Below are 115,343 nucleotides of genomic sequence, written 5' to 3'. Positions count from 1 at the left end.
ACGCCGAAACCGACGATCACCACGCCGGCCAGCCGGTCGAGGAAGCGCCGCACGGCCGGCGACCGCAGGAACCCGCCCATCAGCGCCGCGAACCCGATCAGCAGCGCGCTCCACACCAGCCCCTCGGCCACGTGCACCCCGGCCAGCAGCAGCCCCATCAGCGCGTGCGGCGCGTCGTCGGGGATGAAGTGCGGCAACATGGCCACGTAGAAGGCCCCGACCTTGGGGTTGAGCAGGTTCGTCAGGAGCCCGCGCCGCAGCCCCGTGCCGAAGCGCACCTCCTGCTGAAGCTGCTCGGGCGCGTGCTCGCCGCCCCTGGCGGCCAGCAGCATGCGCAGGCCCATCCACACCAGGTACGCCGCCCCGGCCCAGCGCAGCACGTCGTAGGCCAGTTGCGAGGCCGCCAGCAGCGCCGACAGCCCGGCCGCGGTGAGCACGCCCCAGATGAGCGTGCCGAGCTGGATCCCCAGCGTCACACCCCAGGCCGGGCGCCGACCGGCGAGCACGGACGTCCGCAGGATCAGGGCCGTGTCGAGGCCGGGCGTGATCGTGAGCAGGGCGACCACCGCGGCGAACGACCACACAGATCCTGCGATGTCCATGGATGTCAGGGTATGAGAAGCAGCTTCCCGGTGGTACGCCGGGCGGCCAGGTCCTCGTGGGCCTGCCGCGCCTCGGCCAGCGGGTAGCGGTGTGACACGTTGATCACGAGCTGCCCGGCGGCGATCCAGCCGAACACGTCGGACGCGCGCTGGAGCAGCTCCCGGCGCTCGGCGACGTAGTGGACGAGCGTGGGCCTGGTCAGGAAGAGCGAGCCCTGCTTGTTGAGCGTCTGCGGGTCGAACGGCGGCACGGGGCCGCTGGCGGCGCCGTACAGGGCCATGAGGCCGCGCGGGCGCAGCGCCTCCAGCCCGCCGTCGAACGTGGCCTTGCCGACACCGTCGTACACCACGTCGATCGTGCCCCGCAGCGCCTCGGCGAAGTCGTCGTAGCGCAGCACCTCGTGGGCGCCCGCCTCCCTGGCCAGCTTCTCCTTCTCGCTGGTGGAGACCGTGGTGTAGACCTTGGCGCCCTTGAGCTTGGCGAGCTGGATCAGCAGCTGGCCCATGCCGCCCGCCCCGGCGTGGACGAGGACCCGGTCGCCCTCCTTCACCTCGTGGGTCGAGCACGTCAGGTAGTGGGCGGTCATGCCCTGCAACATCGCCGCCGCGGCCACCTCGGCCGACACCCCCTCGGGCACCGGCACCAGGCGGTCGGCCGGCACGACGGCCTTCTCGGCGTAGCTGCCCAGCACGTTGACCCACGCGACGGTGTCACCCACCGCCACGTCCCGCACCCCCGCGCCGACGGCCGAGACCGTGCCCGCGCCCTCGGACCCGATCGGGGTGGGCAGGTTGAGCGGGTACGCACCGGAGCGGTGGTAGATGTCGATGAAGTTCACACCACTGGCGGCCACGTCGACCACGACTTCCCCGTCACCGGGCGTGGGGTCGGGCCGCTCGCCGTACTCGAGAACCTCTGGGCCGCCTGGGGCGGAGACGATGATGGCATGCATATCCCTAGTCAACTCCCCGCCCACCCCCCGATGCCACCCGGGTACGGCCCATCACCCCGCACGGCCGGTCCCCACGGGCACGAGGACGATCCCGGCGCGGTGCCGCCCGGAGCGCCGTGGGCGTGAGGTGGACGCCCTGGACGCGGGCGTGCCGTCAGGGGATGCGCCCTGGACCGGGCGTGCCGTCAGGGGATGCGGGCCAGAGCGCCTGCTTCCAGGGCCACCCAGAGCGCACGGTCCGGTCCGACCGTCACGCCGTGGGGTTCGGCCTTCCGCTCGCTGCCGTCTTCGCCCGGCACGGCGAGCAGCGGGTGCTCCTCGATGGTCCCGTCGGTCGTGATGCGGCCCAGCCGGCCTGCCGCCCACTCGGTGAACCACAGGGCGCCGTCCGGGCCGGTGGTGATCGCGTGGGGGCGGGCGGCGCGGTCGGGGAGCGGGTATTCGGTGATCTTGCCCGAGGTGTCGATGCGGCCGACCTGGCCGGCGCCGATCTCCACGAACCACAGGGCGTCGTCCGGGCCCAGCGTGATGCCCACCGGCGCGGCGCCCTCGGTGGGCAGCGGGTGGAAGGTCATCTCACCCGACGGCGAGACGCGCCCGATGGCGTTGCCCTGGTTGAGGGTGAACCACAGGGCGTCGTCGGGGCCTGCGGTGATGAAGGAGGGCATGCCGCCACCGTCCAGGGGCACCGCGAACTCCGTCATCGTCCCGTCAGCTCCGATGCGCCCGATCGCGCCCGGCTGCATCTGGGTGAACCACATGGCGCCGTCAGGGCCCGCGACGATGCCGTACGGGGACTGCGCGGCATGTGTGGTGACCGTGCCATCGGGCGTGATGCGGCAGACCCGGCCGGGCTCGCCGAACTTCCCCTCCGTGAACCACATCGCCCCGTCAGGACCGGGTGTGATCACCATGGGCTGCCCGTCGGCCGGTTCGAGCTGGTGGATCACCGGCTCCTGCCCCGGCACCAGCCTGCCGATCCGCCCCTCGTGAGCGAGGGTGAACCACAGGGCTCCGTCGGTCGCGGTGGCGATGCCGTACGGCGAACCCGCATCGATCATGGTCAACGTTTGCATATTTCCCCCAAGTTCTGCTGTCTCGACGGGTGAACGCTCCTGAGCCGGTCGTGCTCGCCGGATGGATGGCGTTCGGTGCCGCTGGTGCGCGTCTCGTCGTGGGTCACGTCCGGTGAGTGCCGGTTCGCACCCGTTGGGCGCGGTCCGGTAAGCGGAGGGCGGTGCTCTCTGGTGAGTGGCGAGGCTTGCCCCGCGGGGTCGTGGTCAAAGGATGCGTCCCCCCGCCAGCTCGATCTGCGTTCCCCGGAAGCGGCGGAGGAGGGCGCGGTCGTGTGACACCAGGACGACCGCGCCCCGGTAGGCGTCGAGTGCTCGTTCGAGCTCTTCGGCGAGCACCGGGGACAGGTGGTTCGTCGGCTCGTCGAGCAACAGCAGGTCGTGCTCGCGGGCCAGCAGCTTGGCCAGGGCGAGCCTGCGCTGCTGGCCGACCGACAGCGCGCCGACCTTCTGGTCGAGGGTGTGCGCCCGGAACAGGCCCGTGCTCAGCAGCACCGCCCGGCGCTCGTCGGCGTAACCCTCTCCGTATGCCTCCAGCACGCCCTGGTCCGGATCGAAGGTCACCTCCTGCGGGAGGTGGCCGACCCGGCCGTCGGAGCGTTCGGCCAGGACCTGCAGCAGCGTGGACTTGCCCGCGCCGTTGGCGCCCCGGACCAGCAGCCGGTCGCCCGCCCTGATCGCCAGCTCCTCGACGTGGAGCCGGTCGCCCACCCGGACGTCCCGCAACTCGACGAGCACCCGCCCGGCCGCGCGGCCGGCCCCGGTGGCACTGTCCTCACCACCGAGGGCACCCTGCACGCGGCCCGCACCTTCAGCACCTTCAGCACCTTCAGGGCCGGGAACGTCAGGGCCGGGAACGTCAGGGCCGGGAAGCGCGTCAGGCCCGGGGGCCGCGCCGGGCGCGGGCATGCCGTCGGGGCCGGGGCCGAAGGAGCCGTGGAAGCGGAGCGGGGCGGGCGGGCGGGGGACGGGGGCGGCCTCCAGGCGGCGCAGGCGCTCGTGCGCGTTGCGGACGCGGCCGGCCACCGAGCTCTGCACGCGCCCGGCGTTGCGGTCGTAGGCCATCTTGTTGTTGTCGCGCATCACCCGCCCCACCGCGACCCGGTGCGCGGTGGTGGCGGCGTGCTCGCGCACCTGCCGCACCTCCTCGCACCACTCCGCGTAAGCCTGCTCCCACCGCGCCCTGGCCGCCGCCTTGGCCGCCAGGAAGCCGGTGTAGCCGCCGCCGAAGCGGGTGACGGCGCCGTGCTCGACCTCGATGATCGCCGTGGCGACCCGGTCGAGGAAGACGCGGTCGTGCGAGACCACGGCCACCGCGCCCCTGTGCTCGCGCAGCCGGTCTTCGAGCCAGGTCAGGGCGGACTCGTCGAGGTGGTTGGTCGGCTCGTCGAGCAGCAGCACGCGGGGCGCGGCAGCCAGCACGCAGGCCAGGCCCAGCCGCGCCCGCTCGCCGCCCGACAGGCTGCCCAGCCGCCGGTCGCGGCCCACATGGGCCAGGCCGAGGCCGTGGAACGCCTTGTCGATGCGGGCGTCGGCCTCGTAGCCGCCCCGCAGCTCGTAGGCCGTCAGCAGCTCGCCGTATTCGTCCATGACCTCCTCGGTCAGCGCGGACTCCAGCTCGCGCATCCTGCGCTCCATGGCCCGCAGGCCGGCCAGCGCGGCGTCGATGGCCTGCCGGACCGTGTGGGTGGGCGGCAGGCCGAGCGTCTGCCCGAGGTGGCCGAGGTCGCCCGGCACGCGCGCCTCGCCGTCGTCGGGCCGCTCGACCCCGGCCAGCAGGCGCACGAGCGTGGACTTGCCCGAGCCGTTCTCGCCCACGATGCCGACGCGCTCGCCCGCGCCGACGGACATGGACACGTCGGTGAGGACGGCCAGCTCGCCATAGGACTTGGAAACCTTGCGGAGGCTGATCAGGATGGAACTCCAATCGCAACTGATGTAGCGTTAGTTTGCCATGGGTCGAGAGTTAACGCAACTGGAGTAGTTTTTGGAGACCGGTAAGCGCCCCGGAGGGCGCAGCGCGCGGGTTCGTGAGGCGGTGCGGCAGGCCACGCTCGCCGAGCTGGCCGAGCACGGCTACTCGGGGCTGACGGTGGAGCGGGTGGCCGAGCGGTCCGGCGTGCACAAGACCACCGTCTACCGGCGGTGGGGCGGCGTCGAAGGGCTGATCTCCGACGCGCTGGAGCTGGCCGGTGACGAGCCGTGGCCCGTCCCCGACACCGGCTCGATCGAGGGGGATCTGCGGGGCATCGTGCAGCTCGTGCGCAGCGGGTTCGCCGATCCCGAGCTGGGGCCGGTGTCGTCGGCGTTCGTGGCGGCGGCCGTACAGGACCCGGCCGCCGCGCGGGCGCTGCACGACTTCTTCGCCGCCCGGCACGAGCAGTCGGCGGAGGTGGTGCGGCGGGCGGTCGCGCGCGGCGAGCTGCCCGACGTGGTGGACGCCGGCGAGGTGATCAGGGTGGCGGTCGCGCCCGTCTACTACCGGTTGTTCGTCGCCCACGAGCCGGTCACCGAGCGCGACGCCGACCGCGCCGCCGACGCCGCCCTGGCGGCGGCCCGCGCCGGCGTGCTGTCGGCCCCGCCTCCAGGGACGGCGTGAACGGGGGAGGGACGCCGGAGGCGGGGTGCGGTCAGGGGTCCTTGGGGCCGCGGAGCTCGAAGTCGTCGAACATCGCCCGCAGCATCGACCGGCCGTCCTCGGCCGTGCGTGCGAACAACCCGATGTACCCGCTGCCGATCCCGTCGGGATCCTCCACCTGGTGCACCTGCCGGCCGTTCACCCACATGGTCAGCCGCACGGCCGCCCCCCGCTGCTCGCAGGACGCCGTGACGCGCGCCCGCCCCGGCGGCCCGGCCACCTTGACGGGCGCGGCCACCGTGCTGCCCGCCCCGTCGAGGACCCGCCGGATCCTGGCCTGCCCCCGGGTGTCGAGGGCGAACTCGTAGTAGGTCCCCTCGGCGGCGTTGCGGCAGTAGAGGCCGTACTCGCCGCCGCTTCCCGCGCTCCGCTCGACGGCGGCGGTGACGGAGACGACCACGGTCGGGGGCATCGCCGGCGCGGGCGCGGCCGACGGCTCCGGCGTGCCCGCCGGCCTGCCGATCAGGAACGGCGCGGGCGCCCGGCTCGACTGCTCCTCCTCGCCGCTCTCGACCTCCAGCCCGTACGTCCCGTCGGGGCGGTAGCCGTAGCCGCCCACCTGTTCGGGGTCGTAGATGCCGTCCCAGCCGCCGGAGGTCTGCGTGAAGTCGTCGGCGTAGAGCACGCCCAGGTCGGGCGGCCCGCCCGGTGAGAGCCTGACCCAGGCGACGACGCCTCCCGCCACCAGCACGGCCGCGGCGACGGCGGCGGCCGTGTACAGCCGGAACCGGCGCCACCTGGCGACGGGCGGCGGGCCGGCGTAGGTGAGCGTCGCGTCCTGCCAGGCCAGCCGCACGGTGTGCGCCGCCCGCTCCGGCGCCGCGGACCGCCCGACGAGCTGGTCGAGCAGTTGCTGCGCGGTGGGCCGGGCGGCCGGGTCCTTGCGCAGCGCCGCCGCGACCGGCTCGCGCAGGCCGGGCTCGATGGCTTCGAGGTTGGGCTCGGTGTTGAGCACCTGGTACAGGACCGTCGGCAGCGTCTCCCCGGAGAACGGCGCCCGCCCGCTGGCCGCGAACGCCACCAGGCAGCCCCACGAGAACACGTCGCAGGCGGGGGAGACCGGATCGCCCCGCAGCACCTCGGGCGCCATGTAGCGGGGGGTGCCGACGATCTCGCCGGTGCCCGTGACGCCGGCCAGCGTGTCGAGCGCCCGCGCGATGCCGAAGTCGATCACCCGGGGGCCGACGGGCGACAGCAGCACGTTCGACGGCTTCAGGTCCCTGTGCACGACCCCGGCGCCGTGGATGGCGGTGAGGGCGGTGGCCACGCTGACGGCCAGCGCGTCGAGGCTGGAGCCGCGCAGCGGGCCGGACTGGTTGACGGCCTCCTCCAGGTTGGGGCCGGGCACGTACTCGGTGACGACGTAGAGCTGGTCGCCGTCGAGCGCGGCCTCGATGACGGCGGCCGTGCAGAACCGGCGCACCCGCTGCGCCGCGTCGGCCTCCCTGCGGAAGCGCATGCGGAACTGCTCGTGCTGGGTCAGCTCGGGATTGATGACCTTGACGGCGACGCGTTGCCCGGCAGGGTCCTCCGCGAGATGGACCGTGCCCATCCCGCCGCGTCCCAGCACGCTGAGCAGCCTGTAGCGCCCGATGTGGGAGGTTTCACCGCTCACGTCGCGTTAGCTTACCGACACAGCGAGTATCGCCGCGGATGTGAGGCCGGGACACGCGCACGCGAAGGGGGCGCGCCGCCCGCCGGCCCTTCCGGCGACTTGCGTTTCGACGCCGGAGAACATATGTTCGAGTCGTAAGCGCCCGTCTTCCCCCGGGTGGCTCAGCATCCGATCCAGAGCCGCGGGGAGAAGCGTCTTGAGCAGACTCTATGGCGATCCGATAGAGGTGTGGACCCGAGACGGGGAGCCGACCCAGTTCGTCTGGCGTGACCGGCTCTACCTCGTCCGCCGGGTCCTCGACTACTGGGTGGTCGCGCGCGAGTGGTGGAAGACCGGCGAGGGCGACCCCGGTGAGCGCCAGTTCTGGCGCGTGGAGGCCAGCCCCGGCCGCGAGACGGGCTCCTACGAGCTGCGTTACGACACCGCCAGCAACGGCTGGCTGCTGCTGAGGGCGTGGGACTGATGGCGCCCCCGTTCCCCCACCTCCATGTGAGCTCCGCCTACTCGATGCGCTACGGCACCGCCTTCCCGCGAGCGCTGGTGGACCGGGCCGCCGAGCACGGGATGGACATCCTCGCGCTGACCGACCGCGACGGCCTCTACGGCGCGGTCAAACACGTCCAGGCGTGCGCCGACGCCGGGATTGCGCCGGTGGTCGGCGTGGACCTGGCGCTCGACGTCCCCGCCGCGGCCTTCGCGCCGGTGCCGGGGTTCCGCGCGCCCCGCTCCGGGGCGCGCCACCGGCCGGGCCCCGACGCCGAGGAGCGCGTCACGGTGCTGGCCCGCGGCAAGGGCTGGGCGCGCCTGTGCCGCCTGGTCACGGCCGCGCACCACGCCGGGGAGCGGGGCGCGCCCAAGGTGACCCGCGAGCTGGCCGGCGAGTGGGCGGGCGGCCCAGGCGCGCACGGGATCGGCGCCGAGGACGGGCTCGTGGTGCTGCTCGGGCCCAGGTCCGACGTGGGCCGCGCGGTGGCCGAGCGGCGCGACGAGCACGCCAGGACCCTGCTGGGCCTGTGGCGGGCCGCGGTGCCCGGCGTGGTGGTCGAGCTGGTCGACCAGTACGGCTTCCGCGACGCCATCACGGCCGTGCGCATGCTCGGCCTGGCCGAGTCCATGGGCGTGCCGGTCGTGCTGACCAACGCCGTGCGCTACCTCGACCCCGCCGACCACCAGGTGGGCGACGTGCTCGACGCGGCCCGCCGGCTCGTCCCGCTGCACCCGCGCCACCTCGACCGCACGACCTCCCACGCCTACCTCAAGAGCACCAAGGAGATGTGGCAGGTGGCGGCCAAGGTGTGCGGCGGCGACCAGGAGCGGGTGGCGCGGCTGCTGCGCACCACCAGGCGGCTGGCCGAGGCGTGCGCGATGGAGCCGCTCGACCTGCTCGCGCTCCGCAACGACCCGCCCGGCCTGCACCTGCCGGAGATCGGCCGCGACCCCGTGCCGCTGCTGCGCCACCGGGTCGAGGACGGCCTGGCCAGGCGCGGCCTCGACCGCTCGGGCGAGGCCAGGGAGCGCGTGCGCGACGAGCTGGCCATCATCGAGCGCAAGCGCCTGTCGGGCTACTTCGTCGCCGTGGCCGGCATCACCGACATGATCCGCGGCATGGGCGTCCGCTGCGCCATCCGCGGCTCCGGCGCGGGCAGCCTGGTCAACTACCTCATCGGCATCGGCGAGGTGAACCCGCTCGACCACGGCCTGCTCATGGAGCGCTTCCTGTCCGAGGGTCGCGTCGGGCTGCCCGACATCGACATCGACGTCGAGTCGGCCCGCCGCCTCGACTGCTACCAGGCCATCTTCGAACTCTACGGCGAGTCCCGCGTGGCCTGCGTGTCCATGATGGAGACCTACCGGGCGCGCAGCGCCATCCGCGACGTCGCCGGGGCGATGGGCCTGCCGCCGCACGAGATCGACGCCATCGCCAAGGCGTTCCCCCACATCAGGGCCAGGCAGATCACCGCGTCCCTGGAGGATCTGCCCGAGCTGCGCGACAGCCGGCTCGGCGAGGCCGGGCTCGGCCGGGTGTTCCGGCTGGCGGAGCGGCTCGACGGCCTGCCCCGGCACATCGCGCTGCACCCGTGCGGGGTGCTGATCGGCAACGCGGGGCTGCGCGACCGCACGCCGGTGGAGCGCAGCCTGCTGGAGTTCCCCATGTCGCAGTTCGACAAGGACGACGTGGAGGAGGCCGGGCTGCTCAAGCTCGACGTGCTGGGCGTGCGCATGCAGTCCGCCCTGGCGTACGCGCTGGGCGAGATCAAGCGCGTGGACGACGTCGTGGTCGAGCTGGACGCCCAGCGGGGCGACGACCCCGGCGTCCAGTACGTGCCGCACGACGATCAGGACACCTACGACATGATCTGCGCCGCCCGCACCCTGGGCTGCTTCCAGATCGAGTCGCCCGGCCAGCGCGAGCTGGTGGCCAAGCTGGAGCCGCGCAGGATGCACGACCTGATCGTGGACATCTCGCTGTTCCGGCCGGGGCCGGTCAACTCCGACATGGTCACCCCCTACCTGGAGGCCAGGCACGGGTGGCGGCAGCCGTACTATCCGCACGAGCGGCTGCGGGAGGCGCTGAAGGAGACGCACGGCGTCGTGGTCTTCCACGAGCAGGTGCTGAAGGTCATCTCGGTGATGACCGGGCGCGACCTGTCCTACGCCGAGATGTTGCGGCGCACGCTCGACACGCCGGAGGGGCGCGAGCGGGTGCGCCGCGCGTTCGTCCCGCTGGCCAGGGCCAACGGCTTCGACGACGCGGCCGTCGAGCGGGCCTGGCAGGTGCTCGACGCGTTCGGCTCGTTCGGGTTCTGCAAGGCGCACGCGGCGGCGTTCGCGCTGCCCACCTACCAGTCGGCCTGGCTCAAGCGGCACCACGCGGCGGCGTTCTTCGCCGGGGTGCTCACGCACGAGCCCGGCATGTACCCGCCGCGGGTCATCATCGACGAGGCCCGGCAGTGCGGGGTGAAGATCCTGCCGCTGGACATCAACAAGTCCGGCAAGGACTGGCGGGTGGAGCGGCTCGGGCCGCGCGTCCGGGTGCGCGTGCGCCCGGCCGACGTCGAGGGCGCCGGGCCGCGCGTGCGCAGGGAGTTCAAGGCCGGCGATATCGGCAGGGGATACGCGCTGCGGGTGCCCTTCTCGGCGATCAAGGGCGTGAGCGAGGCCGAGGTCGAGCGCATGGTGGCCGGGCAGCCGTACACGTCGCTGGCCGACTTCTGGGACCGCGCCCGGCCCTCGCGGCCCACCATCGAGCGGATCGTCCAGGTCGGCGGCCTGGACGCGCTGCACGACCTGCACCCGGGCGGGCCCCGCTGGCGGCCCGGCGAGCTGACCCGCCGCGACCTGATCGCCCAGGTGGGCGCGCTCGACCGGGCCTCGGCGATCGGCGTGCGGGCCGGCCCGCGCAAGTCGCGGCGCTACAGCTCGCACCTGGACCTGTCCGCTCAGCGGGAGACCGGGGCCGCGGCTCCTCCGGCGGTGCAGTTGCCGCTCGGGTTCGGCGAGCGACTGCCGCCGGGGGAGCTGCCCGAGATGACGGAGACGGAGATGGTCGAGGCCGAGCTGGAGATCCTCGGCATCGACGTCAGCCGGCACATCATCAGCTTCCACGACGAGCTGCTCGACGCCCTGGGGGTGGTGCGCTCCAAAGACCTGCTCTCCCGGCGCAACGGGACGGAGATCCTGGTCGCCGGGGTCAAGGTGGCGACCCAGACGCCGGCCGTGCGCTCGGGCCGGCGCGTCATCTTCGCCACGCTCGACGACTCGACCGGGCCGATCGACCTGACGTTCTTCGAGTCGGTGCAGGGCAGGTGCGCGTCGGTCGTGTTCGGGTCGTGGCTGATGCTGGCCAGGGGAGTGGTCAGGCGCACGGGGGCGCGGGCGGTGTCGATGCGGGCGCTCGACTGCTGGAACCTGGCCGACCTCGACGCCCTCTGGCGCTCCCGCGGCATCGAGGCGGTCCGCGCCGTCATCGACCGGGCGCCGGAGGAGCCGGCGGGCGTCGGGGGCGGCAGGATCGAGTACGCCAACGGCTTCCGCCTGTCGCCCTACGCGGACCTCGGCCCGGCCGTCACCGCCACCCCGCCGGGGCGGCTCTGGCACGCCAGCCCGGGCAGCTCGGGCCCGACGGCCGCCTGATCGTGCCGGCGGCCGGTGCGCGCCGGGAGGGTCAGCTCGTGCGGCCCATCGCCGTGGAGCCCGGGGCCGGGCGGGGCCGGGGGGAGAAGGCGCGCACCGGGCTGGGCTCGGTGGCCCAGACCGACCGGCCGCACCGCTGCAGCCGGGTCAGCTCGCGTACGGTCGCCGCGCACAGCAGGGCCGCCAGCGCCGCGCACGCCAGCTCCGGCACCCCCACCCCCGTCAGGTCGCCGGCCGAGGCGTCGAGCGGCAGCCTGATCGTCACGAGCGCCAGCGTGGCCAGCCAGCTCAGCCACCACCCCGTCAGCAGCGCCAGCCACCGCCCCCGGCGGCCCGCCGGCGGCCGGGCGCCCCGCCACACCTCGTCGACCAGCACCGCGGGCGCGACCAGGTTGACCACGGGCAGCAGCCAGGCCGCCGCCACCGGGCCCGTCGCGGCCGAGCGGTCGTTGGCCTGCCTGGCCCGCACCAGCCAGGTCACGTAGGCGGCAGCGGCGGCCACCGTGGTGCCCGCCACCAGCATCATCAGCACCGCGAACGTCGTCACCGCACCCACCACGGCCTCCGCGTCGGCCCCCTGGGGCCGGCCGCCGAACGCGGCGAGCTCCGCGGCGAGCCGCCGGCCGCGGGACAGCTCGAAGATCACGAGGGCGCCGAGGGAGAGGACCTGGGCGGTGAGCGTCACGTAGACGGCGGAGGCGGCTCTGGTGGGCGATGCCTGGGTGTAGCGCACGTTGTTCTCCCCCCGGGCCATGCGCTGAGCTTCTGATTCACTTGTATCCCGGCAGCCCCGCTGTTAATCAGCTCACCACGCCGGATTCCCACGCCCAAGCTGCGATTTCAACTCGATTGCGGACACCGAGCTTGGCCATGATGCTGCCCAGGTGCGTCTTGACCGTCGACAGCGACACGAACAGCTCCGCGGCCACCTCCTGGTTCGTCCGCCCCTTGGCCACCAGCCGCACGACGTCCAGCTCCCGGTCGGTCAGCGGGTCGTTGACCGGCAGCATGGTCCGGCGGGGCGCGGCCAGGTGCTGCAGCAGCCGCACGGTGACCGACGGCGAGACCAGCGCGTCGCCCGCCGCCGCGGCCCTGACCGCCTCGATGAGCAGCGTGGGGCCGCTGTCCTTGAGCAGGAAGCCGGTGGCTCCCGAGCGCAGCGCGCCGTAGACGTACTCGTCCAGGTCGAACGTGGTGACGATGACCACCCGCAGCGGGTTCTCCACGCCGGGGCCGGCCAGCGCGCGGGTCACCTCCAGCCCGTCGAGCTTGGGCATCCTGATGTCGAGCAGGCACACGTCCGGCCGCAGCCGCCGTGCCTCCGACACGGCCTCGGCCCCGTCAGCGACGGCGGCGACGACCTCCATGTCCGGTTGAGCGTCCAAAATCATCTGGAAGCCGGTGCGCACCAGTTGCTGGTCGTCGGCGATGAGAACCCGAATAGTCACGGCCCCAACTCTAGGGATCGGCCGTTCGGCCGAGGGCGAATGGACGCACGGCCGATCCTCCGGCACCCCTCCCGGCGAGAGCCTGGACGGCATGAACGACGTGCTTGTTGGACGAGCCCTGGCCAAGAGGTTCGGGCAGACGGTCGCCCTCGGCGGCGTGGACATCGCGGTACGCGCCGGCGAAGCCGTGGCGATCATGGGGCCGAGCGGTTCGGGCAAGTCGACGCTGCTGCACTGCCTGGCCGGCATCATGAAGCCGGACGGAGGCGAGGTGCACCTGCTCGGCCGGCGGATCGACGCCATGGGCGAGCGCAAGCGCAGCGCGCTGCGCCGCACGCGGTTCGGCTTCGTCTTCCAGTTCGGCCAGCTCCTGCCCGAGCTGCCCGCCGAGGAGAACGTGGCGCTGCCGCTCATGCTGGGCGGGGTGCCGCGGGCCCAGGCCGTACGGCGGGCGCGCGAGTGGTTCGCCCCGCTCGGCCTGCACTCCATGGAGGCCAGGCGGCCGGGCGAGCTGTCCGGCGGGCAGGCGCAGCGGGTGGCCATCGCCAGGGCGCTGGTCAGCAGGCCGGCCGTGGTCTTCGCCGACGAGCCCACGGGGGCGCTCGACCAGCAGACCGGGCAGGAGACGATGCGGCTGCTCGTGGAGGCCACCAAGCACAACGACGCCAGCCTGATCGTGGTCACCCACGACCCGAACGTGGCCGCCTGGTGCGACCGCACGGTCGAGGTCCGGGACGGCCACCTCCTGGCAGGCGCGCCCCACCCCGCAGGACCCCACCCCGCAGGACCCCACGCCGCAGGACCCCACGCCGCAGGACCCCACGCCGCAGGACCCCACGCCGCAGGGCCCCACCCCGCAGGGCCACATCCAGCAAGGCCCCACCCCGGCGGGGAGGCCGTGCACGGGCCGAAGGACGGGACGCGCGCGTGAACCTCGACCTGACCTGGCGCCTGCTCAAGGGCGGCGGCCGCCGCGGCCTGCTCGGCACCTGGCTCACCCTGGGCGCGGTCGCGGTGGCCACCGCGCTGCTGCTGTTCGCCGTGGCCGCGAACTTCGCCTTCGGCGCCAGGGCCGAGCGCACCGCCTGGCGCAACCCGGTCCCCGCCGCCTCCGGCGCGGTGGCCGTCGAGGCCTCCCGCTACGACTTCGTCCGCGACCGGGCCATCACCGTCATCGACCTGGCCGCGTTGCCCGGCGAGAGCCCGGCCCCGCCGCCCGGCCTGCCCCGCTTCCCCGCGCCCGGCGAGGTGTGGCTCTCCCCGGCCCTGGCCGCGCTGGCCAGGGAGCTTCCCGCCGGCGAGCTGGCCGACCGCTACCCCGGCCCGGAGGGCGTGCTCGGCGACGCGGCGCTCGTCCACCCCGGCGAGCTCGTCGCGGTCGTCGGCCACGCGCCGGACGCCCCGGCGATGACCGCCCAGCGCAGCGAGGACTGGATCATCGCCAAGCCGCCCGTCAAGGTCGCGAGCCTGGCCGGGGAGCCGAGCGAGGACGCGGAGGCGTACCAGGTGCTCTCGGCCATCGCCAGCGTGCTCATGGTGGTGCCGCTGCTGGTCTTCGGCGGCGCGGCGGCCCGGCTCACGGTGGCCAGGCGCGACCAGCGGCTGGCCGCGCTGCGGCTGGTCGGGGCCACGCCGGGGCAGGTCGTGGCCATGACCGTGGCGGAGGCGGTGATCGTCGCGCTGGCCGGCGCGCTCGTCGGCACCGCGGTCTTCGCGCTCTGCGTGCCGCTGCTGGCCGGGATCCAGATGCAGGGCGGGCCGTGGTTCGCCGGGGACCTGTTCCCGCCTCCGCTCGTCCTGGCCGGGGTGCTGGTGGCGGTGCCGCTGCTGGTGGGGCTGTCGGCGGTGGCCGGCCTGCGGCGGGTGGTGGTGAGCCCGCTCGGCGTGGCCAAGCGCGAGACGCCGCCCGCCATGCGCTTCGTGCGGGTGCTCGCCCTGATCGCGGTGCTGGCCGCGTTCCCGATGCTGAGCCAGAACACCAGCGTCACGGTCGTCGTGGTGGCGCTCGCGCTGGCGTTCCTGTGCGTGAACCTGGCGGGCCCGTGGGTGGTCGGCGTGATCGGCCGGATCACGGCGGCGAGCGCGCGCGGCCCCGCCCGGCTGCTGGCCGGCCGCCGGCTCGTGGACGACCCCCGCTCGGCCTGGCGGACGGTGAGTGGCGTGGCGCTGACCGGGTTCGTGGCGGGCTTCCTCGGCCTGCTCAGCCCGGCCGCGTTCGACGAGGGCGCGGCGGGACCGCCCGCGCTCCGCGTCACCGCGCCCGCCGGTCAGGCGGAGGAGGTGGCCGGCCGGGCCCGCGAACGGCTGGGCGCGGCGGACGTGCAGGCGACCGTGAAGACCGCCGCGAACGGCGTCGTGGTCGCCACCCTGCACGGCACGCCCGGCGTGGCCGCCCTGGACCGGGCCAGGACCGCGCTCGCCGGGCTCGTGCCCGGCCGCACGCCCACCACCAAGACCGACGATCAGCGTTTCGGCATCGAGGTCCTGGCCGACGTGCGCGTGGGCACGATCGTGGTGCTGTCGGTGTCGTTCCTGGTGGCCATCGCCAGCTCGGGGATCACCGCCACGTCGTCGGTGCTGGACAGGCGGCAGACGTACGCGCTGCTGCGCCTGGCGGGCACGCCGCTGGAGACGCTCGACCGGGCCCGGCGGGCCGAGACGCTCATCCCGCTGGCCGTGATGGGCGGCGGGGCGATCCTCGTGGGGGCGTTCTGCGCGATCCCGTTCATGATCGGCGGGGTGAACGCGGTCGGGATGGCCACCCTGGGAGGCTGCGTCGTGCTGGGCTTCGCCGGCGTGATCGGCGCGGGCGCGCTGAGCCGCCCGCTCCTGCGCGCGGTCACCGCCGACCCGGCCCCCCGGCCCGACTGACCGGCCCGACTGACCGGCCCGACTGACCGGCCCGCCGGCACCCGCCGGACTGGCCCGCGCCGTCAGGCCCGCGCCGTCAGGCTCAGCCGAGCACGAGGTCGCGGACGAGCTTGAGCGACGGCTCGTCCCGCACCCCCATCACCAGCAGGCTCGTGACGGGGCTGCGGTGCCACGCCTCCAGCCGCTCCTTGATCCGGCCGGGCGGGCCGACGAGCGAGATGCCGTCGGCCAGCTCGTCGGGGATCGCCCGGAACGCCTCGTCCTTGCGCCCGGCCAGATAGAGCGACTGGATGTGCGCGGCGGCCTCGGCGTAGCCCATCCGCCCGATGATGTCGGCGTGGAAGTTGCGCTGCCTGGCGCCCATGCCGCCGATGTACAACGTCAGCATCGTCTTCACGCCGTCCAGCGCCGCCCGGACGTCGTCGGAGATCACCACCAGTACCATGGCGGCCACGTCGAAATCGGGGGGCGCGGCCGCGAGCGCGTCGCCGTACATCTCCGCGATCTTCTCCGGGAAGGCGAACAGCGGCAGCCAGCCCTGCGCCACCTCCGCCGCCAGGGCGACGTTCTTCGGCCCCTCCGCCCCGAGATAGATGGGGATGTCGGGGCGGAGCGGGTGGGTGATGGACTTGAGCGGCTTGCCCAGCCCGCCCGGCAGCGGCAGCGGATAGTGCGCGCCGTCGCTGGTCACCGGCTTCTCGCGGCGCCACACCTGGCGCATGATGTCGATGTACTCGCGGGTCCTGGCCAGCGGCCTGGCGAACGGCTGGCCGTACCAGCCCTCGACGACCTGCGGGCCGGAGGCGCCGATGCCGAGCAGCAGCCGGCCGCCGGTGAGGTGGTCGAGCGTCATGGCGGTCATCGCCGTCGTGACCGGAGGCCTGGCCGACATCTGCGCGATCGAGGTGCCCAGCTTGATGCGGGTCGTCCGCGCGCCGTACCAGGCCAGCGGGGTGAACACGTCGCTGCCGTACGCCTCGGCCGTCCACACCGAGTCGTAGCCGAGCCGTTCGGCCGCCAGCACCGACTCCGTGGCGTCGTCGGCGCCCCGCTGCCAGTAGCCGAGATTCAGTCCGAGCTTCATGCGCCGCCACCTCCGGAATCAAGTTCTATTACGGCGGTGATGACTCGACGTGTCAATGGTGGATCCGCCGGGGAAGTCACACTCTGTGCTCAAGGCTCTCTGTCGACTCGCCTGCCTGCTGCTTCTGCTGCCGGCGGCCGAGCCCACGATCGCCGAGGGCGACTCCCGGCCGAACATCGTCCTCGTCCTGGCCGACGACCTCGAGGCCGGCACGCTGCCGAACTTCCCGAACATCACCCAGCACCTCGTGGGCCCGGGCGCCTCGTTCGAGCGCTTCTTCGTGACCAACTCCTGGTGCTGCCCGTCCAGGGCGTCGATCCTGCGCTCCCAGCACGTGCACAGCCACGGCGTGCTCACCAACACCGCGCCGGAGGGTGGCTTCCAGCGCTTCCACGAGCAGGGGCTGGAACGCTCCACGATCGGCACCTGGATGCGGCAGGCCGGCTACCGCACGGCGCTCATGGGCAAGTTCCTCAACCACTATCCGGGGAAGGCGACCCCGGAGACGTACGTGCCGCCCGGCTGGGACGACTGGGCCGTGCCGGTGCGCGCGCTCTACGAGGAGTACGGCTACGCGCTCAACGAGAACGGCACCGTGCTCGACTACGGCTGGGAGGAGCAGGACTACCTGTCCGACGTGCTGGCCCGCAAGGCCCGCGACTTCATCACCGGCTCCGGCGACAAGCCGTTCTTCCTCTACCTGGCCCCGGTCGGCCCGCACAACCCGGCCAACCCCGCCTACCGTCACGAGGAGGCGTTCGAGTCGGCCACGGCGCCGCGCACGCCGTCGTTCAACCAGGCCGACGTGAGCGCCGAGCCGCTCTGGCTGCGCTCCAGGCCCCCGCTCACGCCCGCCGACGAGGCCGAGATCGACGAGCGCCACCGCAGCCGGCTGCGGGCCATGCTCGGGGTGGACGACCTCGTGGGCGCGGTGGTGCGGGCGCTGGAGGAGTCGGGCGAGCTCGACGACACCTACATCTTCTTCACCTCCGACAACGGCTTCCATCTCGGCACCCACCGCCTCAAGCAGGGCAAGACGACCCCGTACGAAGAGGCCATCAGGGTGCCGCTCGTCGTGCGCGGCCCCGGGGTCAAGGCCGGCACGATCCCGCAGCTGGGGGCCACCATCGACCTGGCGCCCACGTTCGCCGAGCTGGGCGGCGCCACGGTGCCGGCCTTCGCGGAGGGCCGCTCGCTGGTGCCGCTGCTGCGCGGGCGCCCGCCGTCCCAGTGGCGCAGGCACGTGCTGGTGGAGTTCACCCGGCCGGCCAACCGCACCTCGGCCCGGCAGACGCCCGTGCCCGCCTACCGGGCCCTGCGCACGGAGCGGCACGCGTACGTGGAGTACGAGACGGGCGAGCGCCAGCTCTACGACCTGCACACCGACCCCTACCAGCTGCGCAACCTGGCGGCCGGCGCCGATCCCGGGCTGCTGCGGGGGCTGGCGGCGCGGCTGGCGGGGATGGCGGCGTGCGCGGGCGCGGGATGCCGGCAGGCGGACCGGCGGGAGTGACGGGCGGCGGCCGTCGCCATGGGCCCGCTCAGCGGAACAGCGTGGGGTAGGCGTGCGCCAGGTGCTCGGAGACGGCCCGCACCGCCTCGCCGGCGTCGCCGCGTTCGACGGCCTCCAGGATGCGCACGTGGTCGGCCCGCAGGACCGAGGTGTCACCGAGGCGCCGCACCGCCTCGACCGAGTATTTCCGCATCGAGTCGCGCAGCGACCGCATGATGGCGGCGATGAACCGGTTGCCCGAGGCGTCCGCGATCGCGCAGTGGAAGGCCGTGTCGTGCTCGACGAACTCCTCGGCCGACTTCGCCCCGTCCATGCCGGCCAGGGCGGCGGCCAGCGCCGAGGTGTCGGCTCCTGAGGAGGCCGCGTGCGCGGCGGCCCACTGCTCGATCATGTGCCGGGCGTCGATGACCTCGCGCATCTCCAGGCCGGCCAGCCCGAGGTGCAGCCTGAGCAGGTCCGTCAGCGCCGAGTCGGGGCGCGAGGTGAGCACGGCGCCCGCGTCGGGCCCCCGGCCGACCTGCGAGGAGACCACGCCGAGCGTCTCCAGCACGCGCAGGGCCTCGCGGACCGAGGAGCGGCTGACGCCGAGCTGCTCGGCGAGCTGCCGCTCGGCGGGCAGCCGGTCGCCCGCGGTGAGCCCGTCCTCGGTGATGCGCCGCTCGATCTGCGCGAGCACGTCCTCGAACGTGCGGGTGCGCTTGACGGGACGCCAGCCGGTGCCGTCCAACGACGCCTCCCGAGTAGTGGCCGGATCGAGGGTGGTTAGGTATGGTCTGACCATACATTGGTCTGACCATACGTGGAAGGAGAGCCGTGCGAGTCGCCCTGTTCATCACGTGCGTGAACGACACGCTCTTCCCCGGCACCGGCAAGGCCGTCGTGTCGCTGCTGCGCCGGCTGGGCTGCGACGTCGACTTCCCCGCCGCCCAGACGTGCTGCGGGCAGATGCACGTCAACACCGGTTACCGGGAGGAGGGCGTGCGGCTGGCGCGGCACTTCACCGAGGTGTTCGCCGGATACGACGCGGTCGTGGCCCCGTCGGGGTCGTGCGCGGCCATGGTGCGCGAGCAGTACCCGAAGCTGGCCAGGCCGGGCAGCAAGGGGGCGGCGGCGATCGCGGAGGTCGCGCCGAGGGTGTACGAGCTGTCGGAGTTCCTGATCGACGTGCTGAAGACCGAGGACGTGGGCGCGTACTTCCCGCACCGGGTGACCTACCACCCGACGTGCCACTCGCTGCGCGGCCTCCACCTGGGCGACCGGCCCACGAGGCTGCTGCGCAACGTCCGCGGCCTGGAGCTCGTGCCGCTGCCCGGGGCCGAGGAGTGCTGCGGCTTCGGCGGCACGTTCGCGGTGAAGAACCCGGCCGTCTCGGCGGCGATGGGCGCCGACAAGACCCGCAGCATCATGGACACCGGCGCCGAGGTGCTGTGCGCGGCCGACAACTCCTGCCTGCTGCACATCGGCGGCACCCTGAGCCGCCAGAAGACCGGCGTCAGGACCATGCACCTGGCCGAGATCCTGGCATCGACGGAGGAGGCCCAATGAGCGCGACATTCCTCGGCATGCCAGGAAATTTCCCGGAAAACTCCCGGAAGGCTGTGCATGACTCGCAGCTCCGCTTCAACCTCCGCAAGGCCACGCACACCATTCGCGGCAAGCGGGCGAGCGTGGTCGGCGAGCTGCCCGACTGGCAGGAGCTCCGCGCGGCCGGCAAGGCGATCAAGGAGCACACCCTCCGCAACCTCGACCGCTACCTGATCCGGCTGGAGGCGGCCGTCACGGCGGCCGGCGGCACCGTGCACTGGGCCAGGGACGCCGCCGAGGCCAACCGCATCGTCACCGGCCTGGTCAAGGCCACCGGCGAGACCGAGGTGGTCAAGGTCAAGTCGATGGCCACCCAGGAGATCGAGCTCAACCAGGCGCTGGCCGAGCAGGGCATCACCGCGTACGAGACCGACCTGGCCGAGCTGATCGTGCAGCTCGGCGACGACTTCCCCAGCCACATCCTGGTTCCCGCGATCCACCGCAACCGCTCGGAGATCCGCGAGATCTTCCTCGACAGGATGCCCGGGGTCTCGCCCGACCTGACCGACGACCCGCCCGCCCTCGCCGAGGCGGCCCGGCTCCACCTGCGCGAACGCTTCCTGCGCAGCAAGGTCGCGATCTCCGGCGCCAACTTCATGGTGGCCGAGACCGGCACGCTGGTGGTGCTGGAGTCGGAGGGCAACGGCCGCATGTGCCTGACCCTGCCCGAGACTCTGATCAGCGTCGTCGGGATCGAGAAGCTGCTGCCGTCCTGGCGCGATCTGGAGGTGTTCCTCCAGCTCCTGCCGCGCAGCTCCACGGGCGAGCGGATGAACCCCTACACGAGCATGTGGACCGGCGCGGTCGAGGGCCAGGACTTCCACCTGGTGCTGCTCGACAACGGCCGCACCGACGTGCTCGCCGACGAGGTCGGCCGCCAGGCGCTGCGCTGCATCCGCTGCTCGGCCTGCCTGAACGTGTGCCCGGTGTACGAGCGCGCGGGCGGCCACGCGTACGGCTCGGTCTACCCCGGCCCCATCGGCGCCATCCTCACCCCGCAGCTGCGCGGCATGTCGTCGGAGCTGGACGCCTCGCTGCCGTACGCCTCCAGCCTCTGCGGCGCCTGCTACGAGGTCTGCCCGGTGGCCATCGACATCCCGGAGGTCCTGGTGGACCTGCGCGCCAAGGCGCCGCACGCGGCGGCGGAGCGGGCCGGGATGAAGGTGGCCGGCTGGATCTTCAACGACCACCGGCGGCTGGCCAGGGCGCAGCGCGCGGCCACCCGGCTGCGCAAGCTGGTGCCCAAGCGGCTGCCGGGGCCGCTGTCGGCCTGGACCGACACCAGGGACGTGCCCGAGATCCCGGAAGAATCCTTCAGAGACTGGTGGGAGCGTAATGAGCGCGCGTGAGGAGATCCTCGCCAGGGTCCGCAGGGCCGTGGCCGGCGCGGAGGACGTCGAGATCCCCCGCGGTTACCGGGCGGGGCGGCCGGCGGAGGGCGCGGTAGAGGGTCTGGTGGAGCTGTTCGCCGAGCGGGTGGACGACTATCGGGCGGTCGTGCACGTCGTCCCCGCCGCCGAGGTGCCGGCGAAGATCGACGCGTGCCTCGGCGGGCGGCGCGTCATCGTCCCCGACGGGTTCGGCCGCGCGGGCGGCTGGGACGACCTGGACACCGCCGACGGCGTGGTCACCACCTGCGCCGTGGCCATCGCCGAGACCGGCACCATCGTCCTCGACCACGGCCCCGGCCAGGGCACGCGGGCGCAGACGCTGGTCCCCGACTACCACCTGTGCGTGGTGCGGGCCGACCAGATCGTGGCGGGCGTGCCGGAGGCCGTGGCACGGCTCGACCCGGCCCGCCCGCTCACCTGGATCAGCGGCCCCTCGGCCACCAGCGACATCGAGCTGAACCGGGTCGAGGGCGTGCACGGCCCCCGCACCCTCGAAGTGATCATCAGTACCTGAGCTTCGGGCTTCAGCGCCTCAGCTTCGGACTTCAGTACCTGAGCACGGCGGCGACGTCCTTGACCGCGTCGGTGAACCACAGCTCGGCGTCCGTCATCGCGGCCGCCCTGACCAGCGCGGAGTCCGAACGCTCCCGGACCGGGTCCGCCACCCCCCAGCGCCGCAGCTCGCCCTGATCGGTGGCGAGCTGCGTGCCGCCCTCGCCGATCCAGACCGGGGCGGGCAGCTCGCCGGGCAGCAGCAGCGCGTGCACCCGGCCCTCGCGCAGGGCGTGCGAGACGCGGGCCATCCCGGTGGGACCGTCGCTCTCCTGGTGCCGCTCCAGCAGCTCGGCGCGCCGGCGGGCGAGCCAGTCGTCGAGGGCCCGCTCCACGTCCTTCTCGAACTGGCCGTGGTCCTCGCGGCTGCCGTGCTCGACCATCGTCACCCGGTCGGCGGCCTTGGTGCCGAGATGGTGCAGCAGGTACGAGCGCGACTTCGGCTCGCCCGCCACCAGGATCAGCTCCGCGCCGATCCTGCGGACCTGCTCGTCGATCTCCTGGGCCACGGCGATCGCGTTCTTCTCCCAGGTCCCCTCCACGGCGTTCTCGTAGCGCCGCTGCGACCAGCCGCCCTGCGCCGTCTTCTGCAGCGGCCACGACGCGGCCTCCACGATGCTCCTGCGCGGCGACCCGCCCCCGTACACGGCCAGCTCGGCCCCGGCGTGGTCCACGATCACCCGCAGGTGCGGCACGTTCTCGCCGCGCCGTATCAGCATGGGCGTGACGTGCGGCAGCGGCGTCCAGGCGGCCAGCTCGGACGGGGCCTCCGGCAGCGACTCGGCCAGCACCACCTCACCGTGCGTGGCGAACAGCGCCCGCCCGGCGGCGGCCCGCAGGGCCTCGTCCTCCAGTGCGTCGAGGGTGGCCTTGCCGACGTGGTCGGCCTGGGCGAGCCGGTCGCGCACGCTGCGCCAGTGGGTCTCCCGTTCGGGCCCCGTGAGCGCGCCCAGATAGACCGACGCGTACGGGCCGCGCCGCTCGTACAGCGGCCGGATGAAGTCGAGCCGCACCGTTCACCACCTCCGCTTCTCCACGCCGATGCCGAGCGCCTTGGCGACGTCGGCCATGTTCACGTAGTCGCGTTCGGGAAGGGACTCGACCATGTCGATCACGGGGTCGGGCGCGCCCTCGCGGCGGGCGCGGGCCAGGAGCTCGCGCTTGGAGGTGGGCCAGTGGGTGTCGCTCAGCCACTTGGCCAGGTCGCTGCGGACATCGACGTCACGCTGGGTCATCCCCTCGGGGACGCCGGGCTCGTGACCGGGCGGGTACGAATGAAGCGACTCCTCGCCGGGTGCCGGCATGGCCTCGGGCTCCTTCCACTCCTCGGCATGGGTCGTGCCGCCACCGCGGACCATGCCCTCGGTCTCGTGCTTCTGCTCGTCGTCGAGGCGGGGCCCGTGCTTGTCGCTCCCACGTTCCATCATCAATCTCACTCCCCTCAATTCCGCCCCTACCCCCGCTTTCGTGGGCAAACATCGCGACTGTGTACCCTGCCCACCGTGTTCGACCCCGACGTGCGCATCGTCACGGAACGGCTCACCCTGCGGCCGTTCGGTCTCCAGGACGCGCTCCGCGTCAGCGCCATCGTGCGGTCCGGCGCGCGGTTCCTCCCTCCGGGCGCGCCCACCGGGCTCGCGGGCGTCGCCGACTGGCTCCTGCGGCGTGTGCACGAGCCGTGCCGCACCGGGCAGGGCGTGCACCTGGCCATGACGGACGCCGACGGCCTCATCGTGGGCGCCATCAGCCTGTTCAAGACCTCGTGGAGCGCGGGCACCACCGAGGTCGGGTACGGCGTGCACCCCCTCCACCGGGGCCGCGGCTACGCCACCGAGGCGGTGCGCGGGCTGACGGAGTGGGCGTTCGAGACCGCGGGGCTGCGCAGGATCGACCTGACCGCCAGGATCGACAACCACGCCTCGCTGCGCGTCGCGCACAAAGCGGGCTTCACCTGGGAAGGCGTGATCCGGGACGCGGTCGTGGACGACGGCTGCGCGTACGACCTGGTCGTCTTCGGCCTGCTGCACTACGACGACCGGGCGCCCGCCGCCGCCCTGCCGCGCGCGGAGCTGCGTACCGAGCGGCTGCTCCTGCGGCCGCAGCGGCCGCAGGACGTCCCGCACCTGGCCGCCACCGGCGCGGACCCGCTGACCCAGACGTTCACGGGGGTGCCGCGCGACTACACCGAGGAGCACGCCCGGCAGCACCTCGCCAACGCCGAGCGCAGGTGGACGCGCGGCACGGGCGCCGCCTGGACGGCGGAGGAGCAGGCCGGCGGGCGCTACGCGGTGCACGTGGACCTGCGCGACCTCGACTGGAACAACATGAGCGCCGAGGTCGGCTACATGACCGCCCCCTGGGCCAGGGGCAAGGGGTACGCCGGCGAGGCCGTGCTGGCCGTCGCCCGCTGGCTGTTCGGGCAGGGCTTCGCCCGGCTCCAGCTGCGCGTCTCCCCGGCCAACGCCGCCTCCTGCCGGGTGGCCGAGAAGGCGGGCTTCGCGCGCGAGGGCGTGGCGCGCGCCTCGCTCGGCGGCGAGGACCTGATCGTCTACAGCCTCATCCCCTCCGACCTGGCCTGACGCCCCGGGGGCACACCGGACTGACCTTCGCACCCTTTGTGCAAGCCCTCCGCAGCCGTCACCCTTGAGGTGAGGACGGTGAGGCGCGATGATCACGGTGGTCGGCTGGGACGGTTCCGAGCTCTCGGCCAAGGCGGCGGCCCGGCTGGGCGAGGCCAGGCTCGTCGTGGGGCCCGACGCCATTCTCGGGCGGCTCAGGCACGGCGCGGCGACCGTGACGAACGGGCCGCTGCTGGAGACGCTCGACGGCCATCTGGAGCGCGGCGAGGGGCCCGCGGTCGTGGTCGCGGAGGGCGATCCCGGCTTCTTCGGCGTCGTACGCACCCTGCGGGCGCACGGTCTCGAACCGGACGTCGTGCCGGCCACCTCGCTCGTCACCCGCGCCTTCGCCTGCGCCGGCCTCAACTGGGAGGACGCGCTGATCGTCGCCCCGTCCGGCCCCGCTCAGCTCAACCGGGCCGTCAACGCCTGCCGCGCGCACCCCAAGGTCGGCCTGCTGGTCGCGCCCGGCGTCGGCCCCGCCGAGATCGCCAGGGAGCTGGCACCGACCACGCCGCGCGCCCTCATCGTCTGCGAGGACCTCGGCGGCCCCGACGAGCGCGTCACCCACAGCCGCATGGGCGAGGCCACGACCAGACCGTGGAAGGACCCCGACGTGGTCCTCGTCGTCGACCCGCTCCACCGGCCGAAGGAGCCGGGCTGGCTGGCGGGCGCGCAGCCGGGGCCGGCCGAGTGGGCGCTGCCCTTCGCGGGCGGCGGCATGGCGCCGGAGGTCAGGGCGTTCGTGCTGGCCAAGCTGGGCCCCCGGCTCGGCGACCTGGTCTGGGACGTGGGCGCCGGCGTCGGCGAGATCGCCGTCGAGTGCGCCAGGCTGGGCGCGGCCGTGGTGGCCGTGGAGCGCGACGCCGAGCGCTGCGCCAGGCTGCGCGGCAACGTGCTGGCCCACGGCGTGAAGGTGGCGCTGACCAGGGGGCAGGCGCCGCCCGCCCTGGAGCCCCTGCCCGACCCCGACGCCGTCCACGTCGGCGGTGGCGGCCTCGACGTGATCATGGCCTGCGCCGCCCGGCGCCCGCGCGCGCTGGTGTGCGCGATGCACACGGTCGAGCAGGTCGCCGGCGTGCTCGACGGGCTGCGCGAGCAGGGCTACCGTGGCGAGGGCACCCAGATCCTGGCCTCCAAGCTGACGCTCAACCCCGACGGCTCGCACCGCCTGACCGCCTCCGACCCGGTCTTCGTGGTGCACGCGACGCCCGTGCGCGCAGCGTGACCTGTTCCCCACGGGCGCACATCGGTTATCCTCGCGTGACTTTGTCCGCCACATCGGAGACTCCCTCACAATGAAGCCGCCGCTCCTGCTGATCGGGCAGGGCTCACAGGATGACGCCTACGCCGCGGAGTTCGGCAGGTTCGTCCACCGCCTCCGCTGCCGCCTCGACCAGACGGGCGCCGACGTCTCGGGGGGATATCTGGAGCGTGCCACGCCGCGGCTGAGCGACTCCGTGGCCTCCCTGGTCGCCAGGGGGCACCACCGGCTCGTGGCGCTGCCGCTGAGCCTGAGCAGGGTGGGCGAGGAGTTCCCCGCCGCGATGGCGCTGGAGCAGCAGCGCCACCCCACGCTGATGTACGACTACGGCCGCCCCCTCGGCCCCGACCCGCGCGTGCTGGCGCTGCTGGCCGAGCGGCTCAACGAGGCCGCCACCGAGATCTCCCGGCCGCGCGCGCTGGAGCTGGCCGGCGCCAGGCCCCGGCTGCGGGCCGTCGACGCCTCGCCCGCCGAGGACCCGCACCCGCACGTCGAGCCGGGGGAGACCGCCGTCGTCCTGGTCGGCGAGGGCTCCACCGACCCCGTCGCCAACGCCGAGGTCCACCGGGTCTCCCGGCTGTTCTGGGAGACGCACGCCTACGACTTCATGACCGTCGAGACCGCGTTCGTGTCGGTCACCCCGCCCGGCGTGCCCGGCGGGCTCGAACGCTGCCGCCGCCTGGGGGCCAAGCGGGTGATCGTGGTGCCGTACCTGCTGTTCGCGGGGGGCCTGCTGGAGCGGGTGTGGGCGCAGGCGCTGGCGTACGGGGCGGGGCATCCCGACCTCGACATCCGCTGCGCCGAGGTGATCGGCGACTGCGAGCCCCTGGCCGACGTCGTGATCGACCGCTACGAGGAGGCCCTGCAGCTCGTCCCGTAGGTTCCGGGGCCTTCGGGGCGGTCCGGCCGCGTTCGCTGATACGTTCGCGGGGGTTTGTCGTGCTCGCTCATACGTCTGTGGAGGTTGCCGTGCTCGCTGAGACGCTCGCCGCGATCCGCCCGGCCGATCCGGTCGCGCTCGCCGAGGCCCGTGCCCACCAGGACCGCCTCACCAAGCCCCGCGGCTCGCTCGGCGTGCTCGAAGAGATCGCGGTACGCCTGGCCGGCGCGGCGGGCCGCACCCCGCCGCCCATGCCGGAGCCGGCGGCCCTGGCCATCTTCGCCGCCGACCACGGCGTGCACGCGCGCGGCGTGAGCCCGTGGCCGCAGGAGGTCACGGTGCAGATGGTCGCCAACTTCCTGGCGGGCGGCGCCGTGGCCAACGCCTTCGCCGCCCAGGTGGGCGCCTCGGTGACCGTGGTGGACGTCGGCGTGGCCGCCGACCTGCCCGACGCGCCCGGCCTGCGCCGGCACAAGGTCGCGTACGGCACCGCCGACCTGTCCGCCGGCCCCGCCATGACCGCCGACCAGGCCGTACAGGCCCTGGAGGCGGGCATCGCCGTGGCCCGGGACCTGGTGGCCCAGGGGGCGCGCTGCCTGATCACCGGCGACATGGGCATCGCCAACACCACCGCCTCCGCCGCGCTGATCTCCGCCTTCACCGGCAGGGACCCGGCCGAGGTGACCGGGCGGGGCACGGGCATCGACGACGAGACGTACGAGCACAAGGTCGGCATCGTGCGCGCGGCCCTGGACGCGAACGGCCTCACGGGCGGGGCGCCGCCCTCCGGCGACGCCCCCGGTGAGGCGCTGCGGGCGCTGGCCGCGGTCGGCGGGTTCGAGCACGCGGCGATCGCGGGCTTCGTCCTCCAGGGCGCGGCGGCGCGCGTGCCGGTGATCCTCGACGGCGTCATCGCCGGCGCCGCCGCCCTCGTGGCGGCCGCGCTCGACCCGGCCGCGATCGACCACTGCGTGGCGGGCCACCGCTCCGCCGAGCCCGGCCACGCCGCCGCGCTGGCCCACCTCGGGCTGCGCCCGCTGGTGGACCTGGAGCTACGGCTCGGCGAGGGCACCGGCGGCCTGCTGGCGCATCCGACGCTGTGCGCGGCCGTGCGCGTGATGCACGACGTGGCCACGTTCGATTCGGCCGGAGTGAGCGAAAAGTCCGTGTGATGATGTGACACTGGAGGTGCGAACAGTGTCGCGATATGGACCCATGTACGGCCCCGACCTCACGTTCCTGGGGGTCGGCCGCTGTGACGTCAACGACCCGGCCACCTACGCGGGCGCCGACGTGGTGATCATCGGCGCCCCGTTCGACGGCGGCACCTCGAACCGGCCGGGCGCCAGGTTCGGCCCGATGGCGCTGCGCCAGGCGTGCTACCTGCCGCACGACGGCTCCAGGCCCAGCCTGGCGCTGCGCGTGGACGCCCTGCGCGACCTGCGGGTGCTGGACGCCGGTGACGTGGAGTGCTACTCCGGCGACGTCGAGGGCTCGCTGGCCGCCATCGAGGAGGCGGTGCACCGGGTGGCCGCCTCGGGGGCGATCCCGCTGGTGCTCGGCGGCGACCACACGGTGGCGCTGCCGGACGCGCGCGGCACGGCCAGGGCGTACGCGCCCGGGCGCACCTCCATGATCCACTTCGACGCGCACGCCGACACCGGCGACATCTCCTTCGGCCACCTGTACGGCCACGGCCAGCCCATGCGGCGGCTCATCGAGTCCGGGGCCATCCGCGGCGACAGGTTCCTGCAGCTCGGGCTGCGCGGCTACTGGCCCGAGCCCGAGACGCTCGGCTGGATGGCTGGCCAGAACATGCGCTCCTACGAGATGACCGAGATCGTGGCCCGCGGGCTCGACGAATGCCTCACGGAGTCGTTCGCGATCGCGACGGACGAGTGCGACCAGGTCTTCCTGTCCGTGGACATCGACGTCTGCGACCCCGGCCACGCCCCCGGCACCGGCACGCCCGAGCCCGGCGGCCTCACGGCCAGGCAGCTCCTCGACGCGGTGCGCCGCATCTGCTACGAGCTGCCGGTGGCCGGCATGGAGGTGGTGGAGGTGTCGCCGCCGTACGATCACGCCGACATCACCGCCGCCCTCGGGAACCGGGTTATCCTTGAAGCCCTGTCAGCGATGGCCAGACGCCGTAAAGACGATGAGGGCGGGCCTCGCTGGGATCCCCGGCAGCCCCTTCTCGACGGTCGTTGACCCGTGCGCAGCAAACGACGCATGCGGAGCCGGTAGGTTTACCTCTTAACACAAACCTTCGCGAACGGGAGATTCCCCCCATGGGCCCCTACCTCCTCGGCCTGCGGCTTTCCGGCCGCCGGGTTCTCGTCGTGGGCGGCGGCCGCGTCGCGCAGCGGCGCGTTCCCGCGCTGCTAGAGGCCGGTGCGGAGGTCACCGTCGTGTCGCCGTCCGTCACGCCGGCGCTCGACGACCTGATCGCCGCCGGCAGGGTCACGTGGCACGCCCGGCCTTACGAGGTCGGCGACTGCGACGGGGCCTGGCTCGTACAGGCCTGCACCGACGACAGGTCCGTCAACACCGCCGTCGCCGCCGAGGCGGAGGCCAAGCGCGTGTGGTGCGTGCGGGCCGACGACAAAGACGCCTCCGCCGCCTGGACCCCCGCCACCGGGCGCGTCGACGAGATCGGCGTGGCCGTCACCGCGGGCGGCGACCCGCGCAGGGCCGCCGGCATCCGGGACGCGGTGGTCGAGGCGCTGCGCGACGGCACGGTCGACGCCCGGCGCAACCGCACCAAGCCCGTCGGCGTGGCCCTCGTGGGCGGCGGCCCCGGCGACCCCGGCCTCATCACCGTGCGCGGCCGCCAGCTGCTCGCCCAGGCCGACGTGGTCGTCGCCGACCGCCTCGCGCCCCGCGCCCTGCTCGACGAGCTGGCCCCCGACGTCGAGCTCATCGACGCCGCCAAGGTCCCCTACGGCAGGTCCCTGTCCCAGGAGACGATCAACGAGCTGCTCGTCGACCGCGCCAGGCAGGGCAAGTTCGTGGTCCGGCTCAAGGGCGGCGACTCGTTCGTGTTCGGGCGGGGCGGCGAGGAGATGATCGCCTGCGCGCAGGCCGGCATCCCCGTCACGGTCGTGCCCGGCCTCACCAGCGCCGTCGCGGTGCCCGCCGCGGCCGGCGTGCCGGTCACCCATCGCGGGGTGAGCCAGGAGTTCCACGTCATCTCGGTGCACGTGGCCCCCGACGACCCCAGGTCGACCGTCGACTGGCCCGCCCTGGCCCGGTCGCAGGGCACGCTGGTGCTGCTGATGGCCGTCGAGCGCCTGCCGAAGGTGGCCGAGGCCCTCGTCCGCGACGGACGTTCCCCGGAGACTCCCGTAATGGTGGTACAGGACGGTACCCTTCCGACCCAGCGGGCGGTAATCGCTTCGCTTTCCACCGTGGCCGACCGCGTGTCCGCGGCTGGGATACGGCCGCCGGCGATCGTCGTCGTCGGCGACGTCGTGCGGGTCGGCCAGGAGGTCGAGATGGTACGAGCGGAGCGCTTGCCGTGAACACGGCCATGGATGACGGGCGGCAGGAGTCACCGGGGGAGCAGACGCTGAGCTTCCCCCCGGTGACGGACGACGACCTGACCGGCGCCCCCCAGACCGCCGGGGGCGCCCCCCGCCCACCCCACGACCCGGCCGACCCGGCCCCCCGTCACCCACCCGAGCCCGACCCCGACCGGCCGGAGGCCCGCGCGCCCCGGCCCGAGCCCGGCTTGGCGGGCGCCGGTTCGCGGGAGGCCGGTCCGGCTTCGCCCAGCTTGTTCGATTCCCGCGCGCCTTTCGAGGAGCCGCCTGCTCGCAGGCCCTCGCTCTTCGAGAAGCCGGCCGTGTTGCGGCGCCCGCCGGAGGCCGGCCGTCCCGAGCCCGGGCATCGGCCGCCGCCCGGCTTCGACGAGCCGGAGCGGCCCTCAGAGCGCCCCTCCCTGTTCGTGAGGCCCGCCGCGCTCGGGGGCCCCGACGCCCGTACCGCCCCTCGGGCGGAGGCGGCGGCGGAGCCCGAGCCGCAGAACCCGCCGCTCTCCTCAGACTCCTCCGCGACCGCCCGGCCCACGCGCCCTTCCACCACCCCGGACACCCCGGAAGCCGCATCCACCGGCACTCCGGCGACCCCCGAAGAGCCCGACGCCGAGGCTTCACCCGGCCCTGCGCATTCGGCCGTATCGGAGCCTGAGGCCGCCACCGAGCCGGAGTCCGAGGGCGCTCCGGAGTCCGAGGGCGCTCCAGAAGCGGAGGGCGCTTCGGAGGCCGACAGCGCTCCGGAAGCCGAGGGCGCGCCGGAGCCTGCGTCCGCGCCCGTATCCGAGCCTGCGTCCGTGGCCGTGCCGGAGCCCGTCACCGAGCCCGCGCCTGGAGATGTCGCGGAGCCGGGTGCCGCTGCCGAGTCCGAGGCCGTCGCGGAGGCCGCCGAGGTCCGTGCCGAAGCTGACACGACCGCCGAGATCGCCGCCGATGAGGCCGACCTCGACGCCGAGGTCCGGACTGACGCCGGGGCCGAGACTGACGCCGGGAGCGACACCGATACCGGGACCGAGACTGACGCCGGGAGCGACACCGAGACCGACTCGGACACTGACGCCGGGACCGACACCGAGACCGACTCGGACACTGACGCCGAGGCCGAGACAGCTGCCGAGCAGGCCGGGACAGAGGTGGAGAAGCCCGGCGCAGAGCCGGGGACAGAGGCAGAGGCAGAGGTCGGGCCGGGGGAGCGGCTGGAGGAGTTGCCGGCCGAGGCCGCCGAGGCGCTGATGGAGGCCATCGGCACCCTCAGGGAGGCCGTCGCCGACCTGAGCTTCGGCCTCGACCTGCCCGGCTCCGAAGAGGCCAGGCAGGCCAGGGCCGACCTGCTGGCCCAGCTGGAAAACTACGTGCTGCCCCGGGTCAGGACCCGCACGGCCCCGGCCCTCATCGTGATCGCGGGCTCGACCGGCGCGGGCAAGTCCACCCTGGTCAACAGCCTCGCCGAGAAGAACGTCTCGCGCACGGGCGTACGCCGCCCGACCACCGGCACCCCCGTCCTGGTCTGCCACCCGGACGACCACGAGTGGTTCGCGAAGGGCGACCTGCTGAGCGGCCTGGAGCGCCTCGACAGGCCGGCTCCGGCGCCGGCGACGTCCGGCACGGGTGGCCTGGTCATCACGGCGACCGAGAAGCTCCCGCAGGGCGTGGCGCTGCTCGACACCCCTGACATCGACTCGGTGGTCGAGGAGCACCACGAGGTCGCGCACCGCATGCTCGACGCCGCCGACCTGTGGATCTTCGTGACCACCGCCGCCCGCTACGCCGACGCCCCGGCCTGGAACCTGCTGCGCCTGGCCAAGGAGCGCGGCGCCCGCCTGGCCATCGTGCTGTCGCGGGTGCAGCAGAAGTCGGCGGATGTGGTGCTCAAGCACTTCGTCCGGATGCTCACCGAATACGGCCTGGGCGACATCGACAGGTTCGTCGTCCACGAGTCGAAGGTGGCCGACGGAAGGCTGCCCGACGACGAGATGACCGACCTGCGGATGTGGCTGGCCGAGCTGTCGGTGGACGAGAAGCGGCGGGCCCAGGCCGTACGCGAGACGCTCAACGGCGTGCTCAACAGCTTCCGCACCCGCGTGCCCGCGCTGGCCAGGCACCTGGAGGCGCACGTCGCGTTCCGGGCCGAGCTGCGCGGCGACGTGGAGGCGGCCTTCCTGAGCGCGCTCAGCGAGATCGACAAGGCGTCGAAGAACGGCTCGCTGCTGCACGGCGAGGTGCTGGCCCGCTGGCAGGACTTCGCCGGGTCGGGCGACCTCGTACGCTCCCTGCAGCTGCGCAAGCGCGGCCGGGCGGCCAGGCAGGCGCCGGAGCGGGTGCTGGCGTTCAAGGCGGCGATCCGCACGGGGCTCGAATCGGTCATCGTCGCCGCCGCGACCCGCGCCTGCGAGGAGGTGGTGGCGCGCTGGCGGCACCGCGCCGAGCTGGGAGCCAAGCTCGGGGCGGACCTCGACAGGCCCTCCGACAATCTCGTACGCCACACCGGCCGCGCCATCGCGTCCTGGCAGGAGCACCTGGGCGAGCTGGTGCGCACGGAGGGCGTGGCCAAGCGCTCGGTCTCGAAGCTGGTCTCGTTCGACCCGGAGTCGCTCGCCCTGATCTTCATGGTCGCCATGTTCAGCGGCGGCAACGGCGAAGGAGTGCCGCACCGGCTGGTCAACGCCCTGCTGGGCGCGGAGTCGCTGCGCGGCATCGGCGCCAAGGCGTTCAGCGACCTGCGGGCCAGGATCGGCATGTTGTTCGACGAGGAGGCCATGCGTTACGTGCAGGTGCTCGACGCCGCGGGCATTCCGGACGAGTCCGTCGCCACCCGTCTCTACCAGGCAACGTACAACCTCGAGGTCGTCCGATGACCACCACCACGACCACCAGACCGGGGCTCGCCCCGCGGTTGACCGCGCTCTCCAAGGTGGTGGAGCTGGGGCCGGGGCGGCTGGACAACAAGCTGCTCAACGAGGCCAACGCGCTGCTCAAGCGGGCCGGGGCCCGGCTCAAGCTGTCGTCGGAGCACACGGTCGTCGCCCTGGCGGGCGGCACGGGCAGCGGCAAGTCGTCGCTGTTCAACGCGATCTCCGGCCTCGACCTGTCGCCGACCGGCGTGCGCAGGCCGACCACCGCCCGTACCCACGCCTGCGTGTGGGGGCTGGAGGGCGCGGGGCCGCTGCTCGACTGGCTGCAGATCCAGGAGCGGCACCGCTTCTCCCGGGCCAGCGCGCTCGACAAGGGCGACGGCCAACTGCACGGGCTGATCCTGCTCGACCTGCCCGACCACGACTCGATCAGGGCGCTCACCGACACCGAGGCCGACCGGCTCATCGGGCTGGCGGACCTGGTGGTGTGGGTGCTGGACCCGCAGAAATACGCCGACGCCTCCACCCACCGGCGCTACGTGACGGAGCTGGCCGGGCACGACGCGGTCACCGTGTTCGCCCTCAACCAGGCCGACCGGCTGACCACCGAAGAGCTGGCCGAGCTGGTCATCGACCTCAACGACCTGCTGCGCAGGGAAGGCGTCGAGCATCCGAGCGTCGTGCCGACCTCGGCGGCCACCGGCCGCGGCATCGAGAGCCTCAAGAGCGTCATCGCCACCGCGGTCGCCCGCCGCCGCGCCGCCATCCAGAAGCTCGAGGCCGACCTGCACCGGCTGGAGCAGAAGCTCAGCAAGGCCATGCCGATGGGCGAGGCGCTGTCGGTGCCCTCGACGGTCGACGAGGCCCGCCGGATGGGGCTGACGGACGCGCTGTGCGACGCGGTCGGGGTGCCGGCCGTGGGCGAGGCCATGGAGAACGTCTACGCCGAGCGGTCGAGCCGGTGGGTCGGCTGGCCGTACCCGCGCTGGATCGACAAGCTCCGTCCCGACCCGCTGAAGAGCCTGCGGCTCGACGACGTCGGGCAGGAGATCCGCGGCATCGCGACCACGTCGGTGAGCGCCCAGTCCGCCGAGGTCGCCAACGCCGTGCAGGCGATGGCCGACGGGCTGTCCATGGGGATGCAGCCGGTGTGGCGCGCCGCCGTGCACCAGGCGGCCCGGTCCCGCGCCAAGCAGCTTCCCCAGGCCCTGACCGAGGACCTCGCGGAGGTCGCCCCCGCGCTCGACCGGGTGCCCGGCTGGTGGCGGGCGCTCAAGGTGTGGCAGTACTTCCTGGTCGTCGCCTTCGTGGCCGGCCTGGCCTGGCTGGCGGTGGGCCTGCTGATGCCCGGTGCGCTGCCGTCGTCGCTGGCGCTGCTGGGCGACACGGCGACGCTGCCGTGGGTGGGGCTCATGATGGTCTCCGTACTGGGGCTCGGGGCGTTGTCCGGCATCGCGTCGCGCAACTTCGTCGAGCTGGGCGCGTCGCGGGAGCGGGAACGGCTCGAACGGGAGATGAGGCGCAGGGTCGCGGCGGTCGCGGCCACGATGGTGGTGGAGCCGGTGGAACGGGAGCTGGGCCGCCACCACGCCTTCTACACCGCATTGCGAGACCTGTCGGTCTGACCCCACTTCTCACTGACGCACAACCGGCCGTCCGCCTCCCGGACGGCCGTTTGCGTCTCCACCCACCTCCGTCTCCACCCACCTCCGTCTCCACCCACCTCCGTCTCCACCCACCTCCGTCTCCACCCACCTCCGTCTCCACCTGCCTTCTTCCACAGCCCGGACCGCTGCCGCCCCTGTTGTCCACAGAACCGCGTTCGGCGGCGCCGCCCTGCCCCCTTCCCCGGCACCGTGTTCCCAGATCGCGGGCAGCCGGCCCGCCACATGGGAGGCACGGGATGAACGACATCTACATCACACTCACGGGCAACGTCGCCGCGGAGCCGAGGCAGTACAGCTTCGACGAAGGCACCAAGGTCACCTCTCTGAGGGTGCTCACCTCGCACCGCTACTTCGACAAGAGAACGGGCCAGTGGACAGACGGCGAGAAGGTCTGCTTCACCGTTCGCTGCTGGCGCGCTCTGGGGGAGAACGTGGCAGCCTCCGTCCGCGCGGGCCATCCCGTGGTGGTGTCCGGCAAGCTGCGCATTCGCGAGTTCGGCGCCGAGGGGGATCGCCGCTTCATGCCCGAGATCGAGGCCAGCGCGGTGGGCCACGACCTGCGCTGGGGCACCGGCGTCTTCGCGAAACCGGAGCGGGGCGGAGCCGGCTCGGTGAGCAAGGAGATGCGCGACCGCCTCGACGAGGAGACCCGTGACTGGGCCATGGGGCCCCGCCACCAGCCGTCCTTCGCCCGTCCCGACCTCCGCGCCGAATCCACCGCCCTCCACCCGGCGGGCATCGCAGCCGACCGGACGCCGCCCTGGGAGCTCAACACCCCCTCCGCCCACCTGCCGGACCACGGGGACGCGCACCCGCTGCCCCCCGCCGACACGACGCTCCCTTTCCAGGCAGAGCACACCGGTTTGCAGGCGGAGCACACCGGCGGATCCACGCTGGAGCCGCAGCCCGGCGCGCGGGCCATGGCGGACGCCAGCCCGAGCGGCCCGTCACCGTACAACGGCAACGTGGGCAGGCCGGCCTCGAACGACGGCAGCATGCGCGTACCGAACCCTGAAGACAACCACATACCCGTACCTGCCTCCGCGAACGGTGACACGCTCGCACTGGCCTCTGGGAAGGGCGATATGCACGCACTGGGCTCTGCGAGCGGTGACATGCGCACACTGGGCTCTGCGGACGGTGGCGTGCGCGGGCTGGGCCTTGCGGACGGCGACATGCGTGAGCTGAGTTCCGAGGACGGCGCCGACGTACGCGGATCGAGCACAAGGCCAAGCACGGCCCGCAGCCCGGGATCCGACGGCGGCAACGTGCGCAAACCGGCCCAGGAGAGCGGCACCGCCCGCACCCGAGGCGCGGAGAACGACACGGTCCGCATCCTGGGAGGCGAGGAACGCGGCAGGGGCCGTACCAAGAGGAGCAGCGAGCCGGACACCGACGCAGAGCCGACCACCCTGGCGACGAGAACGGCGGCGTAGCTCCACGCACACGCGACGCCGCTCGGGGACCCCTGACCAAGCGCGAACCCAAGCGAGCGCGGACGGGGTGGCAAACGGCGGCGCGCCTGGGCTTGGACCGGCGAACGCAAGGGAGCACCGACCATCACCCCAACGGGCTCCCTTGCCCCCCACCCCCCACATCGGGCGATGTCCCATGAGCGCGGGCGGCGGCGAGCAGCCCGGCGCCAAGTGCCCGAGTCGAGAGGCCCGAAGCCGACGGCACGGTCTGCCACGACCACGACGAAGAAGCCGGGCGGCGGAGCGGCGGGAGCGAAGGCGGCCGGAGCGAAAGGGCCGGAGCGAAGGGCCTCGTCCCGGGCGTCCTGCAGGACGGTGTGATTTCTGGCCTACCTTGCCCTGTTCGTCCAGATGAGCCGGGCGCGACAAGATCATCGACCATCTCGCAGCGAGGCACCGCCGGAACCCGGAGGTGGGGAAGGCGGGGTGGAGGAACGGCGGACGGGCGGAGGCGGGGGAAGGCGGGGTGGAGGAAAGCGCGAAGGGCCGGAGGCGGGAGCGGGGTGGAGGAAACGGCGGAGGGCTGGAGGCTGGGGCGGGGTGGAGGAAACGGCGGAGGGCTGGAGGCGGGGGCGGGGTGAGGGGATCGGGGTGAAGGCGGCCCAGTGGGTGGGGTCGGTGTCCGGTGTGTGAGGGACCCGGGAGAGGGGGTGGGATGGAGGGGGAGAGGGGCACCGGCCGGGTCCCGTTGACACCCCGAGGGGGGCGGCCGATGGTGTGTTGCCCGCGTCAGATGGCTAGAGCATCTGTCAGGTCCAGGTCACGCCCCGCACCATGGCTGCTCCTTTCCAGCACGGCTCTCCATCACGGCCCGCTCGTGGGACGAGCAGGTGTGGTCACTGCCAACGTAGCGGTTCCCATCGCACAACGCACACTCCGCAATTATTGTGTTACACATCGTTAGTCAGGGAGGAAGCGAGATGGCGGTGACCAGTCACGCATCGATCAAGTCTCGCGACGTTGTGTCAACACTGGCCGACCGCTGGCCGTTGCTAGGGCAACGTCGCTGGCTCGTCGCGTACTTCTGCTTCATCGTCGCTCTAGATCTCGCTGCGATCGTCTGGTTCTGGACGTCGACCGTCTTCCAGTGGAAAGACGCGCTCACGTTCGGCGCCCTGATGGGCTGCGGCGCGGTGTGCATCGAGGCCACCAGGCGGCTGGGCATGCCCGCCGGCGTGTCCCGCGACCTGCTGTCGGCCTGGTGGCTGCCGGTGGCACTGCTCCTGCCCCCGGTCTACGCCCTGTTCGCGCCCATCGTGCTGCAGGTCCTGCTGCAACTGCGGGTGCGGGCGACGATGCTCTACCGCAGGGTGTTCAGCTCGGCCGCCATCGGGCTGGCGGGATGTACGGCGTCCGTGACGTTCCACGGCTTCGTGGAGCATCCCTGGGAGCTGTCGCGGGGCAGCGGCCCGCCCATCCTGATCGCGGTGGCCTCCGCCGTGATCTTCTCCCTGCTCAACATCGGCCTCATCGCCATCGCCGCCCACATGGCCAACCCCGACGCCGCTTGGCGGGAGGTGCTGTGGGACAGGGAGAGCATGCTGCTGGACATCGTCGAGCTGTGCCTGGGCGTCACGGTCTCCATCGCCTGCGGCATCAACCTGGGGCTCCTGATCTTCACGCTGCCGCCGGTAGTGCTGCTGCAGCGCAGCCTCCTGCATGCGCAGCTCCAGGCGGCGGCCCGTACCGATGCCAAGACCGGGCTGCTCAACGCCGCGGCCTGGCAGCGCGAGGCCGACACCGAGATCGGGCGGGCCCGCAGCACCGGCGACAGTCTGGCCCTGCTGATCATCGACATCGACCACTTCAAACGCGTCAACGACGCCCATGGCCATCTCGTCGGCGACCAGGTGCTGGTCGGCGTGGCGTCCATGCTGCGCAGCCAGCTCCGCGAATACGACGTGGTGGGGCGGTTCGGCGGTGAGGAGTTCGCGGTCCTCCTGCCGGGAGCCGACACCGACGAGGCCCGCCGGGTGGCCGAGCGCCTGCGCGTCCGCATCGCACGCATGGCCATCCCCGTTGAGGACACCCTGGTCAGGGTCACGATCTCGACCGGGGTGGCGCTCATGGGCGTGCACGGCGACGACCTCATCGACCTGCTCGCGGCCGCCGACCTGGCTCTCTACCGCGCCAAGGAGCTGGGACGAGACCGCGTCTGCATCCCCGCCGTCCAGCCGCCCCGCGCCCTGCCCAACGACCCCTCCACTCCCTGAGACCCCTGGACCCTCACTGACCCCGTCCGTCCCCCTTCCACCCGCCTTCGCCCCAGCGCTCGCCGGCCCGCGTCTCGCCGTGCCCTCCGTCCCGGTGACTTCGCCGCGACCTCCAGGCTTGGGTCTTCTGACCCTGCTTCTCAGGGAGTTCTGCGCGACCTTCTGGCTCCAGCCGGTTTGCGTTCCTGGCCGGCGGCTCCACCGTCGTCTCCCGGATCGCGTCCTTCTGGGCGCATCCCGGTTTCTCGTGCCCGCGGGAGGTGCGCTCGCGCGGATGCCGTCGCGTGGGCGGGGGCTCCGGGTGGACGAGCTGGTGAGGGCGGGTGGCGGGGCGGGTTTGAAGGGGTACGGGAAGGTGCTAGGGAGGAGCGGCGGAAGCCCGGCTCGGGAGCCCCTAAGCTAGAGGGCATGCCGGAGTACATCTATACGCTGCAGCGCGTGCGCAAGGCGCACGGCGACAAGGTTGTCCTTGACGACGTCACGCTGTCGTTCCTGCCCGGAGTCAAGATCGGTGTCCTGGGTCCGAACGGCACGGGAAAGTCGACGCTGCTCCGGATGATGGCCGGCCTGGAGCAGCCGTCCAATGGAGACGCGAAGCTCATGCCGGGCTTCACGGTGGGCATGCTCCAGCAGGAGCCGCCGCTCAACGAGGAGAAGACCGTCCTCGGCAACGTGCAGGAAGGCGTCGCCGAGACGATGGCGATGCTCCAGCGCTACAACGACATCGCCGAGCAGATGGCCACCGACTACAGCGACGAGTTGCTGGATGAGATGGGCAAGCTGCAGGAGCAGCTGGAGCACCGCAACGCCTGGGACCTGGACAGCCAGCTTGAGCAGGCGATGGACGCGCTGCGCTGCCCGCCGCCCGATGCCGAGGTGAGCAAGCTGTCCGGTGGTGAGCGCCGCCGCGTCGCGCTGTGCAAGCTGCTGCTCGAAGCGCCCGACCTGCTGCTGCTCGACGAGCCCACCAACCACCTCGACGCCGAGAGCGTGCAGTGGCTGGAGTCCCACCTGGAGAAGTACGCCGGCACGGTGCTGGCCGTCACCCACGACCGCTACTTCCTCGACAACGTCGCCACCTGGATCCTGGAGCTCGACCGGGGCCGGTGCTACCCGTACGAAGGCAACTACTCCACCTACCTCGACATGAAGGCGCAGCGGCTCAAGGTCGAGGGCCAGAAGGACGCCAAGCGCAAGAAGCGCCTGGAGGACGAGCTGGAGTGGGTCCGCTCCAACCCGAAGGCCCGCCAGACCAAGAGCAAGGCCCGGCTCCAGCGTTACGAGGAGATGGCCGCCGAGGCCGACAAGTTCCGCAAGCTGGACTTCGAGGAGATCCAGATCCCGCCGGGCCCGCGTCTGGGCACCACGGTGATCAGGGCCAACGAGCTCACCAAGGGCTTCGGCGACCGCCTGCTCATGGAGAACCTGACGTTCGACCTGCCGCGTAACGGCATCGTCGGTGTCATCGGCCCGAACGGCGTCGGCAAGACCACGCTGTTCCGCATGATCACCGGTGGCGAGACGCCCGACACGGGCTCGATCACCATCGGCGACACGGTGAAGATCTCCTACGCCGACCAGAGCCGGGGCGGCATCGACCCGAACAAGAACGTCTGGGAGGTCGTCTCCGACGGGCTCGACCACATCAAGGTCGGCAACGTGGAGATGCCGTCGCGGGCCTACATCGCGGCGTTCGGCTTCAAGGGCCCTGACCAGCAGAAGAAGGCCGCGGTGCTGTCCGGTGGCGAGCGCAACCGGCTCAACCTGGCGCTCACCCTCAAGCAGGGCGGCAACGTGCTGCTGCTCGACGAGCCCACCAACGACCTCGACACCGAGACCCTGTCGTCGCTGGAGAACGCGCTGCTCGACTTCCCGGGCTGCGCCGTGATCACCTCGCACGACCGGTGGTTCCTCGACCGCATCGCCACCCACATCCTGGCGTGGGAGGAAGGGTCGAACTGGTTCTGGTTCGAGGGCAACTTCGCCGACTACGAGAAGAACAAGATCGAGCGCCTGGGCGCCGACGCGGCGCGCCCGCACCGGGTGACCTACCGGAAGCTGCACCGCGACTGACCGGCTCCAGCCCGACTGAGCCACACAAACCCAGCTGGCTGAGTCACAGGGCTCCGGCTGGCTGAGCCACGCTGCCTCGGCTGGCTGAGCCACACGGTTCCGGCCGGCTGAGCCACACGGCCGGCTGAGCCACAGCCCATGCACCAAGCCTTCACCGGCTTGGTGCATGGGCTTTCGCGCAGGTGGGAGCCGTACCTCCGCCCACGCGCCCGTGACGGAGGTCAGGTTCCGGCGCTGACCGGGGCGGGTGCGGCAGGGGCGGGGCGGCGGCGCCAGGGGCCGTTGAAGAGCATGATCGCCGGGATGAACAGGACGAGGCAGCCCAGCGCCACGAAGAGCCACGTCTGCCAGCTCGTGGCCTCGACCACATGAGGGATGACGAGCAGCCCGATCACGGCGATGCTCTTGCTGAGGAACCCGAACAGCCCCCACGCCGTGCCCTGCAGGCGCGGGTCGGCGTCCTCGGCGTCCTCGGAGTAGTTGGCCATCCAGGGTGCGTACGCGACGCCGAGCGAGCCGCCGAGCAGCGCGCCGGCCACCATCAGCGTGCCGGTCGAGACGCCTTCCCGGCCGAGTGAGACGGCCAGGAAGGCGGTGACGAGGACGGCCGCGACCGTGCCGCCCAGGGAGAACGGCTTGCGCAGCTGCGTACGGTCCGACAGCCGGCCCGTCACGATCAGGGTGATCAGGTTGAGGCTCCAGAACGCGGCCATGATCGTGGAGGCCTCCGCGCTGCTGATGCCGAGCGCCCCGACCAGCATCGTCTGCCCGAACAGCGACAGCGTGATGTAGAGCACCAGCCACAGCGAGATCCCGACGACGTGCGCCCAGATGTTGCGCCGGGCGAACAGGGTGCGCATGCGGGGCGGCCGGCCGAGGTCCACGACGTCGCTGGCGGCACGCTCGGTGTGCTGGATCCTGGCGCGCAGCTCGGGGGAGAGGTCGGCGATGTTGAAGGCGATGACGGCCGAGATGACCAGCGAGAAGCAGCCCATGATGACGAACTGCGAGCGCCACGAGTCGCCGAAGATCGGCAGCGTCCATCCGGCGATGGCGGCGGCCAGGAAGTTCGCCCCGACGGGGCCCCAGGTCCAGAAGCCGAACGCCTGCGCGCCCGCCGCATGAAGACCTTTCTGTGATGCTGCGCCTCACGCCCGGCTCCGTCAGAGTGAAGAGGGGCGCCAGCGGCTAGAATGAAATTCTAGGATTCCGGAACGTAAGGAGCCCCCCGTGGACCTGGGACTCGACGGCGTGCACTTCGATCACACGGCCGTGGCCGCGCCCCGCATCAGGGATCTGCTGCCGATCTACCGTGACCTGCTGGGCGGCCGGCATCTGGGTGGCGGCGGCGACAACCGGGTGGCCGGCTATCGCACGTTGCAGCTCACGTACGAGGGCGGCGGGAAGGTCGAGCTGATGGAGCCGCTGGCCGGATCGACGTTCTTCGACAGCTTCTTCGAGCTGAACAGGGGTCGGGGCGGTGTCCATCACCTGAACTTCCATGTCCGGGACCTGGACGCGGCCGTGGCCGCGCTGTCCGCGCGGGGCTATCGCCTCCATGGCCTCAACCGGGCCGACCCGCGCTGGCGGGAGGTGTTCCTGCACCCCAAGGAGGCGCACGGCGTGCTGATCCAGCTGGCCCAGCCGGGGGTGCGCGAGCCCGGCGAGCCGCGCCCGAGCCTGGAGGAGGTGCTGGCCGGCCGCGGCAGGAACGGCAACGGCGTCCCAAGTCCCTGAGCGGCCACGGGCGCGGTGTCGCGGCCACAGGTCGTGAGCCGCCGCCGGGGGGCGGAGGCGCGGTCCAGAATCCGGACGGCCGCAGAGTCCAGAATCTCGGACGGCCGCAGAGTCCGGGGCTCGGGGGGCTGTGAGGTCCCGGGGGTCGGGGGCCGCGAGGTCCAGGGCTCGGTGGGGCCCGGGTCCACGGCTCGATGGGGCCCCGGGTTCACGGCTCGGACGCGGTCGTGGGCTCGGGTGGTGGCGCGGTCCGTGGTCTTCGGCCCCTTGAGGCGTGGCAGAACTTAGATCTAGAGTGGAATTCTAGAACTAAGATTGGGGAGGCCGATGAAGCCGGTGCCTAAGCCCACGCCCGAGACTCAGCCGTTCTGGGACGGCGCGGCCGAGGGAGAGCTCAGGATCCAGCGCTGCAAGACCTGCGAGCGGCACTACTTCTACCCGCGGCCGAGCTGCCCCCGCTGCGGCGGCGACCGGGTCGAATGGGTCCGCGCCAGTGGCCGCGCGACCCTGTACTCTTACGTCATCAACCACCGCCCGGCCCCCGGCTTCGAGGCCGACGCCCCGTACGCGATCGCCGTCGTGGAGCTGGAAGAGGGGGTGCGCATGATGACGAACATCGTCGGCGTGCCGAACACCCCGGAGAACCTGCCGCTGGACATGGAGCTCCGGGTCGTGTTCGAGCGGCGCGGCGACGTCAGCGTGCCCCTTTTCGAGCCGGCCGGGGGAGGCGCACGATGACCGTCGTGATCGCCGGCGCCGCCGAGACGGACGAGGTGGGCCGCCTGCCCGGCCACTCCACGATGCAGCTCCACCTGGAGGCCGCCAGGAACGCGCTCGCCGACGCGGGCATGACCGTCCACGACATCGACGGCGTCGCCACGGTCGGCACGCCGGGCCCGATCCAGATCGCCCACGCCCTCGGGATCACCCCCGCCTGGCTCGACGGCACGGGGGTGGGCGGATCGTCGTTCCTCTTCCACGTACGGCACGCGGCCGCCGCCATCCGCGCCGGGCTGTGCCGTACCGTGCTGATCACGCACGGCGAGTCGGGGCGGTCGCGGGTCGGGGCCGGGCGCTTCGGGCTGGGGGCCGACTCGCTGCTGGGGCAGTTCGAGCTGCCGTACGGCGTGGTCGGGCCGCCCACGTCGTTCACCATCACGGCGCTGCGCTACATGAAGGAGACCGGCCTCACCCACGAGCAGCTCGCCGAGGTCGCGGTCGCGCAGCGGCGCTGGGCCCACCTCAACCCCAGGGCGATGTACCGCGACCTCATCACCGTCGAGGACGTCCTGGCCTCGCGCATGGTCGCCTACCCGTTCCACCTGCTGGAGTGCTGCCTGGTGACCGACGGCGGCGGCGCGCTCGTCGTCACCTCCGAGGAGCGCGCCCGCCGCTCCCCGGTCTACCTGCTCGGCTCGGGCGAGTCGGCCGAGTCGCCGATCATCTCGCAGATGGAGGACTTCACCACCTCCAAGGGCTTCCGCCTGTCGGGCGAGGCCGCCTTCGCCGAGGCCAAGATCACCCATGAGGACGTGGACCACCTCATGGTCTACGACGCCTTCGCCCACGTGCCCCTCTACGGCCTGGAGGACCTGGGGTTCGTCGGCCGGGGCGAGGCCGGCGCGTTCGTCGCCGAGGGCCACACCTCGCCGGGCGGCCGGCTACCGCTGAACACGAACGGCGGCGGCCTGTCGTACACGCACACCGGCATGTACGGCATGTTCGCCATCCAGGAGTCGGTGCGCCAGCTCCGCGGCGAGGCGGCGGCCCAGGTGCCGGACGTGGAGGTCAGCGTCGTGCTGGGCAACGGCGGCATGTTCGCCTCCGCCGCCACCCTGGTCCTGGCCAACCGCCTGCCCTGAACGAACGGGGCGGGCGGCCCCGAGGAACCGCCCGCCCCGCCTTCCCGCCCAAGCCGGACGGCCGGCCGCCCGGACAGCGACGCCGGCCGCCCGGATGGCCGGCCCCCGACGACCGGAAGGCCGGCGTCGCGTGATCAGGCCGCTAACGCCAGGTGATCAGCGCGTCCAGGGCCTCGACGCGGGACCCGGACACCAGCAGCGGATTGATCTCCAGCGACTCCAGCCCGTCACCCAGCGACTCGGCGAACGCGGCGATCCGCGCCACCACCCCGGCCACCGCGTCCAGGTCCGCCGGCTCGGCGCCCCTGATCCCGTTCAGCAGGGCCGCGCCGCGCAGCTCCGACAACGCCGTACGCACCTCGCCCGCGTCCACCGGCAACACCCGCAGCGCCGTGTCACGCAGCACCTCCACCCAGACCCCGCCCAGCCCCACGGCCAGCGTGAGCCCCCAGGCGGGGTCGCGTACGACGCCGACCAGCAGCTCGACCCCGCCGGAGCGCTGCGGCTGCACCAGCACGCCCGCCACCTCGGGCACCGCGGCCACCAGCTCCCGGTAGGCCCGCCGCACCTCCTCGGCCCCGCCCAGCCCGAGCCGTACGCCGCCGATGTCGCTCTTGTGCCCCAGCCCTTCGGCCGCCACCTTGAGCACCACCGGATAGCCGAACCGCTCGGCCGCCGCGACCGCCTCCAGCTCCTCCCGGGCCAGCTCCGACGGCACCACCGGCAGCCCCGCCGAGGCCAGCAGCCCGGCGGCGCGATGCTCGGCCCACAGGCCGCTCGCCCCGGGCGGAACCGTGCCGGGGGCCGGGGGAGCGGGCGCGGGCCGGGACAGCGCCCTGGCCCGCAGCTCGGACCAGCGCACCGCCGCGCCGATGGCGTGCAGCCCGTGCTCGATCCCGCCCGCCACGTACGGGAAGCCGGTCTCCTCCTGCACCCGCCGCCCGAACTCGGTGATGTCGGTCAGCACGTTGCTCACCACCACGACCGGCACCGGCGACTCGGCGATGCGCCGGGCGCTGGCCGTGTACATGGCCAGCACCGGCGCGGGGTCGGGCGGCGCGGCCTTGGGCGCGTCGGACAGCAGGAGGATCAGGTCGATCCCCGGGTCCGCGCTCACGATCTCCAGCGCGCGGCCCATGAGGGTGCGGTCGATGAGCACGTACCCGGTGACGTCGAGCGGGTTCTGCACCGTGCCGAACGACGGGACGATCTCCGCCAGCGCCGCCACCGTCTCCGGCGCGAACGGCGGCAGCTCCAGCCCTTCGTCCTCGGCCCGGTCCGCGATGATCTCCGAGGCGCCGCCGGAGGGCGTGACGACGCCGACGCGCCGGCCCGGCAGCGGCCCCGTGGCGGCCAGCAGCCCCGCCGTGATGATCAGATCCTCCAGCGAGCGGACCCGGATCACGCCGAGCTGCCGCAGCGCCGCGTCGATGACGTCGTCGTCTCCCACGAGCGCGCCCGTGTGCGCCTGCGCGGTGTTGGAGGCCAGCGTGCTGCGGCCGATCTTGAGCGCCACGATCGGCTTGCCCGCCTTGAGTGCCCGGCGCGCCACCCGGGAGAACTCGGCCGGGTTCCTGACCGTCTCCAGGAACAGCGCGATGACCCTGGTGGCCGGATCGTCCACAAGATAGTCGATCACGTCGGTGACGGTGACGACCGACTCGTTCCCCATCGAGGTCAGCAGGCTGATGCCGACGTTGCGGGCCTGCGCGAAGCCCAGCACCGAGCTGGCCAGCGCCCCGCTCTGCAGCACCACGCCGACCGCGCCGCGCAGCAGCGGCTCGGGGATGGGCAGCCCGTACGGGGTCACGCCGGCGGCGGCGTTGATGTACCCGTTGCCGTTGGGCCCCAGGATCGTCAGCCCGTGCTCTGCCGCGAAGGCCGCGATCTCCGCCTCCAGCCGCGCGCCCTCCTCCCCGGACTCCCCGAACCCGGCCGTGAGGATCACGTAACACCGGATCCCCAGCTTGGCCCCCTCCCGCAGCACGCCGGGCACGGCCGCGGTGGGCACCATCACGTACGCCAGGTCCACCGGCTCCGGAATCTCCGACAGGCTCCGGTACGCGGGCATCCCGTGCACCACGCCGCCCCGGGTGTTGACCAGGTGCACCGGCCCGGGGAAGGCGTGCGCCCGCAGGTTGGCCAGCGTGCTGACCGACCACCCCGACTTGTCCGTGGCCCCGACCAGCGCGATCGAACGCGGATTGAACAGTTCCCCGACCGACATGCCGCTCACTCCCCGATGAGGCCCAGCCGCGCGTGTCCCTTGATGAGGTTGCGGGCGATGGTGCGCCGCTGGATCTCGTCGGTGCCCTCGAAGATGCGCAGCAGCCGCAGCTCCCGGTACCACCGCTCGATCGGCAGCTCCTTCGTGTACCCCATACCCCCGTGAATCTGGAGCACCCGGTCGACGACCTGGTTGGCCATGACGGCTCCGTTCAGCTTGGCGATGGAGGAGGCGTGCCGGGCGTCCATGCCCTGGCTCACCTGCCAGGCCGCGTAGAGCGTCAGCCACTTGGCCGCCTCGATCTCCACCTGGGAGTCGGCGATCATCCACTGGATGGCCTGGTAGCTGGAGATCGTCTGCCCCATCGACTTGCGGATCTTGGCGTAGTCGATGGCCATCTGCAACATGCGCTCGGCCGAGCCGATGGCGCGCGCGGGGATCATGTAACGGCCCTGGCCGATCCACTGCATGGCCAGCTCGAAGCCCTTGCCCAGCTCGCCGAGGATGTTCTCCTCCGGCACCCGGACGTCCTGGAACACCAGCGAGGCCGGCCCCCACTCGCCCATCGTCGGGATGGGCTCGGACTTCCAGCCCATGTCACGGTCCACCAGGAAGCAGGTGACGCCGTGCTCCTCGGCCAGGGCGAAGACCATGACGAAGTCCGCCTCGTTCCCGCCCGTGATGAACGTCTTCTCGCCGTTGATCACCCACTCGGAGCCGTCCCGCACGGCCCTGGTGCGGATGTTGCGGGCGTCGGAGCCGGCGCCCGGCTCGGTGATGGCGAAGCAGGAGCGGCGCTCGCCCTCGATCGTGGGGAGCAGGTAGCGCCGCTTCTGCTCCTCTGTGCCGGCGTAGAGGATGTTGTCGGCGCTGCCGCCGAACGAGAAGGGCACGAACGTCCGGCCGATCTCCATGGCGATGATCGCGGACATGATGGGGCCCAGGGCCGCGCCGCCGTACTCCTCGGGGGTGTTGATCCCCCAGAAGCCGGACTTCCTGGCCTTGGCGCGCAGGTCGCGCAGGACGTCGGGGGCCAGCCCGGGGCGGCCCTCGCGCTCGTTGCGCAGGACCTCCGGCTCCAGCGGCATGACCTCCTTCTCGATGAAGGCCCGGACGGTGTCGCGGATCTGCCGTTCCTCCGGGGTGAGCGAGAAGTCCACAGCCGCCTCCTGGTATTTCTAGAATCCTTCTCTAGTAAGAGATTCTAGCCGGGGCGAGGTCCTGTCAAGAATCTGATTCTAGAATTTCGACCGCTACGATGGTGGCCATGGCACGCAAGTCCTCGTGGGAGTGGAGCCGCACGGCCCAGACCCGTAAAAGCATGCTGCAGGCGGCGCGCGAGGTCTTCAGCGAGCACGGCTTCGCCGAGGCCAACGTCTCCGAGGTGGTCGCCCGCGCCGGCTCCAGCGTCGGCAGCCTCTACCACCACTTCGGCGGCAAGACCGAGCTCTTCCTCGCCCTCTACGAGGACCACCAGGCCGCCCACGAGCAGGCCTCGGCCTCCAGCGTCGCCAAGGCCAAGAAGGAGGGCGTGCGCGACCCGGTGGAGCTGCTGATCGCGGGGGCGCGGGCGTACCTCGCGGGGGCGTGGGAACGCCGCGACCTGGTCAGGCTCTTCATCGACGGCGACGGCCCGCCGGGCTTCGAGCTGATCCGCCGCACGCGCGGCCGGGAGTGGGTCCGCCAGAACGCCGTGCTGCTCGGGGCCGGCACCGACCCGCTCGACCGCTTCACGGTGGCCGTCCTGACCAGCATCATCGGCGAGGCCGCCCGCGAGGTCGCCACGTCCGACAGCGAGGAGGAGGCGCAGGAGGTCATCGAGGCCGCCGTCACCCTCATCCACCGCCTCGACCCCCTCAACACCCTCGAAACCTCCTGACCCCCTTCCCCCGGCCGCCGCGTCCACCGGCTCCCGCGGCTGCCCCCACCGCTGACAGCGCGCGGGACCCCGCCACCAGACGGGCGGGCAGGGCAGCGGCGCGCGCGACCCCGCCACCTGGCGGGCAGGGCCGCGCGGCGTGGGGCCCCGCCACCAGGCCGGCAGGGCCGCGGGGGCGACGACGCTGCTCGGCCGGCGCCGGGGCGGGGCACGCGTCAGGTGATGGTGGCGCGGCCGCGATCGAGGACGACGGTGCCGTCGTCCTTGGCGGTGCGGAACAGGACGTCCGTGCCGTCCACCCAGATCGACACCGTGAGCGACTCACCGGGGAAGACCGGGCTGGAGAAGCGCCCGGACATCGACCGGAAGCGCGCCGGGTCCGAGCCCGCCACCGCGTGCAGCAGCGCCCGCCCCGTCACCCCGTACGTGCACAGCCCGTGCAGGATCGGCCGGTCGAAGCCCGCCCGGGCGGCGAAGGCCGGGTCGCTGTGCAGCGGGTTGTAGTCGCCGGACAGCCGGTAGATGAGCGCCTGCTCGGGCAGGGTCGGGTAGGTCACCTTGTGGTCGGGCGCCCGGTCGGGCAGGGTCCAGGTGTCCCGCGGCCCGCGGTCGCCGCCGAAGCCTCCCTCGCCCCGGATGAACACCGAGCTGCGCGAGGCGATCACGAGCTCGCCGGTGGCCGGGTCCACCGCCCGGGACTCGGAGGTCACCAGGGCGCCCGACCCCTTGTCGTAGATGCCGGTCACCCGCGAGGTGGTCCGTACGTTCCCGGCGGGCGGCAGCTCGCGGTGCAGGTCGAAGCCCTGCTCGGCGTGGACCAGCAGGGCGGGGTCGTAGTCGCCCAGCCGCCGTCCCGGCGCCTGCGCCGCGAGCACGGCGAACGTCGGCAGCACTCGCTGCCCCTTCTCCGTGGTGAACTCCAGCTCCGACGTGCCGGCCCCGACCCCGAGCGCGTAGAGCATGGTGTCCTTGGCCGTCCACGTACGCTCGTACGCTTCCCCCTCGACGCCCACCAGCGAGTGGTCGAGTGCCATCGTCAGTCCTCCCGTCCGGGGATGCGGCCGTTGGTGAGCGCGTTGGGCGCGGCCTTCTCGACGAGGGAGGGGATGACCGAGCCCAGCTCGGCCGGGTCCCACCGGCTGCCCTTGTCGACCTCGGGGCCGGCGTGCCAGCCCTCGGCGACGCTGATCCGGCCGCCGCGCACGTTGAACACCCGCCCGGTGATCCCGCGCGCCTCGGCGCTGGACAGCCAGACGACCAGCGGCGCGATGTCGTCGGGGTCGGCGCCGGTCGCGCCGGCGGGCATGAGGTTGGCGGTCATGCGGGTGAGGGCGGCGGGGGCGACGGCGTTGACGGTGACGCCGTAGCGCTCCAGCTCCCGGGCGGCGATGATCGTCAGGCCCGCGATGCCGGCCTTGGCCGCTCCGTAGTTGCCCTGCCCCGGGTTACCGTAGATGCCGGAGGACGAGGTCGTGTTGATGATCCGGGCATCCACGCGCTCGCCCGCCTTCGCCTTGGACCGCCAGTAGGCGGCGGCATGGCGCAGCGGCGCGAACGTGCCACGCAGGTGCACCCTGATCACGGCGTCCCACTCGTCGGCGGTCATGTTGACGAGCATCCGGTCGCGCAGGATGCCGGCGTTGTTGACCAGCACGTCCAGGCCGCCGAAGCGGTCGATGGCGGCGCGGACGAGGCGCTCGGCGCCGTCGAAGTCGGAGACGTCCTCCCCGTTGACGACGGCCTGGCCGCCCATGGCCTCGATCTCCGCCACCACCTCGGCCGCCGCCCCCGACGATCCGGTGCCGTCCACCTCCGCGCCGAGGTCGTTGACCACCACCTTCGCGCCCTGCCTGGCGAACTCCAGCGCGTGTCCCCGCCCGATGCCCCGGGCCGCGCCCGTGACGATCACGACGCGGCCTTCGACGATCCCACTCATCCGACACCTCGATCCTTGACCGGCTGACGATCTGAATTGGATTCTAGTATTAAAATCTAGAAAGGACAGGGCCCTTGCCCTCGACGACCACGACCACTTCCCTCGGCTACGCCTGGCGCACGCTGTCCGTCGTGAGCCTGGCCAGCGTGCTGACCGGGCTCGGCGGCAGCGCGATCAACGTCGCCCTGCCCGAGATCGCCCGGCACACCGGGGCCGACGCCACGGCCGCGGGCTGGATCCTGCTGGGCTTCCAGTTGACCACGACCGTCCTCATGGTGGTGTTCGGGCGGCTGGCGGATCTGTTCGGCAGGCGCCGGATGTACTTACTGGGGCTGGCCACGTACACGCTGGCCGCCCTGCTCGCGGGGCTGGCGCCGAACGCGTGGGTGATCGTGGCCATGCGCGTGCTGCAGGCCGCCGGGGCCGCCATGCTGCTCACCAACAGCGCCGCCCTGGTCAGCGACGCCTTCCCGCGCGAGCGGCTGGGCGAGGGGATGGGCGTGTACGTGGCGTCGTTCTCGATCGCCGGGCTCATCGGCCCGACGCTGGGCGGCGTGCTGGCCGCCGGCCCGGGCTGGCGGTGGGTGTTCTGGTTCAACGTGCCGATCGGGCTGATCTGCCTGGTGTGGGGGGCGATCGTGCTGCGCAGGCCGGCCGTGGCCAGGCGGGAGGGCGGGCTCGACTGGCCGGGCAACGTGCTGGTCCTGGCCACGCTGGGCGGGCTGCTGCTGGCGCTGTCGGAGTTCACCCGGCTGGGCTGGGGCCATCCGGCGGTGCTCGGCGGGCTGGCGGCCTTCGCCGTGGGGCTGCCGCTGTTCGTGGCCAGGGAGCGGCGGGCGGCCCATCCGGTCGTGGACCTCCGCCTGTTCCGCGAGCGGGCCTTCGCGTACGGCACGCTGGCCTCGTTCCTCAACGCCGTGGCGCGGATGGGCATGCTCTTCCTGGTCGCGCTCTACTTCCAGGCGGTGCGCGGCGACGATCCCGTACAGGCGGGGCTGAAGGTGCTGCCGCTGGCCGTCGCCGCCATGATTGCCTCGGTGGCCTCCGGCTTCCTGCAGCGGCTGATGAGCGCCCGCACGCTGGCCGCGGCCGGGGCCGCCACGACCACCTGCGGGCTGGCGGTCATGCTCGCGGTGATGTCGGCGCGCACGCCGTACCCGGCCGTCGCGGCGGGGCTCGTGCTCATCGGGCTCGGCTCGGGCGTGTTCCTGCCCTCCAACACCACCGCCATCCTGGACGGCCTGCCCTCCGACCGGCTCGGCATCGTCAACGCCATGCGCCTGATGATGCAGAACACCGGCAACGTCGTCGGCACCGCCCTGGTCCTGTCGCTCCTCACCGCGCCGCTCCCGGCCGAGCTGCACCGCAGCGTCTTCGCCGGCACGCTCGCCCACCTGTCCGGCGGGGCGGTGGAGCAGCTCGTCACCGGCTACCGCTGGGCGCTGGGCTCGATGGCCGCGATCTCGGTGCTGACCGTGCTGGCCTGCCTGGCCCGCCGCAGGTCCGCCTGACCCCCGGCCTCGGGCACGCTGCCCGCCGCGGGTCCGCCTGACCCCCGGCCTCCGGCACGGTGCCCGCCGCGAGGACACCCCGCGCGGCCGGGTACGGTGGCGGACGTGGTTGAACGCACCCCGGCTGAACGGCACATCTATCTCCGCACCGTGAGATTCGGCGACGTCGACTCCCAAGGGCACGTGAACAACGTGCGCTTCCTCGACTACCTGGAGGACGCCCGCTTCGGCATGTTCCACATCGATCCGTATGTCGCGGGCGACGAGCCGTTCAAGGGCCTGGTCGTGACCCGCCACGAGATCGACTACCGCCGCCCGCTGGGCTTCCGCGCCGAGCCCGTCCGCGTCGAGACCTGGGTCACGGAGATCAGGCCGGTGCGCTTCACCCTGCAGTACGAGATCCGCGACGACGAGGGCCTCTACGTCACCGCCAAGTCCGTGCTGGCGGCCTACGACGTCGAGCGGGCGGCCCCGCGCAGGCTCAACGAGGGCGAACTGGCCTACCTGAAACGTTACGCCGCCGAATGAGGCGCTGGCTGATGCTGGCGCTGGGCGTGACCGCGCACGCCGGCGTCACCCTGGGGTTGTTCGGCTTACCCCTGGTCATGCCCGAAATTTTGCGACATTTCAACGTCTTGCTACCCGTGGGCGCTCTCATCGTGAACGCCCCGGCCATCGGCATCCTGGCCGCCCTCGTCGCCTGGGGCGCGCTGGCCGACCGGCACGGCGAGCGGCTCATCCTGGGCCTCGGCGTCGGGACGGCGGCCCTGCTGTTCGCCGCCGCGGCCTTCGTCGAGCAGACCTGGGCGGTCATGGCGCTGCTGGCGGCGGCCGGGGCGGCGGGCTCGGCGGCCATGGTCGGCGGCGGGCGCATCGTGCTGGGCTGGTTCGCCCCGCCGGAGCGCGGCATCGCCATGGGCCTGCGCCAGGTCTCCTTCACCCTCGGCATGGCCGTGGCCGCCTTCGCCCTGCCGCCCATGGCGCGGGCGTACGGGCTGCCCGGCGTGTTCCTGCTCTGCTCGGGCGTGAGCCTGCTGGCCGCCGGGCTGGCCGCGCTCTTCCTGCGGGAGCCGCCGCACGCGATCTCGGGGGAGAGCCGGGAGCGGGCGCGCTCGCCGTACCGGCAGGCGGCGCTCTGGCGGGTGCACGCCACCAGCGCCCTGCACGTGGTGCCGCAGGTCGTGGTCAGCACCTACGGCGTGGACTGCCTGGTCAGCTCCTACGGCTGGGACGACGTGGCGGCCGGGCGGCTGTTCGGGGTGGCGGCGATCGCCGGGGCCGCGGTGCGCGTGGCGGCAGGCCGCTGGTCCGACCGCACCGGGCTGCGCATGCGGCCCCTCCTCCTGCTCACCCTGTGGAACCTGGTCGTGCTGGCGCTGCTGGTCGCCGGCGCCTACACCGGCAGCGCGCTCGGGGTGGCGGCGCTCGCGCTGGCCTCGGTCATGACCGTGGCAGGCAACGGCCTGGCCTACCTCGCGGCGGGCGAGCTGGCCGGGCCCGGCTGGGCGGGCAAGGTGCTCGGCACCCACAACACCGTGCAGAACACCGTCTCCCTGGCCGCCGGGCCGCTGGCCGGGACGCTGATCCTGGGCACGGGCTACTGGGCCGGCTTCGCCGCCGGGCTGGCCTGCGTCGTGCTCTCGCTGCCCGTCATCCCCTTCAGAGGGGAGCAGCCGAAGAGGTCATGAGTCGCACCTCAGCCACACCGCCGTGTCGGGCGGCAGCAGCCCGCGCTTCAGCGGCCCGCTCTCCAGCAGCACCTCGTCGTGCCCGGGCAGCCGCACCGGGCGCGTCCCGCAGTTGACCGCGCAGATCAGCGGCCCCCGGGTGAAGAAAAGCGCTCCCTCGGGAGACTTCAGCCACTCCAAGGAGTAGGGGATCGAGCCGACCAGCTCGCGCCGGCAGGACAGGGCCCGCCGGTAGAACTCCAGCGTCGAGTCCGCCACCCCCTCCTGCTTCTCGACGCTCAGCTCGGCGAACGACTCCGGCTGCGGCAACCACGGCTCGACGCCGCCCGGCGAGAACCCGTGCGAGGGCGGGTCCACCGTCCACGGGATCGGCACCCGGCACCCGTCGCGCCCCGGCAGCTCGCCCTTCGACTGGAAGAAGACCGGGTCCTGCCTGGCCTCGTCCGGCAGGTCCGTCACCTCGGGCAGGCCCAGCTCCTCGCCCTGGTAGAGGTAGGCGGAGCCGGGCAGGGCCAGCATCGTCAGCAGCGCCGCCCTGGCCCGCGCCAGGCCCGTGCCGGGGTCGGGGGTGTCGTAGCGGGTGCGGTGGCGTACGACGTCGTGGTTGGACAGCACCCAGGTCGCGAACGGCACCGTGGACAACGTGTCGTCGATCACCTTCCGGAACGCCGTCGGCGACCACGGAGCCTGCAGCCAGGCGAAGTTGAAGCTCTGGTGCAGCTCGTCGGGGCGCAGGTAGCGGGCCAGGTCCTCGGGGCTGTCGGTCCACACCTCGCCCACGGCCATCCGGTCGCCGGGATAGCCGTCCAGCACCCGCCGCCACTCGCGGTAGACGTCGTGCACCTCCGGCTGCCCCCACACCGGCGAGGCCGACGTGAACGACTGGTCGCCCACGTCGGGCAGCCCCTCGGCCTTGTACAGCCCCATGGCCACGTCGATGCGGAACCCGTCGACGCCCCGGTCCAGCCAGAACCGCAGCACGTCGAGGAACTCCGCGTGCACCTCCTGGTTGCGCCAGTTGAAGTCGGGCTGGCCGGGCGCGAACAGGTGCAGGTAGTACTGCCCGTCGGGGACCCGCGTCCAGGCCGAGCCGCCGAAGGTGGACTGCCAGTTGTTGACGGTGTCGCGGAAGATGTAGCGCTCGCGGCCCTCGCCCCGCAGCGCCGCCCGGAACCAGGGATGCTCGGAGGAGCTGTGGTTGGGCACGATGTCCACGATCACCCGCAGCCCGTGCCCGTGCGCCTCGGTCACCAGCGCGTCGAAGTCCGCGAGCGAGCCGAACAGCGGGTCCACGCCGCGGTAGTCGGCCACGTCGTAGCCGCCGTCGGCCATGGGGGAGGGGTAGAACGGGGTCAGCCAGATCGCGTCGACACCGAGCCGCCGCAGGTAGGGCAGGCGCTCGCGCACCCCCGCCAGGTCGCCGACGCCGTCTCCGGAGGCGTCGGCGAAGCTGCGGACATAGATCTCGTAGACGACTGCGTCACGCCACCAGGGGATATCCATGTGGCGTGTCATGCCCCGTTAGGTGGGAGAGTTCACCAGGCTTTGCGCTGCATAGACCAGATAGTCCCAAAGCTGGTTCTCCAGCTCGTCCGGCAGGTCGAGCTCGTCGACCGCGTCACGCATGTGCCGCAGCCAGGCGTCGCGCTCGGCCTCGCCGATGACGAACGGCACGTGCCGCATGCGCAGCCGGGGGTGGCCGCGCTGCTCGCTGTAGGTCCGGGGGCCGCCCCAGTACTGGATCAGGAAGCCTCGCAGCCGCTCCTCGGCGCCCGTCAGATCTTCCTCGGGGTAGAGCGGTCGCAGGATCGGGTCTTCCGCGACCCCCTCGTAGAAGCGGTGCACGAGGCGCCGGAAGGTCTCCTCGCCCCCGGCGGCGTCGTAAAAGGAGGTCTCTGTCACGTCACCTAGCTTAGGCGGTGGTGACCATGAGGACGCCCCCGGCTCGGGCGGCGGCGCCCCCGGCGGGCCCGGTGGTTCAGGCGGTCGCGACCATCGAGATGCCCGCGGCGTCGAGCGCGGACTTGACCCGCAGCCGCAGCTCCCGCGACACCTCCGCCTGCGCGGAGGGCAGCGTCTTGGCCGTGATGCGGAACACCAGCGAGCTGTCGGAGAGCTGCTCGACGCCGAACACCTGCGGCGGCTCCACGATCTTCGCCTCGCGCAGCTCGGTGTCGGCCCAGATCTCCTCGGCCACGTGCTCCAGCAGCACCCGCACGCCCACGACGTCGGAGTCGTAGGCCACCGGCACGTCCATGTACGCCCGCGACCACCCCTGCGACTCGTTGCCCACCCGGGTGATGGTGCCGTTGCGGATGTACCAGACCCGGCCGTCCAGGTCGCGCAGCCGGGTGACGCGCAGGGTGACCGCCTCGACCGTGCCGACCACGCCGCCCGCGTCGATCACGTCGCCCACGCCGTACTGGTCCTCCAGCAGCATGAACATGCCCGCGATGAAGTCCTTGACCAGCTCCTGCGCGCCGAAGCCGATGGCCACGCCGAGGATGCCGACGCTGGTCAGCAGTGGCGCGATGGGGATGGTGAGCCGGTCGAGGACGGTCAGCACGGCGGTGCCCAGGATCACGATGGAGGCGATGTGCTTGAGCACCGACCCCATGGTCTCGGCCCGCTGCCTGCGCCGCTCGTGCAGGAGCGCGTCGATGCCGTCGGTGGCCACGCCCTTGCGGAACCTGCTGGTGAGCGAGCCGCCCGTGGCCGCCCGCGTGACCACCTTGGTGATCACCCGGTGCGCGATGTTGCGCAGCAGGAACCCGAGCACGATGATCAGCACCACCACGACCACCATGGCCACCAGCGGAGCCCAGCTCGCGTTGTTGAACACCCCGGTGAGCGCTGAGCAGACGGGGTCGTTCTGGCAGGTCGCGGTCACGTCTGAGGTCACCTTGTCGAGATCAGGCAGCACCGATGAGGTCGAGGACGGTGGCGAGGTCATCACCTGTGCTGACACTATGGCAGATCCCCCTCCGGAAGCGGTTCGGCCGACGGATTGGACCGATTCGATCCAAAAATACCGCCGACCGAACCGCCCGCCGTCACATCACGCCGGGGAAGACGGGGTCGCCGGCTCTCTGGGCCGCGGAGGGAGAGAGCCGGCGCTCCGATGACGGACGGCACGGTACGGGGCACACACCCGGAAGTGTGCCCTGTCCCGGTTCCGGGAGGGATCCCCCGAACACCCGCCCGGCGGACCGGACGGGTGGCTCGATGGGCACGGCGCGCGGCGCCGTGCGGACGCGCAGGAGGTCGGAACCGGCGAAGTGGCCAGGGCCCCGGCGAACAGGAGGCCCTCCGCACCGGCCACTCCGCCGGCTCCCCGGAGCCGCCGCGGGACATGGTGAGCCGTGGTGGCTGCGCTCCACCCGGTTCACCACCGTGGTCATTCCCCTACGGCGGCGAGCACGCGGGCGACCTTCGTCGCGGCACCGGCCGGGTCGTCGGCCGTGTGCATCCGTTCGCCCCAGGACCAGCAGTACCACCAGTCGGGCATGCCGGAGACGGCCGCCGGCCGGCAGGTGACGTTCTCGGAAAGGCTCGTCGCGTTCGGGTTGATGACCCGGACGAACCTGCGCCCGCTCTGGGTCTGGACCACTCGTGCGAGCAGCCCGCGCGCGCCGAGTTCGGCCACGAGACGCTCCAGGTGCTCGTAGTTGTCGTCCCCCACCGCGTTCCTCCCTCAGGAATCGTTGCTGGTGGGCCAAACATGGCTCAAGTCAACGGCGGACGCAACGGCGCCTCCTGCTCACGGGGAGTCGCTTCTCCCTCATGGGAGGTAAGAAACAGTCCCGAGGAGGACGATCCTTAACCGTAGGCTTGTCGCGCGCGATTCCAATCCCTTCGGTATTGCTTCATAGTCATGGGTAGGCGCACAGCGACTTGAAGGCTACGCTGAGTCACCAGTTGCGGACCCGTCGAGACATGCGTGAGAGGGGCCGGGATGTCCGGCAGACAGCACAGGGAGACGGAGATCGCCCGGCGGATCAGGGCCAAGGGCCTGGCCGCCGGGCGCACGTCGGCTCAGATAGCTGATGAGATCCATGAGGCGTGCACCGGCCTGTTCAGCACGTCCCGCATAAAGGCGCATCGCCTGGCCTACGGGATCGCGCTGGCCGATGTGATCGAGCAGGTCAGGGCCCTGTTCGAGCGCGACGCCAAGCCCATGCCCGGCATCGGCGAGACGCTGCTGTCGGCCTATGAGAGCGGGCTCAAGCGCCCGGGCCCCGAATACCTGCACTATCTGTGCACGGTCTATCGGGTCGAGCCGGCCGCGCTGGGTTACGACGCCCCCTGCATCTGCGGCCACGGCCACCGGATGCCGGGCGTGCTGGGCGAGGTCAAGGATCGGCCGCTGATGGCGGTCACCGACCGCGAGCTGATCATCACCCCGATGGAGCCCGAGCCCGACGCGGAAGAGGACGAGAACATCCTGCGCCGCACGTTGTTAAGGCTGCTCAACACCGGCACCACCCTGGCCGAGCAGCTCGACGGCCCGGTGCTGGGAGCGTGCGAGGGCATCAGGCGCAGGATGGACGAGACGCTGGTCTCGGCCACCGTGTCCGCCGCGATGCTCGACCAGTGGGAGGAGGCGACCACCAGCTTCGGCCGCCAGTACACGACCACGGCCCCGCTGCGGCTGCTGTGCGACGTGCTGCTGGAGCTGAGCGCGGTGCGCACGGCGATGTCCCGCCGCCAGCCCATCGACCTGCAGGAGCGGCTGTGCCGCATCGCCGCGCAGCTGTCGGGGCTGAGCGGCATGATCCTGATCAACCTGGGCGACCACCGGCTGGCCCGCTCGTTCTTCCGCACCGGGCGCACCGCGGCCGACGAGACCGGCGACCGCGCGCTGCGGGCGTGGATCACGGCCAGGGAGTCGCTGGTCCCCCTCTACTTCGGCGACGCCCGCGAGGCGCTCAACCTGGCCAAGAAGAGCCGCGACATGGCCGGCTCCACGCCGTGTCCCGCGCAGGCCATGGCGCCGGTCGTCGAGGCCAGGGCGCTGGCCATGATGTCGGGGGCCGACAGCAAGAAGGAGGTCGTCGACCAGGCCAAGCGGGCCCTGGCGCGGGCGAGGAACGCCTTCTCCCACATGCGGGCCGAGGACAAGGAGGACCTCGCTTTCGGGTACACCGAGAAACAGCTCTACTTCTACCAGGGTGACGTGCTCACCAAGCTCGGCCAGACGCTGGAGGCGGAGGTGGTGCTCGACCAGGCGCTGACCAAATACGAAGACCACATCCTCGACCAGACGCTGATCAGGCTCGACCAGGCCCAGTGCAAGCTGATCGACGGCGACGTCAAGGAGGCGGTGGCCATCGGCACCAAGGCGCTGAAGCTGGTCAGCGACGAATATCTCACCGATCTCATCGTGCGGCCCGCCCAGCATCTCGAACAGCTGATCATCGCGCGGGACGAGCACGCTCCGGGCCTGGAGGAATATCGGGCGGCATACCGCCGGTTCAAGCAGCCCCAACTGAAAGGGGGCGATGGATGAGCCTGACGATCAGGCGCTATCGCTGGTCGGATCTCGACACGATCGTCGCACTTCACCGGATCTGCCTCGCGCAGGTGGGCCTGGTCCCCGGTGACGGCGTCTACTACGACGACGACTTCCCGCGGATCCAGGAGATCTACCTCGCCTGCGGCGGTGACTTCCTCGTCGGGGAGGTGGACTCGCGGGTGGTGGCGATGGGCGGGCTGAAGCCCGTCGACTCCCACACCGCCGAGATCTGCCGGTTGCGGGTCCACCCCGCGTTCCAGCGACGCGGCTTCGGCGCGACCATGCTCGCCGCGCTGGAGCGGCGGGCGGTGGAGCTCGGGTTCGTCAGCGTCATAGGTGACACCACGCTCAACCAAGAGGCCGCACTGGCGCTGTACGAGCGCCAGGGCTGGCGCGAGCTGTCCAGGGAACAGGTGGGCGGCCTGACGGTCGTCCACATCGAGAAACACCTGGTCCCGCCGGCGGTTCTGGAGCTCTAGAGCACGCGGCACACGAACGGCCCCACCCCATCCCCTCCTGGGGCGGCATCCTCCCCCTTCTCCCGGTGAGCACTCCCGGGCTCTCACGGCGTGACGTCGCCGCCGTTACCTCAGGTGAGACTTTCCTGTCTTCCAAATCGGACATCATTTGCCAAATTCCCATGCGCGACATGGTGGGCTTGGGCTGATATCGGCTTCCACGGATAAGGTTGTACGAACCGGCGGGTGAGGGTCTTACCACTCAGGTGTAAGCAACCATCACCGGCTGCGGCCTGTACATTTGAGGCCGCTCATCGTAGTGTCATGCTTTTCTCATGGCGGATAAGCCCGCTCCCCGCCCCCTACTGGGAGTCTTGCTCCTGTTGTACGTCAGCGCCGCTTGGGGGTCGGCGTTCCCCTTGATGAAGGACCTCATCGAGCGGTTACCTGTCGAAGACCTGCTCGCCGAGCGCTACCTGCTCGCCGCGGTGACGCTGATAGCCATCAGGCCCGGCTGCCTCCTCGGCCTGTCCCGCCACACCTGGATCAACGGAGCCCTGCTCGGCCTCATGTTCGGCGCGGGCCAGGCCGGGCAGGCCGTCGCTCTCGACAGCCTCCCGTCGGCCGTGTCCGGCTTCGCGGTCGGCTGCAGCGTCGTGATCACGCCGATCCTCGCACGGGTGCTGCAGAAGGAGCCGGTGCGGCGCCGGGTGTGGGCGGGGGTGGGGCTCGCGCTGGCGGGCATGGCCGTGTTCACGCTGGTGCGCGGGGTGGAGGAGCACCGGATCTCGCTGCTCGCGCTGGTCGTCACGCTCGTCGCGGCCGGCCTCTACTCCGGTCACACGCTGCTGCTCGGGCATCTGTCCAAGAGCCCGGCCGGCTTTCCGGCGTACGAGCTGACCGTGATCCAGCTCCTCACCATCGGGACGCTCACCGGAGTCGTGGCCGTGCGCGACGGCGTCTCGCTGCCGTCCGGCTCCAACGACTGGCTGATCCTGCTCCACCTGTCGGTGATCTCGTGCGCGCTGGGCTTCCTGGCCCGGTCGAACGCCCAGAAGCACCTGGCCGCCGTGCCCAGCCAGATCCTCATGTCCTCCCAGCCCCTCTGGGTGGCCGCGATCGCGGTGATCTGGTTCCACGAGCCGATGGGGTGGACGATGGTCGTGGGCGGGGTGCTGATGGCGGGGGCGACGATGTTCGCCCTGCCCGCGGGCGCCGTCACGCCGGCGCGCGAGCGCCACCGCCGTGACCTGCTGCTCCTCGCCGGCCGGGCGGCCTCGGTGCTGGCTGAGCGGCGGATCAGGCGGGAGGACCCGCTGCATCTGCTGAGCGGTCCCGCGCCCTACATCGCCAGGAGCGCGTGCGCGAACGTCGCCTCGTGCCCCTGGAACACCCGATCGCTCAAGGGCGGCGCCGAGCCGAGCCTGGAGCGGCTGATCGAGCGGGCCACCCGGATCGTGCACGAACGCAACCGGCCGGGGCCCGGCTGCTGCCGGTCGATCACCCTGCTCGGAAGGTGCCTGTGCGACTTGATGGGCGAATCCGAGCGCCGTCATACCACAGGTTTGCAGCGTTGGTTTCGGTCCTGACAGGTTAGACCTGTCATTCAAAAGGCAAGTGCTTTTTATCCATTAGCCGCCCACTTAATCGCGACAAACCTTGATATTCGGTGGAGTGACCCAATAATGGGTGCAACCCGAGTGGAGAGGCACGTCATGAAGCGCATCGTCGTCCGCAAGCCTGGAACCGCGAGGCTCGCCGGGACCTCCAGCGTCATTCACAAGGGGTGACTGAGGAGAGGTCCCACCTCAGCGTCCAGGGTGAACCACCCGCCCGATGGGGGGCCGCGCGGCTGCTGACGCCGCCGATCGACGCGCATCGCCGGCCGCGCGGCCCCTACACGGTGGCGGCGGCCCTGCTCCGCCGCCTGGTGCCGCCGCTCCTGGGGCAGGCCCCCGAGCTGGTGGCGGCTCACGACATCGAGATCCTGGCCGCCGCCCCCGAGCTGGCCGGCATCGTCCCGGCCCGGCGGGGCACGATCGACGCGGAGCTGTCGGACGAGGAGCGCATCCTCGTGCCCGCGCCCCGCCGCACGCTGCGACTGGCCAACGGGATCGCCGAGTTCGTCCGCGACGGCGTGCGCCCCGGGCGGGCGATCGCCGTGTGCAACGCCGCCGCGGCCGACCCCACGGACCTCGAACTGCTCGACGTCATGACCCGCCGCGTCCCGCCCGCCACGCTGACGATCATGGTGTACTCCGGCGGCCCCGAGCCCCCGCCCGACACCCGCGGACCGGACGAGCTGTGGGCGGCCGTCGACCGCTGCATGCGTGAGGGCTTCCTGCACTGCGCGGCGGAGCTGGGGGAGCGCGGCCTGGCGGCCACCGAGCCGGGCGGCGCGCTCTGGTGGCGCTTCGCGCAGCGCACCGCGACCGCGCTGGGCGGCCTCGGGCGCACCGAGGAGGCCCGCGCGATCTGGGACCGGGTGCGCCTGTCGAGCCAGGACCCGAAGATGCACGCCGCGGCGGCGTACGGCACCGCCATGCTCGACGCCCGCCACCCCGACCCCGCCCGCCGCGACCTGCTCAGGGCCAGGGCCTGGATGAACGCGGCGATCGCCATCTCCACCCTCCTGCCCGATCCCGCCGATCGGGCCTTCAAGCTCGGCTTCGACCGCAATGGCCTGGCCCTGATCGAGCTGCGGGAGGGCCGGCTCGACGCCGCGCTGGCGCTGGTGGAGTCGGCGATCGAGCTGGCGGCCGGGCTGGGCGAGCGCCACCGGCCGCACCGGATGGTGCTGCTGGCCAACCGGGCGCGGCTGCTGGCCGGGCTGGGCCGCGCCAAGGAGGCGCTGGACGACTTCGGGGCGGCCATCGCGCTCGACCCCGGCTTCCCCGACACCTACCTGGAACGCGGCAATCTGCTGTTCAAACTGGGCCGGCACGGCGCGGCGCTGGCCGACTTCGAGCACGCGATGCGGGCCGGGCCGCCGCTGCCCGAGGCGTACTACAACCGGGCCGAGCTGCGCAGCGTGCGGGGCGACACCGAGGGGGCGCTGGCCGACCTGGGGCGGGTGATCGAGCTCGATCCCGGTTGCCTGGACGCCTACATCAACCGCGCCGGGCTGCTGGCCGGGCAGGCGCGGGACGAGGAGGCCAGGGCCGACGTCGAGGACGGGCTCCGGCTGTCCCCCGGCAACCCCTACCTGCTGACCGTGCTGGGGCAGATCGAGACGGCGGCGGGCCGGCACGCCGAGGCGGGGGCGGCGCTGGACCGGGCGGTGGAGAGCGCGCCGGGGCTGGCGGCGGCGTGGGGCAACCGCGGGGTGCTGCGCTATGCCACCGGCGACCTGGAGGGCGCGGTCGAGGACCTGACGCGCGCCATCGACCTGAGCCCGCAGGCCGACCTGTACGGCAACCGCGCCGTCGCCCTGCGCGCCCTGGGCCGGACGGCCGAGGCCGAGGCGGACGATCGCCGGGCGGCCCGGCAGTCCTGATACTGCCGGGCGGCGCGGCAGTCCTGATACTGCCGGGCGGCGCGGCAGTCCTGATACTGCCGGGCGGCGCGGCAGTCCTGATGGGACCATGGGGGCATGAGGGGGCGAATGGGGCGGGCGGCCGTGGTGTGCGCGGCCCTCGGCGTGTTGTGGTGGGCCACCGTGCGCGTGGCGTGGGCGGGCGTCGGCTGCGCGGACTGGGGCTGCCTGACGCCGGCCGTGGGCGTCGTGGTGCTGATCAGCCTGGGGCTGCTGGCCGGGTCCGCGTACGCGCTGGAGCGGGTAGGTGTGCGGCCGGGGCGGCGGGTGGCGCTGGCGGCGGCCGGGGTGCTGGTGGTGCTCAGGCTCGCCGCCGAGTCGCTGCCCTCGTGGCCGTCCTCGGTCGCCGACGGGGTCCTGGCCGGCGCGGCCTTCGCGGGAGCGGGGGCGCTGGCCGCGTTCGTGACGGAGTCCGGGGTGGCGCGGCGGTGGAAGGTGGCGGCGGGGCTCGGCGTGGTGGCGCTGCTGCCGGTCGCGCTCGTGGCCTCCCTGGCCAGGCACGGCCTCTGACCCGTACCGGGATCCTTGACAGGGACGGCTCCGGGGAGGACTGTTCCGTATACGGAACCCCCTCGCTTCCGGAGGTGCTGTCATGCGGGCCAACTCCCGATTCGCGCACGTGCAGCCGTTCGACATCGACCAGGTCGCCGCCGCGGCCGGGGCCGACCCCGACGTGCTGCGGCTGGAGAACCTGGACACCGACGTGCCGCCCCCGCCGGCGGCCGTCGCGGCCACCACGCGCTCGCTGGAGGAGGGGACGGGCAACAGCTGGCTGCCGTTCACCGGGCTGCCGGAGCTGTGCCGGGCGGTGGCGGACGACCTGCGCGTGCGCACGGGGCTTGGCTACGACCCGCTGCGCCAGATCGTCATCACCTCGGGCGGCACGTCGGCGGTCATGCCCGTGCTGCTGGCCACCACGGAGCCGGGCGACGCGGTCGTGCTCACCGACCCGACGTACGCGGGGCTGCTCCAACGCGTCCGGCTGGCGGGCGCGCGCCCGAGCCTGGTGCCGCTGCGCGTGACCGGCGGCTACTGGCGGCTGGACCGCGAGGCGCTGGCCGGGGTGGCCGGCGCCGCGGCCCTGCTGCTGATGAGCCCGTCCATGCCGTCGGGCGTGGTCTTCGACGAGGAGGACTGGGCGGCGGTCGCGCGGGTCTGCGAGCGCACCGGCGCCTACCTCATCTATGACGCGGCGATGGAGCGCATCGTGTTCGACGGCCAGCCGCGCGTCAACCCGTGCCGGGTGGCCGGCCTGGCGGAGCGGACGATCGTCATCGGGTCGATGTCCAAGGAATACCGCATGATCGGCTGGCGGATCGGCTGGGTCGCGGGCCCGGCCGACATCATGTCCCGGATCATGGTCGCGACCATCTACAACACGACCGTGGCCAGTGGCTTCCACCAGCTCGGCGCCGCCGCCGCGCTCAGGGAGCCGTCGGGCGTGGCGGAGGCGGTCGCCGAGTACCAGGCCCGCCACGACACGGTGATCGCGCAGCTCGACGGCCTGCCGGTGGTGCGGGCGGGCGGCGGCTGGTCGTGCCTGGTGGACGCCGGGGCGCTGGGCCTGACGGCCGCCGACCTGTCCGCCCGGCTCCTCGAACGCGGCCGGATCGCCGCCACCCCCATGACCGCCTGGGGGGAGACCGTGGCACCCCGGTACGTGCGCCTGGTCTTCAGCAACGAGCCCGTCAAACGCCTGTCCGAGCTGCGGGCCCGCTTCGACGCCGCGCTGCGCTGAACACCGTGCGTGCTGAACACCGTGCGTGCTGAACACCGTCCGTGCTGAACACCGTCCGTGGCGCGACCGGATGGCACTACGGTGGTGGCGTGGGCTTCAACGAGCTGCTGGACGACCTCGACGACAGTGCGGCCGCGCAGGCGGCCGGCATCAAACGCGGCTACGGCGGGCCACCCGCCAGGACGGTGAGCGTCAGCTCGGGCATGACCCGGCTGCGCTGCGCCTCCCTGCTCAAGCCCCTGTACGCGTGGGTGACCGCCGCCCGCATCCCCGACGCCGACCGGTGGCGCCGCCACGCCGAGCCCGCCGTCGTCGTCTCCTCCAACGCCGACACGCTCAACCTCTGGCTGGCCGTCGGCCCTCGCATCATCCTCGACGACCTGCGCGAGCGCACCGGCGTGGCCTGGTCGCCGCCGAACGGCGACCCCTCCAGGTTCGGCTCGGTCGAGGTCGCGGCCGGCGAGGTGGCCCTGGCCTACGCGGTGCTCGCCCAGGCCGCCGCAGCGGGCGACCCGGCGGCCGAGACCGTGCTCGGCTGGATGGGGCAGGTGGCCGAGCCGCAGGCGTTCGGCGTGCGCGAGGCGCTCGGCTGGCCGGACGCCGCGGTCAAGTGCGGCTGGTACGGCGCGCCCGACGAGACCCTCCTGCGCACGCACGCCGTGGCCGTCCAGCGCCGCGGCGGCACCAGGGTCGGCGTGGCCGTGGCGATGACCGCCCTGCCCTACACCGACGCCTACGAGCGCGAGGTCTACCGGGAGAGGGTGGGCAAGGGGCTGCCGGTGGAGGCCGAGCACGAGAAGGTGGGAGGCGCGCTGCTGCGCGGCCTGATGGCCGCCACCCGCACCGAACTCGGCCGCCCCTGACACCCCCGGCCGCCCGCGACCCCGGCCGCCCGCGCCCGACCGCCGTGCTTCTGGCGCTGACCCGCCGCGTGAGTTGTGAGGCCGCGTGAGCGCCTGAGCGGCCGGCGCCGGTCCCGGGCGGTAAGCGCCGGTCCCGGGCGGTCAGCGCCGGTCGCGGGTGAGCTGCTCGACCACCTCCGCCAGCTCGGGCGGCTCGACGCCCGCGGGCACCTCCTCGGCCCACACGTAGCCGCGGAAGGCCGCGCGCTCCTCCTCCGTCAGCGCCCCGGGCCGCACCTCGGGGCGCGCCTCGGCGAACCTGGCCAGGTAGAACGGCTCGCGCTTGACGAACCTGACCCCCAGCCACCGGAAGTCGCGATCCACCTCGACGCAGCGGTCCAGCACCGCCGACCCCGGCAGCCCGGTCTCCTCGGCCAGCTCCCGCCGGGCCGCCGCCAGCAGGGTCTCGCCGGGCTCGGTCCGGCCGCCGGGCGGCTCCCAGACGTCGGCGCCGGCGACGTGGTCGTACCAGTGCATCAGCAGCACCCGGCCGTCGCGGTCGAGGCACACGACGCGGGCGGAGGGGTGGTCGTTGACGTCGCTCACGGGGGAGACGCTACCCGGGCACGTGGTTGCGCAGCCGCAGGGCGTCGGGGTAGGGGGAGAAGAACGTCTGGTCGCGCACGTACGCCGCGGCCTCCCCGCGGGCGTGATGGCGCAGCAGCGTCGTGGGCACGCTCAGCGGCACCAGCCCCGCCCGGTAGGAGTCGATCACCTCGACCACGTCGGCCCGCCGCACCGGGTCCAGGGCCAGCATGCCCAGGCAGTGCTGCAGCACGTTGACGTTCTTGCCCGTGCCGGCCCGGGTGGCGAGCGCGCGCCGGAACGCCTCGGAGTAGCGGGCCGCCACCTCCTCGCGCGGCGCGGCCCCGGCGGTCGCCGCCGCGCGGCCCGCCTCCCGGTAGAGCCGGGGGTCGTGGGCCAGGAGCTGCATCTTGTGCCGGGCGTGGAAGGCGACCAGGTCGCGGGGGCGCCAGTCGCCCTCCAGCAGGGCGCGGAGCCTGGCGTGCGCGAACACCCGCTCCACGAAGCCCTCCCGCAGCAGCGCGTCGTGCAGCCGGCCCTCGTCCTCGACCGGCAGCAGCGGATGCCGCTCCATGACCATCTCCGCGTACAGGCCGCGGTTGCGCCGGTCCACCGGTGTGCCGTCCGGCCGGTAGCAGGGCACGCCGTGGATGCCGCAGGTGGGGCTCTTGGCCTTGAAGACGTACCCGTCGACGTCGAGCCCGGCGGCCCGCCGCGCGGCCGGCGCCGTCACCAGGCCGGTCACGTCGGTGCGGGTCGTGCGGGTCACCAGGCGCGGGCCGTCCGGGGAGCGCTCCAGGCGCATGGTCTCGCGCGGGCTGCCCAGCCCGGCCTCCATCTCGGGGCAGATGGGCACGTAGTCCACGTACGGGGCCAGCTCGTCGGTCAGGAACCGGTCCCGGCTGTGGCCGCCGTCGAACCTGACGGGCTCGCCGAGCAGGCAGGTGGAGACCGCCACCCGGGGCCGCCCGTCCGTCCCGCCTTCGGTGATCACACCTCACATTGCAGCCCCCAGGAGGCGCGGCGGGCAACCAAGCACGGGAAGATCTCTTGCCCAGGGGAACGCGACCCCGCTCAGCGCTTCATCGCGCCGTCGGTGATGGCGTCGGCGGCCTCGCCGATGGCCACGCCCACGATCTCCAGGCGGCGCACCAGCTCCCGCTCCTTCATCACCTCCGAGGTGAGCTCCCCGGAGAAGATGCGGGAGATCTCGTACTGGTACATCCGCCGGATGGCCCCGCCCGCCTTCTTCGCCTCCAGCGCGTCATGGGTCACCACGGAGGGCCGCGAGGCCAGGTCGCGCACCGCGTTCTCCAGGGCGTCGATGCCCGCGATGACCTGGTCGAGCAGCGGCGTGAACCGGATCTGGTCGGCCACCCGGTACAGGTGCGACTCGCGCACGAAGTCCCGCAGGTTGTCCAGCACGTCGTCGATCGAGCGGGACAGCCGGAACAGGTCCTCCCGGTCGATGGGCGTGACCAGCGCCGACTTCAGCTCGTCGATGAGGCGGGCGCGCTCCTCGTCGCCGAGGTGCTCGATCGCGCGCATCTGTTCGTGCGCGCCCGTCCTGCCCACCTCGCCGCCGATCATGGCCATCGCCAGCCACGCGCCCTCCTTGGTGGCCTTGAGCTGCCCGAGCAGCGCCTCGGTGAGCGCGCTGTCCATGCGCCCGGTCATGAGATTCCTGATCCTCCGCAGCCGCTTCATGCCCCGGCCGCCTCGGTACGCACCGTCCCCTTCACGACAGTTCCCCCAATCCCTTCACCAGCAGGGCCAGACACCAGCCCAGCAGCCCGCTCGCGGGCAACGTCAGCATCCAGGCCGAGACGATCTTCCCGGTGGCGTACCAGCGGACCCGGCCGCCGCCCTGCGCCACGCCCGCGCCGATCAGCCCGCCCGCGATGGCCTGCGTCATGCTCACCGGCATGCCGACGGCCGCGCACGCGATCACCGCCGCGCCCGCGGCCAGCTCCGCCGCGACCCCGTGCGGGGGCCGGGAGGCGATGAGCTGGCGGCCCAGCGTGCGGCCCGCCTTGGGCAGGCCGTACAGGGTGCCGAGGGCGAACAGCGCGGCCACCGCCACCGTGTACGCCGGCGGCGCCCCGGAGAACCCGACCGCGATCATGAACACGGCCAGCATCTTCTGCGCGTCGTTGGAGGCGTACGCGAAGGTCTGCAGCAGGAACCCGGCCCAGTGCCAGCGCCACAATCCCCGGGCCGTGGTCGTGGCCACCAGCACCCGGATCAGCACCCACGCCAGCAGCCCGCCGGCGAACGGCGCCGCCACCCCGAACGCCAGCACCAGCGCCACCCACCCCGGCGAGGTCGGCAGCCCCCACCCCAGGCCCGCCCCGGTCATGCCGCCCACCACGGCCAGCGTGAGACTGGTCGGGCGCCCCTTCGCGCTGAGCGTCCCCACCACGGCGAGCGCCGCGATCACGGCGAGGGTCATCGCGATCGGGCCGCCGGGCTCGTCGAACGAGGCCAGCCGCGTCACGAACGTCAGCGCCACCTGATGCGTCAGGAGCGGCACGAACGCCACCATCGCGACGAGCACCAGGATTCCGGTGATCGGGCGCAGCACGGGCAGCTTGAGCCCGGTGGCCAGCAGGGCGCCGCCGTCATTGACCCCGGACACGATGGCGAACAGGCCGGCGACCACGACCAGGACGACGGTGTCCAAGGGCATGCGCTCCCTCCCGCCCTGCCCGGCACAGGCGGGGCCCGTTCGCTGACCTACGGCCTCACCGGGGAGATCCGCGCAGGCGTTCGTCCATCCGCGTCACCGGTGATACCGAATGACTACCCGAGATGTGCCGAAAGATGGACAAGCGGCCCATGTGATGACGAGCACGCTCCGGAAACCCCGCGCCGCGGGTACTCTCGACCCAGGCCGCCGGCCGGTAATCTGCCCTGATCAGCCGCACGACGCCCGACCGTCCACGTCCGCGAGAGTGAAGACATGACCAGCCCCGCCGAATACATCCTGACGCTGTCCTGCCCCGACCGGCCCGGTGTCGTGGCCGCGGTCTCCGGCCTGCTGGCCGGACACGGGTGCAACATCATCGAGAGCCAGCAGTTCGGCGACCAGGGGGCGCAGCGCTTCTTCATGCGCGTGCAGTTCGCGGGAGCGCTGGGGGAAGACGAGCTCAACGCCGCCTTCGCCGCGCTCGCGCCCGACTTCGCCATGGAGTTCAGGCTGCGCGACGTGGCCAGGAAGCCGCGCGTGCTGATCATGGTGAGCAAGTTCGACCACTGCCTGAACGACCTGCTCTACCGCGTGCGCTCCAAGGCCCTCGACATCGAGATCGTCGCCGTCGCCTCCAACCACCCCGACCTGCGGCCGCTGACGCAGTCGAACGGCATCGACTACCACCACCTGCCGGTCACCCCCGACACCAAGGCCAAGCAGGAGGCCGAGGTGCTGGCGCTGGTGGAGCACTATCAGGTGGACCTGGTGGTGTTGGCGCGCTACATGCAGGTGCTGTCCGACGAGCTCTGCGAGAAGCTGGCGGGCCGGTGCATCAACATCCACCACTCGTTCCTGCCGTCGTTCAAGGGCGCCAAGCCCTACCACCAGGCCCACAGCCGCGGGGTCAAGCTCATCGGCGCGACCGCCCACTATGTGACGGCCAATCTCGACGAGGGGCCGATCATCGAGCAGGAGGTGGTCAGGGTCAACCACAGCCACTCTCCCGAGGACCTGGTGGCGATGGGGCGCGACGTGGAGTGCCTGGCCCTGGCCAGGGCGGTCAAGTGGCACGCCGAGCAGCGGGTGCTGCTCGACGGCCACAAGACCATCATCTTCCCGCGCTAGCCTGCCCGCCGGAGCCGCCCCCGCCGGAGCCGCCCCCGCCCGCGCCGGGGCCGTCCCCGGCGCGGGCCCGGGTGCCCCCGGCTACAGGCCGGTGTGCCGGGCCAGGAACGTCAGCGTGTCGGCCGACAGGTCGACGCTCCTGCTCACCGAGCGGGCGCCGTGCCCGACCTCGGTCTCGTTGCGCAGCAGCACCGGACGGCCGGACGTCGAGGCGTGCTGCAGCGCCGCGCACATCTTCCAGGCGTGCAGCGGGTGCACGCGCGTGTCGGACTGGAAGACGGTGAACAGCGTCGCGGGGTAGGCCACCGACTCCCGCACGTGGTGGTAGGGCGAGTAGCCCCACAACCAGCCGAACTGCTCGGGGTCGTCGGCGGAGCCGTATTCGACGTTCCAGGTGGCGCCGAGGCCGAACTTCTCGTATCTGATCATGTCGAGCAGCGGCGCGGAGCAGACCACGGCCGCGTACAGCTCGGGGCGCTGCGTCAGGGCGGCGCCCACCAGCAGGCCGCCGTTGGAGCCGCCGGAGATGCCGAGCTGCTCGGGCGTGGTGACGCCGGTGGCGATGAGGTGCTCGGCCGCGGAGTGGAAGTCGTCGAAGACGTTCTGCTTGTTGGCCAGCATGCCGGCGCGGTGCCAGTCCTCGCCCTCCTCGCCGCCGCCGCGCAGGTTGGCGATGGCGTAGACGCCGCCGGCCTCCACCCAGGCCAGGATCGAGGCGGAGTAGCCGGGGGTCATGGACAGGCCGAAGCCGCCGTAGCCGTACAGGATGGTCGGGCGCGGGCCCTGCGCCTCCTCGACCGGCGAGATGACCAGCATGCGGACGTCTGTGCCGTCCTTGGAGCGGTAGACCACCTGCTCGGTGCGGACCGGCGGCACCTCGACCGCGCCGGGGGAGGCCGCCCAGAGCGTGGTCTCGCCCGTGCGGGCGTCGTAGCGCTGGATGGTGGGCGGCGTGGTGTTGTCGGTGTAGCCGAACCACGCCTCGTGCCCGCCCTCGGGCCGCTCGGCGATGCCGCCGATGCTGCCCAGCCCCGGCGTGGGCACCTCGCCCAGGCGCTCGCCGGTCGCCAGGTCGTGCACGGTGATCTCGCTGATCGCGTGGCGCGTCCAGCCCACCAGCATGACCGGGCGCTCCAGGTCGTCGAGGATCGCGAAGTCGCTCAGCACGGCCTCGGGGTCCTCGGGGATGAGGTCACGCCAGGTCTCGAAGCCCGGCTCGGCCGGGTCGGTGACGCAGACGCGGCCCCGGGAGGCGTCGCGGTCGGTGTGCACGTAGAGCTTGCCGTCGCGGCCGAACACCAGCCCGGACTGCGCGTCCACGCCCTCCTGCACGACCGTCAGCTCCGGCCGGTCGATCGGGGAGGCGGTCAGGTCGGCCAGCCAGATGTCGTTGCGCGGCGCCGTGCCCTCGTGGGCCGAGACCTGCAGCCAGCGGCCGTCGCGCGAGACGGAGACGCCGTAGTAGTTGGTCATCTTCAGCCCCTGGCCGAAGATCATCACGTCGTCCTCGGTGGAGGTGCCGACGCGGTGCAGGTAGACGCGGCGGTGGAACTGCGTCTCGTTCTCGGGCACCTCGGTGCTGGGCAGCCGGCGCACGTAGTAGAACGCCTCCCCGCCGGGCAGCCACGCCACCGGCGAGTAGCGGCACCGGTCGATCGGCCCCTCGACGCGGGCGCCGGTGGCGACGTCCATGATGTAGAGGATCGACTCCTCGTCGCCGCCCACCGAGATCTGGTAGGCCAGCAGGCGGCCCTCCTTGTCGGGCTGCACCGCGTCGAGCGTGGTCAGGCCGGACGGGTCGATCGCCATCGGGTCGATGAGCGCCCGCTCGGTCCCGTCGGGCTCGACCACGTAGTAGACCGCGTGCTCCTGGTCGGGCGTGCGGCGAGAGAAGAAGTAACGCTCGCCGCGCCAGGCCGGCACGCCCACCGAACCGGACCTGAGCAGCTCGGCGATGCGGCTCTTGAACCGCTGGGGCCCGCGCTCCTTGGCATAGAGCTCGGCCTGCGCGTGCAGCCACCCCTTGGTGTCGGGGCTGTCCGGATCCTCGAGCCACCGGTAGGGGTCGGGGACGGGCGTTTCGTGCAGGATGTCGGTGATGTCTTCGCGACGTGCTGTCGGGTACGGCTCTCGCGTCATGCAGGAACCCTACTGCCAACGAGCATGCGTAAAGCGCTGGTCGAGCGGGCATAAAACGTACCGTGAGTCCCTCTGGTCATTCCGGCAGGAGGTTTTTGGAGTGGCGGGGACCACGGTGCAAACGCCAGACTTGGTGACAGGACGGTGCCGTGGTGACCATCCGCTGGACCGTCCGGCGGAGGTCCACGTGACGGAAGCACGAGTGCCCCAGGAGGGGCCGACAGGCGGGACATGCCGCGGCATGTCCCCTTTGATACGCGCGCAGCGGGGAGAGGCCCGATGATGCGCCAAGTCCTGCTGCTGAATGCCACTTATGAGCCGTTGACCACCCTCTCGCTGCACCGCGCCGTCGTGCTCGTGCTGCGGGAGAAGGCCGATGTCGTGCACCGCGACGGCAGGGGCGCCGTGCTGCGCTCCGCCAGCCGCACGCTCGACGTGCCCTCGGTGATCAGGCTCCGCAGATATGTCCGCATCCCCTACCGGTCCCGCATCCCCCTGACCAGGGCCGCTCTCATGCGGCGCGACGACTACCGCTGCGCCTACTGCGGGCAGAAGGCCGAGACCATCGACCACGTCATCCCGCGTTCCCGGGGCGGCACCCACACCTGGGAGAACTGCGTCGCCTCCTGCACCACCTGCAACCACAGGAAGGCCGACAAATACCTGGAGGAGCTGGGGTGGACGCTGCGGGTCAGCCCCGCGGTGCCGCGCGGGGCCCACTGGCGGCTCATCGGCGCCTCACTCGTCGGCGACCCGCAGTGGGCGCCCTACCTGGAGGCGGCGGCCTGAAGCCACGTCGAGCGGGTCCGGGCGGCGGGCTGAAACCGCGTCGAGCGGGTCCGGGCGGCGGGCTGAAACCGCGTTGAGCGGGCCGCCTCCCGGCTGGCAGCATGAGCAGGCATGTGGAGCTTCACCTCAGCCGTCGAGGAATACGCCGCGGTCGCCGAGCCCTTCCTGCTCGGCGACCCGGTGCGCCACACGGTGGCCCTGACCGTGCTGGCCAACCTGCGGGCGGGCATGCCCGTGACCGATCCGCTCTTCGGCTGGTGGACGGCCGGCGGCGAGGTGCGCGGCGCGGTCTTCTCCATCCCGCCGCATCCCGTCGGCCTGTTCGCCGTGCCGGTCGAGGCCGTCGAGCCGCTGGTCAAAGCGCTCGACGGCGCGCTGCCCGTGTTCGTGGGCCCGCCGGAGGTGACCGGCGAGGCCATCCGGCTGCTCGGCAGGCCCGCCCGCGTGGTCTCCGAGCGGCTCTACCGGCTCGGCACGCTGACCGTCCCCGACGTCCCCGGCCGCGGCAGGCTCGCGGGTCCCGGAGACTTCCCGCTGCTGGTGAGCTGGTATCAGGCGTTCGGGGCGGAGACCGGGATGGGCGAGGGCGACGTGGTCGACCGGGTCGCGCGGCGGCTGTCGGCGGGGGAGCTGTTCGTGTGGGAGTCGCAGGGCGCGCCGGTCTCGCTGGCCGCGCTCTCCCCGGCCGCCGGCGGGGTCTGCCGCATCGGTCCCGTCTACACGCCGCCCTCGTGCCGCAGGCGCGGCTACGGCGCCGCCGTCACCGCGTACGCCAGCCGTACCGGGCTGGACGAGCGCTGCGAGCAGGTCGTGCTCTTCACCGACCTGGACAATCCCACCAGCAACGCCATCTACCAGGCGATCGGCTACGAGCCGGTCGCCGACTACGCCCATGTCAGCTACTCCTAGCGCGGCTACTATGGGCCCATGCCGCGTTACGACTTCCGCTGCCGCGCCTGCGGCTCCACGTTCGAGGTGTCCCGCCCGATGTCGGCCTCCGACGACCCGGCGACCTGCCCCGACGGTCACGACGACACGGTGAAGCTGCTGTCCACGGTCGCCATGACGGGCGGCGCGTCCGCCCCCCGGCCGAGCGGCGGCGGTGGCGGCTGCTGCGGTGGCGGCTGCTGCTCCTCCTGACCCCGCTCCCGGACGCGGTTCACACCTTCGCGGTCGAGGGCGACCTGGTCAGGGCCGTGACGGCCAGGCGGGCCAGCCGCTCGACCGTGTCGATCCCGGTCGCCATCTCCGGGCTGCGCTCCGACAGCACGGCGATCAGCAGCTCGTGCCCGTTCACCAGGAGCCGGCCCACGCTGTTGACCGTCCACAGGCCGTCGTGCGCCTCGGCGGGCAGCCAGCCGTTCTTGAGCGCCACCCGCCCCCGGGGGCCCGCCGCCGCGCTGACGCCCCAGGCCTGCGCCGGCTCCACCGACGACATGAGGTCCAGGGCGTAGCGCCGGTCGCGGGCGGGCAGCGGCCCGGCGGGGTCGGTGAGCAGCTCCAGCACCCTCACCTGGTCCGACGGCCCGCTGCGGGTGTATCCCCAGGAGAGCCCCGAGCCGGGCCGCGTGTGCCGCACGCCCAGCCGCCGCAGCGTCCGGTCGAGCCCGTCCGGGCCGCCGATGGCCAGGTAGAGCTCGTGCGCGCAGTCGTTGTCGCTGTGGCGGATCATGCGCTCGGCCAGCTCGCGCTCGTGGCCGGTCAGCCGGCCGCCCCGCCGCCCGTGCAGGAGCGCCAGCAGGATGTCCACCTTCGCCACGCTGGCCAGCAGGAACGGGCCGCCCCCGCCGAAGGCGTACCTGGTGCCGGTCGTGCGATCGTGGACGGCCAGCGCCGCCCGGCCGGGGCGATGGCGCAGGTAGCGCGCCAGCGTCCGGTCCAGCGCCCGGCGCTCGTCGTCCGGCAGCGCGCTCCCGGGGGCCGGCATCGGACGCGCCACCGGGACCGGACGCGGCGCCACGTCCGGGGGTCTCGCCGTACAGGAGGGCAGGACGAGCAGCAGGGCGGCGAAGAGCGGGAACTCTCGTACGCGCATGCCGGGAGCCTGCCACCCGCCACCCCAAAGGCCGGGGCCCCGCCGGTCAAACCCCGGCCAGTTTCACGCGGCGGAACGGGATCGCGGCTGGCTCAAGCCATCCGCTGCGGGCGGCGGCCAGGAGCAAAGCCGACCGCGTCGGGTGCGGCGGCCGGCCTCAAGCCGTTCGCGTCGGGCGGCGGCCGAGGTCAAGCCGTCCGCGTCGGGTGCGGCGGCCGGTGTCAGGCTGTCTGGGAGCGGTCGGGGTCAGGCGGCCGTGATGGTGCGCCTCTTGCGGCGCTGGAACGGCAGGAAACGATCGGCGAGGTGCGGGCGGGACGGCGTGAGCGTGGGCTCGACGGCGAGGATCCGGTCGAACCTGAACGCCCTGATCGCCCGGCGCATCCGGCACACGCCGACCAGGTACCAGTATTCGCGGTGCACCAGGCACGTCACCGGCTCGACGTCGCGGACGGTCACGACGCCCCTGGCGTCGCGGTAGTGCAGGCGGATCATGAGCCGGCTGGTGATGGCGTCGGCCATGAGCCGGGCCCGGGAGGCGACGTCCAGGGGCAGCGGCTCGGTCAGGGTCGTGAGGGTGGTGGCGATGACGTCGTCGTCGAGCTCCAGGTGCTCGAATGCGTGCTGCAGGCCACGCCTTGCGGTGACGGCCTGGGGGCCCGCTCCGAGGTGGGCGAGGGAGAGGGCGAGTGCGGCGATCTCGGCGGTCGTCAGCGGGCGAGTATCGTGCTTCACGACTGTCGTCATACCCCCAGAATAGGGATGACCACCGACAATTTTCGAAAGTGTGTCCGGAAGGGTAGCTGTGCGGCAGGCGAGAACCCTGTCACCTGCCGCACAGGGAATGGTGACTATCGCGACAGTTGCGACAGGTCGCGGGAGGCGCCGGTGGAGGCCGACGTGGTCATCGCCGCGTATGCCTGAAGCGCCACGCTCACCTTCCGGTCGCGGTCACGCGGCCGGTATCCGCCCAGCTCGGCCAGCAGCCGCTCGCGCCGCGCGGCCAGCTCGTCCTCCGGCACCCGCAGTTCCATCGAACGGCCGGGGATGTCGATGTCGATGATGTCACCGTCTTCGACCAGCGCGATCGCGCCGCCCTCGGCCGCCTCCGGCGAGGCGTGGCCGATCGACAGGCCGGAGGTGCCGCCGGAGAAGCGCCCGTCGGTGATCAGCGCGCACACCTTGCCCAGGCCCTTGCCCTTGAGGAAGGACGTCGGGTAGAGCATCTCCTGCATGCCGGGGCCGCCCTTGGGCCCCTCGTAACGGATGACGACGACGTCGCCGGCCTTGACGCGGCCGCCGAGGATGCCCTCGACCGCCTGCTCCTGCGACTCGAACACCACGGCGGGGCCGCTGAACGTCCAGATCGACTCGTCCACGCCGGCCGTCTTCACCACCGCGCCGTCGCGGGAGATGTTGCCGTAGAGCACGGCCAGGCCGCCGTCGGCGGAGTAGGCGTGCTCGCGGTCGCGGATGCAGCCCGCCTCGCGGTCGAGGTCGAGGTCGTCCCACCGGTTGTTCTGCGAGTAGGGCTTGACCGTGCGGACGTTGCCCGGCGCCGCGTGCCACAGCTCCACGGCCTCCGGCTTGACCGACGGGGAGCGCACGTCCCAGGCGGCCAGCATGTCGGCCAGCGTGCCGCCGTTGACGGTGGCCACGTCGCGGTGCAGCAGCCCGGCGCGGTCGAGCTCGCCCAGGATGGCGGGGATGCCGCCGGCGCGGTGGACGTCTTCCACGTGGTATTTCGCCGTGGCCGGGGCGACCTTGCACAGGCACGGCACCCGCAGCGAGATCTCGTTGATCTCCTTGAGCCCGAAGTCCACCCCCGCCTCGCGGGCGGCGGCCAGGATGTGCAGGATCGTGTTGGTCGAGCCGCCCATCGCCACGTCGAGCGCCATGGCGTTCTCGAACGCCTCGCGGGTGCCGATCGAGCGCGGCAGCACCGACTCGTCGCCGTCCTCGTAGTAGCGGCGGGTGATCTCGACGAGCCGCCGGCCGGCGTCCTCGAACAGCTGCTTGCGCGCCTGGTGCGTGGCCAGGATCGTGCCGTTGCCGGGCAGCGCCAGGCCGATGGCCTCGGCCAGGCAGTTCATCGAGTTGGCGGTGAACATGCCCGAGCACGAGCCGCAGGTCGGGCAGGCGTTCTCCTCCAGCTCCAGCAGCTCGGCGTCGGAGACCGAGTCGTCGGCGGAGGCGATCATCGGGTCGATGAGGTCGAGCTTCTTGCCGGGCGTCTTGCCGGCCTCCATGGGGCCGCCGGAGACGAAGACCGTCGGGATGTTCAGCCGGAACGCGGCCAGCAGCATGCCCGGCGTGATCTTGTCACAGTTGGAGACGCAGATCAGCGCGTCCGCGCAGTGGGCCTCCACCATGTACTCGACCGCGTCGGCGATCAGCTCGCGCGACGGCAGCGAGTAGAGCATGCCGCCGTGGCCCATCGCGATGCCGTCGTCGACCGCGATCGTGTTGAACTCGCGGGGGATCGCCCCCGCCTGCCTGATCGAGTCGGCCACCACCTTGCCGACATCCTGCAGATGCACATGGCCCGGCACGAACTGGGTGAAGCTGTTGGCCACCGCGATGATGGGCTTGCCGAAGTCGCTCCCGGCTACGCCGGTCGCCCGGAGCAGGGCCCGGGCACCGGCCATGTTCCTGCCGTGGGTGACTGTACGTGACCTGAGGGCGGGCATTGCATCTCCCATCGCTAGCGAGTCTTCACATGTTACGGCCATCGCCCGGTAAATGAGACGCTTGTCCACGAAGCGGACGGTTGGTTACCGGATCATGCCGCCGGCACGGCGGCACTCCTGTTCACGATAGACCCGCTCACGTCACGCCTTCGCCACCCCGGATCCGCCCGGCCCGGAGCGCCGGCGCGGCGGACCGGCCGGGGGGCGTACGGGCATCGCCAGGCACTAAGGCGGGCGCGCGAGATTCCCGGGGCGCCGGACCGGCCGAGGGCATGCGGGCCGTGCGGCCGATCGGCCGGGACGGCGGTGAGTGTGCGGGCGGCGGCCCCTGGCGGCCCTGGCCGCGGGAACGCGTCAGGCCGCCCGCCTCGGCGAGTTGCGCGCGAGGCCGGCGGCCTGAGGCGAAGTCGGTCAGCCGTCGCCGTAACGGGCGGGCAGCACCTCGGCGGCGATGGAGTAGATGCGGTCGATCTCGGCGGTGGTCAGCGCCCGCTCCCGCTTGGTGATCCACTTACGGGCGCGCTCGCCCTGGTAGACGTCCACGCCACGGATCGACATGATCTTCCACGGCACCGGCGGGCCGTAGATGGCCAGCGACGGCACCACGGCGATCTCACGGCCGAAGGACTCGCTGATGAGCTTGCTCGCCTCGGTCGCCTCCCACTTGGCCTCGGTGAGCCGGGGCTTCATGTCGAACGGGCCGTGGAAGAGCTTCTTGCCCATCTGCACGCGTACGGGCAGTCGCTTGTCCCACTTCTCGGAGTCGACCGCGTAGACGCCCGTCGGGCCCACGACGAGGTGGTCGATCTGGGCCTCGCTGCCCGGGATCGCCCTGGCGTGCAGTGTGCGGTAGCCGCTGCGCTCCAGCTTGCGGAGCTGGGCCTCGGTGCGGCGCTCGGCCACGGACGTGCGCCGCCAGGCGGGCACGGACGAGTTGAGGCGCGCGCGATAGACCGCCTCGAGAATGGCCGCGATGACGCCCGCGGTCACTCCCACCCGCCAGTCGCGCACTAGGAAGCCCACCGCCAACCCGACCCCCACCGCCACGAGCGCGCGGGTGCGCAGACGGCGGAAACGTGGTTGTTGCAGCAGGCTACGCACGGACGCACGCTCGACCGGCGCGTACGTGGAGGTGGGCGCCGAAGGCTTCGCGGCGGCGGTCTGCTCACTTTCTGGTCGGTCGCTCACCCAGATTGGTGACGCGTTGTGACCGTCTTCTCGCTGGTTGTCGGAGTCCACGTCACTCACCGTAGCCCGGAGATTCGATCGATTCCTAGTGTTGCCGTGTCCATAGTTTTATGGCCCAGCTCATCGTGTTCCACGCATGATTTCGGGGTATGTCTAATGTTCTTCTCTAGAGAGCTTCCCCTCTTAAAAGATCTTAACCCGGGTGTGCCATGCCCCCGCGAAAGGGGCTGGCCGGACCCGCCTGCGAGGTTTACGGTCTTGGTGTGAACAGCGCGGCGGAGATTCTGCTCTTCCTCATCGGGGTGTCCATGGGGCTGTTCGTGCTGATCACCCTGCTCGTGATGCTGCCGGGGCGCGGGGCGCAACGCCGGATCGAGGCGGGTCCGGTCTGGCTCGGCGGCCCCGCCAGGAGCGAGCGCGGGGTGAGCACGTCGGGCCTCGTACTGGCCGACCGGGTGGCGCACTGGGCCGAGGTGCCCGCGCACGACTGGGTGGCCGCGGCCGAGACGGCGGAGCCCGGCCGGCATGTCGGCGGCGCCTCCGCGGGATGGTGAGGCGAGCATGCGCGGACTGACCGCCGCACAGGGCGACGACATCAGGCAGGCCCTGCACACCGCCGAACGCCGCAGCGGGCTGCGGTTCGGCGTGTTCCTGGGCGCGCCGGTGGGCGGGCGGCGGCACTTCGCCGAGCGCCTGCACGCCGCCCTGGGCGAGGAGGCCGGCAACGCCGTGGTGGTCTTCGTCGATCCCGGCGGGCGGGCGCTGGAGATCGTGACGGGCGAGGGCGCCAGGCGGCGGCTGAGCGACAGCGCGTGCCGGTTGACCGCGATGTCGATGGCCACCGCCTTCAGCGCGGGCGACCTGATCGGCGGCCTGCTGTACGGGATCGCCGCACTCGGCGAACAGGCCACCGCCCGCCGCTGACGCCGGTCCCCGCCCGCCGATCACCGCGGGGCAACGTGAGCGCGCGACCACCGTGATCAGCGTGAGTGAGCGCCGTGCGGGTGATGGTCGGGGCGGGTGTTGAGCGCCGTGCGGTGATGGCTCGGGGGAGCGGCGATCGGCGTGGGTCAGAGGCGTTCGAGCAGGGTGACGATGTGCTCGCTGACCCCGCCCAGCAGGGTCGCGGGCTCGATCGGCGCGTCGGCGACGGCCGAGAACAGCGAGGGCAGGCCGGGCAGCGGGAAGCCGTCGTCCTTCAGCGCCGCCGTGCCGATCGCGTTCTTGTCCAGCGCGGCCCGGCTGCGCTCCCAGGCGTCGAGCACCTCCTCGGGCGACGGCACCCCGAACCCGTGGCCCACCGGGGCGGCGTGGCGCAGCCGGACGAGCGGGGTCTCGGCGAAGGCCAGCGCCGTGCGCGCCCGCGACTGCAGGTCGGCGCGGGGCTCGGGATCGATCCAGTCCATGGCCGTGCAGGGGTTGCGGCAGGTCGCCACGCACACGCCCAGCGCGCCGGCCACCTGGCTGTGCTGCCGGTCGAAGTAGGCCCGCCAGCCCTCCGACGGCTCCGTCGAGACCCGCAGCGTCCGGTTGGTCGCCGACTGCTCGGACTTGGTGTGGTCGCACTCCCTGTCGCCGATCACGCCGAACCTGCTGCCCGCCGCGCTCAGCCCCGCGGGCCACCTCGCCGGGTCGCCGGCGTGGCCGAGCTGCGGCTCGAAGGCCAGCAGCGGCAGGTATTCGCTGGCGATGTGCACGGCGGCGATCATGGTGCTGAGCTCGCGGCGGTGCCACCGTACGGCGATGACCTCCAGCAGCAGCCCGTACGCGGGGCGCAGCGACTCCAGCGCGCCGCGCGGCTGCTCGCGCGGGGTCTGCGGCATGTGGCAGGCCCTGGCGCGCCGTCGCAGGTCGGCGGGCACCACCCTGGCCTCCGCCGCGAAGTCCTCGGCGTCGAGCGAGAGCAGCCGCTGCCCGAACTCGCACACCTCCGCGATCTCCGCGGCGGGAGCGAGCGCGCCGAGGTCGGCGAAGGCGTAACGACGGGCGAGGGCGATGAACAGGTCACGAGTCGAGTCCACGCGTTGACTTTCTCACGATCAGCTAGCGATTACGGACATGAGGCCCATGGGTGTCGCCGTGCGGCCACGGTCCATATGGGCCGGAATTCGCAATTGAAGCACCAAATGTCCGGATATTTCGGCGTGATGGCCACCCCATATACGGCACGACCGTAGCGTTTTCACCTCAGTCGCCGCCCTCGGTCGCCGCGGGCCATGACCGGCCCGTCGCCAGGGACCGTCGTCGTGGGCCGTCGTCGTCGTGGGCCGTCGTCGTCGTGGGCGGTCGCCGTCGTGGGCGGTCGCGCCAACCGCTGCCGTCATCGTCGATCATCGTTACCGGGCGGCGTCGTCCCGGAGCCGACGGACGTCAGGACGGGCACGGGGCGCGGATGCACTGGATCTCGCCGGGCGGCTGGGTGGCCGTGGGCTCGGACGTCGGCTTCGGCTCCTCGGTGGGCGGCGTGGTCGGCTCCTGCGTCGGCTCCGGCTCGGACGTGGTCGGCTCGGCGGTGGGCGTGCTGGTCGGATGGGTGGTGGTGACCGTCGGGCTGGGGGAGGGCGGGGGCGTGCTGGGCCGGAGCGTCGGCCGCGGCGTGGTGGCGCGCTTGGTCGGCGGCTGCGTCTGCCTCCTGCCGCTCGTGACCGGCGGCTCCGGGACGACGCGCTCGACCGTGGCGCTGCTGACCGTGGGCACGGGGGCGGGCAGGCGCTCGGCCTGCCCCGTGGGACGCAACCAGACCAGCCCGGCCACCGCCGCCGACACGAGCACGGCGGCCGCCATGGTGACCAGCGCCCGCTGCCTGCCCCGCCGCCGAGGCGCCGCCGACGTGACGGCCCCCGCGGACCCGGCCCAGTCACCGGGCGCGGTGGAACCGCCTGGCCCGCTGGGACCGCCGGGCCCGTTCGGACTGTCCGGCCCGTTCGGGCTGCCGGGTCCGTTGGGGCCGCCGGACATGCCAGACATGCCGGATGTGGCCCACGCGGGTGGTTCGCCGGGGCCGCCGGACACGCGGGTCTCGTCGGGCCCGGAGGCCGCCGCGCTCCCGAAGGCCCCGGCGGTCGCGCCGTGCGACGCGGGCACGCCCGGCGCGGCCTGGTCGTAGGGGTCGCCCGGGGTGGTCCGGCCTTGAGGCCCGCCTGAAGTGGTTCGGTCGTGGGGCCCGTCCGGGGTGGTGCGGTGGGAGCCCTCTCCTGGCGTGTTCCGGTGCGAGGGCTCGCCGGGGGTGGTCGGGTGGGACGGGCCGGCTGGGGTGGTGCGGTCGTGGGGATCGCCCGGGAGGGGCCGGTCGAGGGGCTCGTCGGGGGCGGTCAGCGCCCGGTGCGCGGCGCGGCCCATCTCGGGGGCCGTCGGCCAGCGCTCCTCCGGCGCCTTCGCCAGCGCCCGCTCCACCACCCAGCGCACCCCCGCCGGCACCGCGTCGGGCAACGGCGGGACCGGGGCGTTGAGGTGCTTGAAGATGATCTGCACGGGCGTCTCGCCCTGGAACGGCAGCCGCCCGCTCAGGCTTTCGTACGCCACCACGCCCAGGGCGTAGACGTCGACCGCCGGCGTCACGTCACCGTCGGTGGCCATCTCGGGGGCGCAGTAGCCCGCCGAGCAGAGCATGGCCCCCGTGGCGGTGAGCTGCCCGGCCGAGGCGGAGTGGGCGATGCCGAAGTCGGTGAGCGCCACGTCGCCGCCGGGCCGCACCATGAGGTTGGCCGGCTTGACGTCGCGGTGCACGATGCCCTGCGCGTGCGCGGCGGCCAGCGCGTCGGCGACCTGCGCGACCAGCCGCATGGTGGCCTCGGGCCCGAGCGGGCCGCGCCGCAGCACGCGGTCGAGCGACTCGCCCCGCACGTATTCCATGACCAGGAAGCTGACCACGCGGCCCGCGACGTCGCAGGTGCCGTAGTCGTAGACGTCGACCACGCCGGGATGCCTCAGCGTGGCCATGGCCCTGGCTTCGTTCTGGAAGCGGCGGGCGAAGGTCGGGTCCTCGCTGAGCGCGGGCATGAGCACCTTGACCGCCACCGCGCGCCCGAGCACCGTGTCGTCGGCGCGCCACACCTCGCCCATGCCGCCGCCACCGAGGCGGTCGCCGAGCACGTAGCGATCGTTGAGGGTGGTCCCCGCGCCTAGCACGTTTCGAGGCTAACACCGCGCCCCGGATGCGACGGTCAAGTCGCCCCAGGTGATCAGCCGGGTCGCGGGGCCCGGCCGGTCCCGCGCGGTCAGCGGCGCGGGCCCGGCCGGTTGGCACGTCACGCGGACGCGGCGTCCTTCTCCTGGTTGCGCAGGGCGCGGCTGACGCCGTCGGCGCCCTCCAGGACGAGCCGGCGCAGCGCCTGCGGCGGCTGCTCGGCCGCGAGGAAGTCCTGCGCGGCCGTGACCGTGGCCCGCTCGATGAGCAGCGAGGGGAAGCACCCGACCGCGAACGTCGAGGCCTGGTCGAACGTCCACTCGCGGTAGATGCGCCCCACCTCGGCGAAGTACTTCTCCCGGTACGGCGCCAGCAGCTCCGGATGGTGCGGGTCCTGGAAGCCTCCGATCGTGGCGCGGGCGATGTGGTTGGCCAGCTTGCCCGCCACGATCCGCTCCCACGCCGCCGCCTTGGCCTCGGCGGTCGGGATCGCGGCCCGGCAGCGCGCGGCCGAGCGCTCACCCGTCGCCGTAGGGTCGAGCTCCAGCTCGGCCTCGATGTCGGGCTCGCCCAGCCGGCCGCCGGAGACCAGCGCGTGCACGAGCGTCCAGCGCAGGTCGGCGTCCACGGCCAGCCCCTCGGGCGCCGCGGAGCCGTCGAGGATGCCCTGCAGCAGGTCCAGGTCCGCGTCCGAGGTGGCCGCCGCCGCGAACGCCTGGACGAAGGCGAGCTGGTGGTCGGAGCCCGGCTCGGCCGCGGCGAGCAGCTCGCGCAGCTCGCCGGCCAGCAGCGCCAGGCCCTCGGCCCGCCAGGCCGGGTCGGCGTACTGCTCCACGGCCGAGCGCGCCTGGCGCAGGATCGCCTGGAGGACCGTGATGTCGCTGACCGTGGCCGCGCCCGAGATGACCAGCTTGACGTAGTCGCGCGTGGACATCTCGCCGTCGCGGGTCATGTCCCAGGCCGCCGACCAGCACAGGGCGCGCGGCAGCGACTCGGTGAACGCCGCGATGCCGCCGTCCACCAGGGTGCGCAGCGAGCCGGGGTCGAGCCGGATCTTGGCGTAGGTCAGGTCGTCGTCGTTGAGCAGCACCAGGTCGGGCTGCTCCTCGCCGATGAGCTGGGCCACGCTCGTACGGGGGCCGACGACGTCCAGCTCCACCCGCCTGGTCCGGGTCAGCTTGCCGTCGGCCAGCGTGTAGAGGCCGATCGCGATGCGGTGGGAGCGCAGCGTCGGGTGCTCGGCCGGCGCCTCCTGGACCACGTCGAAGGCGGTGAACCGGCCGCCCGACACCTCGAACTCGGGGCGCAGCGTGTTGACCCAGGAGGTCTCCAGCCACTCCTTCGACCAGGCCGACAGGTCGCGGCCGGAGGTGCGCTCCAGGGCGCCGAGCAGGTCCTCCAGCTCGGTGTTGCCCCAGGCGTGCTCGGCGAAGTAGTCGCGCACCCCGGCCAGGAAGTTGTCCAGGCCGACGTAGGCCACGAGCTGCTTGAGCACCGAGGCGCCCTTGGCGTACGTGATGCCGTCGAAGTTGACCTCGACCGCCTGCATGTCGGGGATGTCGGCGGCGATCGGGTGGGTGGAGGGGAGCTGGTCCTGGCGGTAGGCCCAGGCCTTCTCCACGTTGGCGAACGTGGTCCACGCCCTGTTCCAGCGGGTGGCCTCGGCCTGGGCGAGCACGGACATGTAGGTGGCGAACGACTCGTTCAGCCACAGGTCGTCCCACCAGCGCATGGTGACGAGGTCGCCGAACCACATGTGCGCCATCTCGTGCAGGATCGTCTCCGCGCGCCGCTCGACGGCCGCGTCGGTGACGCGGGAGCGGAAGACGTAGTCCTCCAGGAACGTCACGCAGCCGGCGTTCTCCATCGCGCCGGCGTTGAACTCGGGCACGAAGAGCTGGTCGTACTTGCCGAACGGGTAGCGCACCCCGAACACCCGGTGGAAGAAGTCGAAGCCCTGCCGGGTGACCTCCAGGATGTTGTCGGCGTCGAGGTGCTCGGCCAGCGAGGAGCGGCAGTAGACGCCCAGCGGGATGCCGTCGTGCTCGGAGGTCACCTTGTGGTAGTGGCCGGCCACGAGTGCGGTGATGTAGGTGGAGATGACCGGCGTGGGCGGGAACTCCCAGCGCTTGGCCGCCCGCTCCGGCACGTCCGTCACGGCGGAGGCGGCGGCGTTGGAGACGACCTCCCAGTCGGCCGGGGCCAGCACCGTGAGCTGGAAGGCGGCCTTGAGGTCGGGCTGGTCGAAGCAGGCGTACATGCGGTGCGCGTCGGCCGTCTCGAACTGGCTGTGCAGGTAGACCTTCTGGTCCACGGGATCGACGAAGCGGTGCAGGCCCTCGCCGGAGCGCATGTAGGCGCAGTCGGCGGCCACGAGCAGCTCGTTGGACTCCGCCAGCTCGGGCAGCGGGAAGCGCCCCTTGTCGGCGTCGTAGGCCGACACGTCGAGGTCCGCGCCGTTGAGCGTGACCTTGCGCACGTCGGCGCCGTGCAGGTCGATGAAGGTGGACGCCCCCGGTCGCGTGCTGGTGAAGCGGACGGTCGTGACGCTCTCGAAGCGCTCTTCTCCCTCCGTCAGGTCGAGTGCGACCTCGTACGACTCGACCTTCAAGAGCCGGGCGCGCTCGCGAGCCTCGTCCCGGGTCAGGTTGCCTGCCAAGTTGCGCTCCTTTTCACCACTTCGTCGGGGTTGTCGGTATCCTGCCATGCCGGGAATAGGACCCGAGCCACCTCAGGTTACGGGGAGACATGACGCAGAAGACTCCCGTGGACCTGTGGTTCGACCCTTCATGCCCGTTCGCTTGGGTCACCTCACGGTGGCTGCTCGAAGTCGAGAAGGTCCGGCCCATCGAGCCGCGCTGGCGCATGATGTCCCTCTACTTCCTCAATGAGGACAAAGACGTCGCGGCCGACTACCTCGAGCGGGCCGCGCGGGCGATGGGCTCGATCCGGACGGTCGCCGCCGCCGCGGCCAAGCACGGCGAGCAGGTCATCGGCCCCCTCTACACCGGCCTCGGCACGCGCCTGCACAACCAGGGCCTGAGCAAGGAGCCCGAACGGCTGCGCGAGGTCATCGAGGGCGCGCTCGACGACGCGGGCCTCGACCGGGGGCTGGCCGAGGCCATGCGCTCCGAGGAACACGACGCCGCCATCCGCGCCTCCCACGACGAGGGCATCGGCCTCGTCGGCCAGGAGGTCGGCACCCCGATCATCCGCGTCGGGGAGAACGCCTTCTTCGGCCCCGTCATCACGAGGATCCTGCGCGGCGAGGAGGCCGGCACGCTCTGGGACGGCGTGCTCGCGGTCACCAAGTTCGACGACTTCTTCGAGCTGAAGCGCACGCGCACCAAGCGCCCCCAGTTCGACTGAGGCCAGGCGCCAGGCGTTCCCCATCCGACGGGCGCACGCGCGCCGGGCGTCCCCGGATGACGGACTGATACGCCGGAGGAAGAAAACCGGCCGCGGGGGATGGGCCTCATCCTCCGCCACGGGCGAACTCTCGCCTTGTGGCCCGGGTCACTGTCAGGATGGGGCCATGCGTCAGCTGTACATCGGCGGCACCTGGACCGCTTCGGCATCCGACGAGCCCATCGAGGTCGTCAACCCGGCCACGGAAGAGATCGTCGACCGAGTGCCCGCGGGCACCCCCGACGACGTCGAGGCGGCGGCGGCCGCGGCCCGGCGGGCCTTTCCCGAATGGTCGCGCACGACCGCGGCCGATCGCGGCAAACTGCTCGATGAGGCGGCGGGCCTGCTGAAACAGCGCTCCGAGGAGATCGCCAGGACGATCGCCACCGACATGGGCGCGCCCCTGGGGTTCGCCCTCAAGGTGCAGACGCTCATGCCGGCGACCGTGCTGGCCTCCTACGCCCGGCTCGCCGAGAGCCATCCGCGCGAGTCGCGCGTGGGCAACTCGCTGGTGGTCAAGGAGCCGATCGGGGTGGTCGCGGCGATCACGCCGTGGAACTACCCGCTGCACCAGATCGTGTGCAAGGTCGCCCCGGCCCTGGCCGCCGGATGCACGGTGGTGCTCAAGCCGAGCGAGGTGGCGCCGCTGGCGGCGTACGCGCTGGCGGAGATCTTCCACGAGGTGGGCCTGCCGCCGGGCGTGTTCAACCTGGTCAGCGGCCGGGGCCCGGTCGTGGGCGAGGCCATGGCCGCCCACCCCGAGGTGGACATGGTCTCCTTCACCGGCTCCACGGCCGCGGGCCGCAGGGTGGCCGCGCTGGCGGCAGAGTCGGTCAAACGGGTGGCGCTGGAGCTGGGCGGCAAGTCCGCCAACGTGATCCTGCCCGACGCCGACCTCGCCCTGGCCGTCAAGGTCGGCGTGGCCAACTGCTTCGTCAACGCCGGCCAGACCTGCTCGGCCTGGAGCCGCATGCTCGTCCAGGTCGACCAGTACGACGAGGCCGTGCGCCTGGCCGTCGAGGCGGCGCGCTCCTACCGGGTCGGCGACCCGTTCGACGAGACCACCAAGATCGGGCCGCTGGTCTCCGAGGCGCAGCGCGAGCGCGTGGTCCGCTACATCAACCGGGGCCAGGAGGAGGGCGCCCGGCTGGTGGCGGGGGGCACCGAGCGGCCGCACGAGCGCGGTTACTACGTTGAGCCCACGGTGTTCGCGGCCGTGGAGCCGGGGATGACGATCGAGCAGGAGGAGATCTTCGGGCCGGTCCTGTCGCTGATCCCGTACACGACCGAGGACAAAGCCGTCGAGATCGCCAACGACACGAAGTACGGCCTGGCCGGCGCCGTGTGGGCGGGCACCGAGGAGCGCGGGCTGGCCGTCGCCCGGCGCCTGCGCACCGGTCAGGTGTCGGTCAACGGCGGCCGGTTCAACCCGCTGGCCCCCTTCGGCGGCTACAAGCAGTCGGGCGTGGGCCGGGAGCTGGGCGAGCACGGCCTGGAGGAGTACCTGGAGGTCAAGTCCCTGCAGCTCTGAGACGGGCCGGCACGCGGCCGCGGGCAGGGTGGCGGCGGGAGGTGCGCCCCGAGGTGTGACGCCGGGCCTGGGCGGGGGCGGCGGGAGGCCCGCCGCGCCCGCCTGTGACGGTCAGATGAACAGGCCGCCGGTGGCCGCCACGTTCTGCCCGGTGACCCAGCGCCCGTCCGGGCCGGCCAGGAACGCGACCACCGCGGCGATGTCGTCGGGCCTGCCCAGCCGCCGCAGCGCGGTGTAGGCCGGCGTCTGCTCCAGCGCCTCGGGCGGGTTGGCGCCGCGCAGCATGTCGGTGTCGGTGGCGCCCGAGGAGACCACGTTCACCGTGATGCCGCGCTCGCCCAGCTCCCGCGAGGCCACCTTGGCGAACTGCTCCATCGCGCCCTTGCTGCCGCAGTAGAGCGCCAGCGTCGGCGCCGGGACCTGCGTGTTGAGCGAGGAGACGTTGATGATGCGCCCGCCGTCGCGCATCACCCGCGCCGCCCACTGGATGGCCAGGAACACCGAGCGGGCGTTGACCGCGAACACCCGTTCGTAGTCCTCGTCGGTGAGATCGGTGATCGGTTTCTGCGCCTCGGCGGTGGCGGCGTTGTTGACCAGGATGTCCACCCCGGGCAGCCGCGCCTCCGCCTCGGCGAACAGCCGCTCCAGATCCCGCCTGTCGGCGAGGTCGACCTGTACGGCGTGCGCGCCCGTCTCCTTGGCCACCTGCGCGGCGGCCTCGGAGGAGTGCTGGTAACAGAAGATGACTTCCGCGCCATCGCCGGTCAGCCGCTCCACGATGGCCCTGCCGATGCCCCGGGAGCCTCCGGTGACCAGTGCGCCCTTTCCCGAAAGTACGCTCATGCCGCCACGCTATGCGCGAAGCCCGCCGCCACGCTATGCGCGCAGCATGATCTTGCGTGCCTCGTTCCGCGGCAGGCGGTCGACGTACAGCTTGCCGTCGAGGTGGTCGGTCTCGTGCTGGAAGCAGCGGGCCAGGGAGCCGCGCGCCTTCACGCGCACCGGGCGCTGCAGCCGGTCCAGTCCCTCCACCGTCACGCCGGCGGCGCGCGCGACCGGGGCGTAGATCGGCCGGCGGGACTGGCGGTCGGGCACCGACAGGCAGCCCTCCTCGTCGAGCACCTCCTCCGGGTCGTCGACGGTCAGGCTCGGGTTGATCACGTGGCCCTTGCGCCCCGCGATGTCGTAGACGAACAGCCGGCGCGACACGCCGATCTGCGGGCCGGCCAGGCCGACGCCGTCGGCGGCGTACATGGCCTGGAACATCTCGTCGATCAGCCGGCGCAGCTCGCGATCGAAGTCCGTCACCGGCTCGGCGGGCGTGCGCAGGACGGGATCGCCGATGAAGCGGATCTCTCGCATGGAACTCTGCCTTCGCTATGTAAGGGTTGGACGGCGCCTGAGACCCTTACTCTAGCGGGCGAGCCCGATCGGCGGGGCTGTGGAAGACTGGTCGGGTGCGTGTCTACATCGGTGCCGACCATGCCGGCTATGAGCTCAAGAACCACCTGGTGTCCTGGCTGAAGGACCACGGGCACGAGGTGACCGACTGCGGTCCTTTCGTCTACGACGCCGAGGACGACTATCCGGCGTTCGTCCTGCGGGCGGCCGAAGGCGTCGCCGGCGACCCCGGCAGCCTGGGGGTGGTGATCGGCGGGTCCGGCAACGGCGAGCAGATCGCCGCCAACAAGGTGCGCGGCATCCGCGCCGCCCTGGCCTGGAGCGAGGAGACGGCCAGCCTGGCGCGCGAGCACAACAACGCCAACGTCATCAGCGTCGGCGCCCGCATGCACTCCCTGGAGGAGTCCACCAGGTTCGTGGAGGTCTTCCTGACCACGGCCTTCTCCGGCAGCGAGCGCCACAGCAGGCGCATCGCGCAGCTGGCCGCCTACGAGACGATCGGCCAGCTTCCCTCGCTGCCCTGACCTCGCCGCCCTGTCCCTTACTGCTCTGATCCGTGCGCCGAGCCGGCGTGCGCCGCGCCCGGCGCGGAGGCCTCCCCGGCCTCCGCGCCCACGGGACCGCGGCGGACGCGAGCGCGGCGCCCGCGAGCGGTCTAGCCCTTGCGCCTGGAGTCGCGCCGGGGCGTCTCGTCACGCAGGGGTCGCCGGTCGGCGGCCTCCTGCTGCTCTTTCGACGGCCTGGACACATCGCGGGCGCGCATGGCCACGACCGCCGTGATCTGCAGACTTTGCAGCGCCATACCGTCGAGCCTACGTCAGAACGTCATGCCCGCCCACGGCTTCGGGCTCCACGACATGGCCGCGGCGAGCCTGCGCACCGCGCCGGCCGTGTGCTCGCGCAGCAGGCCCGCGCCGAGCTGCTCGCCGAGCGCGCCGTCGCCCAGGTACGCCGAGCCGAGCGCCGACACCGGCAGCCGCAGGTCCGGCTCGTCCTCCACGGCCCTGCACTCCGCGCCCGACAGGTCGGCGGTCAGGCGCCAGCGGCGGGCGTTCCACGGGCAGACGTCGTCCTCGACCTCGATCACCAGGTCCACCGGCGCCGAGTAGGCCCGCGCGGCCAGCGCCCTGTCGACCTCGACCAGGCGTACCCAGAGCTCGTCCGCCCACCGGGCGCGGAGCTGGCGCTGGTCGGCCAGCAGCGCGATCAGCGGGGCGTCCACCGGGATGCCGCCCTCGACCCGGGTGACCAGGTCGCGGTCCAGGACGCTGCGCCACAGCAGCGCGTAGGCCGCCGGGTCGGTCGCCTCCAGCTCCTGCAGCTTCAGCGTGCCCTCGGCGACGCCGTCATCGTCCCAGGACGACTTGATGCGGAACAGGGCGTAGCCGCGCACGCCGCCGTCGTCCTCGGCCAGGATCGAGCGCAGCGGCCCGGCGCCGCGCTGGTCGGGCTCCTCGTCGGCCAGCCAGTTGTCCCAGGACTGGGTGTCGCGCTCGTACCTGCCGGGGCGGCCCGCGACGACGGAGGCGAAGAGCTTCTCCAGCTCCGTGCGCACCTCGGCGGGCTTGGCGACCCTGAGGCGCAGCGACGGGTCACCGGGCGCGCCGGGGACGAAGGCCGAGCGGCTCTTGTCGATGCGGAAGGACAGCTCGCCGGCCGCCCTGCCGTAGCCGTACCTGCCGTAGATGGAGGACTCGGAGGCGTACAGGGCGGCGACGCACTCGCCGCGCTCGCGGATGTCGGTGAGCTGCCTGCGCATCAGCGACGACAGCACGCCGCGGCGGCGGTGGGAGGGAAGCACGCTGACAGAGGTGACGCCGGCGACGGGGAGCTGCGTGCCGGGGATCGTCATGGTCAGGCTGAGGACGGAGGTGACCCCGGCGATCCGCTCGCCGTCGAAGGCTGCCAGCGTCCGGTCGAACTCCGTCCCCGCCTTGAATCTCGCGAGCTGGGTGGGATGCGGCGCCCAGCCGAACGCCTCTTCGAGCACCGTGCTGAAGGCTGGCCACTCGGACTCGTCAATCGGACGGATCGGATACGTCATCCGTCCACGGTAGGAGCGGGCAAAGGGGGACGGCCACCCAATATCCGTGCTTAATGATCAAGGCGTTGGTCAAGTGGGCTGCCCAAACACGGGTCAGACCGATACAGTCAGGCGCATCATGAGTTCCCGTCCGGCGCCGCTGATCCCGCCACGGGTCCGCGCGGTCCTGGTGCGGGTGCCGCTTCTGGTGCCTGTCGTCAGGTTCGTCCGGCGTGTCTTCGCCCGCGACCGCAACCTGCTCATCGCGCTGATCGGGCTGGCACTCGTCATCGGGTTCCTCGCCGCCGAGGTCTCGACCGGGTGGTTCTCGCCCTCCCTGCTCATCCTGGTCACCCTCGTCGGCGGGCTCCAGCTCCGGCTGCGCAGCCTCGTCAAGCTGCTCGTCGGCGTCGGGGCCGCGCTGGCCTACGTCGCGGCCACGCTCGGCGCGGGCCGGGTCGGGCTGGGGCTGACCGTGACCATCGTGTGCACCGCCGTGCTCGCCGTGCTCATGGCCCGCACCAGGGGCAAGCTCGGCGTGCAGGGGCTGCGCGGCGACGCGATGCTGCTGGAGCTGCGCGACCGGCTCAGGAGCCAGGGCGAGCTGCCCGCGCTGCCCAAGGACTGGGGCGGCAAGGTGGTGCTCAAGCAGGCGGGCGGCTCGTCGTTCGGCGGCGACTTCCTGGTCTCCATGCGCGACGGCGACTCGGTGGAGATCGCGCTGGTGGACGTGTCGGGCAAGGGCGTCGACGCCGGCACCAGGGCGCTGCTGCTGTCGGGCACGTTCGGCGGGCTGCTCGGCTCGGTCGCGGACTTCCTGCCGGCGTGCAACGCCTACCTGCACAGGCAGCGCGGCGACGAGGGGTTCGTGACCGCCGTGCACGTGCGTCTCGACCTGGCGACCGGCGACTACACGATCACTTCGGCCGGGCACCCGCCGGTGGTGAAGTTCGACGCGGGCACCGGCAACTGGCAGGTCGCCTCGGCCAAGGGCGTCGTGCTCGGTGTGGTGCCCGACCTGCACTGCGAGCCCGACAGCGGCACCCTGCGCAAGGGCGACGCGCTGCTGCTCTACACCGACGGCCTGATCGAGCAGCCCGGGCGCGACATCGACGCGGGGCTCGACCGGCTGCTCGGCGAGGCGGAGCGGCTGCTGCCCTCCGGGTTCCGCGACGGCGCCAGGGCGCTGGTCAACGCGATGGCCTCCGGCCACAACGACGACTGCGCGCTGGTGCTCATCTGGCGGCCCTGAACGGGCGCCGGCGGCCTGTGCGCGGCAGGGCCGAGACCGTGACGTTTCACACGGAACGGTCGTGATCGCGGTCACTGGCAGCGGGCTCGGGCCTGCTGAGATCCTCGATGGTGTCCGGGCCCCGGCGGAGCGGCGCGGCTCCACCGGGTCCCGTACAGCCGTCCCTCACAACCAGCCGCAGTCGCTCGCGATGCGCACCGCGTCGAGCCGGTTGCGCGCTCCCGTCTTGCACATGATGCGCGACAGATGGTTGCGTACGGTGCCGACCGACAGGAACAGCTCGTCGGCGATCTCCGTCGACCTGGCCCCGCCCGCCGCGATCCGCAGCACGTCAAGCTCTCTCCTGGTCAGCGGGTTGGAGGCGCACTGCAACGCGGCCACGGCCAGCTCGGCCTCGATGGCCCGCCGGCCCGCCGCCACCTGACGCACCCCCTCGGCCAGCCGCTCGGGCGGCACGCACAGACTCATGAACCCCAGCGCCGGACCGGCCAGAGCCTCACGCACCTGCGCCGGATTGGGCGCGGCCGACAGGATCAGCACCCCGCACCCCTGCTCGGCCAGCGGGTCGGCCACCGGCGGCCCCGGCAGGTCGAGATCGACCACGGCCACGTCGGCCTCGGCGGTCACCGCCGTGCGCACCACCTCCTCGGCGCATCCGGCCTCGGCGACCACCCGCAGGTCGGGTTCGGCTCCGAGGGTGGCGAGCAGGCCACGGCGCACCAGCGGCAGGTGCTCGGCAATGAGAATGCGGATCAAGACGTCCCCCTCCGTCGTCTCCCAGGGTGATCGGCCGAGTGCACGCTGTCAATGCTCAGGAAGTGCGGTAAGCCGTGCGCTGCGGCGAGTTCGACTACTCTGGGGCTGTCGGACCTTTCGTCTGTCCTTGTCGTCTGCCGGGGAGCGCGCCTAGATGAACTGGCTCTACGTTGTGGGGATCATTCTCTTCCTCCTCGGGTTGATGGTCTCCATCGCGCTGCACGAGCTCGGCCACCTCGTGCCGGCCAAGCTCTTCGGCGTCAAGGTGACCCAGTACATGGTCGGATTCGGCTCGACCGCCTGGTCCCGGCGCAGGGGCGAGACGGAATACGGCGTGACGAGGACCGCGTCTTCTACCGCAAGAAGTGGTGGCAGAAGGTCATCATCATGGCCGGCGGCCCGGCGATGAACTTCGTGCTCGCGTTCGTCTTCTTCAGCATCCTGCTGGTCGGCATCGGCCTGCCCACCTGGGCGCCGATCGTCTCGCCCGACACCAACACGTGCGTGATCCCGATCTCCGAGCAGCGCGCCGACTGCCGTCCCGGCGACCAGCTCACCCCGGCCGCGCAGGCGGGCCTCAAGCCCGGCGACCGCATGGTCACCTTCGACGGCCGCAAGATCGGCTCCTGGGAGGACGCCACCCGGCTGATCCGCTCCCACGGCCCCGGCCCCGTGCAGCTCGGCATCGTCCGCGACGACAAGCCGATGACGCTCACCGTCACGCTCATCGCCCAGGACCGGCCCAACCTCCAGGACCCCGAGAAGATCGACAAGAACGTCGGCTTCCTCGGCGTGCTGCCCACCGAGGTCATGCAGCAGCAGAGCATGGGCCAGGTCATCGGCTACATGGGCGAGCTGACCGCCCGGGTGGCGGGCTCGCTGGTCAACCTGCCCGAGAAGATGGTCGGCGTCTGGCACGCCGCCTTCTCCGGCGAGGAGCGCGACCCGGAGGGCCCGGTGGGCGTGGTCGGCGCGGGCCGCATGGGCGGCGAGATCCTGGCCTCCGACCTGTCCAACGAGAAGAAGATCGCCATCTTCGTCAACCTGCTGGCCGGCTTCAACCTGGCGATCGGCATGTTCAACCTCATCCCGCTGCTGCCGCTCGACGGCGGCCACATCGCCGGCGGGCTGTGGGAGGGCATCAAGCGGGCCTACGCCAAGATCATGCGGCGGCCGGAGCCCGCCCACGTGGACATCGCCAAGGTGCTGCCCCTGACCTACGCGATCGCGATCGTCATGATGATCATGGCGGGCCTGCTCGTCTACGCCGACCTGGTCAACCCGCTCACGCTGACGAACTAGCAGGCCGCCCATGGACGCGCTCGACCGGCTGCGGGCCCTGTGCCTGGCCCTGCCCGAGACCACCGAGCGGCTCTCCCACGGGGAGCCGACGTGGTTCGTCCGAGGCAAGAAGACGTTCGTGATGTTCGCCGACCACCACCACGACGACCGGCTGGCGTTCTGGTGCGCGGCTCCTCCCGGCGTCCAGGAGGAGCTGGTGGCCGAGGACCCCGAGCGCTTCTTCCGCCCTCCCTACGTGGGGCACCGGGGATGGCTGGGCGTCTACCTCGACGTTCCCGGCGTCGACTGGGACGAGGTGGCCGAGATCGTGGCCGACGCGTACCGCTGCGTCGCGCCGAAGTCCCTCGTCGAGCGCATGCCCTGACGGCGACCGGTGCGGGCCGTCACCGCCCGCGCCGTCCGGGGCGGCGGTCAACCGATCGGTGGACCGGCGCCGCCGTCCGGCTGAGCCGGACTCTCCGCCGTCCGGCAGCCGGCTCCCGTCCACTGGTCGATGGTGCGAAAGTGCCGGTCATAGCAGGCTGAATGCGTCGATCCGACGGGCCGGGCCCGGAAGGACAGGCGCATGCCAGCAGTGATCGAGGTACGCAACCTCCACAAACGCTATGACGACAAGATCGCCGTCGATGACGAAGGCCGGGACTAGAATCCAGGGGGAGAGGAAGTCTTGGGCAGGAAGATCTCGCAGCAGCCGCCGTTCCTTCTGGTCAACGTGGTGCCGTACATCCTGCTGGCGCTCCTCGTCGTGATCCTGCCGGCCGTGGCGGGCCCGGCGGGCGGCTCCCTGCTCATCGACCTCGGCCTGTGCGCGCTGGCGGCCGGGTGGATGCTCGTCATGTTCACCCTGCGTCCCGGCTGGTGGGACCGGCCGCGGATCATGGGGGTGTTCGTCGCGGGGCTGATCGCGATCACCGCGGTCCTGGTGGCTCGCCAGCCCCTCTTCGGGCTCTTCACCCCCGCCGCCTACATCTACTCCTTCACGGTCCTGCGCTGGCCGTGGCGGCTGCTGGGCGTGGCCGCCGCGGCGGTCCTGGCCGGCACCGCGCAGGCGTCGAGCGTTCCCACGACGGACGCGCTCGGCCTGACGCTGCACGTGACCATCGTCGCGTTCAACATCGCCATGATGTGCGGCTGCGCCTGGGTGCTGCGGCTCGCCGAGCGGGAGGAGGATCGGCGCGAGCAGACCCTCGCGGAGCTGAGCCGGACGAACCGGCTGCTGGAGGCGTCGATCGCCGAGAACGCCGGCCTGCACGCCCAGCTGCTCGCCCAGGCCAGGGAGGCCGGCGTGCTCGACGAGCGCCGGCGGATGGCCCGCGAGATCCACGACACCCTGGCCCAGGGGCTGACCGGCATCATCGCGCAGCTCCAGGCGGCCGAGCAGATGCACGAGGTCCCGGCGCCGTGGCGCCGGCCCTTCGACGCGGTCAAGAACCTGGCCAGGGAGAGCCTGGCCGAGGCGCGGCGCTCGGTCGACGCGCTGCGCCCCGAGCCGCTGCGGACCGCGCGCCTGAGCCAGGCGCTCGCCGGCGTCGCCGACCGGTGGTCGAAGCTGCACGGGCTCGCCGTCCAGGTCACGACGACCGGCACGGTACGGCCGATGACGCCGGAGGCCGAGTTCGCGCTGCTGCGCACGGCCCAGGAGGCCCTGGCCAATGTCGCCAAGCACGCGCACGCGACCAGGGTCGGGGTGACCCTGTCCTACCTGGCGCACGAGGTCGCGCTGGACGTGCGTGACGACGGCAAGGGCTTCGACCCCGCCGCTCTCGAAGCCGGCCCGGCCGACGGGCCACCCCCGCCGGACCGGGGCGGCGGATTCGGCCTGGCCATCATGCGCCAGCGCGTCGAAGGACTGTCCGGCACCTTACAGATCGAGTCCGAGCCCGGCGCCGGCACCGGGATCTCGGCCCGCATCCCCACCCTGCCCTCCGGGAGCCACGCATGACCGAGCACGCCGCCGACCGGCCCGAGCCCCCGATCCGACTGGTGATCGCGGACGACCATCCCGTCGTCAGAGACGGGCTGAGCAGCATGTTCGCCTCCGCGCCCGGGTTCGAGGTGCTGGGCGAGGCCGCGGACGGCGCCGCCGCCGTACGGCTCGCCCGGGAGCTGCGGCCCGACGTGGTCCTGATGGACCTGCGCATGCCGGGCATGGACGGGCTGACCGCGATCAACGAGCTGACCAGGCTCGGCGTCACCGCGCGGGTGCTGGTGCTGACGACCTACGACACCGACACCCACGTCCTTCCGGCGATCGAGGCGGGGGCGACCGGCTACCTGCTCAAGGACTCTCCCCGGGAGGAGCTGCTGCGCGGCGCCCGGGCCGCCGCCAGGGGCGAGAGCGTGCTGTCCCCGTCGGTGGCGGCCCGGCTGATGAACCGGGTCAGGACCCCCGCGCCGCAACTGCTCAGCCAGCGGGAGCTCGAGGTCCTGGCCCTCGTGGCGGCCGGGAACACCAACCGCGAGGCGGCCGCCCGGCTGTTCATCACCGAGGCCACGGTCAAGACCCACCTGCTGAACATCTACGCCAAGCTCGGCGTCGGCGACCGCGCCGCCGCCGTCACCGAGGCGTTCAACCGCGGCCTGCTCGTCCCGCGAACCCCCGAACAGCCCTGAGCCGCCGTCCGTCCCTTCCTAGTTCATCGAGATGTGCACGTGGTCGAAGTGGTTCTCGGTGATGCTGCCGCGGTCGGACATCGCGCGCCAGCCGGAGCCCTGGTTGATGCGCTGCTTCCAGATGACGTACTTGACGCCCAGCTTGTCCTTGTTCGCCAGGGCCCAGTCCGCGATCCGGTCGCCGAGCGCGAGGTTGGCGGCGCTGGGCATCGCGCCGCCCGCGCTCATCATGAAGTCGCAGGCCCGCCCGAGCGGGTGCTCGCCGCTGGAGCCCGAGCGGAAGCAGCCCACCGTGTACGGCAGCGCGAAGTTCTTCTCCACCTGCGCCTTCATCAGCCGCGTACGCGAGGTGATGTTGTCCGAACCCGTCGGAAGCTGGGGCGCCCAGGAGCCGTCGGAGTTGCGGCCCGTCGCGTACGGCACCAGGTCCTCGAGCTTCTTCTTGATGTCCTCGATGACGTCCTCGGCCTCGTCGCGCTGCTCGGCGACCGTGGCCGTGTCCGCCTTGATGCGGTCCGCCAGCGCGGCGGCCTCCTGGCTGGCACGTTCCTTGTCGTCGCGGGCCTTGGCCACGCTCGCCACGACCGCCTGCTGCTCGGCCGTGAGCTGTTCGAGCAGCGCGGCGCCGGCGACGTCGGTCGGGAGCATGATGCCGGGCAGTGACGGGTCGCCGTTCTGGTAGCGCAGGCGGGCGATCTCGGCGACCCGCTGCTCGGCCGTGGCCAGGGCCTGCTCGGCCGCGGCCAGCCTGGCCGCGGCCGCCTTGGCGGCCTCCTGGGCCTCGGCCAGCTCGACGCGCTTGAGGTTGTACTTCTCGATGAGCTTGTCGACCTTGTTGTTGAGCTGCTTGAGCTGGCCGCGGAGCTGGGATTCGCTGGGCTTGGGGGCGGCCTGCGCCGGGGTCGCCGGGAGGACGGCGACGGCGGCGGCGGTGATGAGGCCGATGGCAAGGATCGCGGGGGACGAAGCCGCCACGTGGAAGTTTCCTCTCCCTCTGCCGGCCGGGTTAGCTGACGGGTTGGGCGTGGGAGTCGCCTGCCGCCGAAGCGGATTCACCCCAGGTGCGGTTGGGTCCCCGGCTCCCGGGCGACGCGCCCGGGATTAGGCGTCGCAACGGCCGTTATCGCCGGTGCATATGGGGATATTAGTGGTAGATCACGAGTAATGCGACCTTAACTAGAGATCCATTAGTGATCAATCTGTGATCGCAGCATGCGTGCCGCCTCCTCCGGCAGCACGTCGTTGACGAAGGCGCCCATCGCCGACTCCGACCCGGCCAGATACTTGAGCTTGTTCGGCGCCCGCCGGATGCTGAACAGCTCCAGGTGCAGATAGCCCAGCTCCCTGTCCTCGCGCACGGGCGCCTGGTGCCAGGCCGAGATGTACGGCATCACGAGCCCGAACAGCCCGTCGAACGCCCGCAGCACCGAGGTGTAAAGAGGCGCGAACGCCGCCCGCTCCTCCTCCGTGAGCGCGGCCAGGTCGGGCACCTGCCGGTGCGGATAGACGTGCACCTCGAACGGCCAGCGCGCGGCGGCCGGCACGAACGCCGTCCACAGCTCGTTGGCGGCCACCACCCGCGTCCCCGCCGCCCGCTCGGCGGCCAGCACGTCGGCGAACAGGTTCCCCTTCGGGTAGCGCCGGGCGGCGCCGAGCTGCAGCCTGGTCCTGGGCGTGACGTACGGGTAGGCGTAGATCTGGCCGTGCGGGTGGGCCAGCGTGATGCCGATCTCCTCGCCCCGGTTCTCGAAGCAGAAGACCTGCTCCACGCCCTTCATCCCGGACAGCTCGGCCGTGCGGTCGGCCCACGCCTCCATGACCAGCTCCACGCGGTCGTCGGAGAGCCGGGAGAAGGAGGAGGAGTGGTCGGAGGTGAAGCAGACCACCTCGCACCGCCCCACGCCCGGCCGGACCTCACTCAGCCCGCCCGGGTCACCATAAGTCCCGAAATTTCCGGAAAAGGAGGGGAAGCGGTTCTCGAACACCACCACGTCATAGTCGTGGGCCGGGATCTCCGTCGACCGCTCGTCCGACGACGGGCACAGCGGGCACTCGGCCGTGCCGCCCGTCGGCAGGAACGTGCGCGTCTGCCGGTGCCCGGCGATCGCGATCCACTCCTCGGTCAGCGGGTCGTAGCGCAGCTCGGAGGCCACCGGCCGGGGGCCGAGGGTCCGCCGGTCGATCGCACTCCTGTCGGCGTCGTCGCGCCGGTCGAAGTAGATCAGCTCCCGGCCGTCGGCCAGATGGGTGATGGTGCGCTTCAAGGCGAGCCCTCCGCGATGAGAAGTTCTCCGGCCCGTTCGGCCAGCTCGGTGCGTGCGTCCTGGGGCAGCCCCGCGTCGCTGATGACCACGTCGGCCTCGCTCAGCTCGGCGATGGTGCTGATGCCCACCGTGTTCCACTTGGTGTGGTCGGCGGGGACGACCAGCCGGTTGGCCGCCGCCACCAGCTCCCTGTCGGTCTCGGACTCCAGCAGGTTGGGCGTGGTGAACCCGGCCCGCACGCTCATCCCGTGCACGCCGAGGAAGAGCGTGTCCACGTGCAGGCGGCGGATCGCGGCCACGGCGACCGGGCCGACCAGGGCGTCGGAGGGGGTGCGCACGCCGCCGGTCAGCACGACCGTGCGGTCGGCGCGCGGGTTGCGATGGAAGACCTCGGCGACCGGGATCGAGTTGGTGATCACGGTCAGCTCGGCCACGCCGATCAGGTGGTGGGCCAGCGCCCATGTGGTGGTGCCCGCCGACAGCGCCACGGCCGTGCCGGGGCGCACGAGGGTGGCCGCCAGCCGCGCGATGGCCTCTTTCTCCTGCTGCTGGCGGGCGGACTTGGCGGTGAACCCGGGCTCCTCGGTCGAGCCGGGGCCGAGCGCCGTGGCGCCTCCGTGCACCTTCTCCAGCAGGCCGCGCTCGGCCAGCACCTCAAGGTCGCGCCGGATGGTCATGTCGGAGACGCCGAGCTCGCGTACGAGGTCGGCCACCCGGACGCCGCCGTGGCTGCGCACGCGTTCGAGAATCGCCTGTTGACGCTGCTGTGCGAGCACGCCCGCTCCTTCCAACAGATTCCACCAAATTATGACACGGAATTGTTGGGGTATGTGAGTTCTTCCGGATCGCTTGCGCTGGTCAGCACGGGCGGGAGACGTTGGGGGCCCCGCCGATCACCGGCCGGGGTGCACCGATCACCGGAGGCGAGCTTATGGCCAGGCGCGCACGCAAGGGCAGGGCACGCAAGAAGAAGAAGGCGAACCACGGCAAGCGTCCCACGGCGCGATGACCGCCGGGTGGCCGCTCCCCGCGGCCACCCGGACCCCTCATCCACCCCGTCCGGACCGTCACTCAGCCCGCTCCGGGACCATCACCCGGGCAGCTCCGTGAGCGCCCGGTCGATGCGCTCCTGCGGCAGCGTGCAGTCCTCCAGCTCGCCGGCCAGATAACGGTCATAGGCCCCCAGGTCGAAGTGGCCATGGCCGCACAGCGCGGTCAGGATGACCTTCTCCTCGCCGCTCTCCTTGCAGCGCAGCGCCTCGGCGATCGTCTCGGCCAGCGCGTGCGTGGGCTCGGGCGCGGGCAGGATGCCCTCCGTCCTGGCGAAGCGCAGACCGGCCTCGAAACACTCGCTCTGGTCGCGGGTGACGGCCTCGAACAGGCCCAGCTCGTACATGTGCGACAGCAGCGGCGACATGCCGTGGTAGCGCAGGCCGCCCGCGTGGATCGGGTCGGGCACGAACGAGTGCCCGAGCGTGTGCATCTTGAGCAGCGGCGTGAACCCCGCCGTGTCGCCGAAGTCGTAGGCGTACGCGCCGCGCGTGAACGTCGGGCAGGCCGCCGGCTCGACCGCCCTGAACACCGTCGCCAGCCGCCCCGCCAGCTTCTCCCGCAGGAAGGGGAAGGCCAGCCCGGCGAAGTTGGAGCCGCCGCCCGTACAGCCGATCACCAGGTCGGGCGGCTCGGGGAGCTGCGCGAGCGCCTCCTCGCCGATCACCGTCTGGTGCATCAGGACGTGGTTGAGCACCGAGCCGAGCGCGTAGCGGGCGTCGGGTGTCGCACCGGCCACCTCGACGGCCTCGCTGATCGCGATGCCCAGGCTGCCGGGCGAGACGGGGTCGTCGGCCAGCACCTTGCTGCCCGCCCCCGTGACGGGGGAGGGGCTGGCGTGCACGGTGGCGCCGTAGACCCGCATGAGAGAGCGGCGGTACGGCTTCTGGTCGTACGAGGCGCGTACCATCCAGATCCGGCACTCCAGGCCGAACTGGGCACAGGCGAACGCCAGCGCCGACCCCCACTGCCCCGCGCCGGTCTCGGTGGTCAGCAGCCGCACCCCCTCGCGGGCGTTGTAGTACGCCTGCGGCACGGACGTGTTCGGCTTGTGGGACCCGGCGGGGGAGACGCCCTCGTACTTGTAGTAGATCCTGGCCGGCGTGCCCAGCGCCCGCTCCAGGCGGCGCGCCCGCAGCAGCGGCGTCGGCCGCCAGAGCCGGTAGACGTCCAGCACCTCCTGCGGGATCGGGACGAACCGCTCGGTGCCGGCCTCCTGCGCGATCAGCTCCATCGGGAAGAGCGGCGCCAGGTCGTCGGGGCCCACGGGCTGCCGGGTGCCCGGATGCAGCGGCGGAGGCGGCGGGGCGGGCAGATCGGGAACGATGTTGTACCAGTTGCTGGGGATCACCGCTTCAGTGTGCGCCGAGCTGATCCCGTGTACCAGGGGTCACCGCACCAATACGGCGGGACGTTCCGGGTGATCGGCGCGTACCACCACATCGGCCCTCTCCTGGGGCCGCGTCTCGTGCTCGTAGCGCCGGTAGGCGGGCAGGGTCCAGCGCAGATCCTCCGGCGTGCCGCGTTCGAGCGCCCCCGGCGACAACCACAGGTGCACGCTCACGTCGAACGCCAGCCCCCGCCCGAGCAGCAGCGTGCCGTCCACCACGGCCACCCCGCCCGGCGGCAGCTCCTCGTAGGGGGTCCGGTAGGCCCGGTCGATCGTGCTGTCCCACAGCGCCGGCAGCACCCGCCCCGACCCGCCGGGCTCCAGCGGATCGAGCACCTCCCTGCGCAACGCCTTGACGTCCAGCCAGTCGTCGTGGAAGGCGTCGGGGTCGGTCCTGCCGTACTCCAGCCGCAGGGAGGCCGGCCGCAGGAAGTCGCCCGCCGCCACCCGCAGCACCGGCCGGCCACGCAGGCGCAGCGGCGCGACCAGCGCGTCGGCGAGCACCCCGGGCCGCGCGGCGGGCGCGCCGTCCACGGCCACCCGCACCCACCGTTCCGGCGGGCGGGCGCAGATCAGCTCGGCCAGCTCTCCGACGAGGGCCTCACGGGAGATCGGTCGCGCGCGCATCGATCTTCACCTTACGGGGACGGGCACCGATCGCCTGACGAGGGGGCGGGGCCGCCTCGCGGCGGGCGGAAATGCCTTCGACGCCCGCACCACCGCCCGGCTATGTTGCCCGGCATGCCTGTCTGCGACTGCGGCGCGCCCGCCGGCCCGCTCGGCGTGTGCGCCGACTACTACAACGCCGTCCTGGCCGAGGAACAACTGGACCCGGAGATGTACCGGTGGCACGCGATCGTGGTCTGCGTCTACCTCCTCCAGCACCCCTCCAGGGGGCACGAGAAGTATCTCGACGGCCAGTTCCGCTACCTGCAGTTCTACGTGGACAAGGGCCTCGACGCGCTGCAACGCCTGCGGAACCACCAGGTGGCCCGCAACAACCACCGCTCCAGGGCCGGCTACGACCTGACGCCCCTGGCCGCATACGAGCCGCTGCCGCCGGCCGCCCCCGCCGGGCCCTTCCGCGCCGCCTTCGCCGGCCTGCCGCATGAGAACGACAGCTTCGTCTTCGACGGCCACGAGGCGTACGGGCAGCGGATGCACACCCTCGCCGAGGCCACCCTGGAGTCGTGGAAGCCGGGCGGGCCAGGCACCCCGAACCGGGGCTGACCTGGCCTCGCGCCGCATCGGAGCGGACGACGGGAATCGAACCCGCGTAGCTAGTTTGGAAGACTAGGGCTCTACCATTGAGCTACGTCCGCGCGAACCGGTCGAACTCTGGTCTAGACTTCATCCGGTCGTCAGGGCGTAAGCGTACCGGAGTCTCCGGGCGCATGCGCAATCGGCGAGACGGGGCGTGGCGCAGCTTGGCAGCGCGCTTGCTTTGGGAGCAAGAAGTCGCAGGTTCAAATCCTGTCGCCCCGACCGGCACGAACAGCGAGAAGGCCACTTCCCGGTAAGGGGAGTGGCCTTCTTCGCGGTGCGCGTCGACGATACCGGGACGAGATCTCCGCCTGCGATCATCACCTCGCCTGACGCCGTTCCGAGGAGACGACCGCATGAGGCTCTGGGCGCCGGCCCTGACGATCGTGTCCCTTGCGCTGGTCGTTCCGCCCCCGGCCGAGACCCGCCTCGACCCCGTCGCCGCGCTGCGCGTCCAGCTGGAGAGTGGCGACGGCGTGGCGTTCACGAGCGTCACGAGCACGCGCGTACCCGAGAGAGACAAGCCGATGATCTCGCGGAGGTCGGGGGTTCACGAACTGGCTCACGGGAAGGTCGTCGCGAGCGACTACCGCGAGGACCAGGACGGCACGGACCCCGAGCGTACGATGGCCTTCCCGGACCGGTCCTACGAGCAGTCGACCGGCTGGCGCCGGTATCTGCCGGAAGGCAAGAACTGGGTCTTCGAGAAGACCAAGGATCCCCCGGTCCTGACCTGTGGCCTGATACGGCTGAGCAACCCGGCGACACTCAAGGTCATGCTCGCCGGCGCCAGGACCAAGCGCCCCGGCGGCGTGTACGACGGCACCCGCACCACCCTGCACGAAGGAGTCATCACGCTGGGCGAGGTCGCCCAGGTGGATCCTGGCCTACGCATCGGCTTGGATCAACGGCTCACGGACGCGGAGGCGCGGATTCGCGTCGACTGGAAGCTCTGGATCGGGCGGGATCAGCTCGTCCACCGATGCCATGCTTCCTCCTGGCTGCTCACCTTCCTGGGGGAAGACGACTTCGACCCCATGCACATCGTCGAGGACCTCCGCCTTTCGCGGTGGGGCCACCCGGCGGACCTGAAACCGCCGCCGGCCGACCAGGCGGCGAGCCTCGACCAGCTCGACTCGCCCGAAGAGGCCCCTGTCACCCCTCGCCCACGCTAGATCGCGATCGCCCTTTCCCCAAGCGGCGGAGTCGAGGGGGCGCGGGTCATGGGCCATGGTCGTCCGGCTGGGCCCATGGGCGTTCAAGGTTCCCGTCCGGGGGAGGGGTGCAGTTACGTGCACCCCTGCCGGGTGGCTGGGGCGATTCCTCCCGCGCGTCGCCTTCCCTAGCGTCGGAAGCACCGATTCGAGGGAGGCGGAATCTCATGACCACCACACTGCGCAGGACCACCGGCCGGCTCGCCGGCGTCGCCCTGTGGGCGCTGCAGATCGTCGTCGCGGGCTTCTTCGTGATGTCGGCCGTGGCCAAGTTCACCAATGCCGAGCCGTCGGCCTCCACGTTCGTGGCGATCGGCCTGGGCGACTGGTTCCGGCACCTGGTGGGGGTGCTGGAGGTGACGGGCGCGGTGGGGCTGCTGGTGCCGCGGCTGGCCGGGGTGGCGGGGCTGGCGTTCGTGGGTCTGATGGCGGGGGCGGTCCTGACCGAGGCGTTCGTGTCGGGCGGCTCGGTGGTGCTGCCGCTGGTGATGATGGCGCTCTGCGCCGTCATCGCCTGGGGGCGGCGGTCCGGTACGGCGCGGCTGGGGGCGGCGCTCGCCGGGCGGTCGTCCTGAAGACGCGGTCGTCTGGGCGTACGCGATTGTCTGAGGGCGTACGCGGGCATCCTGAAGGCACACGCGGGCATCCTGAGGGCGGATGGGCATCCTGAGGGGGTGGACCTGTTCGCCGACGATCCGATGGCCCGCCCGCTCACCTATCCGGGACGCGTCCCGGCCGGCTCGGGGGTGCTGGTCGATGACGCGTACGTGCCGCTCCGGCCCGAAGGAGCGCCGCAGGGGTGGCGGGCGGACGGCGAGACGCTGGCGGGGCTGCTGGCGCGCGAGGGCTGCGCGCCGCTGGAGGAGCGCCACCGCGTCGTCGCCGTGGGCTCCAACGCCGCCCCCGGCCAGGTGCGCAGGAAGTTCCTCACCCACCGGGTACGCCCCGTCGTCCCCATGACGGTCGCCGAGGTGCACGGCGTCGCCCCCGGCGTGTCCGCCCACGTGAGCCGATGGGGTTACGTGCCGGCCGCGCCGATCGGGGCGCCCGGCGAGACCTCCAGGCTGTTCGTGCTCTGGCTCGACGAGCGGCAGCTGGCCGCGCTCGACCTCACCGAGCCCAACTATCGTCGCCGCCCGCTCGATGGCCCGGTCGTGCTGGAGTCGGGCGCGCGCGTGCCGCCCCCCTTCGTGTACGAGGGCAGGCACGGCTGCCTGGCCGGCCCCGACGGCCGGGGCCGCCGCCTGACGTCCCAGCGGAGGCTGATCCGTTCCCTCCTGGACACGTCGCCAGCGCTGCGCCGTCTGTGCGGGAGCACTCCGGAGGACTTCGTGCGCAACGTCAGGGACGAGACCGTACGCGAGGCGGCCTGCCTGGTCCTGCGGGCGGAGAGCCGGCTGGGCCGGGCGTCACCGTGACCGCGCCTGCGAAGGCGTCCGCCCGTCGCGGGCCGGATAAGGTCGGATCTCATGACAGACACCCGAGTTCCCCCGCCCTACCTCGGCGACGAGCGGACCCAGCTCGACAACTGGCTCGAATGGCACCGCGCGACCCTGGCCGTCAAGTGCGCGGGCCTGTCGGACGAGCAGCTGCGCACGCGCTCCGTGCCGCCCTCGTCCCTGTCTCTGCTGGGCCTGGTCAGGCATCTGGCGCACGTCGAACGCGTGTGGTTCCGCCGGGTGCTCAACGGCGAGGACGTGCCCAAGCTCTGGGGCAAGGACCGCGACAACGACGCCGACTTCGGTGAGGTGGACACCGCCTCGGTCAAGGAGGCGTTCGACACGTGGCAGGAGGAGATCGCGCACGCCCGCGCCATCTCGGCGGCCCACTCGCTGGACGCCGTCGGCGACCGCGACGGCCGGAAGTGCTCGCACCGCTGGATCCTCATCCACGTGATCGAGGAGTACGCCCGCCACAACGGCCACGCCGACCTGCTGCGCGAGCGCATTGACGGCGTGACGGGGGAGTGACCGAGGGGGACGGGGGACCACGAACGGCCCCGCGGGGCGCGTTTCAGCCGGCGGGGCGGAACAGTCGCGGGGCGCGCCTCAGCCGTCGGGGAAACGGCGGCGGGGCGCGTCTCAGTCGTCGGCGCGGAACAGCGCCCAGACGGCCTTGCCGCCGCGGGCCAGCGGGTCCCAGCCCCAGCACTGGCTGTAGGTCTCCACGATGTACAGGCCGCGCCCGTTCTCCGAGATGAAGTCGGGCTCCTTGGGCGTCGGCACCTTGTCGCTGGGGTCGGCCACGGCCAGCAGCACGTGGGGTGCGACCCGCATCAGCAGCAGCTCGATCTCGCGGCGGCCGGCGGCGTACATCGCGTACCTGACCGCGTTCGTCACCAGCTCCGAGACCACCAGCGCGGCGTCGTCGCTCAGCTCGTGCAGGCCCCAGCCGCGCAGCGTCGAGCGGGTCACGTCCCTGGCGGTCTTCACCGAGTCGGCCTGGAAGGGCAGCGGACACGAGGTCGTGTACGGCTTGCCGCCCATGAGCAGGTGGTCGAAACCCACTTCACGGGTGATCTGCAGGCAATCGGCAGTGGCCAGAGGGTCCTCCACCATGCTGCCGATACCTCCCCGTTAAGCCTTGGTTAGTGCACGTTTGGCCCAATATGCACTAAGCCATCATGGGTCACGAACGCGGCACCTGCAAGACCCAAATGCACGTGCAGCTGCATTGTGCAGTAGCAAGCGACGTTTTGGGGCATAAATCACCGAATCGGACACGAGGTTGAGACCTTGTCATACCCGGCATTGTGGTGTCACTGTGTGTGCGGACCTTGATAGGAGGCAAAGTGACGCAGAACCAGCCGGGTTCCGGGCCGACGGCGCTGCGCATCCTCCTGGGCTCCCAGCTGCGCAAGCTCAGGGAAGCGAAGAACGTCACTCGTGAGGAGGCCGGGCACCTCATCCGCGGGTCCGAATCCAAGATCAGCCGGATGGAACTCGGCCGAGTGGGGTTCAAGGAACGCGACGTGGCGGACCTGCTGACTCTGTACGGGGTCGTGGATCAGCAGGCTCGGGCCGCCGTGCTCGACCTGGTCGCCACCGCCAACGAGCCGGGCTGGTGGCACCGGTTCAACGACGTCCTGCCCACGTGGTTCCAGGCGTACGTCGGCCTCGAGGAGGCGGCCGCCCGGATCAGGACCTACGAGGTCCAGTTCGTACCGGGACTGTTGCAGACCAAGGAGTACGCAAGGGCCGTGGTGACCGCCGGTTCGGCGGGCATCGGGGCGGAGGAGATCGCCAGGAGGGTGGATCTCCGGCTGGAGCGCCAGCGGATGTTCGACAGGCCCGACGGGCCGGTCTTCTGGGCCGTGATCGACGAGGCCGCGCTGCGGCGGCCGATCGGCGGGGCCGAGGTCATGAGGGCGCAGATCGAGCACCTCATCGACCTGATGCGCCAGCCGAACATCACGATCCAGGTCATGCCGTTCAGCTTCGGCGGGCACAGCGCGGAGGGCGGCGCGTTCAGCATCCTGCGCTTCCCCGACAGCGACCTGCCCGACGTGGTGTACGTGGAGCAGCTCGCCAGCGCGCTCTACCTGGACAAGCGCGAGGACGTGGACCGATACACCGAGGTGATGGAGCGGCTGTGCGCCGTGAGCACCACTCCGGACGAGACGATCGAACTCCTCAGGACGATCGCCGACGAGTTCTGACCGCGGCGGGCGTCGTGGTTGGGTGTGCGTCTGCCCTAGACTGGCCATCGGCGTTGGACGCCGCCGTGGCGGAGCATGCCCAACACCGCTCATGTGGGCGCGGCGCGTGAGCCGAACCGATGGACGCGCCCGCGATCACTCGTAGCTTGATCAAGGAGACCATTCCGTGAAGACCGCTGTCGAGGAGCTCAGCCCGACCCGGGTCAAGCTCACTGTCGAGGTGCCGTTCGACGAGCTGCGCCCGAGCATGGATGCGGCGTACAAGAAGGTCGCGCAGCAGGTGCGCGTCCCCGGGTTCCGGCCTGGCAAGGTTCCGGCCCGCATCATCGAGCAGCGCTTCGGCCGGGCGGTAGTGCTGGAGGAGACCCTCAACGACGCGGTGCCCAAGCTGTACGGGCAGGCCGTCGACGAGGCCGACGTGTTCCCCGTCAGCCAGCCTGACATCGAGGTCACGAAGATCGACGACGGTGAGCAGATCGAGTTCACCGCCGAGGTCGACATCCGGCCCAACTTCGAGGTCCCCGACTACAAGGGCACCGAGGTCACGGTCGACTCCGCCGAGGTCTCCGACGAGGACGTCGACGCCCAGCTCGACGCCCTGCGCCAGCGCTTCGCCACGCTGACCGGCGTGGAGCGCGCCGCGGCCAAGGGCGACTTCGTCGTGATGGACCTGCGCGCCGAGATCGACGGCCAGAACATCGAGGAGCAGCAGGCCAGCGAGGTCTCCTACGAGGTCGGCGCCGGCTCCGTGCTGCAGGGCCTCGACGACGCGCTCGAGGGCATGTCCGCGGGCGAGGAGAAGAGCTTCAAGACCGAGCTGGTCGGCGGCGAGAACGCCGGCGAGGAAGCCGACGTGATCATCAACGTCAAGGCGGTCAAGGAGAAGGTCCTGCCGGAGCTGGACGACGAGTTCGCCCAGCTCGCCAGCGAGTTCGACACGCTCGACGAGCTGAAGAACAGCATCCGCGAGCAGGCCCGCCGCAACAAGCTCATCGACCAGGTCGTCCAGGCCCGCGAGAAGGCGCTCGACGCGCTCCTCGAGAAGATCGAGATCCCGCTGCCCGACAGCGCGCTCAAGGCCGAGGTCGACGCCCGCAAGCACAACCTCGACCACCAGGTGGCCGAGAGCGGCCTGAGCCGTGACGCCTTCTTCCGCCTCTACCAGACGACGGAGGAGGAGCGCTTCGAGGAGTTCGAGAAGAACTCCGCGCGCGCCATCAAGGTCGGCTTCGTGCTCGACAAGATCGTCAAGGCCGAGGAGCTGGGCGTCTCCGAGCAGGAGCTGACCAACTTCGTGGTCCGCCGCGCTATGGAGATGGGCGTCCAGCCCAACGAGCTGGCCAAGCACCTCGCCGACAACGACCAGCTCACGCTGGCCATGGTCGAGATCGTCCGCGACAAGGCCAAGTCCGTGCTGGGCGACGCCGCCAAGGTCGTCGACACCGACGGCAACGAGGTCGACCTCAAGGCCATCTACAGCGAGATCAACGGCGAGCCGGTCGAAGAGGCCGACGCCGAGGACGAGGCCGGCGAGAAGGCCGACGACAAGGCCGAGGCCTGATCGACGCTTAGGCGCAGAGCGAACAGCAGCCCTCGGACCGCGCGGTCCGAGGGCTGCCGCGTTCCATACGCCGCCGCGCACACCTGCCCGCACACATCCGCCCCCCACGCACCCCCCCACGCACCCCGCCCATGCCGGGCGCGCGCACACCTGCCCGCAGGCAGGCATCCGCCCGCCCCGCGCACCCGCCCACACCTGCCCGCGCACGGGTTTGTGGCGCCCAAGGGCCTCAGGCGGCCTCTGCGGGGCCGGAACGGGGGCCGACTCCTCCACGGGCCCCACACCCCCGCGCCCGCCCGACCGCCGCCTCAGGGCCTCGGAGAAGGGGCGCCGCCCGAGGAGTGCCCGCGCCCCGTCCTCGGGAAGGGGACCGGCAGAAGGTACATAAGCCGCGAAGGGCAACAGGGCAACGTCCGTCCGAACCTGCGCCGTCAGCGAACAGTCCGGGGGACCGGGCATGACCTGTGGGCGGCGCGCGTTAAGGTCACAAGCAAAGCCAATCGATTACGACGCATCGGAAGGTGACGCTGTGACCAGCCCGCCGACCTTCTATCAGCCTGAGTCTCGAGGCCGTGAGAACGGCTCCGCCTTCCGGCTTGAGGACCAGCTTTACCAGCGCCTGCTCCGCGAGCGCATCATCGTGCTCGGGCAGGAGGTCAACGACGAGATCGCCAACCGCATCTGCGCCGAGCTGCTCCTGCTCGCCGCCGATGACCCCGAGCGTGACATCACGCTCTACATCAACTCGCCGGGCGGCTCGGTGAGTGCGGGCATGGCGATTTACGACATGATGGAATATGTGCCCAACGACGTCTCCACGGTCGTGATGGGCATGGCCGCCTCGATGGGGCAGTTCCTGCTCACCGCGGGGGCGCGCGGCAAGCGCTACGCTCTGCCGCACGCCCGGGTGATGATGCACCAGCCGTCGGGCGGCATCGGCGGCACCGCCGCCGACATCGCCATTCAGGCGGAGCAGATGCTCTACGTGAAGAAGACGCTGGCCGAGCGGATCGCGTTCCACACGGGGCAGCCGCTGGAGCAGATCGAGTCCGACTCCGACCGTGACCGCTGGTTCACGGCCGAGGAGGCCAAGGACTACGGCTTCATCGACCACGTGGTGCGCAGCGCGCGTCAGGTGCCCTCCGCGGGCCCGGTCTCCTAGGGGGAGCTGACATGAACATCCAGAGCCGTTACGTTCTCCCCTCCTTCGTCGAGCGCACGTCCTACGGCGTGAAGGAGATGAACCCGTACAACAAGCTCTTCGAGGACCGCATCATCTTCCTCGGAGTGCAGATCGACGACGCGTCGGCCAACGACGTCATGGCCCAGTTGCTGACGCTGGAGTCGCTCGATCCCGACCGTGACATCAGCATCTACATCAACTCGCCCGGTGGCTCCTTCACGGCCATGACGGCGATCTACGACACGATGCAGTTCGTCCGGCCGGAGATCCAGACCGTCTGCCTCGGCCAGGCCGCCTCCGCGGCGGCCGTGCTGCTGGCCGGCGGCACCCCGGGCAAGCGCTTCGCGCTGCCCAACGCCCGGGTGCTGATCCACCAGCCGTCCACCGAGGGCGGCGGCCAGGGCAGCGACATCGAGATCCAGGCCCGCGAGATCCTGCGCATGCGCACGCTGCTGGAGGACATCGTGGCCCGCCACACGGGCAAGTCCGCCGCTGAAGTCCGTAAAGACATCGAACGCGACAAAATTCTCAACGCGGACGAGGCGAAGGCGTATGGTCTGATCGACGACATCATCCCGTCCAGGAAGAAGCGAGCTCAGGCCGTAGCTTCCTAGACGAGACGTGACGCACCGGAGCGCTGCCCAATAGGGCACGTTCCGGTGCGACTCGCCGCTAGGGGGCTCACTGAGGGCCCAGAAGACGGTAACGTCGAAACCTGAGCGGTTCGGCCTAGTCCGGAGGATGTCCGGAACACTGCTCTCGGGAGCAGGGCGGTCCCACGCAAAGGAGTATCTGGGGTGGCACGCATCGGCGACGGGGGAGACCTGCTGAAGTGCTCTTTCTGCGGGAAGAGTCAGAAGCAAGTCAAGAAGCTCATTGCCGGTCCAGGCGTCTACATCTGCGATGAGTGCATCGATCTCTGCAACGAGATCATCGAGGAGGAGCTCTCCGAGTCCTCCGAGCTCAAGTGGGACAACCTGCCCAAGCCGAGGGAGATCTACGAGTTCCTCGACGCCTACGTCATCGGTCAGGACAAGGCGAAGAAGGCCCTCTCGGTGGCGGTCTACAACCACTACAAGCGGGTGCAGTCGGGCGACCGGGGCAGAGACGACGGCCTCGAGCTGGCCAAGAGCAACATCCTGCTGCTCGGCCCGACGGGTTCGGGCAAGACGCTGCTGGCGCAGACCCTGGCGAAGATGCTCAACGTGCCCTTCGCCATCGCCGACGCCACCGCGCTCACCGAGGCGGGATATGTCGGCGAGGATGTCGAGAACATCCTCCTCAAGCTCATCCAGGCCGCCGACTACGACGTCAAGAAGGCCGAGACCGGCATCATCTACATCGACGAGGTCGACAAGATCGCCCGCAAGAGCGAAAACCCGTCGATCACGCGCGACGTCTCCGGCGAGGGTGTGCAGCAGGCGCTGCTGAAGATCCTGGAGGGCACCACGGCCTCGGTGCCTCCGCAGGGCGGCCGCAAGCACCCGCACCAGGAGTTCATCCAGATCGACACCACCAACGTGCTGTTCATCTGCGGTGGCGCGTTCGCCGGCCTGGAAAAGATCATCGAGTCGCGCATCGGCAAGAAGGGCATCGGCTTCAACGCCATCATCCGCTCGAAGGAAGAGGTCGACACGGCCGACATTTTCGGCGACGTGATGCCCGAAGACCTGCTGAAGTTCGGCATGATTCCCGAGTTCGTGGGCCGGCTCCCGGTCATCACCTCGGTGCACAACCTCGACCGCGAGGCGCTCATCCAGATCCTCACCGAGCCGCGCAACGCGCTGGTCAAGCAGTACCGCAAGCTGCTCGAGCTCGACGGTGTGGAGCTGGAGTTCACCGACGGCGCCCTGGAGGCCATCGCCGACCAGGCGATCCTGCGCGGCACCGGCGCCCGCGGGCTGCGCGCCATCCTGGAGGAGGTGCTCCAGTCGGTGATGTACGAAGTGCCCTCCCGGCAGGACGTCGCCCGGGTGGTCATCACCCGCGAGTCGGTCATCGAGCACGCGATCCCGACGCTCGTGCCCCGCGACCAGCTCGCCGCCAAGCAGCAGCGCACGCCGCGCGAGAAGTCGGCCTGAGCCGGCCGCGCACAACTCGCTGACGCCCCGTGGTCACGACCATGGGGCGTTCTGCTTGCCCGCCTCCCTAGAATTGGGTGTTGTGACAACGCCAGAGCTGCCTACCCAGTACACCCCGGCCGACGTCGAGACCCGCAGCTACGAGCGCTGGGTGTCCGAAGGCTACTTCCGCGCCGACCCGGGCAGCTCGCGCGAGCCGTACAGCATCGTCCTCCCGCCGCCCAACGTGACCGGCGTCCTGCACATCGGGCACGCCCTCGACCACTCCATCCAGGACGCGCTGACGCGCCGCGCCCGCATGCAGGGGCGCGAGACGCTCTGGCTGCCCGGCATGGACCACGCCGGCATCGCCACCCAGAACGTCGTCGAACGCGAGCTCGCCAAGCAGGGCAAGTCCCGCCATGACCTGGGCCGCGAGGCGTTCGTCGAGCGGGTCTGGGAGTGGAAGGAGGAATCCGGCGGGCGGATCCTCGGCCAGATGCGCAAGCTCGGCGACGGCGTCGACTGGTCGCGCGAGCGCTTCACCATGGACCCGGGGCTCTCGCGGGCCGTGCAGACCATCTTCAAGAAGCTCTTCGACGACGGGCTGATCTACCGCGCCGAGCGCATCATCAACTGGTGCCCGCGCTGCCTGACCGCGCTGTCCGACATCGAGGTCGAGCACAGCGAGGACGAGGGCGAGCTCGTCTCGATCCGCTACTCCGACGAGATCGTGGTGGCCACCACGCGCGCCGAGACCATGCTCGGCGACACCGCGGTGGCCGTGCACCCGTCCGACGAGCGCTACGCCCACCTGATCGGGACGATGGTGGAGGTGCCGCTCACCGGGCGGATGATCCCCGTGGTCGCCGACGAGCACGTCGATCCGGCGTTCGGCACCGGCGCGGTCAAGGTGACCCCGGCCCACGACCCCAACGACTTCGAGATCGGGCGCCGTCATTCGCTGCCGTCCCTGACGGTCATGGACGAACGCGGCGTCATCACCGCGCACGGGCCGTTCGAGGGGCTCGACCGGTTCGAGGCCCGGCCGGCCGTGGTCGCCGCGCTGCGCGCCGAGGGCCTGATCGTCGCCGAGAAGCGCCCCTACCTCCACTCGGTCGGCCACTGCTCGCGCTGCAAGACGGTGGTCGAGCCGCGGCTGTCACTGCAGTGGTTCGTCAACGTGGCGCCGCTGGCCAAGGCCGCCGGCGACGCGGTGCGTGACGGGCGCACCCGCATCCACCCGCCCGAGCTGGCCAAGCGCTACTTCGACTGGGTCGACGACATGCACGACTGGTGCATCTCCCGCCAGCTCTGGTGGGGCCACCGCATCCCGGTCTGGTACGGGCCGGGCGGCGAGGTCGTGTGCGTCGGCCCCGACGAGGAGCCGCCGGCGGGCTACACCCAGGACTCCGACGTCCTCGACACCTGGTTCTCCTCGGGCCTGTGGCCGTTCTCGACCCTCGGCTGGCCGGAGCAGACGCCCGAGCTGGCGCGCTTCTACCCGACGTCGGTGCTGGTCACCGGCTACGACATCCTGTTCTTCTGGGTCGCGCGGATGATGATGTTCGGCCTGTACGCGATGGACGGCGAGCCGCCGTTCCGCGTCGTCGCGCTGCACGGCATGGTCCGCGACCAGTACGGCAAGAAGATGTCCAAGTCGTTCGGCAACGTGGTCGACCCGCTCGACTGGGTCGAGCGCTTCGGCGCCGACGCCACCCGCTTCACCCTGCTCCGCGGCGCCAACCCCGGCGCCGACGTCGCGGTGAGCGAGGAGTGGGCGGCCGGCTCGCGCAACTTCTGCAACAAGATCTGGAACGCCACCCGGTTCGCGCTGATGAACGGCGCCGCCGTGGGCTCCCTCGACGGGGCCGAGCTGACCGCGGCCGATCGGTGGATCCTCTCGCGCCTGCAGTCCGTCATCACGGCGGCCGACGCGGCCTTCGAGGAGTTCGAGTTCGCCAAGGCCTCCGACCTGCTCTACCACTTCGCGTGGGACGAGGTCTGCGACTGGTACCTGGAGCTGGCCAAGATCCAGCTCGGGGAGGGCCTGGAGCACACCCGGCTGGTGCTCGGGCATGTGCTCGACGCGCTGCTGCGGCTGATGCATCCGCTGGTGCCGTTCGTGACCGAGGAGTTGTGGCGGGCGGTGACCGGCGGCGAGTCCATCGTCGTGGCTCCGTGGCCGGTGGCCGAGGCCCGTTACACGGACGCCGCGGCCGAGGCGGAGATCGAGTCGCTGCAGGAGTTGGTGACCGAGGTCCGCAGGTTCCGCTCCGATCAGGGGCTCAAGCCGGGCCAGAAGGTCGCCGCGCGTCTCGGGCTCGGCGGCACGCCGCTGGCCGGACAGGAGACGGCGATCAGGTCGTTGCTGCGCCTCACGGAGCCGGCGGAGTCGTTCAACGCCACCGCGCGCTTCACTGTGGGCGGGGTGACCGTGGAGATCGACACCGCCGGCGCCATCGACGTCGTGGCCGAGCGCAAGCGCCTGGAGAAGGATCTCGCCGCCGCGCGTAAGGAGGCCGCCCAGGTGGCCGCCAAGCTGGGCAACGAGCAGTTCATGGCCAAGGCGCCGCAGGACGTGGTGGCCAAGGTCAGGGGCCGCGCCGAGCAGGCGTCCGCCGACATCGCCCGGCTGGAAGCCCAGCTCGCCGCGCTGAGTGTTTGAACCGTACGCACGAGGGGAAGGTCCATTCGTTACCGAAGATGGACCTTCCACGTCTGCGGGGCTGCTACAGTTTCAACGCGGGGCCAATCGGCCCTGACATCCCAGTGAACGAACCCCGACTTTCGGGTTGTGTCCGCCGCGCGGTTGGACAAGAGCCGAATGTTGGAGTAAGTTAGCAGGGTTGCCTCGACGAGAGGCAGGTCCGGAAGCTCCCGGATCGGGCGGTTTGACAAGGATCGTCCGGATCTGGTAGGCTGAAGGAAATGAAATGTGCGCCTCTCGCACGGAGGTCCGGCAAGGATCTCTGAGCGGGTGTACGCGTCCGTTTCTTGAGAACTCAACAGTGTGTTAAAAGCCAGTGCATGATGCACAACCCCGTCATTGATTTGACGGATTCCTTTGGTTGACATTCA

At 72.0% G+C, this 115,343-nt stretch carries 103 protein-coding genes, 2 tRNA genes, 1 pseudogene and 1 riboswitch (1 of these 107 running past the window's edge); of the genes and pseudogenes, 62 read left to right on the top strand and 44 right to left on the bottom strand.

All coding sequences use genetic code 11. The annotated features are described in order from the left end of the window. From IO39_RS47845 to IO39_RS47830, 4 genes are all read right to left on the bottom strand, one after another. On the bottom strand, positions 1–602 hold the 5' portion of the coding sequence (locus tag IO39_RS47845) for a LysE family translocator (protein ID WP_043640278.1). The gene continues 25 nt to the left of window position 1, outside the view; only the first 602 of its 627 coding nucleotides appear in the window; the start codon lies at positions 600–602; its stop codon lies off the left edge, out of view. A gap of 5 nt (positions 603–607) precedes the next feature. Next, the gene (locus IO39_RS47840; protein ID WP_043640275.1) at positions 608–1,555 is read right to left on the bottom strand and encodes a quinone oxidoreductase family protein; all 948 of its coding nucleotides are present in this window, start codon (positions 1,553–1,555) and stop codon (positions 608–610) included. Positions 1,556–1,740: 185 nt separating this feature from the next. Further along, positions 1,741–2,616 carry a Vgb family protein gene (locus tag IO39_RS47835; protein WP_211267429.1) on the bottom strand — a complete coding sequence of 292 codons (876 nt, stop codon included), beginning with the start codon at positions 2,614–2,616 and terminating at the stop codon, positions 1,741–1,743. 219 nt (positions 2,617–2,835) lie between these two features. Beyond that, positions 2,836–4,485, bottom strand: a complete 1,650-nt coding sequence (locus tag IO39_RS47830; protein ID WP_281200388.1) for an ABC-F family ATP-binding cassette domain-containing protein — start codon at positions 4,483–4,485, stop codon at positions 2,836–2,838. Positions 4,486–4,615: 130 nt separating this feature from the next. Between IO39_RS47830 and IO39_RS47825 the strand changes: the two genes are divergently transcribed. Beyond that, positions 4,616–5,227: a TetR/AcrR family transcriptional regulator gene (locus tag IO39_RS47825; RefSeq protein ID WP_043640270.1), complete on the top strand. Its 612-nt coding sequence runs from the start codon at positions 4,616–4,618 to the stop codon at positions 5,225–5,227. Between the two features lie 31 nt (positions 5,228–5,258). Here the strand turns inward: IO39_RS47825 and IO39_RS47820 are convergent, their stop codons facing one another. Next, positions 5,259–6,881, bottom strand: coding sequence for a serine/threonine-protein kinase (locus IO39_RS47820; RefSeq protein WP_043640267.1), 1,623 nt, complete (start codon positions 6,879–6,881; stop codon positions 5,259–5,261). 196 nt (positions 6,882–7,077) lie between these two features. On the opposite strand from IO39_RS47820, the gene IO39_RS47815 reads away from it, so the two are divergent. Then, a complete protein-coding gene (locus tag IO39_RS47815) occupies positions 7,078–7,344 on the top strand; it encodes a DUF6504 family protein (RefSeq protein ID WP_043640264.1) in 267 nt (88 codons plus the stop codon). Further along, positions 7,344–11,015: a DNA polymerase III subunit alpha gene (locus tag IO39_RS47810; RefSeq protein ID WP_211267427.1), complete on the top strand. Its 3,672-nt coding sequence runs from the start codon at positions 7,344–7,346 to the stop codon at positions 11,013–11,015. Before IO39_RS47815 ends, IO39_RS47810 begins: the two co-directional genes overlap by 1 nt. A 31-nt stretch (positions 11,016–11,046) precedes the next feature. Here IO39_RS47810 and IO39_RS47805 read toward each other — a convergent pair whose 3' ends face one another. Continuing rightward, on the bottom strand, positions 11,047–11,769 hold the full coding sequence (locus tag IO39_RS47805; RefSeq protein WP_043640262.1) for a DUF4328 domain-containing protein: 723 nt from the start codon (positions 11,767–11,769) through the stop codon (positions 11,047–11,049). A gap of 46 nt (positions 11,770–11,815) precedes the next feature. Next, entirely contained in the window at positions 11,816–12,463 is a 648-nt protein-coding gene (locus tag IO39_RS47800) for a response regulator (protein WP_043640259.1), read from the bottom strand. 91 nt (positions 12,464–12,554) lie between these two features. On the opposite strand from IO39_RS47800, the gene IO39_RS47795 reads away from it, so the two are divergent. Then, entirely contained in the window at positions 12,555–13,394 is an 840-nt protein-coding gene (locus tag IO39_RS47795; protein ID WP_245642685.1) for an ABC transporter ATP-binding protein, read from the top strand. Continuing rightward, positions 13,391–15,334 carry an FtsX-like permease family protein gene (locus tag IO39_RS47790; protein ID WP_043640257.1) on the top strand — a complete coding sequence of 648 codons (1,944 nt, stop codon included), beginning with the start codon at positions 13,391–13,393 and terminating at the stop codon, positions 15,332–15,334. Before IO39_RS47795 ends, IO39_RS47790 begins: the two co-directional genes overlap by 4 nt. Positions 15,335–15,416: 82 nt before the next feature. Here the strand turns inward: IO39_RS47790 and IO39_RS47785 are convergent, their stop codons facing one another. Then, positions 15,417–16,418 carry an LLM class F420-dependent oxidoreductase gene (locus IO39_RS47785; RefSeq protein ID WP_043640254.1) on the bottom strand — a complete coding sequence of 334 codons (1,002 nt, stop codon included), beginning with the start codon at positions 16,416–16,418 and terminating at the stop codon, positions 15,417–15,419. Positions 16,419–16,503: 85 nt separating this feature from the next. Here IO39_RS47785 and IO39_RS47780 point away from each other — a divergent pair, with 85 nt between their 5' ends. Then, entirely contained in the window at positions 16,504–17,931 is a 1,428-nt protein-coding gene (locus IO39_RS47780) for a sulfatase family protein (RefSeq protein WP_245642684.1), read from the top strand. Positions 17,932–17,959: 28 nt separating this feature from the next. Here the strand turns inward: IO39_RS47780 and IO39_RS47775 are convergent, their stop codons facing one another. Beyond that, positions 17,960–18,658, bottom strand: a complete 699-nt coding sequence (locus IO39_RS47775; protein WP_043640250.1) for a FadR/GntR family transcriptional regulator — start codon at positions 18,656–18,658, stop codon at positions 17,960–17,962. 86 nt (positions 18,659–18,744) lie between these two features. Here IO39_RS47775 and IO39_RS47770 point away from each other — a divergent pair, with 86 nt between their 5' ends. The 3 genes from IO39_RS47770 to IO39_RS47760 are packed head-to-tail and all read left to right on the top strand — an operon-like array spanning position 18,745 to position 21,420. Further along, a complete protein-coding gene (locus IO39_RS47770) occupies positions 18,745–19,476 on the top strand; it encodes a (Fe-S)-binding protein (protein ID WP_043640249.1) in 732 nt (243 codons plus the stop codon). Beyond that, positions 19,473–20,864 (top strand): lactate utilization protein B, encoded by a 1,392-nt coding sequence (locus tag IO39_RS47765; protein WP_043640247.1) that lies wholly within the window; start codon positions 19,473–19,475, stop codon positions 20,862–20,864. Before IO39_RS47770 ends, IO39_RS47765 begins: the two co-directional genes overlap by 4 nt. Further along, positions 20,851–21,420, top strand: coding sequence for a LutC/YkgG family protein (locus IO39_RS47760; RefSeq protein WP_043640246.1), 570 nt, complete (start codon positions 20,851–20,853; stop codon positions 21,418–21,420). The genes IO39_RS47765 and IO39_RS47760 overlap by 14 nt, the downstream gene beginning before the upstream one ends. Positions 21,421–21,451: 31 nt before the next feature. Here IO39_RS47760 and IO39_RS47755 read toward each other — a convergent pair whose 3' ends face one another. Beyond that, a complete protein-coding gene (locus IO39_RS47755) occupies positions 21,452–22,471 on the bottom strand; it encodes a baeRF2 domain-containing protein (RefSeq protein WP_043640244.1) in 1,020 nt (339 codons plus the stop codon). 3 nt (positions 22,472–22,474) lie between these two features. Then, positions 22,475–22,885, bottom strand: a complete 411-nt coding sequence (locus IO39_RS47750) for a DUF2795 domain-containing protein (protein WP_245642683.1) — start codon at positions 22,883–22,885, stop codon at positions 22,475–22,477. A gap of 75 nt (positions 22,886–22,960) precedes the next feature. Between IO39_RS47750 and IO39_RS51735 the strand changes: the two genes are divergently transcribed. The 11 genes from IO39_RS51735 to ettA all read left to right on the top strand — a co-directional run bounded on the left by IO39_RS51735 (position 22,961) and on the right by ettA (position 40,036). Then, entirely contained in the window at positions 22,961–24,037 is a 1,077-nt protein-coding gene (locus IO39_RS51735; protein ID WP_052424299.1) for a GNAT family N-acetyltransferase, read from the top strand. An 88-nt stretch (positions 24,038–24,125) separates the two neighbouring features. Beyond that, entirely contained in the window at positions 24,126–25,304 is a 1,179-nt protein-coding gene (locus tag IO39_RS47740; RefSeq protein WP_043640242.1) for a bifunctional cobalt-precorrin-7 (C(5))-methyltransferase/cobalt-precorrin-6B (C(15))-methyltransferase, read from the top strand. A 70-nt stretch (positions 25,305–25,374) separates the two neighbouring features. Beyond that, on the top strand, positions 25,375–26,220 hold the full coding sequence (locus IO39_RS47735; RefSeq protein WP_043640240.1) for a sirohydrochlorin chelatase: 846 nt from the start codon (positions 25,375–25,377) through the stop codon (positions 26,218–26,220). 89 nt (positions 26,221–26,309) lie between these two features. After that, a complete protein-coding gene (gene cobT / locus IO39_RS47730; protein ID WP_043640237.1) occupies positions 26,310–27,392 on the top strand; it encodes a nicotinate-nucleotide--dimethylbenzimidazole phosphoribosyltransferase in 1,083 nt (360 codons plus the stop codon). 25 nt (positions 27,393–27,417) lie between these two features. Beyond that, positions 27,418–28,431 (top strand): agmatinase, encoded by a 1,014-nt coding sequence (gene speB / locus IO39_RS47725; protein WP_043640235.1) that lies wholly within the window; start codon positions 27,418–27,420, stop codon positions 28,429–28,431. An 80-nt stretch (positions 28,432–28,511) separates the two neighbouring features. Further along, on the top strand, positions 28,512–29,744 hold the full coding sequence (gene cobA / locus IO39_RS47720) for a uroporphyrinogen-III C-methyltransferase (RefSeq protein WP_043640230.1): 1,233 nt from the start codon (positions 28,512–28,514) through the stop codon (positions 29,742–29,744). An 809-nt stretch (positions 29,745–30,553) separates the two neighbouring features. Further along, complete coding sequence (locus tag IO39_RS47715; protein WP_245642682.1) at positions 30,554–32,611, top strand: dynamin family protein; 2,058 nt, start codon at positions 30,554–30,556, stop codon at positions 32,609–32,611. After that, positions 32,608–34,233, top strand: coding sequence for a GTP-binding protein (locus IO39_RS47710; protein ID WP_043640229.1), 1,626 nt, complete (start codon positions 32,608–32,610; stop codon positions 34,231–34,233). Before IO39_RS47715 ends, IO39_RS47710 begins: the two co-directional genes overlap by 4 nt. A 278-nt stretch (positions 34,234–34,511) precedes the next feature. Further along, positions 34,512–35,711 (top strand): single-stranded DNA-binding protein, encoded by a 1,200-nt coding sequence (locus IO39_RS51730; RefSeq protein WP_052424298.1) that lies wholly within the window; start codon positions 34,512–34,514, stop codon positions 35,709–35,711. Between the two features lie 1,028 nt (positions 35,712–36,739). Next, positions 36,740–37,963 (top strand): GGDEF domain-containing protein, encoded by a 1,224-nt coding sequence (locus tag IO39_RS47700; protein WP_245642681.1) that lies wholly within the window; start codon positions 36,740–36,742, stop codon positions 37,961–37,963. Between the two features lie 408 nt (positions 37,964–38,371). After that, positions 38,372–40,036, top strand: a complete 1,665-nt coding sequence (gene ettA / locus IO39_RS47695) for an energy-dependent translational throttle protein EttA (protein WP_043640224.1) — start codon at positions 38,372–38,374, stop codon at positions 40,034–40,036. Between the two features lie 221 nt (positions 40,037–40,257). Here ettA and IO39_RS47690 read toward each other — a convergent pair whose 3' ends face one another. Further along, on the bottom strand, positions 40,258–41,088 hold the full coding sequence (locus IO39_RS47690) for an MFS transporter (RefSeq protein ID WP_245642690.1): 831 nt from the start codon (positions 41,086–41,088) through the stop codon (positions 40,258–40,260). Between IO39_RS47690 and IO39_RS59340 the strand changes: the two genes are divergently transcribed. From IO39_RS59340 to IO39_RS47675, 4 genes are all read left to right on the top strand, one after another. After that, the gene (locus IO39_RS59340; protein WP_281200387.1) at positions 41,030–41,161 is read left to right on the top strand and encodes a hypothetical protein; all 132 of its coding nucleotides are present in this window, start codon (positions 41,030–41,032) and stop codon (positions 41,159–41,161) included. The two genes, IO39_RS47690 and IO39_RS59340, sit on opposite strands and share 59 nt — an antisense overlap. A 105-nt stretch (positions 41,162–41,266) precedes the next feature. Next, on the top strand, positions 41,267–41,773 hold the full coding sequence (locus tag IO39_RS47685; RefSeq protein WP_043640222.1) for a VOC family protein: 507 nt from the start codon (positions 41,267–41,269) through the stop codon (positions 41,771–41,773). Positions 41,774–42,100: 327 nt separating this feature from the next. Beyond that, entirely contained in the window at positions 42,101–42,511 is a 411-nt protein-coding gene (locus IO39_RS47680) for a Zn-ribbon domain-containing OB-fold protein (protein WP_043640220.1), read from the top strand. Further along, the gene (locus IO39_RS47675; protein ID WP_043640218.1) at positions 42,508–43,635 is read left to right on the top strand and encodes a thiolase C-terminal domain-containing protein; all 1,128 of its coding nucleotides are present in this window, start codon (positions 42,508–42,510) and stop codon (positions 43,633–43,635) included. Before IO39_RS47680 ends, IO39_RS47675 begins: the two co-directional genes overlap by 4 nt. Before the next feature lie 142 nt (positions 43,636–43,777). Here the strand turns inward: IO39_RS47675 and IO39_RS47670 are convergent, their stop codons facing one another. Together IO39_RS47670 and IO39_RS47665 are read right to left on the bottom strand one after the other, a co-directional pair. Continuing rightward, positions 43,778–45,862 (bottom strand): acetate--CoA ligase family protein, encoded by a 2,085-nt coding sequence (locus tag IO39_RS47670; protein ID WP_043640215.1) that lies wholly within the window; start codon positions 45,860–45,862, stop codon positions 43,778–43,780. A 5-nt stretch (positions 45,863–45,867) separates the two neighbouring features. Beyond that, on the bottom strand, positions 45,868–47,022 hold the full coding sequence (locus IO39_RS47665; RefSeq protein WP_043640214.1) for an acyl-CoA dehydrogenase family protein: 1,155 nt from the start codon (positions 47,020–47,022) through the stop codon (positions 45,868–45,870). A 107-nt stretch (positions 47,023–47,129) separates the two neighbouring features. Here IO39_RS47665 and IO39_RS47660 point away from each other — a divergent pair, with 107 nt between their 5' ends. Further along, positions 47,130–47,741 carry a TetR/AcrR family transcriptional regulator gene (locus tag IO39_RS47660; protein ID WP_043640351.1) on the top strand — a complete coding sequence of 204 codons (612 nt, stop codon included), beginning with the start codon at positions 47,130–47,132 and terminating at the stop codon, positions 47,739–47,741. Positions 47,742–47,956: 215 nt separating this feature from the next. Here IO39_RS47660 and IO39_RS47655 read toward each other — a convergent pair whose 3' ends face one another. Next, complete coding sequence (locus IO39_RS47655; protein ID WP_043640212.1) at positions 47,957–48,775, bottom strand: MaoC/PaaZ C-terminal domain-containing protein; 819 nt, start codon at positions 48,773–48,775, stop codon at positions 47,957–47,959. Between the two features lie 2 nt (positions 48,776–48,777). Continuing rightward, positions 48,778–49,677, bottom strand: a complete 900-nt coding sequence (locus tag IO39_RS47650) for an SDR family oxidoreductase (RefSeq protein ID WP_043640208.1) — start codon at positions 49,675–49,677, stop codon at positions 48,778–48,780. Positions 49,678–49,751: 74 nt separating this feature from the next. On the opposite strand from IO39_RS47650, the gene IO39_RS47645 reads away from it, so the two are divergent. The 3 genes from IO39_RS47645 to IO39_RS47635 all read left to right on the top strand — a co-directional run bounded on the left by IO39_RS47645 (position 49,752) and on the right by IO39_RS47635 (position 52,876). Continuing rightward, positions 49,752–51,188, top strand: a complete 1,437-nt coding sequence (locus IO39_RS47645) for an MFS transporter (protein WP_043640205.1) — start codon at positions 49,752–49,754, stop codon at positions 51,186–51,188. Between the two features lie 96 nt (positions 51,189–51,284). Beyond that, complete coding sequence (locus tag IO39_RS47640) at positions 51,285–51,716, top strand: acyl-CoA thioesterase (RefSeq protein ID WP_043640202.1); 432 nt, start codon at positions 51,285–51,287, stop codon at positions 51,714–51,716. Continuing rightward, positions 51,713–52,876 carry an MFS transporter gene (locus IO39_RS47635; RefSeq protein ID WP_043640199.1) on the top strand — a complete coding sequence of 388 codons (1,164 nt, stop codon included), beginning with the start codon at positions 51,713–51,715 and terminating at the stop codon, positions 52,874–52,876. The genes IO39_RS47640 and IO39_RS47635 overlap by 4 nt, the downstream gene beginning before the upstream one ends. On the opposite strand, the gene IO39_RS47630 is transcribed toward IO39_RS47635, so the two are convergent. From IO39_RS47630 to IO39_RS47615, 4 genes are all read right to left on the bottom strand, one after another. Beyond that, on the bottom strand, positions 52,871–54,379 hold the full coding sequence (locus IO39_RS47630; protein WP_084774727.1) for a glycoside hydrolase family 13 protein: 1,509 nt from the start codon (positions 54,377–54,379) through the stop codon (positions 52,871–52,873). The genes IO39_RS47635 and IO39_RS47630 overlap by 6 nt on opposite strands. 18 nt (positions 54,380–54,397) lie before the next feature. After that, complete coding sequence (locus IO39_RS47625; RefSeq protein WP_043640193.1) at positions 54,398–54,778, bottom strand: globin; 381 nt, start codon at positions 54,776–54,778, stop codon at positions 54,398–54,400. 76 nt (positions 54,779–54,854) lie between these two features. Beyond that, a complete protein-coding gene (locus IO39_RS47620; RefSeq protein WP_245642680.1) occupies positions 54,855–55,766 on the bottom strand; it encodes a mechanosensitive ion channel family protein in 912 nt (303 codons plus the stop codon). 507 nt (positions 55,767–56,273) lie between these two features. Beyond that, complete coding sequence (locus tag IO39_RS47615; protein ID WP_043640187.1) at positions 56,274–56,558, bottom strand: hypothetical protein; 285 nt, start codon at positions 56,556–56,558, stop codon at positions 56,274–56,276. Positions 56,559–56,831: 273 nt separating this feature from the next. Between IO39_RS47615 and IO39_RS47610 the strand changes: the two genes are divergently transcribed. The 7 genes from IO39_RS47610 to IO39_RS47580 all read left to right on the top strand — a co-directional run bounded on the left by IO39_RS47610 (position 56,832) and on the right by IO39_RS47580 (position 64,985). Beyond that, positions 56,832–58,385 (top strand): NsdA family TPR-like regulatory protein, encoded by a 1,554-nt coding sequence (locus IO39_RS47610; protein WP_043640182.1) that lies wholly within the window; start codon positions 56,832–56,834, stop codon positions 58,383–58,385. Then, positions 58,382–58,870 carry a GNAT family N-acetyltransferase gene (locus IO39_RS47605; RefSeq protein WP_043640179.1) on the top strand — a complete coding sequence of 163 codons (489 nt, stop codon included), beginning with the start codon at positions 58,382–58,384 and terminating at the stop codon, positions 58,868–58,870. The genes IO39_RS47610 and IO39_RS47605 overlap by 4 nt, the downstream gene beginning before the upstream one ends. A gap of 314 nt (positions 58,871–59,184) precedes the next feature. Then, positions 59,185–60,438 carry a DMT family transporter gene (locus tag IO39_RS47600; protein WP_084774725.1) on the top strand — a complete coding sequence of 418 codons (1,254 nt, stop codon included), beginning with the start codon at positions 59,185–59,187 and terminating at the stop codon, positions 60,436–60,438. Between the two features lie 197 nt (positions 60,439–60,635). After that, positions 60,636–62,345, top strand: a complete 1,710-nt coding sequence (locus IO39_RS59335) for a tetratricopeptide repeat protein (protein ID WP_063765485.1) — start codon at positions 60,636–60,638, stop codon at positions 62,343–62,345. A 96-nt stretch (positions 62,346–62,441) separates the two neighbouring features. After that, positions 62,442–62,894: a hypothetical protein gene (locus IO39_RS47590; protein WP_157549909.1), complete on the top strand. Its 453-nt coding sequence runs from the start codon at positions 62,442–62,444 to the stop codon at positions 62,892–62,894. Between the two features lie 82 nt (positions 62,895–62,976). Next, complete coding sequence (locus IO39_RS47585; RefSeq protein WP_043640176.1) at positions 62,977–64,122, top strand: pyridoxal phosphate-dependent aminotransferase; 1,146 nt, start codon at positions 62,977–62,979, stop codon at positions 64,120–64,122. Positions 64,123–64,163: 41 nt separating this feature from the next. After that, positions 64,164–64,985 carry a hypothetical protein gene (locus tag IO39_RS47580; RefSeq protein WP_043640172.1) on the top strand — a complete coding sequence of 274 codons (822 nt, stop codon included), beginning with the start codon at positions 64,164–64,166 and terminating at the stop codon, positions 64,983–64,985. Positions 64,986–65,126: 141 nt separating this feature from the next. Here IO39_RS47580 and IO39_RS47575 read toward each other — a convergent pair whose 3' ends face one another. From IO39_RS47575 to IO39_RS47560, 4 genes are all read right to left on the bottom strand, one after another. Beyond that, the gene (locus tag IO39_RS47575; protein WP_043640169.1) at positions 65,127–65,570 is read right to left on the bottom strand and encodes an NUDIX domain-containing protein; all 444 of its coding nucleotides are present in this window, start codon (positions 65,568–65,570) and stop codon (positions 65,127–65,129) included. A gap of 10 nt (positions 65,571–65,580) precedes the next feature. Then, entirely contained in the window at positions 65,581–66,543 is a 963-nt protein-coding gene (locus tag IO39_RS47570; protein ID WP_245642679.1) for a DUF523 and DUF1722 domain-containing protein, read from the bottom strand. Positions 66,544–66,623: 80 nt separating this feature from the next. Continuing rightward, on the bottom strand, positions 66,624–67,226 hold the full coding sequence (locus tag IO39_RS47565; RefSeq protein WP_245642678.1) for a DUF47 domain-containing protein: 603 nt from the start codon (positions 67,224–67,226) through the stop codon (positions 66,624–66,626). Between the two features lie 61 nt (positions 67,227–67,287). Further along, on the bottom strand, positions 67,288–68,238 hold the full coding sequence (locus IO39_RS47560; protein WP_245642677.1) for an inorganic phosphate transporter: 951 nt from the start codon (positions 68,236–68,238) through the stop codon (positions 67,288–67,290). Between the two features lie 273 nt (positions 68,239–68,511). On the opposite strand from IO39_RS47560, the gene purU reads away from it, so the two are divergent. After that, positions 68,512–69,366, top strand: coding sequence for a formyltetrahydrofolate deformylase (purU, locus tag IO39_RS47555; protein ID WP_043640156.1), 855 nt, complete (start codon positions 68,512–68,514; stop codon positions 69,364–69,366). An 81-nt stretch (positions 69,367–69,447) separates the two neighbouring features. Here the strand turns inward: purU and IO39_RS47550 are convergent, their stop codons facing one another. Then, on the bottom strand, positions 69,448–71,505 hold the full coding sequence (locus IO39_RS47550) for a prolyl oligopeptidase family serine peptidase (RefSeq protein ID WP_043640149.1): 2,058 nt from the start codon (positions 71,503–71,505) through the stop codon (positions 69,448–69,450). Between the two features lie 282 nt (positions 71,506–71,787). On the opposite strand from IO39_RS47550, the gene IO39_RS47545 reads away from it, so the two are divergent. The 3 genes from IO39_RS47545 to IO39_RS47535 all read left to right on the top strand — a co-directional run bounded on the left by IO39_RS47545 (position 71,788) and on the right by IO39_RS47535 (position 73,434). Continuing rightward, positions 71,788–72,294: an HNH endonuclease gene (locus tag IO39_RS47545; RefSeq protein ID WP_043640342.1), complete on the top strand. Its 507-nt coding sequence runs from the start codon at positions 71,788–71,790 to the stop codon at positions 72,292–72,294. A 111-nt stretch (positions 72,295–72,405) separates the two neighbouring features. Continuing rightward, on the top strand, positions 72,406–73,203 hold the full coding sequence (locus tag IO39_RS47540; RefSeq protein WP_043640146.1) for a GNAT family N-acetyltransferase: 798 nt from the start codon (positions 72,406–72,408) through the stop codon (positions 73,201–73,203). 18 nt (positions 73,204–73,221) lie between these two features. Further along, positions 73,222–73,434 (top strand): FmdB family zinc ribbon protein, encoded by a 213-nt coding sequence (locus tag IO39_RS47535; RefSeq protein WP_043640143.1) that lies wholly within the window; start codon positions 73,222–73,224, stop codon positions 73,432–73,434. A 19-nt stretch (positions 73,435–73,453) separates the two neighbouring features. Here the strand turns inward: IO39_RS47535 and IO39_RS47530 are convergent, their stop codons facing one another. The 4 genes from IO39_RS47530 to IO39_RS47515 form a co-directional block, all read right to left on the bottom strand. Next, on the bottom strand, positions 73,454–74,329 hold the full coding sequence (locus IO39_RS47530) for a serine hydrolase (RefSeq protein WP_084774723.1): 876 nt from the start codon (positions 74,327–74,329) through the stop codon (positions 73,454–73,456). A gap of 246 nt (positions 74,330–74,575) precedes the next feature. Beyond that, the gene (locus tag IO39_RS47525; RefSeq protein WP_043640140.1) at positions 74,576–75,076 is read right to left on the bottom strand and encodes a WYL domain-containing protein; all 501 of its coding nucleotides are present in this window, start codon (positions 75,074–75,076) and stop codon (positions 74,576–74,578) included. A 104-nt stretch (positions 75,077–75,180) separates the two neighbouring features. Then, positions 75,181–77,019 carry a dihydroxy-acid dehydratase gene (gene ilvD / locus IO39_RS47520; protein WP_043640134.1) on the bottom strand — a complete coding sequence of 613 codons (1,839 nt, stop codon included), beginning with the start codon at positions 77,017–77,019 and terminating at the stop codon, positions 75,181–75,183. Positions 77,020–77,430: 411 nt separating this feature from the next. Beyond that, positions 77,431–78,120 carry a nuclease-related domain-containing protein gene (locus IO39_RS47515; protein ID WP_245642676.1) on the bottom strand — a complete coding sequence of 230 codons (690 nt, stop codon included), beginning with the start codon at positions 78,118–78,120 and terminating at the stop codon, positions 77,431–77,433. 350 nt (positions 78,121–78,470) lie between these two features. On the opposite strand from IO39_RS47515, the gene IO39_RS47510 reads away from it, so the two are divergent. Together IO39_RS47510 and IO39_RS47505 are read left to right on the top strand one after the other, a co-directional pair. After that, positions 78,471–78,761, top strand: a complete 291-nt coding sequence (locus IO39_RS47510; RefSeq protein WP_043640132.1) for a hypothetical protein — start codon at positions 78,471–78,473, stop codon at positions 78,759–78,761. A 7-nt stretch (positions 78,762–78,768) separates the two neighbouring features. Further along, positions 78,769–79,131, top strand: a complete 363-nt coding sequence (locus IO39_RS47505; RefSeq protein WP_043640128.1) for a DUF5130 family protein — start codon at positions 78,769–78,771, stop codon at positions 79,129–79,131. Between the two features lie 146 nt (positions 79,132–79,277). On the opposite strand, the gene IO39_RS47500 is transcribed toward IO39_RS47505, so the two are convergent. The 3 genes from IO39_RS47500 to pepN all read right to left on the bottom strand — a co-directional run bounded on the left by IO39_RS47500 (position 79,278) and on the right by pepN (position 84,992). Further along, positions 79,278–80,228 (bottom strand): hypothetical protein, encoded by a 951-nt coding sequence (locus IO39_RS47500; protein ID WP_043640125.1) that lies wholly within the window; start codon positions 80,226–80,228, stop codon positions 79,278–79,280. A 349-nt stretch (positions 80,229–80,577) separates the two neighbouring features. Next, the gene (locus tag IO39_RS59330) at positions 80,578–82,335 is read right to left on the bottom strand and encodes a serine/threonine-protein kinase (RefSeq protein ID WP_211267426.1); all 1,758 of its coding nucleotides are present in this window, start codon (positions 82,333–82,335) and stop codon (positions 80,578–80,580) included. A gap of 119 nt (positions 82,336–82,454) precedes the next feature. Next, a complete protein-coding gene (gene pepN / locus IO39_RS47490) occupies positions 82,455–84,992 on the bottom strand; it encodes an aminopeptidase N (RefSeq protein ID WP_043640123.1) in 2,538 nt (845 codons plus the stop codon). An 89-nt stretch (positions 84,993–85,081) separates the two neighbouring features. Here pepN and IO39_RS47485 point away from each other — a divergent pair, with 89 nt between their 5' ends. Then, on the top strand, positions 85,082–85,702 hold the full coding sequence (locus tag IO39_RS47485; RefSeq protein ID WP_043640122.1) for a mycothiol-dependent nitroreductase Rv2466c family protein: 621 nt from the start codon (positions 85,082–85,084) through the stop codon (positions 85,700–85,702). A gap of 166 nt (positions 85,703–85,868) precedes the next feature. Next, entirely contained in the window at positions 85,869–87,272 is a 1,404-nt protein-coding gene (locus IO39_RS47480) for an aldehyde dehydrogenase family protein (RefSeq protein WP_043640120.1), read from the top strand. A 111-nt stretch (positions 87,273–87,383) separates the two neighbouring features. On the opposite strand, the gene IO39_RS47475 is transcribed toward IO39_RS47480, so the two are convergent. Further along, positions 87,384–88,115, bottom strand: coding sequence for an SDR family oxidoreductase (locus IO39_RS47475; protein WP_043640118.1), 732 nt, complete (start codon positions 88,113–88,115; stop codon positions 87,384–87,386). Between the two features lie 33 nt (positions 88,116–88,148). Further along, positions 88,149–88,634, bottom strand: a complete 486-nt coding sequence (def, locus tag IO39_RS47470) for a peptide deformylase (protein ID WP_043640116.1) — start codon at positions 88,632–88,634, stop codon at positions 88,149–88,151. A 95-nt stretch (positions 88,635–88,729) separates the two neighbouring features. Here def and IO39_RS47465 point away from each other — a divergent pair, with 95 nt between their 5' ends. After that, entirely contained in the window at positions 88,730–89,197 is a 468-nt protein-coding gene (locus IO39_RS47465; RefSeq protein WP_043640112.1) for a ribose-5-phosphate isomerase, read from the top strand. A gap of 131 nt (positions 89,198–89,328) precedes the next feature. On the opposite strand, the gene IO39_RS55715 is transcribed toward IO39_RS47465, so the two are convergent. Together IO39_RS55715 and IO39_RS47460 are read right to left on the bottom strand one after the other, a co-directional pair. Continuing rightward, the gene (locus IO39_RS55715) at positions 89,329–89,475 is read right to left on the bottom strand and encodes a hypothetical protein (protein WP_157549907.1); all 147 of its coding nucleotides are present in this window, start codon (positions 89,473–89,475) and stop codon (positions 89,329–89,331) included. A 15-nt stretch (positions 89,476–89,490) separates the two neighbouring features. Beyond that, positions 89,491–90,717: a GNAT family N-acetyltransferase gene (locus IO39_RS47460; protein WP_043640111.1), complete on the bottom strand. Its 1,227-nt coding sequence runs from the start codon at positions 90,715–90,717 to the stop codon at positions 89,491–89,493. Positions 90,718–90,835: 118 nt separating this feature from the next. On the opposite strand from IO39_RS47460, the gene IO39_RS47455 reads away from it, so the two are divergent. Beyond that, entirely contained in the window at positions 90,836–91,948 is a 1,113-nt protein-coding gene (locus tag IO39_RS47455; protein ID WP_043640110.1) for a PP2C family protein-serine/threonine phosphatase, read from the top strand. Between the two features lie 165 nt (positions 91,949–92,113). Here the strand turns inward: IO39_RS47455 and IO39_RS47450 are convergent, their stop codons facing one another. Beyond that, the gene (locus tag IO39_RS47450) at positions 92,114–92,704 is read right to left on the bottom strand and encodes a response regulator transcription factor (protein ID WP_043640109.1); all 591 of its coding nucleotides are present in this window, start codon (positions 92,702–92,704) and stop codon (positions 92,114–92,116) included. 154 nt (positions 92,705–92,858) lie between these two features. Between IO39_RS47450 and IO39_RS47445 the strand changes: the two are divergent. The 4 genes and pseudogenes from IO39_RS47445 (at position 92,859) to IO39_RS47430 (ending at position 96,619) form a co-directional block, all read left to right on the top strand. Continuing rightward, positions 92,859–94,006: pseudogene (locus IO39_RS47445) on the top strand (M50 family metallopeptidase). Between the two features lie 10 nt (positions 94,007–94,016). Continuing rightward, complete coding sequence (locus IO39_RS47440; protein ID WP_043640103.1) at positions 94,017–94,370, top strand: MmcQ/YjbR family DNA-binding protein; 354 nt, start codon at positions 94,017–94,019, stop codon at positions 94,368–94,370. Between the two features lie 303 nt (positions 94,371–94,673). Next, positions 94,674–95,948: a sensor histidine kinase gene (locus IO39_RS47435; protein ID WP_043640100.1), complete on the top strand. Its 1,275-nt coding sequence runs from the start codon at positions 94,674–94,676 to the stop codon at positions 95,946–95,948. Next, on the top strand, positions 95,945–96,619 hold the full coding sequence (locus tag IO39_RS47430) for a response regulator transcription factor (RefSeq protein WP_043640098.1): 675 nt from the start codon (positions 95,945–95,947) through the stop codon (positions 96,617–96,619). The genes IO39_RS47435 and IO39_RS47430 overlap by 4 nt, the downstream gene beginning before the upstream one ends. A gap of 18 nt (positions 96,620–96,637) precedes the next feature. Here IO39_RS47430 and IO39_RS47425 read toward each other — a convergent pair whose 3' ends face one another. The 3 genes from IO39_RS47425 to IO39_RS47415 form a co-directional block, all read right to left on the bottom strand. Then, the gene (locus IO39_RS47425; RefSeq protein WP_043640097.1) at positions 96,638–97,594 is read right to left on the bottom strand and encodes a coiled-coil domain-containing protein; all 957 of its coding nucleotides are present in this window, start codon (positions 97,592–97,594) and stop codon (positions 96,638–96,640) included. Between the two features lie 6 nt (positions 97,595–97,600). Further along, positions 97,601–97,737, bottom strand: a riboswitch (cyclic di-AMP (ydaO/yuaA leader). Positions 97,738–97,806: 69 nt separating this feature from the next. Then, positions 97,807–98,883 carry a galactose-1-phosphate uridylyltransferase gene (gene galT, locus IO39_RS47420; RefSeq protein ID WP_043640095.1) on the bottom strand — a complete coding sequence of 359 codons (1,077 nt, stop codon included), beginning with the start codon at positions 98,881–98,883 and terminating at the stop codon, positions 97,807–97,809. After that, positions 98,880–99,659 (bottom strand): DeoR/GlpR family DNA-binding transcription regulator, encoded by a 780-nt coding sequence (locus IO39_RS47415; RefSeq protein ID WP_043640092.1) that lies wholly within the window; start codon positions 99,657–99,659, stop codon positions 98,880–98,882. The genes galT and IO39_RS47415 overlap by 4 nt, the downstream gene beginning before the upstream one ends. Before the next feature lie 155 nt (positions 99,660–99,814). Between IO39_RS47415 and IO39_RS59980 the strand changes: the two genes are divergently transcribed. After that, entirely contained in the window at positions 99,815–99,892 is a 78-nt protein-coding gene (locus IO39_RS59980; protein WP_372513659.1) for a 50S ribosomal protein bL37, read from the top strand. 81 nt (positions 99,893–99,973) lie between these two features. On the opposite strand, the gene IO39_RS47410 is transcribed toward IO39_RS59980, so the two are convergent. Together IO39_RS47410 and IO39_RS47405 are read right to left on the bottom strand one after the other, a co-directional pair. After that, on the bottom strand, positions 99,974–101,284 hold the full coding sequence (locus IO39_RS47410; protein ID WP_211267425.1) for a TrpB-like pyridoxal phosphate-dependent enzyme: 1,311 nt from the start codon (positions 101,282–101,284) through the stop codon (positions 99,974–99,976). Between the two features lie 39 nt (positions 101,285–101,323). After that, positions 101,324–101,950: a nucleoside/nucleotide kinase family protein gene (locus tag IO39_RS47405; RefSeq protein WP_043640087.1), complete on the bottom strand. Its 627-nt coding sequence runs from the start codon at positions 101,948–101,950 to the stop codon at positions 101,324–101,326. Positions 101,951–102,064: 114 nt separating this feature from the next. Between IO39_RS47405 and IO39_RS51725 the strand changes: the two genes are divergently transcribed. Then, positions 102,065–102,553, top strand: coding sequence for a DUF5946 family protein (locus IO39_RS51725; protein WP_157549906.1), 489 nt, complete (start codon positions 102,065–102,067; stop codon positions 102,551–102,553). A gap of 21 nt (positions 102,554–102,574) precedes the next feature. Here the strand turns inward: IO39_RS51725 and IO39_RS47395 are convergent. After that, a tRNA-Gly gene (locus IO39_RS47395) sits at positions 102,575–102,645 on the bottom strand. An 89-nt stretch (positions 102,646–102,734) separates the two neighbouring features. On the opposite strand from IO39_RS47395, the gene IO39_RS47390 reads away from it, so the two are divergent. From IO39_RS47390 to IO39_RS47370, 5 genes are all read left to right on the top strand, one after another. Continuing rightward, positions 102,735–102,808, top strand: a tRNA-Pro gene (locus tag IO39_RS47390). 134 nt (positions 102,809–102,942) lie between these two features. Continuing rightward, on the top strand, positions 102,943–103,761 hold the full coding sequence (locus IO39_RS47385; protein ID WP_043640085.1) for a hypothetical protein: 819 nt from the start codon (positions 102,943–102,945) through the stop codon (positions 103,759–103,761). A gap of 206 nt (positions 103,762–103,967) precedes the next feature. Next, entirely contained in the window at positions 103,968–104,375 is a 408-nt protein-coding gene (locus tag IO39_RS47380) for a DoxX family protein (protein WP_043640082.1), read from the top strand. 99 nt (positions 104,376–104,474) lie between these two features. Next, on the top strand, positions 104,475–105,218 hold the full coding sequence (locus tag IO39_RS47375) for a hypothetical protein (protein ID WP_052424293.1): 744 nt from the start codon (positions 104,475–104,477) through the stop codon (positions 105,216–105,218). A gap of 51 nt (positions 105,219–105,269) precedes the next feature. Further along, entirely contained in the window at positions 105,270–105,770 is a 501-nt protein-coding gene (locus IO39_RS47370) for a DinB family protein (RefSeq protein WP_043640076.1), read from the top strand. 111 nt (positions 105,771–105,881) lie between these two features. Here IO39_RS47370 and IO39_RS47365 read toward each other — a convergent pair whose 3' ends face one another. Next, a complete protein-coding gene (locus tag IO39_RS47365; protein WP_052424292.1) occupies positions 105,882–106,358 on the bottom strand; it encodes an ATP-binding protein in 477 nt (158 codons plus the stop codon). Positions 106,359–106,591: 233 nt separating this feature from the next. Here IO39_RS47365 and IO39_RS47360 point away from each other — a divergent pair, with 233 nt between their 5' ends. From IO39_RS47360 to IO39_RS47335, 6 genes are all read left to right on the top strand, one after another. Beyond that, positions 106,592–107,458, top strand: coding sequence for a Sco1979 family transcriptional regulator (locus IO39_RS47360; protein WP_043640074.1), 867 nt, complete (start codon positions 106,592–106,594; stop codon positions 107,456–107,458). Positions 107,459–107,624: 166 nt separating this feature from the next. After that, entirely contained in the window at positions 107,625–109,019 is a 1,395-nt protein-coding gene (gene tig, locus IO39_RS47355; RefSeq protein WP_043640068.1) for a trigger factor, read from the top strand. Positions 109,020–109,548: 529 nt separating this feature from the next. After that, entirely contained in the window at positions 109,549–110,181 is a 633-nt protein-coding gene (locus IO39_RS47350) for a ClpP family protease (RefSeq protein ID WP_043640066.1), read from the top strand. 11 nt (positions 110,182–110,192) lie between these two features. Beyond that, positions 110,193–110,816, top strand: coding sequence for an ATP-dependent Clp protease proteolytic subunit (locus IO39_RS47345; protein WP_043640060.1), 624 nt, complete (start codon positions 110,193–110,195; stop codon positions 110,814–110,816). A gap of 183 nt (positions 110,817–110,999) precedes the next feature. After that, positions 111,000–112,283, top strand: a complete 1,284-nt coding sequence (gene clpX / locus IO39_RS47340) for an ATP-dependent Clp protease ATP-binding subunit ClpX (RefSeq protein WP_043640058.1) — start codon at positions 111,000–111,002, stop codon at positions 112,281–112,283. Between the two features lie 73 nt (positions 112,284–112,356). Then, a complete protein-coding gene (locus tag IO39_RS47335; protein ID WP_043640055.1) occupies positions 112,357–114,930 on the top strand; it encodes a valine--tRNA ligase in 2,574 nt (857 codons plus the stop codon). Positions 114,931–115,343 lie beyond the last annotated feature (413 nt).

The organism is Nonomuraea candida (assembly GCF_000725485.1).
Classification (GTDB): domain Bacteria; phylum Actinomycetota; class Actinomycetes; order Streptosporangiales; family Streptosporangiaceae; genus Nonomuraea; species Nonomuraea candida.
This window is presented reverse-complemented; position numbering and strand designations above follow the sequence as displayed.

Bases quoted from the DNA above. Each gene is read 5' to 3' on its own strand.
- ettA (WP_043640224.1), top strand. From the start codon at position 38,372: ATGCCGGAGTACATCTATACGCTGCAGCGCGTGCGCAAGGCGCACGGC.
- IO39_RS47710 (WP_043640229.1), top strand. From the start codon at position 32,608: ATGACCACCACCACGACCACCAGACCGGGGCTCGCCCCGCGGTTGACC.
- IO39_RS47675 (WP_043640218.1), top strand. From the start codon at position 42,508: ATGACCGTCGTGATCGCCGGCGCCGCCGAGACGGACGAGGTGGGCCGC.
- IO39_RS47540 (WP_043640146.1), top strand. From the start codon at position 72,406: ATGTGGAGCTTCACCTCAGCCGTCGAGGAATACGCCGCGGTCGCCGAG.
- IO39_RS47475 (WP_043640118.1), bottom strand. From the start codon at position 88,115: ATGAGCGTACTTTCGGGAAAGGGCGCACTGGTCACCGGAGGCTCCCGG.
- IO39_RS47785 (WP_043640254.1), bottom strand. From the start codon at position 16,418: ATGAAGCTCGGACTGAATCTCGGCTACTGGCAGCGGGGCGCCGACGAC.
- cobA (WP_043640230.1), top strand. From the start codon at position 28,512: ATGGGCCCCTACCTCCTCGGCCTGCGGCTTTCCGGCCGCCGGGTTCTC.
- IO39_RS47835 (WP_211267429.1), bottom strand. From the start codon at position 2,616: ATGATCGATGCGGGTTCGCCGTACGGCATCGCCACCGCGACCGACGGA.
- IO39_RS47680 (WP_043640220.1), top strand. From the start codon at position 42,101: ATGAAGCCGGTGCCTAAGCCCACGCCCGAGACTCAGCCGTTCTGGGAC.
- IO39_RS47365 (WP_052424292.1), bottom strand. From the start codon at position 106,358: ATGGTGGAGGACCCTCTGGCCACTGCCGATTGCCTGCAGATCACCCGT.
- IO39_RS47485 (WP_043640122.1), top strand. From the start codon at position 85,082: ATGACGCAGAAGACTCCCGTGGACCTGTGGTTCGACCCTTCATGCCCG.
- IO39_RS47600 (WP_084774725.1), top strand. From the start codon at position 59,185: ATGGCGGATAAGCCCGCTCCCCGCCCCCTACTGGGAGTCTTGCTCCTG.
- IO39_RS47650 (WP_043640208.1), bottom strand. From the start codon at position 49,677: ATGAGTGGGATCGTCGAAGGCCGCGTCGTGATCGTCACGGGCGCGGCC.
- IO39_RS51725 (WP_157549906.1), top strand. From the start codon at position 102,065: ATGCCTGTCTGCGACTGCGGCGCGCCCGCCGGCCCGCTCGGCGTGTGC.
- IO39_RS47795 (WP_245642685.1), top strand. From the start codon at position 12,555: ATGAACGACGTGCTTGTTGGACGAGCCCTGGCCAAGAGGTTCGGGCAG.
- IO39_RS47385 (WP_043640085.1), top strand. From the start codon at position 102,943: ATGAGGCTCTGGGCGCCGGCCCTGACGATCGTGTCCCTTGCGCTGGTC.
- IO39_RS47585 (WP_043640176.1), top strand. From the start codon at position 62,977: ATGCGGGCCAACTCCCGATTCGCGCACGTGCAGCCGTTCGACATCGAC.
- IO39_RS47660 (WP_043640351.1), top strand. From the start codon at position 47,130: ATGGCACGCAAGTCCTCGTGGGAGTGGAGCCGCACGGCCCAGACCCGT.
- IO39_RS59340 (WP_281200387.1), top strand. From the start codon at position 41,030: ATGATGACGAACTGCGAGCGCCACGAGTCGCCGAAGATCGGCAGCGTC.
- IO39_RS47565 (WP_245642678.1), bottom strand. From the start codon at position 67,226: ATGACCGGGCGCATGGACAGCGCGCTCACCGAGGCGCTGCTCGGGCAG.
- IO39_RS47760 (WP_043640246.1), top strand. From the start codon at position 20,851: ATGAGCGCGCGTGAGGAGATCCTCGCCAGGGTCCGCAGGGCCGTGGCC.
- IO39_RS59980 (WP_372513659.1), top strand. From the start codon at position 99,815: ATGGCCAGGCGCGCACGCAAGGGCAGGGCACGCAAGAAGAAGAAGGCG.
- IO39_RS47735 (WP_043640240.1), top strand. From the start codon at position 25,375: ATGAAGCCGCCGCTCCTGCTGATCGGGCAGGGCTCACAGGATGACGCC.
- IO39_RS47380 (WP_043640082.1), top strand. From the start codon at position 103,968: ATGACCACCACACTGCGCAGGACCACCGGCCGGCTCGCCGGCGTCGCC.
- IO39_RS47750 (WP_245642683.1), bottom strand. From the start codon at position 22,885: ATGATGGAACGTGGGAGCGACAAGCACGGGCCCCGCCTCGACGACGAG.
- IO39_RS47740 (WP_043640242.1), top strand. From the start codon at position 24,126: ATGATCACGGTGGTCGGCTGGGACGGTTCCGAGCTCTCGGCCAAGGCG.
- IO39_RS47550 (WP_043640149.1), bottom strand. From the start codon at position 71,505: ATGACGCGAGAGCCGTACCCGACAGCACGTCGCGAAGACATCACCGAC.
- purU (WP_043640156.1), top strand. From the start codon at position 68,512: ATGACCAGCCCCGCCGAATACATCCTGACGCTGTCCTGCCCCGACCGG.
- IO39_RS47655 (WP_043640212.1), bottom strand. From the start codon at position 48,775: ATGGCACTCGACCACTCGCTGGTGGGCGTCGAGGGGGAAGCGTACGAG.
- IO39_RS47455 (WP_043640110.1), top strand. From the start codon at position 90,836: ATGAGTTCCCGTCCGGCGCCGCTGATCCCGCCACGGGTCCGCGCGGTC.
- IO39_RS47670 (WP_043640215.1), bottom strand. From the start codon at position 45,862: ATGTCGGTCGGGGAACTGTTCAATCCGCGTTCGATCGCGCTGGTCGGG.
- def (WP_043640116.1), bottom strand. From the start codon at position 88,634: ATGCGAGAGATCCGCTTCATCGGCGATCCCGTCCTGCGCACGCCCGCC.
- IO39_RS47810 (WP_211267427.1), top strand. From the start codon at position 7,344: ATGGCGCCCCCGTTCCCCCACCTCCATGTGAGCTCCGCCTACTCGATG.
- IO39_RS47345 (WP_043640060.1), top strand. From the start codon at position 110,193: ATGAACATCCAGAGCCGTTACGTTCTCCCCTCCTTCGTCGAGCGCACG.
- IO39_RS47765 (WP_043640247.1), top strand. From the start codon at position 19,473: ATGAGCGCGACATTCCTCGGCATGCCAGGAAATTTCCCGGAAAACTCC.
- IO39_RS47605 (WP_043640179.1), top strand. From the start codon at position 58,382: ATGAGCCTGACGATCAGGCGCTATCGCTGGTCGGATCTCGACACGATC.
- IO39_RS47505 (WP_043640128.1), top strand. From the start codon at position 78,769: ATGCGCGGACTGACCGCCGCACAGGGCGACGACATCAGGCAGGCCCTG.
- IO39_RS47635 (WP_043640199.1), top strand. From the start codon at position 51,713: ATGAGGCGCTGGCTGATGCTGGCGCTGGGCGTGACCGCGCACGCCGGC.
- IO39_RS47535 (WP_043640143.1), top strand. From the start codon at position 73,222: ATGCCGCGTTACGACTTCCGCTGCCGCGCCTGCGGCTCCACGTTCGAG.
- IO39_RS47460 (WP_043640111.1), bottom strand. From the start codon at position 90,717: ATGACGTATCCGATCCGTCCGATTGACGAGTCCGAGTGGCCAGCCTTC.
- IO39_RS47430 (WP_043640098.1), top strand. From the start codon at position 95,945: ATGACCGAGCACGCCGCCGACCGGCCCGAGCCCCCGATCCGACTGGTG.
- IO39_RS47630 (WP_084774727.1), bottom strand. From the start codon at position 54,379: ATGGATATCCCCTGGTGGCGTGACGCAGTCGTCTACGAGATCTATGTC.
- IO39_RS51730 (WP_052424298.1), top strand. From the start codon at position 34,512: ATGAACGACATCTACATCACACTCACGGGCAACGTCGCCGCGGAGCCG.
- IO39_RS47370 (WP_043640076.1), top strand. From the start codon at position 105,270: ATGACAGACACCCGAGTTCCCCCGCCCTACCTCGGCGACGAGCGGACC.
- IO39_RS47805 (WP_043640262.1), bottom strand. From the start codon at position 11,769: ATGGCCCGGGGGGAGAACAACGTGCGCTACACCCAGGCATCGCCCACC.
- IO39_RS55715 (WP_157549907.1), bottom strand. From the start codon at position 89,475: ATGGCGCTGCAAAGTCTGCAGATCACGGCGGTCGTGGCCATGCGCGCC.
- ilvD (WP_043640134.1), bottom strand. From the start codon at position 77,019: ATGCCCGCCCTCAGGTCACGTACAGTCACCCACGGCAGGAACATGGCC.
- IO39_RS47440 (WP_043640103.1), top strand. From the start codon at position 94,017: ATGGACGCGCTCGACCGGCTGCGGGCCCTGTGCCTGGCCCTGCCCGAG.
- IO39_RS47405 (WP_043640087.1), bottom strand. From the start codon at position 101,950: ATGCGCGCGCGACCGATCTCCCGTGAGGCCCTCGTCGGAGAGCTGGCC.
- IO39_RS47840 (WP_043640275.1), bottom strand. From the start codon at position 1,555: ATGCATGCCATCATCGTCTCCGCCCCAGGCGGCCCAGAGGTTCTCGAG.
- IO39_RS47560 (WP_245642677.1), bottom strand. From the start codon at position 68,238: ATGCCCTTGGACACCGTCGTCCTGGTCGTGGTCGCCGGCCTGTTCGCC.
- IO39_RS47530 (WP_084774723.1), bottom strand. From the start codon at position 74,329: ATGCGCGTACGAGAGTTCCCGCTCTTCGCCGCCCTGCTGCTCGTCCTG.
- IO39_RS47590 (WP_157549909.1), top strand. From the start codon at position 62,442: ATGAGGGGGCGAATGGGGCGGGCGGCCGTGGTGTGCGCGGCCCTCGGC.
- IO39_RS47525 (WP_043640140.1), bottom strand. From the start codon at position 75,076: ATGACGACAGTCGTGAAGCACGATACTCGCCCGCTGACGACCGCCGAG.
- IO39_RS47610 (WP_043640182.1), top strand. From the start codon at position 56,832: ATGTCCGGCAGACAGCACAGGGAGACGGAGATCGCCCGGCGGATCAGG.
- IO39_RS47545 (WP_043640342.1), top strand. From the start codon at position 71,788: ATGCGCCAAGTCCTGCTGCTGAATGCCACTTATGAGCCGTTGACCACC.
- IO39_RS47480 (WP_043640120.1), top strand. From the start codon at position 85,869: ATGCGTCAGCTGTACATCGGCGGCACCTGGACCGCTTCGGCATCCGAC.